The 115,343-nt window shown below is 68.5% G+C and carries 82 protein-coding genes (2 of these 82 cut by a window edge); 13 read left to right on the forward strand and 69 right to left on the reverse strand.

Annotated features, from left to right (window positions below; translation table 11 throughout):
- From rpsI to eccCa, 7 genes are all read right to left on the reverse strand, one after another.
- On the reverse strand, positions 1-13 hold the 5' portion of the coding sequence (gene rpsI, locus AC1RIF_RS08275; RefSeq protein ID WP_492600902.1) for a 30S ribosomal protein S9. The gene continues 503 nt to the left of window position 1, outside the view; only the first 13 of its 516 coding nucleotides appear in the window; its start codon is at positions 11-13; its stop codon lies beyond the left edge, outside the window.
- Positions 10-453: a 50S ribosomal protein L13 gene (gene rplM, locus AC1RIF_RS08280; RefSeq protein ID WP_022597326.1), complete on the reverse strand. Its 444-nt coding sequence runs from the start codon at positions 451-453 to the stop codon at positions 10-12. Before rplM ends, rpsI begins: the two co-directional genes overlap by 4 nt.
- A gap of 181 nt (positions 454-634) precedes the next feature.
- Entirely contained in the window at positions 635-1,879 is a 1,245-nt protein-coding gene (gene rocD, locus AC1RIF_RS08285; protein ID WP_492600903.1) for an ornithine--oxo-acid transaminase, read from the reverse strand.
- A 154-nt stretch (positions 1,880-2,033) separates the two neighbouring features.
- Positions 2,034-2,318 (reverse strand): WXG100 family type VII secretion target, encoded by a 285-nt coding sequence (locus AC1RIF_RS08290; protein ID WP_492600904.1) that lies wholly within the window; start codon positions 2,316-2,318, stop codon positions 2,034-2,036.
- Positions 2,319-2,365: 47 nt separating this feature from the next.
- Entirely contained in the window at positions 2,366-2,680 is a 315-nt protein-coding gene (locus tag AC1RIF_RS08295; RefSeq protein ID WP_415638897.1) for a WXG100 family type VII secretion target, read from the reverse strand.
- Positions 2,681-2,894: 214 nt separating this feature from the next.
- Positions 2,895-4,208 (reverse strand): type VII secretion-associated protein, encoded by a 1,314-nt coding sequence (locus AC1RIF_RS08300; RefSeq protein ID WP_492600905.1) that lies wholly within the window; start codon positions 4,206-4,208, stop codon positions 2,895-2,897.
- Positions 4,205-8,230: a type VII secretion protein EccCa gene (gene eccCa, locus AC1RIF_RS08305; RefSeq protein WP_492600906.1), complete on the reverse strand. Its 4,026-nt coding sequence runs from the start codon at positions 8,228-8,230 to the stop codon at positions 4,205-4,207. Before eccCa ends, AC1RIF_RS08300 begins: the two co-directional genes overlap by 4 nt.
- A gap of 210 nt (positions 8,231-8,440) precedes the next feature.
- On the opposite strand from eccCa, the gene eccD reads away from it, so the two are divergent.
- Together eccD and mycP are read left to right on the forward strand one after the other, a co-directional pair.
- Positions 8,441-9,922 (forward strand): type VII secretion integral membrane protein EccD, encoded by a 1,482-nt coding sequence (eccD, locus tag AC1RIF_RS08310; RefSeq protein WP_492600907.1) that lies wholly within the window; start codon positions 8,441-8,443, stop codon positions 9,920-9,922.
- A 50-nt stretch (positions 9,923-9,972) separates the two neighbouring features.
- Complete coding sequence (gene mycP, locus AC1RIF_RS08315; RefSeq protein WP_492600908.1) at positions 9,973-11,316, forward strand: type VII secretion-associated serine protease mycosin; 1,344 nt, start codon at positions 9,973-9,975, stop codon at positions 11,314-11,316.
- Positions 11,317-11,357: 41 nt separating this feature from the next.
- On the opposite strand, the gene eccB is transcribed toward mycP, so the two are convergent.
- On the reverse strand, positions 11,358-12,833 hold the full coding sequence (eccB, locus tag AC1RIF_RS08320; protein ID WP_492600909.1) for a type VII secretion protein EccB: 1,476 nt from the start codon (positions 12,831-12,833) through the stop codon (positions 11,358-11,360).
- A 112-nt stretch (positions 12,834-12,945) separates the two neighbouring features.
- Between eccB and eccE the strand changes: the two genes are divergently transcribed.
- Positions 12,946-14,586 (forward strand): type VII secretion protein EccE, encoded by a 1,641-nt coding sequence (gene eccE, locus AC1RIF_RS08325; RefSeq protein WP_492600910.1) that lies wholly within the window; start codon positions 12,946-12,948, stop codon positions 14,584-14,586.
- A 3-nt stretch (positions 14,587-14,589) separates the two neighbouring features.
- Here the strand turns inward: eccE and AC1RIF_RS08330 are convergent, their stop codons facing one another.
- Positions 14,590-15,147, reverse strand: a complete 558-nt coding sequence (locus AC1RIF_RS08330; RefSeq protein ID WP_492600911.1) for an NADPH-dependent FMN reductase — start codon at positions 15,145-15,147, stop codon at positions 14,590-14,592.
- 39 nt (positions 15,148-15,186) lie between these two features.
- Positions 15,187-15,756 carry a TetR/AcrR family transcriptional regulator gene (locus AC1RIF_RS08335; RefSeq protein WP_492600912.1) on the reverse strand — a complete coding sequence of 190 codons (570 nt, stop codon included), beginning with the start codon at positions 15,754-15,756 and terminating at the stop codon, positions 15,187-15,189.
- 71 nt (positions 15,757-15,827) lie between these two features.
- On the opposite strand from AC1RIF_RS08335, the gene AC1RIF_RS08340 reads away from it, so the two are divergent.
- Positions 15,828-16,970 carry an acyl-CoA dehydrogenase family protein gene (locus AC1RIF_RS08340; RefSeq protein ID WP_492600913.1) on the forward strand — a complete coding sequence of 381 codons (1,143 nt, stop codon included), beginning with the start codon at positions 15,828-15,830 and terminating at the stop codon, positions 16,968-16,970.
- A gap of 3 nt (positions 16,971-16,973) precedes the next feature.
- On the opposite strand, the gene truA is transcribed toward AC1RIF_RS08340, so the two are convergent.
- From truA to infA, 8 genes are all read right to left on the reverse strand, one after another.
- Positions 16,974-17,798, reverse strand: a complete 825-nt coding sequence (gene truA / locus AC1RIF_RS08345) for a tRNA pseudouridine(38-40) synthase TruA (RefSeq protein ID WP_492601339.1) — start codon at positions 17,796-17,798, stop codon at positions 16,974-16,976.
- An 83-nt stretch (positions 17,799-17,881) separates the two neighbouring features.
- Positions 17,882-18,427, reverse strand: coding sequence for a 50S ribosomal protein L17 (gene rplQ / locus AC1RIF_RS08350; RefSeq protein ID WP_492600914.1), 546 nt, complete (start codon positions 18,425-18,427; stop codon positions 17,882-17,884).
- Positions 18,428-18,481: 54 nt separating this feature from the next.
- A complete protein-coding gene (locus tag AC1RIF_RS08355) occupies positions 18,482-19,546 on the reverse strand; it encodes a DNA-directed RNA polymerase subunit alpha (protein WP_492600915.1) in 1,065 nt (354 codons plus the stop codon).
- Between the two features lie 102 nt (positions 19,547-19,648).
- Positions 19,649-20,254 (reverse strand): 30S ribosomal protein S4, encoded by a 606-nt coding sequence (rpsD, locus tag AC1RIF_RS08360; RefSeq protein WP_492600916.1) that lies wholly within the window; start codon positions 20,252-20,254, stop codon positions 19,649-19,651.
- Between the two features lie 26 nt (positions 20,255-20,280).
- The gene (rpsK, locus tag AC1RIF_RS08365) at positions 20,281-20,694 is read right to left on the reverse strand and encodes a 30S ribosomal protein S11 (RefSeq protein WP_005239680.1); all 414 of its coding nucleotides are present in this window, start codon (positions 20,692-20,694) and stop codon (positions 20,281-20,283) included.
- Positions 20,694-21,062: a 30S ribosomal protein S13 gene (rpsM, locus tag AC1RIF_RS08370; RefSeq protein WP_280758552.1), complete on the reverse strand. Its 369-nt coding sequence runs from the start codon at positions 21,060-21,062 to the stop codon at positions 20,694-20,696. Before rpsM ends, rpsK begins: the two co-directional genes overlap by 1 nt.
- Before the next feature lie 215 nt (positions 21,063-21,277).
- The gene (gene rpmJ, locus AC1RIF_RS08375) at positions 21,278-21,391 is read right to left on the reverse strand and encodes a 50S ribosomal protein L36 (protein ID WP_003938068.1); all 114 of its coding nucleotides are present in this window, start codon (positions 21,389-21,391) and stop codon (positions 21,278-21,280) included.
- A gap of 79 nt (positions 21,392-21,470) precedes the next feature.
- Entirely contained in the window at positions 21,471-21,692 is a 222-nt protein-coding gene (gene infA, locus AC1RIF_RS08380) for a translation initiation factor IF-1 (RefSeq protein ID WP_003418601.1), read from the reverse strand.
- Between the two features lie 261 nt (positions 21,693-21,953).
- Here infA and dtd point away from each other — a divergent pair, with 261 nt between their 5' ends.
- A complete protein-coding gene (gene dtd, locus AC1RIF_RS08385; RefSeq protein ID WP_492600917.1) occupies positions 21,954-22,391 on the forward strand; it encodes a D-aminoacyl-tRNA deacylase in 438 nt (145 codons plus the stop codon).
- Positions 22,392-22,460: 69 nt separating this feature from the next.
- Here the strand turns inward: dtd and map are convergent, their stop codons facing one another.
- The 24 genes from map to rpsJ all read right to left on the reverse strand — a co-directional run bounded on the left by map (position 22,461) and on the right by rpsJ (position 35,069).
- A complete protein-coding gene (map, locus tag AC1RIF_RS08390; protein WP_492600918.1) occupies positions 22,461-23,264 on the reverse strand; it encodes a type I methionyl aminopeptidase in 804 nt (267 codons plus the stop codon).
- Positions 23,264-23,809: an adenylate kinase gene (locus AC1RIF_RS08395; protein ID WP_492600919.1), complete on the reverse strand. Its 546-nt coding sequence runs from the start codon at positions 23,807-23,809 to the stop codon at positions 23,264-23,266. Before AC1RIF_RS08395 ends, map begins: the two co-directional genes overlap by 1 nt.
- Positions 23,806-25,128 carry a preprotein translocase subunit SecY gene (secY, locus tag AC1RIF_RS08400; protein WP_492600920.1) on the reverse strand — a complete coding sequence of 441 codons (1,323 nt, stop codon included), beginning with the start codon at positions 25,126-25,128 and terminating at the stop codon, positions 23,806-23,808. Before secY ends, AC1RIF_RS08395 begins: the two co-directional genes overlap by 4 nt.
- 220 nt (positions 25,129-25,348) lie before the next feature.
- Positions 25,349-25,789 (reverse strand): 50S ribosomal protein L15, encoded by a 441-nt coding sequence (rplO, locus tag AC1RIF_RS08405; RefSeq protein ID WP_031937777.1) that lies wholly within the window; start codon positions 25,787-25,789, stop codon positions 25,349-25,351.
- A gap of 2 nt (positions 25,790-25,791) precedes the next feature.
- Positions 25,792-25,971: a 50S ribosomal protein L30 gene (gene rpmD / locus AC1RIF_RS08410; RefSeq protein WP_114718858.1), complete on the reverse strand. Its 180-nt coding sequence runs from the start codon at positions 25,969-25,971 to the stop codon at positions 25,792-25,794.
- Entirely contained in the window at positions 25,971-26,618 is a 648-nt protein-coding gene (rpsE, locus tag AC1RIF_RS08415; RefSeq protein WP_031937775.1) for a 30S ribosomal protein S5, read from the reverse strand. The genes rpmD and rpsE overlap by 1 nt, the downstream gene beginning before the upstream one ends.
- A 31-nt stretch (positions 26,619-26,649) precedes the next feature.
- The gene (gene rplR, locus AC1RIF_RS08420) at positions 26,650-27,057 is read right to left on the reverse strand and encodes a 50S ribosomal protein L18 (protein WP_031937774.1); all 408 of its coding nucleotides are present in this window, start codon (positions 27,055-27,057) and stop codon (positions 26,650-26,652) included.
- Between the two features lies 1 nt (position 27,058).
- Positions 27,059-27,595, reverse strand: coding sequence for a 50S ribosomal protein L6 (gene rplF, locus AC1RIF_RS08425; RefSeq protein ID WP_492600921.1), 537 nt, complete (start codon positions 27,593-27,595; stop codon positions 27,059-27,061).
- A 14-nt stretch (positions 27,596-27,609) separates the two neighbouring features.
- Positions 27,610-28,008 carry a 30S ribosomal protein S8 gene (gene rpsH / locus AC1RIF_RS08430; RefSeq protein ID WP_031937772.1) on the reverse strand — a complete coding sequence of 133 codons (399 nt, stop codon included), beginning with the start codon at positions 28,006-28,008 and terminating at the stop codon, positions 27,610-27,612.
- 173 nt (positions 28,009-28,181) lie between these two features.
- Positions 28,182-28,367 carry a type Z 30S ribosomal protein S14 gene (locus AC1RIF_RS08435; protein WP_005518383.1) on the reverse strand — a complete coding sequence of 62 codons (186 nt, stop codon included), beginning with the start codon at positions 28,365-28,367 and terminating at the stop codon, positions 28,182-28,184.
- 4 nt (positions 28,368-28,371) lie between these two features.
- A complete protein-coding gene (gene rplE, locus AC1RIF_RS08440) occupies positions 28,372-28,938 on the reverse strand; it encodes a 50S ribosomal protein L5 (RefSeq protein ID WP_114718854.1) in 567 nt (188 codons plus the stop codon).
- Position 28,939: 1 nt separating this feature from the next.
- Positions 28,940-29,257: a 50S ribosomal protein L24 gene (rplX, locus tag AC1RIF_RS08445; protein WP_492600922.1), complete on the reverse strand. Its 318-nt coding sequence runs from the start codon at positions 29,255-29,257 to the stop codon at positions 28,940-28,942.
- Positions 29,257-29,625: a 50S ribosomal protein L14 gene (rplN, locus tag AC1RIF_RS08450; RefSeq protein ID WP_114718852.1), complete on the reverse strand. Its 369-nt coding sequence runs from the start codon at positions 29,623-29,625 to the stop codon at positions 29,257-29,259. Before rplN ends, rplX begins: the two co-directional genes overlap by 1 nt.
- A 171-nt stretch (positions 29,626-29,796) precedes the next feature.
- Positions 29,797-30,087 (reverse strand): 30S ribosomal protein S17, encoded by a 291-nt coding sequence (gene rpsQ, locus AC1RIF_RS08455; RefSeq protein ID WP_492600923.1) that lies wholly within the window; start codon positions 30,085-30,087, stop codon positions 29,797-29,799.
- Positions 30,084-30,320, reverse strand: coding sequence for a 50S ribosomal protein L29 (rpmC, locus tag AC1RIF_RS08460; protein WP_492600924.1), 237 nt, complete (start codon positions 30,318-30,320; stop codon positions 30,084-30,086). Before rpmC ends, rpsQ begins: the two co-directional genes overlap by 4 nt.
- A complete protein-coding gene (gene rplP / locus AC1RIF_RS08465; RefSeq protein WP_031937766.1) occupies positions 30,320-30,736 on the reverse strand; it encodes a 50S ribosomal protein L16 in 417 nt (138 codons plus the stop codon). The genes rpmC and rplP overlap by 1 nt, the downstream gene beginning before the upstream one ends.
- A 3-nt stretch (positions 30,737-30,739) precedes the next feature.
- The gene (gene rpsC, locus AC1RIF_RS08470) at positions 30,740-31,543 is read right to left on the reverse strand and encodes a 30S ribosomal protein S3 (RefSeq protein ID WP_114718848.1); all 804 of its coding nucleotides are present in this window, start codon (positions 31,541-31,543) and stop codon (positions 30,740-30,742) included.
- Complete coding sequence (gene rplV, locus AC1RIF_RS08475) at positions 31,543-31,947, reverse strand: 50S ribosomal protein L22 (RefSeq protein ID WP_114718847.1); 405 nt, start codon at positions 31,945-31,947, stop codon at positions 31,543-31,545. Before rplV ends, rpsC begins: the two co-directional genes overlap by 1 nt.
- Complete coding sequence (gene rpsS, locus AC1RIF_RS08480; RefSeq protein ID WP_005518370.1) at positions 31,944-32,225, reverse strand: 30S ribosomal protein S19; 282 nt, start codon at positions 32,223-32,225, stop codon at positions 31,944-31,946. Before rpsS ends, rplV begins: the two co-directional genes overlap by 4 nt.
- A gap of 18 nt (positions 32,226-32,243) precedes the next feature.
- Positions 32,244-33,077 carry a 50S ribosomal protein L2 gene (rplB, locus tag AC1RIF_RS08485; protein ID WP_492600925.1) on the reverse strand — a complete coding sequence of 278 codons (834 nt, stop codon included), beginning with the start codon at positions 33,075-33,077 and terminating at the stop codon, positions 32,244-32,246.
- Positions 33,078-33,117: 40 nt separating this feature from the next.
- Positions 33,118-33,423 carry a 50S ribosomal protein L23 gene (gene rplW / locus AC1RIF_RS08490; protein WP_005518367.1) on the reverse strand — a complete coding sequence of 102 codons (306 nt, stop codon included), beginning with the start codon at positions 33,421-33,423 and terminating at the stop codon, positions 33,118-33,120.
- Positions 33,420-34,085, reverse strand: coding sequence for a 50S ribosomal protein L4 (gene rplD / locus AC1RIF_RS08495; protein ID WP_492600926.1), 666 nt, complete (start codon positions 34,083-34,085; stop codon positions 33,420-33,422). Before rplD ends, rplW begins: the two co-directional genes overlap by 4 nt.
- Entirely contained in the window at positions 34,082-34,735 is a 654-nt protein-coding gene (rplC, locus tag AC1RIF_RS08500) for a 50S ribosomal protein L3 (RefSeq protein WP_114718844.1), read from the reverse strand. Before rplC ends, rplD begins: the two co-directional genes overlap by 4 nt.
- Positions 34,736-34,763: 28 nt before the next feature.
- A complete protein-coding gene (gene rpsJ / locus AC1RIF_RS08505) occupies positions 34,764-35,069 on the reverse strand; it encodes a 30S ribosomal protein S10 (RefSeq protein ID WP_003938093.1) in 306 nt (101 codons plus the stop codon).
- A 509-nt stretch (positions 35,070-35,578) separates the two neighbouring features.
- On the opposite strand from rpsJ, the gene AC1RIF_RS08510 reads away from it, so the two are divergent.
- The 6 genes from AC1RIF_RS08510 (at position 35,579) to AC1RIF_RS08535 (ending at position 40,934) form a co-directional block, all read left to right on the forward strand.
- The gene (locus AC1RIF_RS08510) at positions 35,579-36,055 is read left to right on the forward strand and encodes a hotdog fold domain-containing protein (protein ID WP_492600927.1); all 477 of its coding nucleotides are present in this window, start codon (positions 35,579-35,581) and stop codon (positions 36,053-36,055) included.
- 157 nt (positions 36,056-36,212) lie between these two features.
- Positions 36,213-36,908, forward strand: a complete 696-nt coding sequence (locus AC1RIF_RS08515; RefSeq protein ID WP_492600928.1) for a GntR family transcriptional regulator — start codon at positions 36,213-36,215, stop codon at positions 36,906-36,908.
- Between the two features lie 195 nt (positions 36,909-37,103).
- Complete coding sequence (locus AC1RIF_RS08520) at positions 37,104-38,075, forward strand: ATP-binding cassette domain-containing protein (RefSeq protein WP_492600929.1); 972 nt, start codon at positions 37,104-37,106, stop codon at positions 38,073-38,075.
- Positions 38,072-38,935: an ABC transporter permease gene (locus AC1RIF_RS08525; protein WP_492600930.1), complete on the forward strand. Its 864-nt coding sequence runs from the start codon at positions 38,072-38,074 to the stop codon at positions 38,933-38,935. The genes AC1RIF_RS08520 and AC1RIF_RS08525 overlap by 4 nt, the downstream gene beginning before the upstream one ends.
- The gene (locus tag AC1RIF_RS08530) at positions 38,932-39,810 is read left to right on the forward strand and encodes an ABC transporter permease (protein ID WP_492600931.1); all 879 of its coding nucleotides are present in this window, start codon (positions 38,932-38,934) and stop codon (positions 39,808-39,810) included. The genes AC1RIF_RS08525 and AC1RIF_RS08530 overlap by 4 nt, the downstream gene beginning before the upstream one ends.
- A gap of 167 nt (positions 39,811-39,977) precedes the next feature.
- Positions 39,978-40,934: an esterase/lipase family protein gene (locus AC1RIF_RS08535; protein ID WP_492600932.1), complete on the forward strand. Its 957-nt coding sequence runs from the start codon at positions 39,978-39,980 to the stop codon at positions 40,932-40,934.
- 82 nt (positions 40,935-41,016) lie between these two features.
- On the opposite strand, the gene AC1RIF_RS08540 is transcribed toward AC1RIF_RS08535, so the two are convergent.
- From AC1RIF_RS08540 to AC1RIF_RS08605, 14 genes are all read right to left on the reverse strand, one after another.
- Positions 41,017-53,199: a non-ribosomal peptide synthetase gene (locus tag AC1RIF_RS08540; RefSeq protein ID WP_492600933.1), complete on the reverse strand. Its 12,183-nt coding sequence runs from the start codon at positions 53,197-53,199 to the stop codon at positions 41,017-41,019.
- Positions 53,200-53,316: 117 nt separating this feature from the next.
- Positions 53,317-64,008: an amino acid adenylation domain-containing protein gene (locus AC1RIF_RS08545; RefSeq protein WP_492600934.1), complete on the reverse strand. Its 10,692-nt coding sequence runs from the start codon at positions 64,006-64,008 to the stop codon at positions 53,317-53,319.
- 91 nt (positions 64,009-64,099) lie between these two features.
- Positions 64,100-84,829, reverse strand: a complete 20,730-nt coding sequence (locus AC1RIF_RS08550) for a non-ribosomal peptide synthase/polyketide synthase (protein ID WP_492600935.1) — start codon at positions 84,827-84,829, stop codon at positions 64,100-64,102.
- Positions 84,830-85,203: 374 nt separating this feature from the next.
- Entirely contained in the window at positions 85,204-85,620 is a 417-nt protein-coding gene (locus AC1RIF_RS08555; RefSeq protein WP_492601340.1) for a PPOX class F420-dependent oxidoreductase, read from the reverse strand.
- 61 nt (positions 85,621-85,681) lie between these two features.
- Complete coding sequence (locus tag AC1RIF_RS08560; protein ID WP_492600936.1) at positions 85,682-86,437, reverse strand: FadR/GntR family transcriptional regulator; 756 nt, start codon at positions 86,435-86,437, stop codon at positions 85,682-85,684.
- 107 nt (positions 86,438-86,544) lie between these two features.
- On the reverse strand, positions 86,545-87,264 hold the full coding sequence (locus tag AC1RIF_RS08565; protein WP_492600937.1) for an ABC transporter ATP-binding protein: 720 nt from the start codon (positions 87,262-87,264) through the stop codon (positions 86,545-86,547).
- Positions 87,261-89,975 (reverse strand): ABC transporter permease subunit, encoded by a 2,715-nt coding sequence (locus AC1RIF_RS08570; RefSeq protein ID WP_492600938.1) that lies wholly within the window; start codon positions 89,973-89,975, stop codon positions 87,261-87,263. Before AC1RIF_RS08570 ends, AC1RIF_RS08565 begins: the two co-directional genes overlap by 4 nt.
- Before the next feature lie 27 nt (positions 89,976-90,002).
- Positions 90,003-91,232, reverse strand: coding sequence for an ABC transporter substrate-binding protein (locus tag AC1RIF_RS08575; RefSeq protein ID WP_492600939.1), 1,230 nt, complete (start codon positions 91,230-91,232; stop codon positions 90,003-90,005).
- A 163-nt stretch (positions 91,233-91,395) separates the two neighbouring features.
- On the reverse strand, positions 91,396-93,351 hold the full coding sequence (locus AC1RIF_RS08580) for an acetoacetate--CoA ligase (protein WP_492600940.1): 1,956 nt from the start codon (positions 93,349-93,351) through the stop codon (positions 91,396-91,398).
- Positions 93,352-93,355: 4 nt separating this feature from the next.
- The gene (locus AC1RIF_RS08585; protein ID WP_492600941.1) at positions 93,356-94,210 is read right to left on the reverse strand and encodes an HpcH/HpaI aldolase/citrate lyase family protein; all 855 of its coding nucleotides are present in this window, start codon (positions 94,208-94,210) and stop codon (positions 93,356-93,358) included.
- Entirely contained in the window at positions 94,207-94,680 is a 474-nt protein-coding gene (locus AC1RIF_RS08590; RefSeq protein ID WP_492600942.1) for a MaoC family dehydratase, read from the reverse strand. The genes AC1RIF_RS08585 and AC1RIF_RS08590 overlap by 4 nt, the downstream gene beginning before the upstream one ends.
- Before the next feature lie 3 nt (positions 94,681-94,683).
- Positions 94,684-95,847: an acyl-CoA dehydrogenase family protein gene (locus AC1RIF_RS08595; RefSeq protein ID WP_492600943.1), complete on the reverse strand. Its 1,164-nt coding sequence runs from the start codon at positions 95,845-95,847 to the stop codon at positions 94,684-94,686.
- Positions 95,844-97,886, reverse strand: coding sequence for an acetyl/propionyl/methylcrotonyl-CoA carboxylase subunit alpha (locus AC1RIF_RS08600; RefSeq protein WP_492600944.1), 2,043 nt, complete (start codon positions 97,884-97,886; stop codon positions 95,844-95,846). The genes AC1RIF_RS08595 and AC1RIF_RS08600 overlap by 4 nt, the downstream gene beginning before the upstream one ends.
- Positions 97,887-97,894: 8 nt before the next feature.
- The gene (locus tag AC1RIF_RS08605) at positions 97,895-99,466 is read right to left on the reverse strand and encodes a carboxyl transferase domain-containing protein (protein ID WP_492600945.1); all 1,572 of its coding nucleotides are present in this window, start codon (positions 99,464-99,466) and stop codon (positions 97,895-97,897) included.
- Between the two features lie 118 nt (positions 99,467-99,584).
- On the opposite strand from AC1RIF_RS08605, the gene AC1RIF_RS08610 reads away from it, so the two are divergent.
- A complete protein-coding gene (locus AC1RIF_RS08610) occupies positions 99,585-100,217 on the forward strand; it encodes an SACE_7040 family transcriptional regulator (RefSeq protein ID WP_492600946.1) in 633 nt (210 codons plus the stop codon).
- Positions 100,218-100,231: 14 nt separating this feature from the next.
- On the opposite strand, the gene AC1RIF_RS08615 is transcribed toward AC1RIF_RS08610, so the two are convergent.
- The 13 genes from AC1RIF_RS08615 to adh all read right to left on the reverse strand — a co-directional run bounded on the left by AC1RIF_RS08615 (position 100,232) and on the right by adh (position 114,978).
- The gene (locus AC1RIF_RS08615; protein WP_492600947.1) at positions 100,232-100,492 is read right to left on the reverse strand and encodes a GlsB/YeaQ/YmgE family stress response membrane protein; all 261 of its coding nucleotides are present in this window, start codon (positions 100,490-100,492) and stop codon (positions 100,232-100,234) included.
- 117 nt (positions 100,493-100,609) lie between these two features.
- Positions 100,610-101,722, reverse strand: a complete 1,113-nt coding sequence (locus tag AC1RIF_RS08620) for an NDMA-dependent alcohol dehydrogenase (RefSeq protein ID WP_492600948.1) — start codon at positions 101,720-101,722, stop codon at positions 100,610-100,612.
- A 46-nt stretch (positions 101,723-101,768) separates the two neighbouring features.
- Positions 101,769-103,268, reverse strand: a complete 1,500-nt coding sequence (locus tag AC1RIF_RS08625) for an aldehyde dehydrogenase family protein (protein WP_492600949.1) — start codon at positions 103,266-103,268, stop codon at positions 101,769-101,771.
- Positions 103,269-103,374: 106 nt separating this feature from the next.
- Positions 103,375-105,024, reverse strand: coding sequence for a sigma-54-dependent Fis family transcriptional regulator (locus tag AC1RIF_RS08630; RefSeq protein ID WP_492601341.1), 1,650 nt, complete (start codon positions 105,022-105,024; stop codon positions 103,375-103,377).
- Positions 105,025-105,042: 18 nt separating this feature from the next.
- Positions 105,043-106,695 (reverse strand): AMP-binding protein, encoded by a 1,653-nt coding sequence (locus AC1RIF_RS08635; protein ID WP_492600950.1) that lies wholly within the window; start codon positions 106,693-106,695, stop codon positions 105,043-105,045.
- 154 nt (positions 106,696-106,849) lie between these two features.
- Positions 106,850-108,175: an MFS transporter gene (locus tag AC1RIF_RS08640; RefSeq protein ID WP_492600951.1), complete on the reverse strand. Its 1,326-nt coding sequence runs from the start codon at positions 108,173-108,175 to the stop codon at positions 106,850-106,852.
- A gap of 121 nt (positions 108,176-108,296) precedes the next feature.
- The gene (locus tag AC1RIF_RS08645; protein WP_492600952.1) at positions 108,297-108,950 is read right to left on the reverse strand and encodes a YoaK family protein; all 654 of its coding nucleotides are present in this window, start codon (positions 108,948-108,950) and stop codon (positions 108,297-108,299) included.
- A 63-nt stretch (positions 108,951-109,013) separates the two neighbouring features.
- Positions 109,014-109,580, reverse strand: a complete 567-nt coding sequence (locus AC1RIF_RS08650; RefSeq protein ID WP_492600953.1) for a hypothetical protein — start codon at positions 109,578-109,580, stop codon at positions 109,014-109,016.
- A 39-nt stretch (positions 109,581-109,619) separates the two neighbouring features.
- Positions 109,620-110,372 carry an ethanolamine ammonia-lyase subunit EutC gene (gene eutC / locus AC1RIF_RS08655; RefSeq protein WP_492600954.1) on the reverse strand — a complete coding sequence of 251 codons (753 nt, stop codon included), beginning with the start codon at positions 110,370-110,372 and terminating at the stop codon, positions 109,620-109,622.
- The gene (locus tag AC1RIF_RS08660; RefSeq protein ID WP_492600955.1) at positions 110,369-111,781 is read right to left on the reverse strand and encodes an ethanolamine ammonia-lyase subunit EutB; all 1,413 of its coding nucleotides are present in this window, start codon (positions 111,779-111,781) and stop codon (positions 110,369-110,371) included. Before AC1RIF_RS08660 ends, eutC begins: the two co-directional genes overlap by 4 nt.
- A gap of 45 nt (positions 111,782-111,826) precedes the next feature.
- Positions 111,827-112,357, reverse strand: a complete 531-nt coding sequence (locus AC1RIF_RS08665; protein WP_492600956.1) for a DUF779 domain-containing protein — start codon at positions 112,355-112,357, stop codon at positions 111,827-111,829.
- Complete coding sequence (adhP, locus tag AC1RIF_RS08670) at positions 112,354-113,379, reverse strand: alcohol dehydrogenase AdhP (protein WP_492600957.1); 1,026 nt, start codon at positions 113,377-113,379, stop codon at positions 112,354-112,356. The genes AC1RIF_RS08665 and adhP overlap by 4 nt, the downstream gene beginning before the upstream one ends.
- Positions 113,380-113,454: 75 nt before the next feature.
- Positions 113,455-114,978: an aldehyde dehydrogenase gene (gene adh / locus AC1RIF_RS08675; protein ID WP_492600958.1), complete on the reverse strand. Its 1,524-nt coding sequence runs from the start codon at positions 114,976-114,978 to the stop codon at positions 113,455-113,457.
- 255 nt (positions 114,979-115,233) lie between these two features.
- Between adh and AC1RIF_RS08680 the strand changes: the two genes are divergently transcribed.
- Positions 115,234-115,343 carry the 5' end (the start) of an AMP-binding protein gene (locus tag AC1RIF_RS08680; protein WP_492600959.1) on the forward strand. 1,519 nt of this gene lie beyond the right edge of the window, so only the first 110 of its 1,629 coding nucleotides appear in the window; its start codon is at positions 115,234-115,236; the stop codon falls past the right edge of the window.

The raw sequence follows: 115,343 nt of genomic DNA on the forward strand, positions 1-115,343 counted from the left end.
CTTCGTTGCTCACTGGGCGACCTGCTTGATCTCGAACGGCACCGGCTGCTGCGCGGCGTGGGGGTGGGTCGGGCCTGCGTAGACCTTCAGCTTGCCCGCGATGGCGCGGCCCAGCTTGTTCTTCGGGAGCATGCCGGTGACGGCCTTCTCCACCAGGCGATCGGGGTTCTTCTCGAGAACCTCGCCGACCGAACGGGACTTGAGGCCACCCGGATGTCCGGAGTGGTGGTACAGGAACTTGTCCGTACGCTTGTTGCCGCTGATGGCAACCTTGTCGGCGTTGATGATGACGACGAAGTCGCCGCCGTCAACGTGCGGTGCAAAGGTGGGCTTGTGCTTGCCGCGGAGCAGGTTGGCTGCCTGCACGGCAAGGCGACCGAGCACCACGTCTGTGGCGTCGATGACGTGCCAGGTACGGGTCACGTCTCCGGCCTTCGGGGAATACGTAGGCACAGAACTTCCTCGTCTGTTCGTTTCTGCTGCTGGCCGAGTGTGCTGCGCTGACGGTTCTCGGCGGCCAGTTGAGACCCGAGAACCACCCCTCTCCGCGCTCGAAGACACGGCAAGAGACGGCACACCGACGTAGAACGATACCGGCTGGGGCCGACCAGGGTCAAAATGTGCCACTGCTCGGCTACTCGGCGAGCGCGTCGGCCAGCCTCTCGACCGCCCAGGTCACGTCCTCGCGCGAGATGACGAGCGGCGGCGCGATCCGGATCGTGCCCTCGTGAGCGTCCTTGGCCAGCACCCGCCTGGCGAGCAGCCGCTCGCAGATCTCCCGCGCCGACGGCTGCCCCGGCGCCAACTGGACACCGGCCCACAGGCCACGGCCCCGGACCTCGGCCACCCGGTCCCCCGGCAGCTCCGCGAGCAACGCGTGCAGATGCCGCCCCAGCTCGCGACTGCGACGCTGGTAGTCGCCGGTCTCGAGCAGCCGCACGACACCGCTCCCGACCGCGCAGGCCAGCGCGTTCCCACCGAACGTGCTGCCGTGCTGACCGGGGTGGATGACGTCCATCACCGTGCGGTCGGCGACCACCGCGGAAACCGGGACCAGTCCGCCGCCGAGAGCCTTGCCCAGGATGTAGAGGTCGGGGACGACCCCCTCGTGATCGCACGCGAACGTCTCCCCCGTCCGTCCCAGGCCACTCTGGATCTCGTCGGCGAGCAGCAGGATGCCGCGGTCGTCGCACAGCCGACGCACACCCGCCAGGTATCCGTCGGGCGGCACCAGGACCCCCGCCTCCCCCTGGATCGGTTCGACGAGGACGGCGACGGTGTTCTCGGTGATCGCGTCCGCCAGTGCGTCGACGCTGCCGTACTCGACGGACGGGAAGCCCGGCGGGAACGGCCCGAAACCGTCCCGGGCGTCCGGATCCGACGAGAACCCGACGATGCCGATGGTGCGGCCGTGGAAGTTCCCGGTACAGGTGACGATCTCGGCGCGGTCGCGCGGAACGCCCTTGACGTCGTACCCCCACTTGCGGGCCAGTTTCAGCGCCGTCTCCACCGCCTCGGCACCGGTGTTCATCGGCAGGACCGCGTCCTTGCGGCACAGCCGCGCGACGTCGGCGCAGAACTGCGCGAACCGGTCGTGCTGGAACGCACGACTGGTGAGCGTGAGCCGGCCCATCTGCTCGCGCGCGATCTCGACGAGTTCGGGGTGCGCGTGTCCGAAGTTCAGCGCCGAATAGCCGGCCAGGACATCGAGGTAGTCGACACCGTCGATACCCCGCACCCACGCACCGGATGCAGATTCGACGACCACCGGGAGCGGACTGTAGTTGTGCGCACTGTGCACGTCGGCGCGGGCGAGTTCGGCCCGCGTCGCTTCCGTCACCGGCACGAGTCCGGCATCGAGACGATGTCCAGCCGTCATGGCGGTCCGCCTTCCGGTCCGGCGCTGCGCGCCACCGCATTCGGATCACGCCAGTATCCGCCGACCGGCGCTCGGCGGCAATCGTTCTCACCGGAACATGCGTGTGCCCCGACGGCTCTCCTTCCGTCGGGGCACACGCGTCAGACGTAGCGGACTACGCCCAGCTGTTGGCAGCGGCGTTGTTGACCTGCTGCATGTCCGCATTGCCCTGGCCGACGACCCGGCCGACGGCGTCGAGGATCTGGTTGAGCTCGAGGGCCGCGGCGTCCCACTTGGCCTGCTGCGCCTGGTACGCCTCCGAGGCCGAACCCTCCCAGTCGGCGACCATCGGCGCGATGTGTGCCTTGAGGTCGTCGAGCTTGGAGTTCATCTGAGCCTGGATCGAGTCGATCCGAACCTTGAGTGCCTCGATCTGACCGAACGAATAACGCATCGTCATTGCTGCTCCTGTATGTCCTGTGTGGTGTGGGATTCAGGCGATCCGGCTCAGATGTTCAGGCTGCTCGCCACGTTGTTGAGCGAGCTCGTGTGATCCTGCTGCGCGGAGTCGTAGGAGACGCTGTTGGACTTGATGTTCTCGCTGATCGCCTCGAGCGCCTGGTTGAGCTTGGTGGCGCTGCCGTCCCACCGCTCCATCAGGCTCTGGAACGCGATGGCCGCCGAACCTTCCCAGCCGCCACGGACCCCGTCCACCTCACCCTTGAGGGTGCTCAGCAGACCCTGGATCTCCGACCGCACGTCGCTGACGCGGCGGGAGGTGGCCTCCATGGTCTCGACGGTGGTCCTCATCTGATCGCTCACATTGACTCCTTCGGAATCGTCTTCGCGCTTCCGCGTCCCGGCTGGGGCAGCCCCCCGAGATGCCCGGGGAAACCTCCCGAGTACCCGGCCTCAGCCGCCGCCAGTTCGCGCCTACATTTGGTTGGACGCATGCGTGTGTCGTTTCGGTTCCACTCGTCGCGGAACTTTTTCCGCGATGCTCGCCCTCGCCGCGATCACTCTCGCGGCGGCCCGCTCAGGCCGCCCCCACCGTCACACCGTTGACGGCCCTCTCGCACGATCGGACAGCCGCGTCCCAGTCGCCGTCGACGAACCGGCAGCCGACACTGACCTGGGCGTCGTTCTCGACGAGTACGTACCATCGCACCCTGATTCGCTCCTCCGGCGACTCGAGGTACGAGGCGACGCGCCGGCCGGCGAACTCGTCGTCGGATACGAACTGCGAGAACGGGCTGTCCGGACCGCGTTCGGCCATCCGCTGCTCGAGCGCTCGTGCCACCGCCTCCAGATCGGATCCCACCGCAATCTCGGTGGGCAGCACGATGACACGGCGCTCCGCCCCGCCGTCGGGTGCCAGATCGAGGCGCCCCGGCTGGCCCGGCCGCACCCGCCACGAATCCGGCACCGCGACGCTCACCCTGCCGACCTCGAAGTGCTGCACGACATCACCAGGGACGGACGCACCCGGCTCCCGCGCCTGCCAGATCGCCGCTGCTCCCGCGCCGAGCGCCAGCACCCCGAGCACCACCAGCAACGAGACCACGGCGCGGCGCCCCCTCCCCCGGCCCCGCGCCGGCCCCGGCGATGCCGCCGCTACTCCGTTCGGCCACACCGTATCCGGCGCCGGGCCCGGCGTACCGGCGCCCGGATCGACGACCGGGACCGACACCAGGATCGCGTCGGACACCGCCGACGCCCCTGACCCGATTCCCGTGCAGACCGTTTCGGCGATCGCGGCGTTCTCGGCCACACCGGTGGCCACCACCACGTCAGGTGCACCGTCCCCGTCGATGTCCCGCACCACGCTGACGATCCCGTGCACTCGTTCGGGGTCGTCGAGCAGATCGAGTATCCCGGTGTCCGGGAGCAGTTCGCAGGCGACGATCCTGGGCCCGCCACGCTCGTCGCGGTCGACCGACACCACCGTCGTCGACAGCGGGCCGCACTCGACGACACTCCACCGTCGGACGTCACCGGAGCACGGCACCGCGAGCGCGAGGGGAAGCAACTGCACCTCGTGGGCGGACCGACGTGCCGCCGATTCCAGGACGCCACAGCGGGCGACGCCCCAGTGCGACGGATGGATCACGGTGGCGGTCGCAACGAATCCCGTTCCGCCGAGCGCAACTTCGAACGCTCGCCGGAATGCGGCGGCCGCCACGTCCACGGTCGCGACCGTGTGGCCGCCCACCGACATGTGGTCGTCGTCGATGCACTCGACCATGCCCTGAACCGACTCGTCGGGAACCCGGACGACCCCGCGGACGGACCCCACCCACACGGCGCCGTCCGTGAGGTGGACACGAACGACCGAACCCGGGCCGCTCACAACGGCGGAAGCCAGGCGACCTGCATCAGCGACGTTCCGCTGCGTGCGACGAAAGTACCTCGGCCCTGGGGCTGTTCGCTGGGGCGGACGGTACCGACGAGGTTGCCCTCGTCACGGCTGCCGCTCATCACCATGCCCGCCGGCACCAGGTCACGCATCCGCGCGATCACCGGCTCGTACAACGCACGCGACGCGCCGCCGGACCGCCGCGCGATGATCACGTGCAGACCGAGGTCCTTCGCGTGTGCCAGGTAGTCGATCAGCGGGGTCAGAGGGTTACCACTGGACGTCGCGACGAGGTCGTAGTCGTCGACGACGACGTAGATCTCGGGTCCCGACCACCACGACCGTTCGCGGAGTTGCTGCTGCGTGGTGTCCGGCCCCGGCATGCGGCCCGCAAGAATCCCCGCGAGATCGTTCATCATGGTCGTGAAAGTGGTTGCCGATGCGGCATATCCGGCGAGATGATCACCCTCCACGACGCCGAGCATGGTGCGCCGGTAGTCGCCGATGATCAGCTTCGCCTGCTGCGGCGTGTTCGACTCCATCAGGCCCAGACAGATGCCGCGCAGCAATGTCGTCTTGCCGCACGCACTGTCACCGAACACCAGGAAGTGCGGTTGATCGGCGAAGTCGAGGTACACGGGCGCCAGTTCCGCCTCGTCGATCCCGATCGGCACCGCCAGGCACGCCCCGCCGGACGCAGCGGCCACCGGCCGTCGGCCGGTCGCGGCGGCGGCGGCGGCGAGGAGATCCTCGCGGGGCAGGCGGTCCGGCAGCATCCGCACTCGCGGCGCGACGGGACCCGAATCCGCACCGTGGCGCGCGCCGATCCGTGCGACGGCGTCCGCGACACCCGAGCCGAGGTCGTCACTGCGGGAGGATCCGTCGAGTCGGGGCAGGGCGGCGAGCAGGTGCAGACCGTCGCGGGTGATACCGCGGCCCGGACGTCCCGCGGGCACGAGCATCGCCTTGACACGCCCGACGTCGGAGTCGGTCGGATCTCCCAGACGCAATTCGATTCTCGTGCCGAGTTGGTCCTTGAGCGCGGGGCGGATGTCGGCCCAACGCGGCGTCGCGAGCACGACGTGGACACCGAACGAGAGTCCCTGCCCGGCCAGCGCACCGATCTGCGCCTCGAGGGCCTCGAAGTCCTGGCGGATACTCGGCCACCCGTCCACGACGAGGAACACGTCCCCGAACGGGTCCTGGGCGGTGCCCGCAGCGTCCGTGGCGGCCGTGCCACGCCGCCCCCGGAACTCCGCCATCGACTCGATTCCGAGTTCCCGGAACCGCCGTTCACGCTGACGCACCAGCGTCGTCATCTCAGCGACCGTGCGGCGGACCAGATCGACGTCGAGACGGTTGGCGACGGATCCGACGTGCGGGAGCCCCGCAAGACCCGACAGGGTGCCACCGCCGAAGTCGAGGCAGTAGAACTGCACCTGGCGCGGCGAATGGGTCGCCGCCATGGACATGATCAGCGTCCGCAACAGGGTCGACTTGCCGGACTGCGGTCCGCCGACGACCGCGACGTTGCCGGTGGCGCCGGACAGGTCGGCCAGCAGCAGGTCCCGCCGCTGGTCGAACGGCCGGTCGATCACGCCGATCGGTGTGCGCAACGAGCTGACGGCCGACACCGGGTCGGTCATCGTCGACGGCGGCAGGATCCGGTCGAGGGTGGGCGCGGCGTCCAGCGGCGGTAACCACACCTCGTGCGCTGCCGGACCGCGACCGCGCATGCGATCGACCAGCACCTCGAGAACCGAACGCGGATCGGCCTCGCCCTCCGGCACGGGATCGGGCGCGACCGGCACGATCGGTTGGTCGACGACGGGCAGGGCGACCGGCGCGGCCGTGAACAACCGCGGACGCAGGTCTGCCGCCGATGCCACTGCGCCCGCGGATCGGCGAACCCGCTCGGACTCGTACGGACCCGACACGTAGGAGGCGGCGAACCGCACGATCTCCGCCGAATCGCACTTGAGGTACCCGGCCCCCGGAGATGCCGGAAGGTGGTAGGCGTCGGGAACACCCAGGACGGTCCGGGACTCGTTGGCCGAGAACGTCTTCAGTCCGATCCGGTAGGACAGGTGGCTGTCGAGGCCACGCAGCTTGCCCTCCTCGAGCCGCTGGCTGGCCAGGAGCAGGTGCATGTGCAGCGATCGCCCGAGCCGTCCGATCGCGACGAACAGGTCGGCGAACTCGGGCTGCTGACTGAGCAGCTCCGAGAACTCGTCGACGACGATGAACAGCGCAGGTAGAGGCGCGAGGTCCGCGCCGGCGTTACGCGCCTTCTCGTAGTCGGTGACATTCGCGAAATTACCTGCAGCTCGCAACAATTCCTGTCGGCGATTCATCTCGCCCGCGAGGGCGTCCTTCATCCGATCGACCATCGCCAGTTCCTCGGCGAGGTTCGTGATGACAGCCCCGACGTGCGGGGCCTCGTCGAGGCCGAGGAACGTCGCGCCGCCCTTGAAGTCGACGAGGACCAGATTGAGCGCCTCCGGCGAGTGCGTCGCCAGCAACCCGAGAACCAGCGTCCGCAGGAACTCGGACTTGCCCGATCCCGTCGCACCGATACACAGACCGTGCGGCCCCATACCGTTCTCGGCGGCCTCCTTGAGGTCGAGTTCGACCGGACTGCCGTCCACCCCCACGCCGATGGGCACCCGGAGCCGGTCCCGGCCCTGTCGCGGCACCCACGCGCGGGCGGGGTCGAACTGCCCGACGTCGCCGAGCCCGAGCAGTTGGCTCCACCCGGCGGCGACCGGCGCGCCACCGTCGTCGCCGACGTCCGCCGCCGGCCGGCTCGCGATCCGGTACGGTGCCAGCCGGCGAGCCGCGGACAGTGCCTGCTGCGGGGTGAGCGTGTCCACCGCCGCGAACGTCTCGATCCCGGCGGGACCGCGGGCACCGAGCGAGCCGCCCGCGGCCACCAACTGCAGTCCGCGGGTCGCGGTGAGTCGGGGACAGTATCCACTGAGATCCAGCAGCGTCACCGAGTCCAGGCCGCCGTCGGTCACCACACCGGTGTCGCCGTCGAGGATGCCCCCGTCGATCACGACGACGATCTGCGGCACCCCCGCGGTGGGCGGCGCATTCCGGGAGAATCGCCCACGCATCGAGAACTGCGGCCCGAGAGCCGATTCCAGCTCGATCACCGATCCGTAGAGCATGCGGGAGGAGCCCACACCGTCGAGCGAATCGGGGTGCTGGGCGTGGGGAAGCCACTTGGCCCACTCCCATTCCGGGGCGGTGTCCGGGCCGCACACGATGGCGACCTGGAGGTGGTCGGGTCCGTGGAACGTGCACAATTGGAGCAGCATCGCGCGCACCAGCCCGCGCGCGTCGTCCCGGTCCCCGTCGATCGAGATCGCCGCGAATCCGCGGAGCGATACCGCCGTCGGCAACTCCGGAACCACGGAGTGGGCGCGGACGAACCGGCGCAACGACACCGCCGAGACCGGCTCGAGGTCTTCGACAGGCCCGGTCTCCGGTGGAATCAACCGTGTCGCGAGTCGTTGACTCCCGCGCCCCACCCGCACGTGACCGTAGTCGGCGTCGGCGATCCGGCGCTCCCACATGCGGCCGGTTCCCGCGAGCGTCCACAAGGTCGACGGATCGGGATGGCTCCATTCGAGCGCCGTGCGCTGTTGCTGTCCGGTGTCGATGGCGTCGCGTCGGAGCTGGTCGAGATACCGCAGGTAGTCCTTGCGCTCCTCGTTGGCCTCGGCGGCCTTCGCTCCCCCACCGCGACCGGAGCCCGCCAGCATGCCGAGCATCGACACCATCATCATCACGGGGAACAGGAGCGACATCGGGTTCGCCGACATCCCGGATGTGAACATCAACGCCACCATGCCCACCATGGCCGCGACCATCACGAGCGGGAGCAGCTTCGTCATCAGATTGCCGGGAGTGATCCGGGGGATCTCGGGCGGGTTCTGCAGGCTCACCTCGCCGCCCGGCGTGCGCGGCGCCTCGCGACGTGCCTTCCGCACGAAAAGCGCAGTCCCCATGCTTCCACCCCCAGTGAAATGCCAGCCCTCGCACGGTCGGCCGATCAGGCCGGACCGAGTCACCCCCCACGGGCTCCGGACTCGCGATCTGTGAAGCTACAGCACGGCGCCGACAACACATGGTGGAGGCCCGACCTCGAGGCGCGGTACAGTGCCGATGTTTCGAAACGAGCGATTCGGGTGGGGACCCGGACCGCGGAATCCGGGGGGATGAGCGTGACAGTTCTGCATGCCGGGCACTCGGCCGGTGCAGGTACCGGTTCGCGGCCACGGGGAGCTGCCGACCTGTGCCGGCTGACGATTCTGGCGCCGCACACGCAGATCGACCTGGCACTGCCGAACACGGTTCCCGTGGAACTGCTGATCCCGGGTATCGCCGACCTGGTCGACCGCCACAGTGCCGCAAACGACTTCGAGGTCGCCGGCGAACGCACCGAACCGGCCCGGTGGACACTCGCGCGGCTGGGGCAGCCACCGCTCTCGCCCGCGCTGAGCCTGCGCGAGCATGCGGTGCTCGACGGTGAACTCCTGGTCTTCGACACCGTCGAGGCCGGATCTCCCCCACCGCTGTTCGACGACATCATGTACAACGTGGCGGTCGCCGACACCGGCCACACCCGGCCGTGGACCCCGCGGATCGCACGCCTGACCGGGTCCACCCTCGCAATCGCGGCGGCGGTCGCCGGGTCGTTCGCGCTGCTGCAGACCGACGGCGCCACCGAATCCCTCGTGGGCGCCGTGTGCGCGCTGGTTGCGTTGATCCTGTTCGTGATCGCGGGGGCGGTCGTGAGCCGGGTCTACGGTGACGCGAGCGCGGCCCTGACGCTCGGCGCTGCCGCGCTGCCGACGGCATTCGCGTCCGGTGTCCTGCTGGTTCCCGGCGACCGCAGTGCGCCCCACATACTCCTCGGGCTGGTCATGGTGGGCGCCACCGCGGTCCTCGCTCTGCGCACCGCCGCCGTCGGTTACGGCGTGTTCACTGCGGCCGCGTCGATCTCGCTGATCGGGTCCGGCACCGCGCTGGTCGCGACACTGACGGACCAGTCGCCACGCGCGGTCGGATCGATACTCGTGGGCACCGCGCTGATCGGTCTCGTGTTCGCGGCGCGGGTGGCGATGTTGCTCGCCAAGCTCCCGCTGCCACCGGTACCCGCCCCCGGCACATCGGTCGACCCGGCGGAGGACGATCCGGACGATGCCCGCAAGGTCCCGTCGTTCGAATCCGTCGCCACCCGAGCCGACCGCGCCCGGCGTTACCTCACCGGACTTGTCTGCGCGATGATGCTGCTCACCGTGTCCGGGGCACTGCTGGCATCGGTACCGATGCCCGGGTCGGGAATCTACTGGCCCGGAACCGGTCTTGCCCTCGCCGCGGCGACCGTTCTGATGTTCCGGGGGCGGACCTACACCTCCGCCGAGCAGTCGGTGCCACTGATCGGCGGTGGCGGAGCGATCGTCGTCCTGCTGTGCGCCGGCACTGCCTTCGCCGTCCCCGAGGCGGCGCTGGGACTGTTCGCCGTGTCGGCGCTGTTCGTCGCCGCGGCCCTCGCGTTGGGAATCGTCGCGCCGCAACGGAACTTCTCACCCGTCCAGCGGCGAGTCGCCGAACTGGTCGACTACACCGTGATCGCCACCGTCGTTCCGCTGGTCTGCTGGGTGTCCGGACTGTTCGCCGCCGTCCGGGGACTGTGAGCCCGGCCGTGGACCGGGCGCGATTGCGCCGGTGGTCGGCCACCTCCGTGGTGACGGCGACAGTCGCCCTGACTGCAGCAACCGGTGTCGGTGTCGCCGGGGCCGTCGTCCCGGCGCCGATCGATCCCGGCAAGCTGCCGGCGCGGACGAGGCCGGCCCCGTTGGTGCCGACCGAACAGCGCAACGCGTGTGCGAGCGTCGTGCCGATGAGCGAGAGCTCCGAGGTGCCCCTGCCGCAGAGCGCCATGGACTTCGCGTCGGTGTGGCCGCTGACCCGGGGCGCCGGCCAGGTGGTCGCGGTCATCGACACCGGTGTGGCACGGCACCCCAGGCTGCCGCAACTGATGGCGGGCGGCGACTACGTCTCGAACGGCGACGGGACGGGCGACTGCGACGCCCACGGCACCATCGTCGCAGGACTGATCGGGGCCGTACCCGTTGCCGGCTCCGGTTTCGCCGGGGGCGCACCGGACGCGCAGATCCTCACCATCCGCCAGTCCAGCGCGAACTTCTCGGAGGTCCGCCGCAACGAGGACCCGAACGACGTACAGAACTCGAGCGGCTACGGCAACACCCAGACCATGGCGATGGCCGTGCGCGAGGCCGCGGATGCGGGTGCCACCGTCATCAACATCTCGGAGGTCGCGTGCCGCGCGGCGGTGGACGGTATCGGCGATCAGTCCCTCGGTGCCGCCGTCCACTACGCGGCGACGGTGAAGAACGCGGTCGTCGTCGCGGCCGCCGGAAACTACCAGTCTGGTGGGTGCGCCGCCCAGAACCCGCCCCTCGATCCTCTCGACCCCAACGCCGATCGATGGGATTCGGTGTCCACCATCGCGACTCCGGCGTGGTACGACGACTACGTGCTGACCGTCGGATCGGTGGACCCGGACGGGTCGGCATCAGGCTTCAGCCTCGGCGGGCCCTGGGTGGACGTCGCGGCCCCCGGCACCGGCATCGTCTCCCTCAGCCCGGACGGTCTCGGTCAGACCCGCGAATGGGTGACCTCACAGGGACAACAGAGTCCTTTCGCCGGAACGAGTTTCGCCGCGCCACTGGTCTCGGCCACCGCCGCACTGGTCCGGGCCCGCTTCCCACAGCTCACCGCGCAGCAGGTGATCGAGCGGATCGAGGCCACCGCGCACGCACCGGCCGAGGGGTGGAATCCGTTCGTCGGGCACGGCGTCGTCGACCCGGCCGCCGCCGTCAGTGCCGATCTTCCGCTCGGCGACACGGCCGTCGGCGGACCGCTCTCGGCCCCGATGGCGGCTCCGCAACCGGTCGAGGAGGACACCCGGCCTCGCACCGTGGCGCTGGCCGCGACCGGTGCGATCGTCGCGGTGGCGATGCTTGGCGTTCTCGCCTCGTTTCCACTGCGCCGGCGGCGGAAGTAGGTTCGGCACACACGTTCCGGTGCAGCCGGATTCGGTACCGCTCAGTTCCCCGACGCGACCGGTGCCGGATTGCTGTCGGGGGCGACGCCGTCGTGCGCGACGAGGGCTTCCTCCCTGCCGAGAGTCGGTCCGGGGGCGAGGAGTTCGACGATCCGCCACGGCGCCGGAGCGCCCGGGGTCTCGAAGCCCAGAGCCTTCGCCGCGTCGGCGTTCTTGACTCCGTACCGGACGCCGGTGTCCGCGACGAAGAACATGCCGCCCTTGCGGGAGCTGCCGGATTCGAGACCGGTCGTCTGCACGAACCCGCTGCTTCCGGGGCTCACGTACACCTCGTCGGCGTTGTCGCCGGGCCCGTCCGCCTGCGCCAATCGAACGGTGCGCGCCTGCTCCGGGATTGGCAGGGCGCGGCCCGCCGAGACCGCGAGCACCGCGTCGACCCGGCCGGACTCGTCACCCGCAGCGGTGCCGCGCGGAGTCCACGTGAGGCAGCTGACCGGGTCGTCGGACGCGCCCACGAGCCGCGGCGGCACGCTGGGGAATGTCGAGACGTCGAGGCCCTGCACGGTGGGCACGTCGGCGAGGGCGTCCGGCGTGACCGCGGCCATCTCGGACTGCCCCTGCGAGTCGGAGAACTGGATCAGGAAGGCGGTCGCGGCGCTGATCTCCTGCACCCCGTCGCGCAACACCACGTAGTAGTGGGCGTCGTCGCCACGCATCACCTTGACGACGGAACCGATTGTTCGTCCGGCCATCTCGAACGCCGGTGCGTTCCCCGCGTCCTCGATACGAGGCGGCGTGATCGGCAGCACCTCGGGGATCGCGTTGAGCATGCCCCTGCTGATCGGACGCGGACGCGCCCCTTCCAGCCCGAGGGCCCGGGCCACCGCCTGATCGCTCAGATCGATCGGGGCGCGTCGGCCGTCGTACACGAGAAATGTCTCGCCGGACTGGGACACCAGCAGCGCCTCATCTGCTTCGAGCCGACCGACACCCTCGCTCCAGGCGGGTTCACCGACAGTCACTGTCGTTGTGACGGAGCTACTTCCGCCCGCCGACACGGTGTCGCACACCGTCCAGGGCTGCCCGTCGGCACCACCGCCGTCGGGGAGTGCCGACGGCGCCCCGGGGATCCCCACGAGGGCGCCACGCGGACGCGTGTCGATCTCGGATTCCTTGATCATCACCGGGCGGGCCGACTCGCCGATCGCGAGCCGCGCCGACGCCAGGTTCAGCACCGGGTGCAGCGTGCCGTTCATGACGACGAACATTGCGCCCGAACTCTTTCCGACCACGATCGAAGCGTCGCCGATCTTGTCCTGTGGGCGGATCAGCGCGAGCGCCGCGCACGCCGCCAGACCGAGGCACGCCACGACCACCCCCACCGCGAGCGCCCGCGACTGCGAGCGCATCGGGTCGTGCAGCATGCGCACGTCCCGCCGGACGAGCGCATGCTCCATGCGACGGACCAGGAATCGATACCCACTGACCTGCCATCGCGTAGTCGGCTGTGCTGCCATGTTCCCTCCCCCATGAGGCGCACGCTACGGACCCACACAGTACAGTTCGCGTGCAAACACACTTCGGCGGTCGACAAGTCGGTCCGTCTGGTTCAGGAATCGGGGAGGATCCGTGGACCAATTCCGTACCCGACGCCGTCGGCACACACCCACCGTGCCGGTGGCGACCGTGGTCGTCGCGCAGGTTCTTGCGGCCTCGGCACTCCTGCTCGCGCTGCTCGCGGGACTGCCGCTGTGGGCCGCGATCGTCACCGCCGTCGTCGTCGGCGCCGCGATGTTCGCGCGGATCGGTGGGCGCACGACGTTGTCCTGGGCCGAGGCCGTCCGGCTCTTCGTGCGTAACCGCCGGCCGTCGGTGGGGCACTCCGCGGACTTCCGTTCGCCCGGCGAAACGGTGGGGCTGCACTGGGTCGACGGTCAGGTCCTGGCCGTCGTGGAACTGGTCGCACCGCAGCGGGGCTGGACCCGGATCACCCGCGAGGCGTTCGATTCGGGACAGCACGTCCCGGTTTCGGCCCTCGCCGACTGCCTCGAGCAGCACGACGTCAGCCTGAGCGGGATCGACATCGTCAGCCACGGCAGTCGCGCCGTGTCCGGCACTCCTGCCGCCGACGTGTACGACAGCCTCGTCGGGCCGCTGCCGGCCGCCGCGCAGCGCAGCGTGTGGATCGTGCTGCGCTTCGATGCCGCCGGCCACCCGGAATCGGTCGCCCGCAGGGGCGGCGGTGAGGAGGGCGCGTCGCGCACGGTGGCCGTCGCGGCACGACGCGTGGTCCGGGCGCTCGCCGACGCCGGGTGCCGCTCCCTCATCCTGACGGCGTCCGAGATCGAGTCGGCATCGGCGCGCATCTGTCGCGGTGTTCATCCCACCGCGATGGAGCAGGAGTGGTCGCAGGTGCCGTTGCCGGGGGTCGTCAATGTCGGCAACGCCGTCGATCCCGGCCATCTCTCGCGGGAAGTACTCACCGCGGCATGGGCAGCCCCGAGCCTCGGAACCACCGTGGCGATTCGACTGCGCCCGTCGGGCCGGCCGGGATCGGTCCGGGCGGGCGCGGCTTTCCGGAGGACGGTGCGGAGCGCACCCGAACGCCTCGGCATTCCCGGCACGATCTCGATGCAGGGCCGCCATCGCGACGCCTTGTTGTCGCACCTGCCCACGTCCTCACCCGGACTCGACGGGCTGACACCGATGTCCGAGTTCGACGGGACGGATCTCGACACCCTCGCACTGCCCGTCGCGGGCTGCGGTCAACTGGTGGGCTCCGACGCCCACGGGCATGCGGTAGCCGCCCGCGTCACCGGACGCGGAATCGTCGACGTGTACATCGCCGGCGAGCTGTATCTGGCTCGGCAAGTGGTCTTCCGAGCGGTCGCGACCGGTGCCCGCGTCCTGATCCACACCGATCGCCCGCATGCGTGGGCGACGCTGATCGGCGCCGTCGCGACCCCGACCCGACTCCGCACCGCGGGCGAATCCTCTTGGTCCGAAGCAGGATTCGACACCATCGTCGTCGACGGAGTTCAGGCGCCGCCGGCACGAGCCGGCGTCACGAGCATCCATCTCCACCACGACCCCCGGCAGTGGCCACCGACCGCCCCGGACCTGGCGATCGTGCAGCCGGGTGCCGCCGGTGATCGGGTGGTACTCACCACCGGCGACCGTCACGTCGAGCTGGCACTGGTGACGATCGCGTCCGAGACCGCCTTCATCGGGCGCGGACGCACCCCCACGGGACTGGTCGGCACCCGTTGACCATCAACCCGGATACGGCCTCCGCTCCCGTTGCGACCGCAGGGCGTCGGCCCACCACTCCAACTGCGTGAGCATCCGCTCGGCGGCGTCGTTCACGGCGCCGTCGTCCGGGTCGAAATGCCTGCGCGCCTGGTGAAAACTGACGGCCTCCCGGACCGACACCATGTGCAGCTCGGCCACCACCTGACGGAGTTGCTCCACCGCACGCAACCCGCCCGACATTCCGCCGTACGCAACGAACCCGATCGGTTTGGACCGCCACTCGTACTTGACGGTGTCCAGCGCAGTCTTGAGCGCGGCGGGATATCCGTGGTTGTACTCGCTCGTCACCACGACGAACGCCTCGGCGTTCCCGATGCGTTCGGCGAAGGCGTCGACTTCCGCCGTGTGTGAAAGGTCCTGCGGCAGCGCCATGTCGGCGAGGTCGAGGATCGCGACGTCGAACTCGTCGCGGGCGTGCGCACGCTCGAGGAACCAGTCCACGACCACCGGCGCGAATCGCTTGGCACGGACGCTGCCCACGATCACTTCCAGTCGCAGCGGTCGGATCGGTTCGGTCATCGGCACGCTCCCTTCCCGATCCGATCGTAGAGCGCGCGATCAGAGTCCGCGGGTCAGCAGGACCGCGAGTTCCTGGTATGCCTGGGCGTCGTCGAGACCCGTCGACGCCGCTACCTGACGCTGTTGGATCCGCACCATCGCCGCCGCCGCGATGTCGCCGACGAACGCCGCGTGTGCGTCGCGCAGTTCTCCGGCTGCGACGCCCGCCGTGATGAGCTCCTGTACCCGACGGGCGGCGAACCGGGTGTTGCGCTCGTACACCTCGCGCGCCGCCGAATCCGCCGCGAGATCCTCCATGAACCGTGCCGACGCCGGCCGCAACTGCTCCCCCACTGCCTCCAGGTACATCCGGATGCGCTCGCGGGAACCGACCGCACCCGCGAGACTCGCCTCGACCCGGTCGGTCGCGCCACGGAAGAAGTGCACCGTAGCCGCCCGCACCAGCTGTTCCTTGCTGTCTGCGAGCCGGTACAACGTGGACTTGGAGCAATGCAGGCGCGCCGCGAGATCGTCGAGCGTGAGGTGCGCGAACCCCTCCGCGAGGATGAGATCCACGAGGGCGTCGAACAGCGCGAGCCGTCGTGCCGTCATCTTCACCGGGGTTGCCATACGGAAGAGAGTACTGCAGTATCGATTTCAGTACTATTTTCCGCTCTCGGTCCACCAGCGAGGAGACCACCGTGCCCGTCGAACGCCTGCTGCCCACCCAGGAAGCCCACGACCTGATCGACCTCACCCGCGAGGTCGCGGACAAGGTGCTGGCGCCGATCGTCGACGATCACGAGAAGAACGAGACGTTCCCCGACGGTGTCTTCCCCGCCCTCGGTCGCGCCGGGCTGCTGAGCCTGCCGTACCCCGAGGAGTTCGGTGGCGGCGAGCAGCCCTACGAGGTGTACCTGCAGGTCCTCGAGGAGATCGCGGCGCGGTGGGCGGCGGTCGCCGTTGCGACCAGCGTGCACAGCCTCTCGTGCTTCGCGCTCGCCACCCACGGCACCGACGAACAGAAGGCGCAGTGGCTGCCCGACATGCTCGGCGGTGAGACCATCGGCGCCTACAGCCTCTCCGAGCCCCAGGCCGGCTCGGACGCCGCGGCCCTGACCTGCCGGGCCACCGAGGTGGACGGGGGCTTCCGCATCAACGGCAGCAAGGCGTGGATCACCAACGGCGGCCGCGCCGACTTCTACACGCTGTTCGCGCGCACGAGCGACGACGGCGCACGCGGAATCTCGTGCTTCCTCGTCCCGAAGGGCACCGAGGGACTCAGCTTCGGCAAGCCCGAGGAGAAGATGGGCCTGCGTGCCGTCCCCACCACCGCCGCGCACTACGACGACGCCTTCGTCCCGGCCGAGCGACTCATCGGCAAGACCGGACAGGGCCTACCCATCGCGTTCAGCGCGCTCGATTCCGGCCGCCTCGGCATCGCCGCGGTCGCGGTCGGCCTGGCGCAGGGCGCCCTCGACGACGCCGTTGCATATGCCAAGGAACGCAAAGCTTTCGGCAAGCGGATCATCGACCACCAAGGTCTGGGCTTCGTCCTCGCCGACATGGCGGCCGCCGTCGATTCCGCCCGTGCCACCTACATCGACGCCGCCCGTCGCCGCGACGCCGGACTGCCGTACTCGCGGAACGCCTCCGTCGCGAAGCTCGTTGCGACCGACGCGGCGATGAAAGTCACCACCGATGCGGTCCAGGTGTTCGGCGGCTACGGCTACACGCAGGACTTCCCCGTCGAGCGGTACATGCGGGAAGCCAAGATCACGCAGATCTTCGAAGGCACCAACCAGATTCAGCGCCTCGTCATCGCCCGCCAGCTCGCGGGCTGACGCTCAGCCGCCGCAGCAACCGAGGCTGCCCGGGTCGATCGCACTGCGCGTCTCCCGGGTGGCCTCGTTTCGGGCCGCCAGGTCCTCGTCCGCGGGATAGTCGACCCGGACCAGCGAAAGCCCGTGCGCCGGAGCGACCGCCACGGCACTGGCACGTTCACGCTCCGCGAGCAGACCCGCCATCCAGTCGACCGTGCGACGCCCCTCGCCGGCCGCGAGTGCGGCGCCGACGAGACTTCGCACCATCGACCAACAGAAGGCGTCGGCGCTCACGAACGCCGTCAACTCGTGCCCTGACTGCTCCCAATCGAAGCGCTGGAGTTCACGCACCGTCGTGGCGCCCTCGCGGCGCTTGCAGAACGCCGCGAAATCATGCAGCCCGAGCAGCCTCGACGACGCCGCGCGCATCGCGTCGACGTCCACGTCCTTGGGCCACGCCACCGTGTCGCGGGCCCGCAGCGGATCCGCACCGTACGGCGCGGTGGTCAACCGGTACTCGTAGTGCCGGCGGATCGCGGAGAACCGCGCGTCGAAGTGGTCGGGAGCGAACGAGACCGACTTCACCCGCACGTCCCGTGGGAGGAACCGGGCCAGCCGTCGGACCAGACGCGCCGGATCGTCAGGGATCATGTCCACCGGGACGTCGACGTGCGCGACCTGACCGCTCGCGTGTACCCCGGCATCGGTGCGGCCGGCGACCGTCAGCAGAACCGGTGTGCGCACGATCGCGCTCAGCTTCTCCTCGATCTCGCCGCACACCGTGCGGCGGCCGGGCTGACGCGCCCAGCCGGAGAAATCCGTGCCGTCGTAGGAGATATCGAGCCGCAATCGAACGAACCCGCCGTCCCCGGAGGGAGCGGCGGGTTCGTTCGATACGGCATCGTGCAGACTACGTGCCGAAACCAAGTGGACTAGTCCTTCTTGGCCTCGTCAGCGTCGGCTGCGGTCGCGGTCTCGTCTTCGACGGCCTCGATCACTGCGTCTGCGTTCTCGACCTCGGTTTCGGTGGCGTCGGCCTCGACGGCCTCCACCACGTTCTCCTCAGCCGGGGCCTGCGAAGCCGCGACGCGACGAGCGCGGTCGGCCTCGGAGGTGACCGTCTTCTCCTGGACGAGCTCGATGATCGCCATCGGAGCGTTGTCGCCCTTACGGGGAATGGTCTTGATGATGCGGGTGTATCCGCCATTGCGGTCGGCGTAGAACGGACCGATCTCCGCGAACAGGGTGTGCACGACATCCTTGTTGCGGATCACCTTGAGAACCTCACGACGGTGCGCCAGGGTTCCAGCCTTGGCATGCGTCACGAGCTTCTCGGCGTACGGACGCAGGGCCTTGGCCTTGGCCTCCGTGGTGGTGATTCGGCCGTGCTCGAAGAGAGCAGTCGCCAGGTTGGCGAAGATCGCCTTCTGGTGCGACGCCGACCCGCCGAAGCGGGCACCCTTCTTGGGCTTGGGCATTGGAGCTCCTCTAGGGCTCGCCCAGCACATTTGCCCATGTGCCGGGGGCTACGGTTAAAGCTGTTCGGTCTCGGCGTAGTCCTGCTCGGTCCCGTCAGCGTCGCTGAAGGAACCGGCGTCCGTGTCGCTCCACGTCCCGGTGGCGGCGTCGTAGCCGGCAACGGTGGTGGGGTCGAAGGACGCAGGGCTGTCCTTGAGGGCGAGGCCGAGCGAATGGAGCTTGACCTTCACCTCGTCGATGGACTTCTGTCCGAAATTGCGGATGTCCAGCAGATCGGACTCGGTACGACCAACCAGCTCGCCGACGGTGTGAACACCCTCGCGCTTGAGGCAGTTGTAGGAACGGACCGTCAGGTCCAGATCCTCGATGGGGAGTCCGAAGGAAGCGATGTGATCGGCCTCGGCGGGCGAGGGTCCGATCTCGATGCCCTCTGCTTCGACGTTCAGCTCACGGGCCAGGCCGAAGAGCTCAACCAGGGTCTTGCCCGCCGAAGCGAGCGCGTCCCGAGCGGTGATGGAATTCTTGGTCTCGACGTCGAGAATCAACCGATCGAAGTCGGTGCGCTGCTCGACGCGAGTGGCCTCCACCTTGTAGGTGACCTTGAGCACCGGCGAGTAGATCGAGTCGACCGGGATACGGCCGATCTCGGCGCCGGACGCCTTGTTCTGGACGGCGGGGACGTAGCCGCGACCGCGCTCGACGACGAGCTCGATCTCCAGCTTGCCCTTGTCGTTCAGGGTGGCGATGTGCAGATCCGGGTTGTTGACCGTGACGCCTGCCGGCGGAACGATGTCGCCTGCAGTCACGGCACCGGGGCCCTGCTTGCGGACGTACATGGTGACCGGCTCGTCCTCTTCGGAGCTCACGACCAGGCCCTTGAGGTTCAGGATGATGTCGGTGACATCTTCCTTCACACCGGGGACGGTGGTGAACTCGTGCAGGACGCCGTCGATACGGATGCTGGTGACAGCAGCGCCGGGGATCGACGACAGCAGGGTGCGGCGCAGCGAATTGCCGAGGGTGTACCCGAAGCCTGGCTCGAGGGGCTCGATGACGAACTTCGAGCGGTCTTCAGCGATGACCTCTTCGGTCAGCGTGGGTCGCTGAGAAATGAGCATTGGATTTCCTCCTGTACGGACGTCCGCTATATGACGCCCACGATGGGAAAGGCTTGGGGCCTGTGAGTGGCCGGCGAACCGGCCACTCACAGGCATTACGCCTTACTTCGAGTAGTACTCGACGATCAGCTGTTCCTGCAGCGGAACCTCGATCTGCGCACGCTCGGGGAGCTGGTGCACCAGGATGCGAAGACGTCCACCGACCACCTGCAGCCAACCCGGGATCGGGCGGTCGCCCTGGGTCTCGCGGGCGATCTGGAAGGGCAGCGTCGCCAGCGACTTCTCGCGGACATCGATGATGTCGTACTGCGAGACGCGGTAGCTGGGGATGTCGACCTTCTTGTTGTTCACGAGAAGGTGACCGTGCGTGACCAGCTGACGCGCCTGACGGCGGGTGCGAGCGAGGCCTGCGCGGTACACGACGTTGTCGAGACGCGACTCCAGGATCTGGAGGAGGTTCTCACCGGTCTTACCGGGACGGGTGACCGCCTCCTGGTAGTAGCGGCGGAACTGCTTCTCCATGACGCCGTAGGTGAAGCGAGCCTTCTGCTTCTCCTGCAGCTGGAGCAGGTACTCGCTCTCCTTGATCCGCGCGCGACCGTGCTGTCCGGGCGGGTACGGGCGCCGCTCGAATGCCTGGTCGCCTCCGACGAGGTCGACGCGCAGACGACGCGACTTGCGGGTGATGGGTCCGGTATAACGTGCCATGTTCTTTTACCTATCCTTCCCGCTACTTAAACCCGACGCCGCTTGGGCGGACGGCAGCCGTTGTGCGGCTGGGGGGTGACATCGGAGATGGTGCCGACCTCGAGGCCTGCAGCCTGCAGCGAGCGGATCGCCGTCTCGCGGCCCGAACCCGGACCCTTGACGAAGACGTCGACCTTCTTCACGCCGTGCTCCTGCGCCTTACGGGCAGCGTTCTCAGCGGCGAGCTGAGCAGCGAACGGCGTCGACTTACGCGAGCCCTTGAAGCCCACGTGGCCCGACGACGCCCAGGAGATGACGTTGCCGGCCGGGTCGGTGATCGACACGATCGTGTTGTTGAAGGTGCTCTTGATGTGAGCGGCACCGTGCGGGACGTTCTTCTTGTCCCTGCGACGCGCCTTCTGGGTCTTCTTCGGACCGGTGCTACGTGACTTGGGAGGCATTACTTCTTCTTTCCTGCGACGGTGCGCTTCGGACCCTTACGGGTACGCGCGTTGGTCTTGGTGCGCTGTCCACGCACGGGCAGACCACGACGGTGGCGCAGGCCCTGGTAGCAGCCGATCTCGATCTTGCGACGGATGTCGGCCTGCACCTCACGGCGCAGGTCGCCTTCGACCTTCACCGACTCCTCGATGTACTCGCGAAGCTTGGCGAGGTCCTCGTCGGACAGGTCCTTGCTGCGCAGGTCCGGGTTGACACCCGTGGCAGCCAGGATCTCCTTGGAGGTGGTACGGCCGATGCCGTAGATGTAGGTCAGTGCGATCTCCATGCGCTTTTCGCGAGGAAGATCGACACCTGCGAGACGTGCCATGTGGCATTCCTATCGGTGTGCGGAGGTCTGCTCCCAGTCCGTCCCCTGCGTAAGACTCTGCGTTCGAATCGCAGTGGGGCCCCGGCCTCCGTGCCGGGGGTAGACCGTTACCTGCCTTCGGGATATCTCCCTGGGCCCGGGTAGCGGTTGGTGCTGAGAGGTCTTCTTTGCGCTTGTTGCCAAGCAGATCTCGAAGAAGCCGTGAACTGCTGGGATTAACCCTGACGCTGCTTGTGACGCAGGTTCTCGCAGATCACCATGACGCGCCCGTTGCGGCGAATCACCTTGCACTTCTCGCAGATCTTCTTGACGCTAGGCTGAACCTTCACGTTGCGTCTGATCTCCTGTTGTCTGTCCACCGGACGGCGGACACAGTTTTCCCCGGCCGGATGTGGCCGGGGAAGCTTTTTACTTGTAGCGGTAAACGATGCGTCCACGCGACAGGTCGTAGGGCGACAGCTCCACGACCACGCGGTCCTCGGGAAGGATGCGAATGTAGTGCTGCCGCATCTTGCCGCTGATGTGTGCGAGGACCTTGTGGCCGTTCTCCAGCTCAATGCGGAACATCGCATTGGGCAGCGGCTCGACAACTCGTCCCTCGACCTCGATGGCCCCGTCCTTCTTAGCCATATCCTCCGCGATCCGTTGAGTGGCGTTTGGATGCATCGGCTACCGTCACCGGTATCCGCTACAGGGCGGCCCTGCAGGCAATATCGATCGAGAACGACGTCCCGGCACGAGACCGGACAGCCATACAACCGATACGCAGGGCGCACCGTTGATCCATCTTACCGACATTTCCCAACCAGGCCAAATGCGGCCTCGAGTCGACCCGACCTGCCACTGCGCGGAAACCCCACCGACACCTCCGAGAAGGGACACGCACCCCACATGCGCGCACTCGTCCAACGCGTCACTTCGGCCGCCGTCGAGGTCGACGGCGAGGAAGTCGCTCGGATCGAACCCGGCGACGGGGGGCAAGGACTGCTCGTCCTCCTCGGTGTCGGACACGACGACGATCCCACCGCGGCGTCGAACCTCGCGCGTCGGGTGTGGCGACTGCGCATCCTCGACGACGAGAAGTCCGCGTCCGATGTCGGCGCGCCGATCCTCGTCGTGAGCCAGTTCACCCTCATGGCCGACACCCGCCGCAGCCGTCGACCGTCGTGGTCCCCCGCCGCGCCCCGCGCCGTGGCCGAACCTCTCGTCGATGCCTTCGCCGAGGCACTCCGCGAACTGGGTGCCACCGTCGAGGCCGGCCGGTTCGGCGCGGACATGCGGGTCGGTCTCGTCAACGACGGACCCGTCACCGTCCTGCTCGACGGCTGATCCGACCGGACCCCGAAACGCCGAACGGGCAGTGGGTGACCCACTGCCCGTTCGGCGTCTTCGAGATCTTCAGTTGTCCCCGGGACGGAGCGTGAGGATCCGCGGACCGTCCTCGGTCACCGCGACGGTGTGCTCCCAGTGGGCGGCACGGCTTCCGTCGGTGGTGACGACGGTCCAGTCGTCGCCGAGCACCTCGGTCTCGTACGTACCCAGCGTGAGCATCGGCTCGATCGCGAGGACCGACCCGATCACCAGGTGCGGCCCCTTGCCGGGGGCACCCTCGTTCGGCAGGAACGGATCCATGTGCATCTCACGACCGATCGCGTGACCTCCGTAGCCGTCGACGATCCCGTAGGGCCTGCCGTGCAGCTTCTCCGCGGCATGCGTGCCCAACTCGATGGCATGGGAGACGTCGGTGAGGCGATTGCCCTCGACCATCGCCGCGATACCCGCCTCCATGGACAGCCGCGTCGCCTCGCTCAGCTGGGCGTCCGCCTCGCCGAGAGCGCCGACGCCGAACGTCCACGCGGAGTCGCCGTGCCAACCGTCGAGAATCGCCCCGCAGTCGATCGACACCAGGTCGCCCTCGACCAGGACGTCGGCGGCGGACGGGATACCGTGCACGACCCGATCGTTGACCGACGAGCAGATGGATCCGGTGAACCCGTGGTATCCCAGGAACGACGGTACGGCGCCGGCGTCCCGGATCACGGATTCGGCAACCCGGTCGAGTTCGAGAGTGCTGACACCCGGCTTGGCCGCGTCCCGCACCGCCACGAGGGCGGCCCCGACGATCGCACCCGCAGCCGCCATGGCGTCGAGCTCACCCGCCGTGCGGAACGGAACGACCTTGCGCTTGCGGCCGAATGCCATTACTTCCCCAGCGCGGCCAGGGCGCGGGCGTTGACCTCTTCGACAGCGCCGACAGCGTCGACGGTGACGATCTGGCCGGCGTAGTAGTCGAGCAGGGGCGCCGTCTCCTCGCGGTAGACGCGCATGCGGTTGCGGATGACGTCCTCGGTGTCGTCGGCGCGACCGCGGGCAAGCATGCGCTCAACCACGACGTCGTCGTCGACGTCGAACGCGAGCACACCGTCGAGCTTGGCGCCCAGGCCTTCGAGGATGCCCTCGAGCGCCTTCGCCTGATCCACCGTGCGCGGGAACCCGTCGAGCAGGAAGCCGTTGGCCGCGTCGGGCTCGGCCACGCGGGCCTTCACCATGTTGTTCGTGATCTCGCTGGGAACCAGGTCACCTGCGTCGAGGTACTTCTTGGCCTCGAGCCCGAGCGGGGTCTCCTGCCCGATGTTGGCGCGGAACAGATCTCCGGTGGAGATGTGCGGAACGCCCAGCTTCTCGGACAGGATCGCGGCCTGGGTGCCCTTACCGGCACCGGGAGGACCAAGGAGGACAAGTCTCACTTGAGGAACCCTTCATAGTTTCGCTGCATAAGCTGGCTCTCGATCTGCTTCACGGTATCGAGGCCCACACTGACCATAATCAGCACCGCGGTGCCACCGAACGGCAGGTTCGCTGCGCCGCCCGAATTGCCGATGTCGAGGAACAGATTCGGCAGGACCGCGATGGTGCCGAGGTAGATCGCACCCGGCAAGGTGATACGGCTCAGCACGTAGTTCAGGTAGTCGGCAGTCGGCCGGCCGGGACGGATTCCCGGAATGAAGCCACCGAACTTCTTCATCTCGTCCGCGCGTTCCTCCGGGTTGAAGGTGATCGCGACGTAGAAGTAGGTGAAGAAGACGATCATGCCGAAGTAGATCAGGATGTAGACCGGGTTGGCCGGGTTCACCAGGTACTCGTTGATGAACCGCTGCCACCAACTCGGATCCGCGCTCGTGTTGGCGCCGGTGAGCTGCGCGATCAGGTTCGGCAGGTAGAGCAGGGACGACGCGAAGATCACCGGGATGACGCCGGCCTGGTTGACCTTCAGCGGCAGGTACGTCGACGATCCGCCGTACATCTTGCGGCCGACCATGCGCTTCGCGTACTGCACCGGGATACGCCGCTGGCCCTGCTCGACGAAGACGACGCCGGCGATGATGGCCAGCGCGGCCACACACACGAGCGCGAACGTCAGGCCACCGCGGCCGTCGAGGATCGCCTTGCCCTCGAACGGGATACGCGAGGCGATACCGGCGAAGATCAGCAGCGACATGCCGTTGCCGATGCCGCGCTCGGTGATCAGCTCACCGAACCACATCACGAGCGCCGCACCGGCGGTCATGACGAGCACGATGATGATCAGACCGAAGACACTCTCGTCGGCGATGATCGACTGCGTACAGCCCTGCAGCAGCTGCCCTCGCGCCGCGAGCGCAACGATGCCGGTGGCCTGCAGGATCGCGAGCGCGATAGACAGGTAACGCGTGTACTGCGTCATCTTCGCCTGGCCCGACTGGCCCTCCTTGCGGAGTTCCTCGAACTTCGGGATGACGACGGTGAGCAACTGCACGATGATGCTTGCCGTGATGTACGGCATGATGCCGATCGCGAACACCGACAGCTGCAGTAGCGCGCCACCGGAGAACAGGTTGATCAGCGAGTAGATGCCGGCGGATTCGCCGCCCGACACCTGGTCGAGACAGGCACGGACATTGCCGTAGTCGACACCAGGAGAGGGCAGTGTCGCGCCGAGGCGATACAGGGCGACGAGACCGAGAGTGAAGAGGATCTTCCGCCTCAGGTCAGGCGTCCTGATGGCCGAGACAAAGGCGGAAAGCAAAGATCCTCCTGGCGCACGACATACGGGGAGCCAAGTCGAATGACCCGTCCCATGGATTGCAGAACTCTAGAACTCTAACAGTGACACATGAAAACACAGCCCCGTTCCCGGGGCCGGTCGCTCTCCAGTATGCCGACACGACACCCCGTGGAGCGGCGAATGGCCGCAACTCGACCCGATTGGGCAGAGTTGCGGCCATTCGACAGCTAGCTGAGCGAAATCACAGCTCGGTGGCGGAACCACCGGCAGCAGCGATCTTCTCCTTGGCAGCGCCGGAGAACTTGTTCGCGGTGACCTGAACGGCAACCGTGAGCTCACCCTCGGCGAGAACCTTCACGAGCTGGTTCTTGCGAACTGCACCCGCGGCAACGAGCTCGGCAACGCCGACCTGTCCACCCTCGGGGAACAGACGAGCGATGTCGCCGACGTTGACGACCTGGTACTCGGTGCGGAACGGGTTGGTGAAGCCCTTGAGCTTGGGCAGACGCATGTGCAGCGGCATCTGTCCACCCTCGAAGGCGGCCGACACGTTCTTGCGAGCCTTGGTGCCCTTCGTACCGCGGCCGGCGGTCTTGCCCTTGGAGCCCTCACCACGACCGACGCGAGTCTTGTCGGTCTTGGCGCCCGGCGCGGGGCGGAGGTGGTGCAACTTGATGGTCATGGTTAGACCTCCTCAACTGTGACGAGGTGGCGCACCACATTGATCAGACCGCGGTTCTGCGCGTTGTCCTCACGAACGACCGACTGGCGAATGCCCTTCAGTCCGAGGGTGCGCAGGCTGTCCCGCTGGTTCTGCTTGGTGCCGATGGTGCTCTTGACCTGAGTGACCTTGAGCTGTGCCATTACTTCACGCTCCCAGCCTGTGCACGAGCGCGCAGCATGCCGGCGGGGGCAACGTCCTCGATGGGCAGGCCACGGCGAGCCGCAACCTCTTCCGGACGCTGCAGACCCTTGAGGGCAGCAACGGTCGCGTGCACGACGTTGATGGCGTTGTCGCTACCGAGCGACTTGGCCAGGATGTCGGAGACACCCGCGCACTCGAGCACGGCACGCACCGCGCCACCGGCGATGACACCGGTACCGGGGCTTGCCGGACGCAGCATGACGACGCCGGCAGCGGCCTCGCCCTGCACCGGGTGCGTAATGGTGCTGCCGATGAGCGGCACGCGGAAGAAGCTCTTACGAGCCTCCTCGACACCCTTCTGGATGGCCGCGGGAACTTCCTTGGCCTTTCCGTAGCCGACGCCGACGAGTCCGTTGCCGTCGCCCACGATCACCAGAGCGGTGAAGCTGAAGCGACGACCACCCTTGACGACCTTCGAGACACGGTTGATGGAGACAACCCGCTCGATGTGGTTCGACTTCTCGGCAGCGTTGTCGCGGCGGTTGTCGCGACGATCACGGCCGCCACGGTTGTCGCCACTGCCGCTGTTCGGCCCATTCTGTCCGGCGGGTCCGCTTCCGCCGTCACGCCTTTGACGTCCCGGCATCAGGCATTCCTTCCGTTAGTAATGTTGGTCATCAGAACTTCAACCCGCCTTCGCGAGCGGCATCGGCCAGAGCGGCGATACGACCCGTGTAGGTGTGGCCGCCGCGGTCGAAGACCACGGTGTCCACGCCGGCTGCCTTGGCACGCTCGGCGATGAGCTGACCGACCTTGGCGCCACGGGCGCTCTTGTCGCCGTCCAGTGCACGCACGTCGGCCTCGATGGTCGACGCTGCGGCGAGGGTCTTGCCGGCCAGATCGTCCACCAGCTGCACGTGGATGTGCCGCGCGGAGCGGTTCACCACCAGGCGGGGACGCTCCGGGGTGCCGGAGACCTTCTTGCGGAGACGGAAGTGACGGCGCGCCTTCGACAGACGACGCGTCGTGGACGCGTCCTTGCCCAGCGGGATCCGCTTGGCTTTCTGATTTGCAGTCTGGCTCATATCACTTACCCGTCTTTCCGACCTTGCGACGGACCTGCTCACCCTCGTAGCGGATGCCCTTGCCCTTGTAGGGGTCGGACTTGCGCAGACGACGGATGTTGGCCGCGATCTGGCCGACCTTCTGCTTGTCGATGCCGGAGATCGAGAACTTGGTCGGCGACTCGACAGCGAAGGTGATGCCCTCCGGAGCCTCGATCGGGACCGGGTGGCTGTAGCCGAGGGAGAACTCGAGGTCCTTGCCCTTCAGCGCCACACGGTAACCGACACCGTGGATCTCCATCTTGGTGGTGTAACCAGCGGTGACGCCGGTGATCATGTTCTGCACCAGGGTGCGCGACAGACCGTGCAGCGCGCGGCTACGACGCTCGTCGTCGGGACGGGTGACCTGAAGGGCACCGTCCTCCTGTGCGACCGAGATCGGCTCCGAGACGGTCATCGTCAGGGTGCCCTTGGGGCCCTTGACCGCGACGTCCTGTCCGGTGATGGTCACGTCGACGCCCGCGGGGACGGCGACCGGAATCTTTCCAATACGCGACATAGTGGTGGCCTCCCTTACCAGACGTAGGCGAGGACTTCCCCGCCCACTCCCTGATTGGCCGCCTGACGATCGGTGAGCAGACCGGAAGACGTGGAGATGATCGCCACGCCGAGGCCGCCCAGGACCTTGGGCAGGTTGGTGGACTTCGCGTACACGCGCAGACCGGGCTTGGAAACACGGCGGACGCCGGCGAGGCTGCGCTCGCGGCTCGGGCCGTACTTGAGGTCGACGATCAGCGTCTTGCCGACCTCGGCATCCTCGGTGCGGTAGTCCGCGATGTAGCCCTCACGCTTGAGGATCTCGGCGATGTTCGCCTTGATCTTCGAGTGCGGCAGCTTCACCTCGTCGTGGTACGCCGAGTTGGCATTACGCAGACGCGTCAAGAAGTCTGCGATCGGATCAGTCATGGTCATGAGTTGACCTGTGCACCTTTCTCGTTGGGGTTCCCATGCAACACCGGTCCCGGTCCCGCTCCCCCGACGAATCGGAGGAACGGGACCGGCCCGGTCGTGGGCCTACAACGAAGTGGTTCTTACCTTCACCGTCCCGCGGGTGCGGAACGGAAGTCTGTGTAGCCCGGAGTGGGTTACCAGGAGCTCTTGTGAACGCCCGGCAGCTCGCCGGCGTGTGCCATCTCGCGAACGCAGATACGGCACAGGCCGAACTTGCGGAACACCGAGTGCGGACGACCACACTTCTGGCAGCGGGTGTACGCGCGCACCGCGAACTTCGGCTTCTTGTTGGCCTTGTTGACCAGTGCCTTCTTAGCCATGGGCTCAGTTCTCCTTGAACGGGAAGCCGAGGTGCTTGAGCAGCGCACGGCCTTCTTCGTTGTTGGTGGCGGTGGTCACGACGGTGATGTCCATACCGCGCGGACGATCGATCTTGTCCACGTCGATCTCGTGGAACATCGACTGCTCGTTGAGGCCGAACGTGTAGTTGCCGTTGCCGTCGAACTGGGTGCCCGACAGACCGCGGAAGTCCCTGATACGGGGCAGCGCGATCGACACCAGGCGATCCAGGAACTCCCACATGCGGTCGCCACGCAGCGTGACGCGCGCACCGATCGGCATGCCTTCACGCAGCTTGAACTGCGCGATGGACTTGCGGGCCTTGCGGATCTCGGGCTTCTGACCGGTGATCAGAGCGAGATCGGCAACCGCGCCGTTGATCAGCTTCGCGTCACGGGCGGCGTCGCCGACACCCATGTTGACGACGACCTTGACGACGCCGGGGATCTGCATGACGTTCGCGTAGTCGAACTCCGCGTTCAGCGCGTCCTTGATCTCCGCACGGTAGCGGGCCTTCAGGCGCGGCTGGGTCTTGTTCTCGGTGGAGGTCATGTCAGATGTCCTTCCCGTTCTTCCGGGAAATACGAACGCGCTTGCCGGACTCCTCATCGGTGCGGTAGCCCACGCGAGTGGGGTTACCGTCCGAGTCGACGACCGCGACGTTGGAAACGTGGATCGGGGCTTCCTGCGTCACGATGCCGCCCGAGGAGGCGCCGCGCTCGTTCGCGGAGACCGCGGTGTGCTTCTTGATGCGGTTCACGCCCTCGACCAGGACCTTGTTGGTCGCGGGGAAAGCCTGGATGACCTTGCCCTTCGCGCCCTTGTCCTTGCCGGAGATGACCAGCACGGTGTCACCCTTGTGCACCTTCATCACAGCACCTCCGGGGCGAGCGAGACGATCTTCATGAACTTCTTCTCGCGCAGCTCACGGCCGACAGGGCCGAAGATGCGAGTACCGCGAGGATCGTTGTCCGCCTTGATGATGACGGCAGCGTTCTCGTCGAACTTGATGTACGAGCCGTCCGGACGACGACGCTCCTTGGCGGTGCGGACGATGACGGCCTTGACGACCTCGCCCTTCTTCACGTTTCCACCCGGGACGGCGTCCTTGACGGTGGCGACGATGATGTCGCCGATCCCGGCGTAGCGACGGGACGAGCCACCGAGAACGCGGATGCAGAGAATCTCCTTGGCACCCGTGTTGTCGGCGACGCGCAGTCGCGACTCCTGCTGAATCACTTACTTCTCCTTGACCTGGCTTGTTTCGACCAGCGTGAACCGCAGCGGTTCGTGCTGATCATGCGCGGCAGATTTCCGACCCGACGCGCGCGGTCTGTACCCACCGATGGTGGGGCCACCGCTGCTCTCGCAGGGCAACCCCACCATCGTACTGGATACACTCTTCGGCTCTTACTTGGCCTTCTCGAGGACCTCGACCAGACGCCAGCGCTTGGTGGCCGACAACGGGCGGGTCTCCATCAGCTGCACGCGGTCGCCGATGCCGGCAACGCTGTTCTCGTCGTGCGCCTTGACCTTCGTGGTCCGACGGATGATCTTGCCGTAGAGCGGGTGCTTCACCCGGTCCTCGAGCTCGACCACGATGGTCTTTTCCATCTTGTCGGAGACCACGTAACCGGTGCGGACCTTGCGGCTGCCGCGCTCTTCGGTGCTGTTGGTGCTCACTGCCTTTTCCTCACTCATGCCGCGTCACCTGCGTCCGGACCAGCGGCCAGGCCGAGCTCACGCTCACGCAGGACGGTGTAGATGCGCGCAATCTCGTGACGGACCGTGCGCAGCCGGCGGTTGTTGTCCAGCTGGCCGGTGGCCATCTGGAAGCGAAGGTTGAACAGCTCTTCCTTCGACTCGCGGAGCTTGGTGACCAATTCTTCCTCGGTCAGCTCGCGGAGCTCTGCAGCAGGGCTGGTGGTTGCCATCAGAACTGCTCCTCCCTCGTCACGATCCGGCACTTGCACGGGAGCTTGTGCATCGCGCGGCGCAGGGCCTCACGAGCGATCTCCTCGTTCGGGTAGCTCATCTCGAACATCACCCGTCCGGGCTTGACGTTCGCGACCCACCACTCCGGCGAACCCTTACCGGAACCCATGCGGGTCTCGGCAGGCTTCTTTGTGAGCGGGCGATCCGGGAAGATGTTGATCCAGATCTTGCCGCCACGCTTGATGTGCCGGGTCATGGCGATACGAGCGGACTCGATCTGCCGGTTGGTGATGTACGCCGGCTCGAGAGCCTGGATGCCGTACTCACCGAAGGCCACCTGGGTTCCACCCTTGGCGGCACCCGAACGGCTCGGATGGTGCTGCTTGCGGTGCTTGACCCGCCGGGGGATCAACATGCGTCAGCCCTCCTTCTGTTCAGTCGAAGCGGGTGCATCGGCGGTGGCGGTCGCAGCGCGACCGGCCTCGGTGCTGGTCGCCGTGGTGCCTGCGGCACCGGAGCGACGCGGACGGCTCGGACGCTCGCGACGCGGGCGATCCGACGGAGCAGCAGCGCCTGCAGCGAGCTCACGCTTGCCACCGACGATGTCGCCCTTGTAGATCCAGACCTTCACGCCGATGCGACCGAAGGTGGTCTTGGCCTCGTAGAGGCCGTAGTCGATGTCCGCGCGCAGCGTGTGCAGCGGAACGCGACCCTCACGGTAGAACTCCGAGCGGCTCATCTCGGCGCCGCCGAGGCGACCCGAGCACTGCACGCGGATGCCCTTGACGTTCGGCTGACGCATGGCCGACTGGATGGCCTTGCGCATGGCGCGACGGAACGCGACACGGTTCGAGAGCTGCTCGGCGACACCCTGTGCCACCAGCTGGGCCTCGGCCTCTGCGTTCTTGACCTCGAGGATGTTCAGCTGGACCTGCTTGCCGGTCAGCTTCTCGAGCTCGGCGCGGATGCGGTCGGCCTCGGCGCCGCGGCGGCCGATGACGATGCCCGGGCGTGCGGTGTGGATGTCCACACGCACACGGTCACGGGTGCGCTCGATCTCGACCTTCGCGATGCCGGCCCGCTCCATGCCCGTGGCGAGGAGCTTACGGATCGCGACGTCTTCCTTGACGTACTCCGCGTACTGCTTGTCTGCGTACCAGCGCGACTTCCAGTCGGTCGTGATGCCGAGACGGAAGCCGTGCGGGTTGATCTTCTGGCCCACTACTGACCACTTCCCTTCCGGCGGTTACGGCCCGAGGCACCGGACACGTTGGCCCGGCTCTCCACGATGACCGTGATGTGGCTCGAACGCTTACGGATCCGGAAGGCCCGGCCCTGTGCGCGCGGCTGGAACCGCTTGAGGGTCGCACCCTCGTCCACGTACGCGGTCGCGACGACCAGCGTGGAGGGATCGAGGTTCAGGTTGTTCTGGGCGTTGGCAGCTGCGCTGGCGATCACCTTGGCGACCGGCTCGCTGGCAGCCTGCGGCGCGAACTTGAGGATCGACAGTGCGTCCTCGACCGAACGTCCGCGGACCAGGTCCACGACACGGCGCGCCTTCATGGGGGTCACGCGCACGTGGCGCGCGACCGCCTTCGCAGTGGGGTTCTGTGTTTCAGTACTCATCGACGCTTGCTCTTCCGGTCGTCCTTGATGTGGCCCTTGAACGTCCTGGTCGGTGCAAACTCTCCGAGCTTGTGGCCAACCATCGAGTCCGAGACGAACACCGGGACGTGCTTGCGTCCGTCGTGGACGGCAAACGTGTGACCGATGAAGTCCGGGATGATCGTGGAACGACGGGACCAGGTCTTGATGACCTGCTTGGTTCCCTTCTCGTTCTGCACGTCCACCTTCGCAAGGAGGTGGTCATCGACGAACGGGCCCTTCTTAAGGCTGCGTGGCATCCTTCACTCCCTCCTTGACTAGCGCTTCTTGCCGGTACGGCGACGACGGACGATGAGCTTGTCGCTCGCCTTGTTCTTGCGGGTGCGGCCCTCGGGCTTGCCCCAGGGGCTGACCGGGTGGCGACCACCGGAGGTCTTACCCTCACCACCACCGTGCGGGTGGTCGACCGGGTTCATGACCACACCACGGACGGTCGGGCGCTTGCCCTTCCAGCGCATGCGGCCGGCCTTGCCCCAGTTGATGTTCGACTGCTCGGCGTTGCCGACCTCGCCGACGGTTGCGCGGCAGCGCACGTCGACGCGACGGATCTCACCGGACGGCATACGCAGCGTGGCGTAGGTGCCTTCCTTGCCCAGCAGCTGGATGCTGGCGCCGGCGGAGCGGGCCATCTTGGCGCCGCCACCCGGACGCAGCTCGACTGCGTGGATGGTGGTACCGGTGGGGATGTTGCGCAGCGGCAGGTTGTTACCCGGCTTGATGTCGGCGCCGGCGCCGGACTCGATCGGGGCACCCTGCACCAGGCCCTTGGGGGCGATGATGTAGCGCTTCTCGCCGTCCGCGTAGTGCAGCAGCGCGATACGAGCGGTGCGGTTGGGGTCGTACTCGATGTGAGCGACCTTGGCCGGCACGCCGTCCTTGTCGTTGCGACGGAAGTCGATCAACCGGTAGGCGCGCTTGTGACCGCCACCCTTGTGACGGGTGGTGATACGACCGTGGGCGTTACGACCACCGCGACCGTGCAGCGGGCGAACCAGCGACTTCTCGGGCGTCGACCGAGTGATCTCGGCGAAGTCCGAGACGCTCGAGCCGCGGCGGCCCGGGGTAGTCGGCTTGTACTTACGGATTGCCATGAGTCTTCTCGTCCTCTATATCTCGTCAAGTCCCGCCCGCTTACGCGACCGGGCCTCCGAAGATCTCGATGGGCTTGCTGTCGGCCGAGAGGGTCACGAGCGCACGCTTGGTGTCCTTGCGCTTGCCGTAACCGAAGCGGGTCCGCTTGCGCTTGCCCTGACGGTTGGCGGTGTTGACGCTCGTCACCGTGACGCCGAAAACCTTCTCGACGGCGATCTTGATCTGCGTCTTGTTCGAGTCCGGGTGCACCAGGAAGGTGTAGGTGCCTTCCTCGATCAGTCCGTAGGACTTCTCGGAGATGACCGGGGCCAGCAAGATGTCGCGGGGGTCGGCGATGGTGGTCACTTGCTCTCCTCCTCGTTCTTGGCCGGGCCCGCGATGAAGGTGTTCAGGGCCTCGAGGCTGAACACGACGTCATCGCTGTTGAGCACGTCGTAGGTGTTGAGCTGGTCGGGTGCGATGGGATGCACGCCTTCCAGGTTCTGCACGCTCTTCCAGGCAGCGATGTCCTCGCGCCCGACGACCAGCAGAAGCTTCTTGCGATCCGAGATCTCACCCAGGAACGACTTCGCCGACTTGGTGGACGGGACCTGCCCGGCGACCAGCTCGGTGATGACGTGGATGCGCTCGTTGCGGGCCCGATCGGAGAGGGCGCCACGGAGAGCAGCAGCCTTCATCTTCTTGGGGGTGCGCTGGCTGTAGTCACGCGGCTGCGGGCCGTGGACGACGCCACCGCCGGCGAACTGCGGCGCACGGGTCGAGCCCTGACGTGCGCGGCCGGTGCCCTTCTGGCGGTACGGCTTCTTGCCACCACCGCGGACCTCGCCGCGGGTCTTGGTGGAGTGCGTGCCCTGACGTGCCGCGGCCAGCTGCGCGACGACGACCTGATGCATCAGAGCGATGTTCGCGGTCGCGTCGAAGATCTCCGAGGGGAGATCGACAGTGCCGTTGGTCTTGCCACCGGCAGCCTTGACGTCCAGGGTCAGCTTGGTTGCGGTCTCGGTCATGCCGACGCACCACCCTTCACTGCGGTCTTGACGATCACGAGGCCGCCCTTGCGGCCGGGGATCGCACCCTTGATCAGCAGCAGACCGTTCTCGGCATCCACCTTGTGGACCGAGAGGTTCTGCGTCGTGATGCGGTCGGAGCCCATGCGGCCCGACATGCGCATGCCCTTGAACACGCGGCCGGGGGTGGCGCAGCCACCGATGGAGCCCGGACGGCGGTGGACAGCCTGAGCACCGTGGGAGGCACCCTGACCGGCGAAGCCGTGACGCTTCATGGTGCCGGCGAAGCCCTTGCCCTTGCTGGTGCCGGTGACGTCGACGTATGCGCCGTCCTCGAAGACCTCGGCCGTGAGCTCCTGGCCGACCTCGTACTCGGAGGCGTCGGCAACGCGGAGTTCGACGATGTGGCGGCGCGGGGTGACGCCGGCCTTGGCGAACTGGCCGGAGACCGGCTTGTTCACCTTGCGCGGGTCGATGGCGCCGAAGGCCAGCTGCACAGCGCTGTAGCCGTCACGCTCTTCGGTCCGGATCTGGGTAACCACGTTCGGTCCGGCCTTGACGACGGTGACCGGGACGACCCGGTTGTTCTCGTCGAAGACCTGGGTCATGCCGAGCTTGGTGCCCAGGATTCCCTTGATCTGATTAGTCATTTGATATCTCCGCTGCGTCTTCCCAAGCTCACTGGATGTTCACGTCGACGCTGGCCGGAAGGTCGATGCGCATGAGCGCGTCGACCGTCTTCGGCGTCGGGTCGAGGATGTCGATCAGCCGCTTGTGAGTACGCATCTCGAAGTGCTCGCGCGAGTCCTTGTACTTGTGCGGCGAGCGGATGACGCAGTACACGTTCTTCTCGGTAGGCAACGGCACCGGGCCGACCACGCGGGCCCCGGTACGGGTCACCGTCTCGACGATCTTGCGCGCTGACGCGTCGATCGCCTCATGGTCATAGGCCTTGAGCCTGATGCGGATCTTCTGTCCCGCCACGCTTAGTGTCCTTTTCTTGCCGCGTTTCGTAGAACCCGAACGAGCCGGGGACTACCTCGTCTGCACAGTCCCCGGACTGAAACACGACACGAACATTGGAATGGCGACCGAGACATACTCGATCCGCTGCCGCTGTTCATCTGTCATGGTTCTCCGGTCCACGCGGTCGGGCGTGTCGCCCTGCCACTCATTCCCGGGCCCCGGAAATCACTTTCCAGGAGCCACGGAAACTCGAACCGGATGCACCCGTAATGGGCGCAAAGCTGGGTACTGCTTCCGTCTTGCATTCGCCGTGACCAGGTCTTTCGACACGATCTTCGACGTTCATCCCGCCCGACTCGAGTCGCGACGGATCCCGTCTCAGTCAAGGCAACCCGATCAGTATGCCGTAGCGGACCCGAGAGTTCAAATCGCACCCCCGGGCAGGTTCGCAGACAAGCCCGAGGTCAGCGGCCGTCGCTCGCTCGAATCACCCATCCGAACCTTACCGACGAGTAAGGTTGCAATCCATGACCACCGCGACCGCCACCTACCGAAGCTGGCAACGACTGCCCGACAATCGATTCGGCCGCGCGCTGTTCTCGATCGGCATGTGCGCCCGTGTCCCCTACTTCGCAACCGTGCTGCCGAGCGTGGAGCAATTGGCGCCCGGACTCTGCGTGATCTCCGCCCCCAAATGGTGGGGGGTCCACAACCACATCAAGACCTTCCACGCGATCGCCGCCTGCAATCTCGCCGAGGCCTCGATGGGCATGCTGGCGGAGGCGACCGTGCCGTCGACGCATCGTTGGATCCCGAAGTCGATGAACGTCCGGTACCTCACGAAGGCACGATCCCGGCTGCGCGCGACCGCGACGCTGCCCGAGCTTCCCGACTTCCTTGCGATCACCGCCGGCACCGAACTCACGATCCCCGTCACGATCACCGACCGGGACGGGACCGAGGTCGTCCGCGCCGACATCACCGTGTGGGTCACTCCGGCCTGAGCGCGCGAGGTCGATCGGCCGGGGATGCCGGACGGTGGCGGTCACCGATATATTCGATCCGATCAGACTGTTGTACGCGTCACAGCAACCGGTTCGGATCGCGAACCCCGGGTGGCTGCAGACGACGGCGGGCGATTCGTCCCGCGAAGGAGTGCTCATGACCCCGTCCGCCGCCCCTCGCCCCAGTTCGACCCGGGCGTTGCGCCGCCGTCCGCAGCTCTCCGACGATGTCGCGGTGCACGTGCGGAACCTGATCATGTCGGGGGGCGTGCGGCCCGGGGACTTCATCCGCCTGGACGAGACCGCCGCCGATCTGGGGGTCAGTGTCACCCCGGTGCGCGAGGCGCTGCTGACGCTGCGTGGCGAGGGTCTCGTGGAGCTGGTCCCCCACCGTGGATACGTCGTTGCTCCGCTCAGTCGCGACGACGTCAACGACCTCTTCTGGCTGCAGGGGCAGATCGCCGAGGAACTGGCGATTCGGGCAACCGCGCTGGTCGACGACGACGCTCTCGCCGAACTCGCCGCGGTGAACGAGCATCTGCGCCGCGCCGTCGACGCAGGTGATGCCGACCGCATCGAGGAGCTCGAGTTCGGCTTCCACCGCATCCTCAATCGTCTCGCGGGGGCACGGAAGTTGTCGTGGTTCCTCCTCAATGCCACGCGCTACACCCCGGTGCACTTCTACTCGTCGGATCTGGACTGGGGCCGCGAGGCGGTGGCGAGTCACACACGCCTGTTGTCTGCCCTCGCCGCGCGCGACCCCGTGGCAGTCGCGGCCGAGACGCGCGCCCACTTCGAGGACGGGGCAAAGCGCCTGGTGCGGCACCTGGAAGCCGTCGGAATCTGGGATTGATCTAACAATCGACCGACTGGGAGATCGACGGATCGGGCGTGGCCGCGCAGCCTTCCGGGCAAACCTCACAGAACGACCGGCGTCACACCGCCGGGTAACATTCTGCGGGAACGGAGGGATTACTCGTCGACGGATGGACGCGTGGACCCGGTGAGCGGTCACCCATCCGAACCCAGGTGAAACAGCGGAGTGTCGATGCCCATATTCCAGGACGCAGCGGTGCTGGTCGACGATGTCCACAAATCCTTCGGTGATGTGAAGGCCTTGCAGGGCGTCAGTTTCCAGGCCGAGCGCGGAACGGTCCTGGGCATTCTCGGACCCAACGGTGCCGGGAAGACCACGACGGTCAAGGTGCTGTCCACTCTCCTCCGGCCCGACAGCGGCCGCGCGATGGTCGCCGGGCACGACGTGGTCAGCCATGCCGCCGACGTCCGACGTTCGATCATGATGACCGGCCAGTACGCCGCCCTCGACGAGACGCTGTCGGGCCGCGAGAACATCGAACTGTTCGGCCGGCTGATGGGTCTCGATCGCGCGTCGGCCCGCCAGCGCGCGCAGGCCCTGCTCACCGAGTTCGACCTCCTCGACGCCGGCAAGCGCGCGGTGCGGCACTACTCGGGCGGTATGCGACGCCGCATCGACATCGCCTGCGGTCTGGTGGTCCGCCCCGAGGTGGTGTTCCTAGACGAGCCGACCACCGGGCTCGATCCGCGCAGCCGACAGGGCGTGTGGGCGCTCGTCAGCGCGCTGAAGGCTCAGGGCATCACGGTGTTGCTGACCACGCAGTACCTCGAGGAGGCCGACCTGCTCAGCGACAACATCATCGTCATCGACCGCGGCACCGTGATCGCAGAAGGCACCGCCGACCAGTTGAAGGCACGGACCGGCGGCAGCTACTGCGAGATCGTCCCGCTCGATCCGCAGAAACTGCCGTGGGCCGTGCACGCGCTGGGCAACCTCGTTCCACTCGAGGTCCGCGCCGAGATCTCCGAGGGCAGCGACCGGGTTGCGATTCCGGCGCCCCACGGGGCCGGCACGCTGTCCGAGGCGCTGCGGCGACTCGACGCCGCGGGAATCGAACTGGCCGACATCGCGTTGCGCCGGCCGTCCCTCGACGACGTCTTCCTGTCGCTGACCGGTCACTCCGCCCCGGAGAACCAGCCATGACACTTTCGGCAAAGAGCACCGCGAAGGGCATATCGGTGTCCGCGGCGTCGAAGCAGGCCGCGGTGAGCGTGCCGGCGAAGAGAATCGGCTCGCACCGCCGTCCGGACCCGAACGGGTTCCGGCAGTGGGTGGCGCTGACCGGCCGCACTCTCAAGACGATGGTGAAGACCGGCGAGCTCGCGGTCGCGATCGTTGCGCCGCTGATCTTCACGATCGGTTTCTATCTGCCGCTGAAGTTCGTCATGAAGCTGCAGGGGATCGACTACGCGCAGTTCCTGATGCCGATCATCGTGTTGCAGGCGATGGCCTTCACCGCGATCTCGGCGTCACAGCTCGCCTCGGTCGAGGCGCTGCACGGTTTGACGACCAGGCTCAAGACGATGCCGGTGTCGGGCCCGGTGCCCTTGCTGTCCCGTATGACCAGTGCGCTGGTCCGGTCGGCGATCGCACTCGGGGCAGCGCTCGCCTACGGCTATGCGATCGGATTCCGGTTCAGTGCGGGATTCGCCTCGGCCGTCCTCTTCTGCGTGATGGCCCTCGCCATCAGTCTCGCGCTGTCACTCGGCGCCGACGCGATCGGCACGCTGTCGAAGTCCCCCGAGGCGACCTCGCAGGCACTCGCGCTTCCGCAGCTGATCCTGGGCATGCTGTCGTGTGGTTTCGTCCCCGAGTCCGGGTTCCCGGAATGGATCCGGCCGTTCGTGCGCAACCAGCCGATCTCCCAGTTCTCCTTCGCCATGCGCGACATGGCCGAGGGCGGGGTGTCCGCGGCGACGTTGTTCCCCGCCGTCGCGTGGTGCATCGGCTTGGCGGCGGTGTTCGCACCGCTCGCCTGGTGGGCAAGCATGAGGCGCCGATGACCGAGCATTCCCGGCCCTCCCGGTCCACGCTGGCCTCGCCCGAACGCAGGCCCGCCGACGGCGGCTTCGACTTCCCGCTCCCCGTGAACACGTGGGGCGAGCAGTCGATGCAGGCGTTGTGGGTGCACAGTTCGATCCAGTGCAAGCGACTGCTGATGCGGTGGGCCCGCGACCCCTCGACGATGATCCAGGCGCTGCTGTATCCGGCGCTGACGCTGATCATGTTCCGGGTCGTCATCGGCAACACCGTAACGGCCGCGACGGGCATGCCCGCCATCTACGGCCAGGTTCCGATGATCATTCTCGTCGGCGCGATGTTCGGCTCGATCGTGAGCGCGGTGGGTCTGCGCGCCGAACGGAAGTCGGGTCTGCTGTCGCGGTTCTGGACCCTGCCGAGCCACCGCGCGGCGGGTCTCGTCGGACGCATGATGGCGGAGGCCGTGCGCGTTCTGGCGACGACCGTCGTCATCCTGGCGGTCGGGTTCGCTCTCGGATTCCGCATGAACCAGGGTGTCCTGCCGAGCATTCTGCTGCTGGTGATCCCGGTGATCTTCGGCATGGGCTTCGCGATGATGGTGACGGCGCTGGCCACGGTCGCCGGCGATGCTCCCTTGGTCGAACTGGTCTCCATCGCGTGCACGCTGCTGATGTTCTTCAACTCGGGATTCGTCCCGGTGATGGCCTATCCGACGTGGCTGCAACCCGTGGTCGCGGCCCAGCCGATGTCGTGCGCCATCGATGCGATGCGCGGCCTCGCGGTCGGCGGCCCGATTCTCGAACCGGTGCTGCAGACATTGGCGTGGTCGTTCGGCATGATTGCGGTGTTCATCTATCCGGCGATCCGCGGCTATCGTCGCGCTGCCGCCACCGGCTGAGCAGGGGAAGGCACCGAACACGCGGCCGCAGTGGCCGCTGAATCGGTTCTGTCCCGGCGCCGCCCGAACGCACCCGACTATTCATCCGGATTCCGGGCTGTTTGCCTCTTTCGTCTGATATCAATTCAGCGAATCATTGCCCCTCCACTGCTTCCAGGAGCTCCAGAATGGCCCTTCGGCAACGCTCGGCGGCGAGAATCCTCGCTGTCACTGCAGCGATCTTCCTCGGCGTGACGGGTGTGCTCCCGGCCGCCGCGGCGGCCGATCCTGCGCCGGGGAGCCTCGCACTACCCACTGCCCCCGCCGCGCGCTCGTTGCCGGCGGCCGACGCCGCACCCGAGGGCGCCAACGACTGGTCGTGCCGACCGAGCACGCAGCACCCCCGGCCGGTCGTCCTGGTGCACGGCACCGGCATGGGCATGCAGCAGAGTTGGCACGCGCTGTCGCCGGCGTTGCGGAACGCGGGCTACTGCGTATACGCGCTGAACTACGGCGCCGCCGCGCAATCGTGGGGTTCCGGCGACATCCGCCGTTCCGCCCGCGAGCTCGCAGCGTTCGTCGACACGGTCCGTGCTCGGACCGGCGCCGCCCAGGTCGACATCGTCGGCCACTCCCAGGGCGGAACGATGACGCGCCAGTACCTGCGCTACGAGGGCGGGGCTGATCAGGCCGATCCGTCTCGCAACAAGGTGCGCAGCCTCGTGATGCTGGGCCCCACGACGCACGGCACCACGTTCAACGGACTGCAGAGCTTCGTCGATGCCTTCACGTCGCTGAGGGTCACCGACGAACCGACCAACGAATGGCTCGCCGGTCTGGGCTTCGGGGTCGCCTCGTACCAGCAGATGGTCGGATCGAAGTTCCTGTCCGACCTCAATGCCGGCCGCGAGACGATGCCCGGTATCGACTACCGGGTCATCGCGTCCCGGAGCGACACGGTCGTCACGCCGCCCGAAGGGTCGTTCCTGGTCCCCGCCCCGGGGTCGTCCGTCCTCAACCAATGGATCCAGGACAGTTGCCCGGCGGCGAACGTCTCGCACGTGGGACTCCTCGACGATCCGCGCTCGATCTTCCTGGTGCAGCGAGCGCTCGACCCGAGCCTGCCCGGGTCGGTCCCCTGCTGACGGATCTCTGTCCACCGCTGACGGTGTGAACGCACAGGTGGCCGGTTCTTCCGGCGGAAGAACCGGCCACCTGTGCGTCCGTTCAGCGACGCAGGTATCGGTCGAGTACCGGTCCGACCACTTCGAGTGCCGCCGGTGACAGCAGCTGCCGGTGTCCAGCCGCGACCGGGACCACATCGACCGATCCGCGGACGGAATCGCGCCAGCCCGCCACGCCGTCGACTTCTCCCATGTCCGCGCTGAAGTAGAGCAGATCTCCGTCGAAGTCACCCGGCCGGTAGCGGTCGAGCAGGGCGAACGAATGCGAGATGCTCTCGAGAATACGATCCCAGCCCTGGCCTGTGATCCGGTCGAACGGTGCCGGCAGTCGGCGCAGAATGGTGTCGACACGCTCGGCATCCAACGCTCGGAGCGCGACGTCTCCGCCGGCGAGTTCGGCCGCGAACTCACCGAGGAGGTCGGCCAACGAGGGGTCCACGTACTCGGCGACGCCCGTCTCCGGATCTGCCACATGGCTGTCGAGCATGGCGAGGGTCTGCACCGTTTCGCCCATGCCACGCAGCTGTACCGCCATGGCGTGGGCGATCGAACCGCCGAGGGACCAACCGGCGAGGTGATAGGGGCCGCTCGGCTGGATCAGTCGGATCCGATCGACGTACAGGGCGGCCCAGTCCTCGATGGTGACGGGCAGCTCGATGTCCTCGGTCAGGGCGGGCGACTGGATGCCGTAGATCGGGCGGTCCTCGCTCAGGTGCCCGGTGAGTCCGGCGAAGCCCCAAGACAGTCCGGTGACCGGGTGGATGCAGAACAGCGGTTCCGCGGTTCCCGAGGTGCGCACCGGCAGCACCACGCCGAGCCCGGCTGCCTCGTCCTCACCCGCGGCGGAGTGTTCGCCGGATCCGATCCGCGCGGCGATGCTCTCCACCGTGGGGTCGACGAACATCCACTGCAGCGGCACCGCGATGCCGACGGCGTCGCGCAGTGCGGACACGACGGTCACCGCGACGAGCGAGTTGCCGCCGAGGTCGAAGAAGTCGTCGTCCAGACCGACCTTGTCGACCCCGAGCGCGTCCGCGAAGGCACCCGCCACCGCAATCTCGAGCGGCGTCACCGGGGCACGGAACTGCCGCGGCTCCACCGTCGGCGCCGGCAGCGCCTTGCGGTCGATCTTGCCGTTCACGTTCAGTGGGAGAGCGTCGAGTTCGACGAACACCGACGGCACCATGTACGACGGCAGGCTCGCCGAAAGGTCCGCTGCAAGTCGGGAGGTGTCGAGGGGGTCGGCGTCTGCCGACACGACGTACGCCACCAGCCGGTCGCCGGACCGGTCGTCGTTCCGCACGGTGACGGCGGCCTCGGCGAGGTCGGTGCGTGACCGCAGCGCCGCCTCGATCTCACCCAGCTCGATGCGAAATCCGCGCACCTTGACCTGGAAGTCGGCACGTCCGACGTAGTCGAGGGTGCCGTCGGCGCGCCACGCGACGACGTCGCCGGTGCGGTACATCCGCTCCCCCGCCGGACTGAACGGGTCGGCGACGAACCGGTCCGCGGTGAGGGCCGGGCGCCCGTGGTAACCCCGGGCCAGCTGGGCGCCGGCCAGGTACAGCTCGCCGGGCACACCGACCGGGACCGGTCGGAGGCGATCGTCGAGCACGAGCAGACGGGTGTTCCATTCGGGGCCGCCGATGGGCACCGCGGATCCGTCGGCGCCCTCGACGCGCTGCGCCGTGACCGACACCGCGGCCTCGGTGGGCCCGTACAGGTTGAACAGCTCTGCGGTTCCCGCGGACGCGAAACGCGCCGCGGTGTCGGCGGGCAACACCTCGCCGATCGCGAGGACCCGGCGCAGCGATTCGGGCAGCCGGTCCCCGGATTCGACGAGCAGCGCCTGCAGCATCGACGGCACGACGTGGAGGGTCGTGACGGACTCGCGGCGCATGAGCGCGTTGAGGTAGCCGGGATCCCGGTGTCCGTCGGCGGCGGCAACGACGAGGCGTCCGCCGGACGTGAGGGCGGACCAGAACTCCCAGACCGACAGGTCGAACGTGGCTGCGGTCTTGAGCAGCGCGGCGTCCGAGGAGTCGAGACCGTACTCGGCACGCTTCCATTCGAGCTGGTTGACGATCGCGGCGTGACTGACGGCGACGCCCTTCGGCCGTCCGGTCGAGCCGGACGTGAAGATCACGTAGGCGGTGTTGTCGGCGCGCAGCGGCGCCCTGCGCTCGTGGCCCGCGACCGGTCCGGATGCGAACCGGCTGTCGTCGAAGGTGTCCAGGTGCAGCACGGACGTGTGCTCGCCGGCCTCGAAACCGTCGCGCGCTGTGGTCAGCACACAGACCGGCTGCGCCGTCTCGAGGATGTAGCGCGTGCGGTCGGCGGGATGATCCGGATCGACCGGTACGTATGCGCCACCGGCCTTCGCGACGGCGTACATGCCGACGAGCAGTTCCACCGACCTCCGCATCGCCAGCGCGACACGCGATTCCGGTCCCACACCCATCTCGATGAGACGGCGGGCCAGGCGGTTCACCCGAGCGTCGAACTCGGCGTAGGAGAGACGTTCGTCCGCCGCCACGATCGCCGGCGCGCCCGGCGCGGAGGCGACCTGTGCGTCGAACAGGTCGACCAGTGTGAGATCGGCGCCGACAGCGTGCTGCGTGGCGTTCCACCGTCCGATCACCTGCTCACGCTCGTCGGTGTCGATCATCTCGAGGTCACCGACTGGTGCCGACGAATTCGTGACGACGGCCCGAAGGATCCGCGCATACATCTGCGCGAACCGCCGGGCCGTGGCCTCGGTGAACAGATCGGTCGCATACGTGATCTGGACGGTGAAGTCCGCCGGGTTCCCGTCCTCGTCGGTGTTGTCGACGATGGTCACGTGCAGGTCGAACTTCGCCAGATCGGAATCGATCTCGAGCGGCGAGATCTCCAGATCGGGCAGCGCGAGCGACCCGATCCGCATGTTCTGGAAGGAGAATCCGACCTGGAACAGCGGATGGCGCGCCGTCGAACGGACCGGGTTGAGGACCTCGACCAGGCGCTCGAACGGAAGGTCGTCGTGACCGTACGCGTCGAGATCCGCGCTGCGCACCCGCGCCAACAGATCCACGAAGGTCTCCGCAGGATCCACCTGGACCCGCAGCGCCAGGGTGTTGACGAACATACCGATCAGATCGTCGAGCGCGGCGTCGCCGCGGCCCGCGATCGGCGTTCCGACCACGATGTCCTGTGACCGCGACAGCCGCGCGAGGAGCACCGCGAGCGCGGCATGCATCACCATGAACGAGCTGGCATTGCGCGCCCGTCCGAGTTCGACGAGGCCGCGGTGGGTGTGCGCGTCGACCTCGGCGCCGACCGTGGCGCCGGCATACGTCTGCTGCGCGGGCCGCGGATGATCGGTCGGCAGATCGAGCTGGTCCGGAATGCCGGCGAGCCGACCGCGCCAGAACTCGATCTGCTGGGAGATCACGGACCCCGGCTCGTCTTCGCTTCCGAGCGAATCATGCTGCCACAGTGCGTAGTCCGCGTACTGGATCTCCAGCGGCGCCCACGCCGGGGCCGACGACGCGGACCGGGCGGTGTAGGCCGTCATCACGTCGCGGATCAGCGGCCCCATCGAGACGCCGTCGGCGGAGATGTGGTGCACCACGACGACGAGCACGTACTCGGACGGGGACAACTCGAACAGCCGGACGCGCAGCGGCACCTCGGCGGTGACGTCGAAACTGGTCGACGCGATCGCGACCACGCGGTCACGCACGTCGGCCGTGGACACCTTCTCGGGACCGAAGTCCCACCCCGACAACGCTTCCTCGACCGGCACCACCACCTGGTAGCCGACGCCCGCGTCCTCGGGGTACCGGGTACGCAGCGATTCGTGCCGGCTCACCACGTCCAGGACCGCAGCACGCAGCGCGTCCACGTTCAGTTCACCGGACAGGCGCACGGCCGTGGGAATGTTGTCGGCGGCCGATTCGGGCTCGAGCCGGTTGAGGAACCACATGCGGCGCTGCGCGTGCGAGAGCGGAATGCGGTCGGGCCGTGGCTGCGGCGCGAGAGCCTTGCGGCCGCCGCCGGACTGCGAACCCAATCGAGCTGCGAGGGTCTCCACCGTCGAGGCCTCGAACAGTTCCCGCACCGGCACTCTGGCCTCGAGAACCGCACCGAGGCGTGACACCAACTGCGTGGCGATCAGCGAGTTGCCGCCGAGGTCGAAGAAGTCGTCGTCGAGTCCGACCGGATGGACGCCGAGGACCTCGGCGAAGGCGTCCGCGACCAGTACCTCCGTGTCGGTCACCGGCGCGCGGAAGGCCTTCGCCTCGAACAACGGCTCCGGCAGTGCTTGCCGGTCCAGCTTGCCGACCGCGGTCAGCGGGACCTCGTCGAGGACGACGATGGACGCCGGGACCATGTACGACGGCAGTAGTGATTCCACGTGCCGCGTCATCGTGTCGGTGCCGACACCGTCGTCGGCGAGGACGTACGACACGAGTGAGGTCTGCCCGGACGGCATCCGATGTCCCACTGTGGTCGCGAACGACACCCCGGGGCAGTCGGTCAGCGCCGAGTCGATCTCACCTAGTTCGATACGGAAGCCTCGCACCTTGACCTGGAAGTCGGAGCGTCCGACGTACTCGATCGACAGGTCGGTGGTGTACCCCGTCGCTCCGCTCGCCGAGACATCCCCCATCGCCCCGCTCGCCGCCGCGGTCCACCGCACGACGTCACCGGTGCGGTACATCCGTTCTCCGGCCTCCCCGAACGGGTTCGCGACGAAGCGGTCCGCGGTGAGCGCGGGGCGACCGTGGTAGCCGCGGGCGAGGGCGCCGCCCGACAGGTAGAGCTCACCCGCGACACCCACCGGGACCGGCCGCAGTCGGGTGTCGAGGATCAGCGCCCCGACCCCGGGAACCGGTCCACCGACCGTGATCGGCTTGCCCGCGAACAGCTCACCGCGGGTCGAGACGATCGTCGTCTCGGTGGGGCCGTAGGCGTTGAAGAACTGCCGCTCGGGCGCCCAGCGTCCCACCAGTTCCGTGGTCGACGCGTCACCGCCGACCGACAGCAGGCGCAGGTCGTCGAGGCCCGCGGGGTCCATCGATCCGAGCACGGCCGGGGTGATGATCGCGACGGTCACGCGGCGCTGTGCCAGCAGCGCGTGCAGTTCCTCGCCGCCGAGGATCGACGGGGGCACGACGACCAGTTCCGCACCGGCCGCGGCGGCCAGCGCCCATTCGAACACCGACGGGTCGAAGCTGGGAGAGCAGATGTGCAGCACGCGGTCGGAGGCGTCGACGTCGTACAACTCGACGGACTGGTCCACCAGTCCCGACAGGCCGCGGTGCGTCACGACGACGCCCTTCGGCTTGCCCGTCGATCCGGAGGTGTAGATCACGTAGGCGGTGTGGTCGAGCCGCAGCGGCCGCGTCCGGTCGGTGTCGCCGACGGGCGCCACCGAGCGTCCGGCATCGGCCGCCGCACGTTCGAGGTCGCCCAGCGACCACCACGAGACGGCGTCCGGCAGATCGTCGATCGTCCCCGTGGACGCGATGCCCAGCGCGGCAGCGGAATCGGTCACCATGTGCTCGATGCGCTCGTCTGGGTACGTCGGGTCCACCGGCACGAAGGCCGCGCCGGTCTTCGCGACCGCCCACACGCACAGCACCATCTCCCACGAACGCGGGAATGACAGCGCGACAACGCTTTCCGGACCGAGCCCGCGCGCGATCAGTTCACGGGCGAGCGCACTCGACCGCTCGTCGAGGTCGCGGTAGCTGAGCGTCGCGTCGCCGCAGCTCAGCGCGGGTGCGGCCGGATTCGTCGCCGCGTGGCGTCCGAGGATCTCGGTCAACGTCTCGAGGCGGGCGACCGCGGGCCCCGCGACACGGGTGAGGGCGCCGAGTTCGGACTCGGACAGCAGGACCGCGTCGCCGACAGCCGCGGAATCGTCCGCGACCACCGATTCGAGCAGACGGACGAACCGGTCACCGAGGTCCCGGATGGTGGCCGCGTCGAACAGGTCGGTGGCATAGGTCATCTCGACCGTCAGGTCGGCGACCGTCACCTGCAGATCGAACTTGGCGAGTGCGATGTCGAAGTCGACTCCCGACACCGTGAGCCCGGGCAGTTCGAGGGACTGCCAGGCCACACCGCTCTGGAACGCCAACGCCACCTGGAACAGCGGGTGTCGGGCCTGCGACCGCTCCGGGTCGAGGATCTCCACCAGTCGCTCGAACGGCAGATCCCCATGCTCGAACGCGGCCAGGTCGGTGGACCGGACCTGTGCGAGGAGGTCGGCGAACGACTGTCCACCGTCGACCTCGGTGCGCAGGACCAGAGTGTTGACGAACATGCCGACGAGGTCGTCCAGGGCGGCCTCACCGCGGCCCGCGACGGGGGTGCCGACCGCGATGTCGGAGGTGCCGCTGAGCCTGGCCAGCAACACCGCGAGCGCTGCGTGGACCACCATGAACGGGGTCGCACCGTGCGCACGGGCCACATTGTCGATACCGGTCTGCAACTCGGTCTCGATCGAGAAGCGATGCGTGGCACCACCGTTGGAGGCCACCGCCGGCCGGGGCCGATCCGACGGCAGATCGAGCTGGTCGGGCAGGCCGGCCAGCGCCGTCTTCCAGTACTCGACCTGCTGCGAGATCACGGCGCCCGGATCGTCCTCGCTGCCGAGGACCTCACGCTGCCACAGCGCGTAGTCGGCGTACTGCACTGCGAGCGGAGCCCAACTCGGCGCCTGCCCCGCCGCGCGCGCCGCGTAGGCCGTCATCACGTCGCGGGTGAGCGGGCCCATCGACACGCCGTCCGATGCGATGTGGTGCAGCACGAGAACCAGCACGTGCTCGGTCGACGACAGGGCGAAGAGTCTGGCACGGACCGGGAGTTCGGTGGTCAGGTCGAAGCCCGCCAGTGCCCACTCCTCGATCCGCGCGACGAGTTCGTCGTCGCTGAGCGGTTCGATCCCGAGGCCGAAGTCCACCTCGTCGGCGGACAGGATCGACTGGTGGCCCACGCCGTTCGTGTCGGGGAACACCGTCCGCAGCGATTCGTGCCGCGCGAGGACGTCATGCACCGCCTCGCACAGGGCCTCGGCGTCCAGGGCGCCGGCGAGTCGGATCGCGACGGGAATGTTGTTCACCGCCGAATCCGGCTCGAAACGGTTGAGGAACCACATGCGCTGCTGCGCCAGGGACAGAGGGATCCGGTCCGGGCGCGGCCCGGCCGTGAGCGGACGGCGTGAACCCGAACCCGTGAGCGTGGCGACGTGCGCGGCTAGCGCATCGACCGTCGGCGCGTCGAACAGCACCCGCACCGGAACCGTCGCATCGAACGCCGCACCCAACCTGGCAACGACCTGGGTCGCGACCAGCGAGTTACCGCCCAGGGCGAAGAAGTCGTCGTCCAGACCCACCCGATCCACACCGAGCACGTCGGCGAACACACCGGCGACGATCTCCTGCGTCGGCGTTGCCGGCGCACGGAACTCGCGGGCCTCGAACACCGGATCGGGCAACGCCTTCCGATCCAACTTGCCCGACGCGTTCAACGGGAACTCATCCAGCACCACGAACGTCTGCGGCACCATGTACGACGCGAGGGACGTTGCCAGCTGCGCCTTGACCGCGGTGGTGTCCAGATCCTGGTCCGCCACCACGTACGCGACCAGCTGATCACTCTTCACCAACACCACGGACTGGGAGATCTGCGGCACTGCCAGCAGCGCGGTCTCGATCTCACCCAGCTCGATCCGCAGACCACGCAACTTCACCTGGAAGTCCGTGCGGCCGATGTACTCCAGCTCGCCGTCGGAAGTCCACGTCACGAGGTCGCCGGTGCGGTACATCCGCTCTCCACTGTCGGACAGTGGATTCGCCACGAACCGGTCCGCCGTCAGATCCGCACGCGAGACATAGCCGCGCGCCAACTGAGCGCCCGCCAGATACAACTCGCCCGGAACACCCGCCGGCACCGGATTGAGCCGCGCGTCCAACACGAACAGTTGCGTGTTCCACACCGGCGCACCGATCGGCACACCCGCCGTGTCCGTGTCGACGACCTCGTGGAACGTCACATCCACCGCAGCCTCGGTCGGACCGTACAAATTGTGCAACGCCGCACCCGAAATCGACCGAAAACGCTCAGCCGTCTGCGCCGGCAACGCCTCACCCGACGCAAACACGTTCCGCAACGTCGTCACGCTCGCCGCGGCAGGTTCGGCCACGAACACCGCCAGCATCGACGGCACGAAATGCGCCACCGTCACACCACGCTCGACCATCACCCCCACCAGATACGCCGGATCCCGATGACCATCCGGCGCCGCGATCTCCAGCCGCGCACCCACCTGCAACGGCCAGAAGAACTCCCACACCGACACATCGAACGTGAACGGCGTCTTCTGCAACACCACATCCGCAGCCGTCAGACCGTACTCCGCCTGCATCCACACCAGACGATTCACAATCGCGCCGTGCCCGACCGCCACACCCTTCGGCCGACCCGTCGACCCCGACGTGAAAATCACATAGGCGATGTTCGAACCACACAGCGGGGCAACACGATCCACATCCGACACCGGAGCATCCGAGAACCCGGACACATCCACCTCGTCGAGAAGCAGGACGGAGACAGACCTCTCCCCCACGACCTCGAAACCGTCCCGCGACGTCGACAACACCAACGCCGGAGCAGCCGTGTCCAGAATGTAGCCATTACGCTCCGCCGGCTGATCCGGATCCACCGGGACGTACGCGCCACCCGCAGCAAGCACCGCATACATGCCCACCAACAGATCCACCGACCGCCGCATACCGAGTCCGACAAGCGAGTCCGGACCCACACCCTCCGCAATCAACAACCGCGCCGTGCGACGCACCCGCGCCGCGAACTCGCCATACGACAGCGACACACCCTCGAACACCACCGCAACGGCATCCGGCGTCCGCGTCACCTGCGCCTCGAACAAATCGACCAACGTCACGTCGTCCACCGGGTGATCGGTGGCGTTCCACTCCCGCACCACCAGTGAACGCTCCGCGGGCACCAGCAGTTCGATGTCGCCGACAGTCGACGACGGCGCGGCGACGACCGCACCCAGTACCCGCTCGAACCGGTTCCCGAAGGCGACCATCGTCGACGCGTCGAACAGATCGGTGGCATACGTCAGCGCCACCGAGTAGCCGGCGTCGGCGGACCCGAGGATCGTCACCTGCAGATCGAACTTGGCTGTCGCCGCATCGAATTCGACCTCGGATACCGTCAGGTCACCGAGCACGAGGTCGGCACTGCCCAGGTTCTGGAAGCTGAGCATCACCTGGAACAGCGGATGGCGATCCTGCGATCGCTCCGGATTCAGCACCTCGACCAACCGCTCGAACGGGACGTCGGCGTGGCCGAAGGCGGCGAGGTCGGTACCGCGCACGCGAGTGAGCAACTGGTCGAACGACTGCGCGCCGTCGACCTCGGCACGCAGGACCAGGGTGTTGACGAACATGCCGATCACGTCGTCGAGCACCTGCTCGCCACGTCCGGCGACCGGCGTGCCGACCGCGATGTCGGTCGTGCCGCTGAGCCGTGCCAGCAGCACCGCCAGCGCCGCGTGCACCACCATGAACGGGGTGGCGCCACGCTGACGGGCCAGTTCGTCGATCGCGGCGGACAGATCCGCGTCGAGTTCGAACCGGTGGGTGGCACCGTGGTTGGACGCCACCGCGGGTCGCGGTCGGTCCGTGGGCAGATCCAACTGGTCGGGCAGCCCGGCCAGCGCCGTCCGCCAGTAGTCGACCTGCTGCGACAGCAGCGATTCCGGATCTTCCTCGGAGCCCAGGACGTCGCGCTGCCACAGCGTGAAGTCGGGGTACTGCACCTCGAGCGGCGCCCAGCCGGGCGGTGTTCCCGCGGACCGTGCCGCATACGCGAGCATGACGTCGCGCGTGAGCGGCCCGATCGAGAAGCCGTCAGCAGCAATGTGATGCACCACGAACACCAGCACGTGCTCGGTCTGCGACACCGCGAACAGGTGCGCTCGCACCGGGATGTCACGGGCCAGATCGAAGCCCGCGCCGACCAGCGCGCCGACTCGGTCGAGGATCGACTCGGCCGACACCGTCTCGACAGGGAGCAGTTCGCCGATCTCGCTCGATGCGCGCACCACCTGGTGCCCGACACCGTCGAAGTCCGGGAACACCGTGCGCAGCGACTCGTGGCGGTCCACGACGTCGGCGACGGCGGTCTGCAGTGCGGGCACGTCGAGGACGCCCGACAGTCGGATCGCCAGCGGAATGTTGTCGACCGTGGAGTCGGGCTCGAAACGGTTCAGGAACCACATCCGCTGCTGCGCCAACGACAGCGGAATCCTCTCGGGCCGGGGGCCGGCCGTCAGCGCCGTACGGGCGTCGCCGCCCGACGCGGCGGCGACCTGGGCGGCCAGCGCCTCCACGGTGGATGCCTCGAACACCGCACGCACCGGGATCTGCGCGCCGGCCGCCGCCGACAGCCGGGACACCACCTGCGTGGCGATCAGCGAGTTGCCGCCGAGCTCGAAGAAGTCGTCGTCCAGCCCCACCTGCGCGACATCGAGAACGTCGGCGAACACCGACGCGACGAGTTCCTCCGTCGGGGTGACCGGCGCCCGAAACTCGCGTGCCTCGAACACCGGCGCCGGCAGCGCCTGGCGGTCCAGCTTGCCGACCGGGGTGAGCGGGATCGTGTCGAGGACCATGACCGTCGAGGGCACCATGTGCCGGGGCAGTGACCGGCCGACGAACTCGAGCAGGGCGGGCACGTCGATCTGCCGGCCCGCGACCGGGCGTACGTAGGACACGAGGACCTTGCTGCCCGTCGTCGCATCGTGTGCCACCGTGGCGGCGAAGTCCACGTCGTCGTGGTCACCGAGCGCGGCGTCGATCTCGCCCAGCTCGATGCGGAATCCGCGGATCTTGACCTGGAAGTCGGAGCGTCCGACGTACTCGATCTGCTGGTTCGTGTTCCAGCGCACCACGTCTCCGGTGCGGTACATCCGGGTCCCGGGCTCGCCGAACGGGCACGCGACGAATCGCTCCGCGGTGAGCGCGAACCGGTCGTGGTAGCCGCGCGCGACGCCCGGGCCGGACACGTAGAGCTCACCCGCGACACCCACCGGGGTGGGGCGCAACCGGTCGTCGAGCACCATGAGCGACATGCCCTGGGTGGCACCGCCGATCGTGATCGGCTCACCGGGGACCAGCGGATCGGAGATCGCCGTCATGATGGTGGTCTCGGTGGGGCCGTAGCCGTTGAAGAACCTGCGGCCGGACGTGGCCCAGCGTGTCACCAGGTCGGGCGGGCACGCCTCGCCGCCGACGACGACGTCGAGGAAGGTGTCGAGCCCCGTCGGATCGACGGAGGCGAGCGCGGCGGGCGTCACGAATCCGTGGGTGACGCGATGTGTCGCGATCAGTTCGGCGAGGTCGTCGCCGCCGTACACCGTGGGCGGCGCGATCACCATAGTCGAACCGGCACCCACCGCGAGGAGCAGCTCGAGCACCGAGGCATCGAAGCTGGGCGATGCGAAGTGCAGTGTCCGAGCCTGCGGCGTGAGCCGGTACCGCTGGACCTGTTCGGCGCAGAAGTCGCCGAGGCCGGCCTGGGTGACCACGACCCCCTTCGGCCGGCCCGTCGAACCCGACGTGTAGATCACGTACGCCGGATCGGTGTCCGTCAACGTCCGGGTGCGGTCTGCGAAGGAGATCGGTTCCGGGGACCGATCGGCGAGCACACGCTCGAAGTCGTCGTCGAGCACCAGCCATTCGACGGAGTCCGGCAGCGCATCGCGGGACTCGGCGGTGGTCAGTCCCACCACGACACCCGAATCGGTGACCATGTGCTCGACCCGGTCGGCCGGGTAGTTCGGATCGACGGGCACGTAGGCGGCACCCGACTTCGCGACACCCCAGACCGCCGACACCGATTCGATGGACCGCGGGACGGCCACGGCCACGGAGTCGCCGGGTCCGATTCCCCGTTCGATCAGGACCCGGGCGAGTCGCGAGGACCACGCGTCGAGGTCCTGGTAGGTGCGGGAGCGGTCGGCACACACGAGCGCCGTGGCCGACGGGTCACGCTCGACGGCTGCGGCCAGCAGCTGTGGGAGCGTCGTCGACCGGGGGCGGCTCCGCCTCGCCGGGCGTTCCCGCCGCTCCGGCCGCGGGCGCCTGGTGCGCTTGCGTTCGTCCCCGTCACTCCCGTGCAGCTCCCGACTCTGCTCGCTCATGCGTTCCGAACACCTCGTGTGTCGATCGCCGACACGCGACGGCTTGGCATCTCACAACGCACCACAGTGACTCTTTCCTTACACCTACATCGCCCGGGACAAACCATCATTATCGCCTCACGCGGACCACACCTCCGCATCGGCGACGACCCGCCGGACGTCCGGCCCTTCATCCGGCCGGGCGCCGTCGGTCAGCACCAGAACCTCGAGATCCTCGAGTTCGTCCACGTCGAGGGCCTGCGCGCAGGCCGCCGACACGAACGCATGGGTCACCCATTCGTCGGCCAGAAGGTCGGTGACGTTACCGTCCGGTACTGCCGTGACGACGGTCACCGCGCCCGCGGTGGACGCCACGATCAGCTCCGTGACCGACCACACGCTGTTCACGGGCTCGGTGCACGCGGTCCGTGACTCGTAGGTGACGTCGTAGCGGGCGCGGTCGCGGTCGGCGAGTGCCACCACGTGTCCGTGGGTGAGTGAGAACGATCCGTCGGCGGCCACGAGTGCGGGATCCTCGGAGCCCAGGCGGCGGATGCGCTCGGTATAGGTGACCGGCCGCCCCGAATGCTCGTCGATGCGGATCCGGTCCGCGTCGGCGTCCAGTACGACCCATTCCATGCCGTCGGGCAGGTCGTCGACGAGCGCGGAAGTCGTGATGCCCACCTTTGCCGGCATGCCGGACCGCATCCGATCCGCGTCCGCCGCCGCCATCGGCATCAGAGCCGCACCGCTCTTGAGTACCGCCCAGGCCGCGACCACCGCGTCCACCGAGCGCGGCAGCGCGATCGGCACCCGGTGACCGGGGCCGACACCCTCGCCGATCAGCAGCCGCGCGAGCCTGGACGACTGTTCGTCGAGTTCCCCGTAGGTGGTCTCCTCACCGTCGTCCGAGATCGCGGGCGCCTCCGGGTCGGCCTCGACCACCGCCGCCAGGATCTGCGGCAGGGTGCTGTCGCTGGGCACGACGGCTGCGCCCGACTCGACGCCGGCCGATCGTCCGGCCGACGCGGCGCTCTGCAGCTGCGCACGCTCCGCCTCGGAGACGATGTCGATGTCACCGACCACCACCCGCGCATCGATCGCAACGGCCTCCAGGATCCGCACGAACCGTTGACCGAGCGTCGTCACCGTCGACTCGTCGAACAGGTCCGTCGCATACGTCAGCAGCGCCTCGAGGTCTCCGGACGCCGTGGGAATCAGGGTCAGCTGCAGGTCGAACTTGGCTGCCCGCTCCTGATCCGGCACCGCGCCCACCGTCAGGCCGGGCAACTCGAGTGCGGCCTGCTGCTGGTTCTGGAACGACAGCACCGTCTGGAACAGCGGGTGGCGCGCCGTCGAGCGAGACGGTGAGACGGCCTCGACGACCCGCTCGAACGGCAGGTCCGCGTTGCCGAACGCCGCCAGGTCCGTCTCCCGCGCCCGCGCGAGGACATCCGTGAACGCCATCGACGACGCCAGTTCCGTCCGCAGTGCCAGTGTGTTGACGAACATGCCCACCAGATCGTCGAGGGCAGCGTCCCCGCGTCCGGCGATCGGGGTGCCGACCGTGACGTCCCAGGTTCCGCTGAGCCGCGCCAGCAGAACGGCCAACGCACTGTGCGCCACCATGAACAGTGACGAGCCCTCGGCCCGCGCGAGCGTGTCGAGGGCGCTGTGCAGTGCGGCCGGGATCGTGAAACCGGTTTCGACTCCGCGCATCGACGCCACCGCCGGACGGGGCCGGTCGGTGGGGAGTTCGAGCAGGTCCGGTGCACCCGACAAGGTCCGCACCCAGTAGTCGAGCTGCTCGGCGGCCACCGTGCCGGGCTCGTCTGCCGAGCCCACCACCTCGCGCTGCCACAGCGCGAAGTCCGCGTACTGCACCGCGAGCGGGGACCACTGCGGCGCCGCGCCCTGGCTGCGGGCGGCATACGCACCGACGAGGTCACGCGCCATCGGCGCCATGGAGACGCCGTCCGCACCGATGTGGTGGATGACGAACGCGAACACATGCGTACGGTCGTCGATCCGGAACAGCCCGGACCGCAGCGGAACTCCGCTGGTGACGTCGAAGCCGCGGCCGAGCAGTCCACCCACGCGGGCGAGCACGTCGTCCGTGGTGACGGGGACGGGCGTGAGATCGAACTCGACCCGATCGGCCGGCACGATCACCTGGTGCGGACCGTCCGCGTCCTCCGGGTAGTACGTGCGCAACGCCTCGTGCCGGACGAGGACGTCCTGCAGGGCCGCACGCAGCGCCGCGACGTCCAGGTCGCCGGTGAGCTGCATCGCCAGCGGAATGTTGTACGTGGTGGACTCCGGCTCGAGCCGGTTCAGGAACCACATGCGCTGCTGCGCGAGCGAGAGCGGGATCCGATCCGGCCGCGGCCCGGCGGCGAGCGCCTTGCGCGCACCTGCCCCCGCAAGAGTTTGAGCCTGCGCCGCCAGCGCGCTCACCGTCGATGCCTCGAACAGCACCCGCACCGGCACCTGCGCATCGAGCGCGGCACCGAGCCGCGCGATCACCTGCGTTCCCAGCAGCGAGTTGCCACCGAGACCGAAGAAATCGTCGTCCAGACCGACCCGTGGGGCGCCGAGAACCTCCGCGAACACCCCGGCGACGATCTCCTCCACCGGCGTCGTCGGTGCCCGGAACGCGGTGGCCTCGAACACCGGCTCCGGCAACGCCTTCCGATCCAGCTTGCCCGACGGATTCAGCGGGAACTTCTCCAACACCACGAACGTCGTCGGCACCATGTACGACGCCAACGACGTCGCGAGCGCGGCCTTCACGACCTCGGTGTCGACCGTGCCACCCACAGTGGGGACGACATAGGCGACGAGCTGATCGTTCTTCACCACCACCACGGCCTGCGCGATCGACTCCTGCCCCAGCAGCGCGGTCTCGATCTCCCCCAGCTCGATCCGCAGACCACGCAACTTCACCTGGAAGTCCGTACGCCCGATGTACTCCAACTCACCAGCCGAGGTCCACGTCACCAGGTCACCCGTGCGGTACATCCGCTCACCGCAGTCGCCGAACGGATTCGCCACGAACCGATCCGACGTCAGATCCGACCGACCGACATAGCCGCGCGCCAACTGCACACCCGCCAGATACAACTCACCCGGCACACCCACCGGCACCGGATTGAGCCGCCCGTCGAGCACGAACACCCGCGTGTTCCACACCGGCACGCCGATCGGCACACCCGCAGTGTCCGCCGCCGTCACCTCGTGGAACGTCACATCCACCGCGGCCTCCGTGGGCCCGTACAGATTGTGCAGGGCAGCGCCCGGCACGGCAGCGCGCAGGCGTGCCGCGGTCTGCGCCGGCAACGCCTCACCCGACGCAAACACCAGGCGCAGCGAATCCGCCCGGGACACGGACGGTTCCGCCACGAACACCGACAACATCGACGGCACGAAATGCGCCACCGTCACACCACGCTCGGCCATCACCCGCGCCAGATACGCCGGATCCCGATGACCATCGGGCGCCGCGATCTCCAGCCGCGCACCCACCTGCAACGGCCAGAAGAACTCCCACACCGACACATCGAACGTGAACGGCGTCTTCTGCAACACCACATCCGCAGCCGTCAGACCGTACTCCGCCTGCATCCACACCAGACGATTCACGATCGCGCCGTGCCCGACCGCCACACCCTTCGGCCGACCCGTCGACCCCGACGTGAAAATCACATACGCGGTGTTCTCCGGCCGCAGCGGCGCGACCCGATCGGCATCCGTCAACGGATCAGCCGAGAACCCGGACACATCCACCGTGTCCAGCTCGACAACAGGCGCGTCGCCGGGCAGATCCCCGCCATCTCGCGAGGTGGTGAGGACCAGAACCGGCTTTGCGGTGTCCAGGATGTAACCGTTGCGCTCCACCGGCTGATCCGGATCGACCGGCACATACCCACCACCAGCCGCCAGCACCGCATACATGCCCACCAGCAGATCCAGCGAACGCCGCATCCCCAGACCCACCAACGAGTCCGGACCCACACCCTCCGAAATCAACAACCGCGCCGTGCGATTCACCCGAGCCGCAAACTCGCCATAGCTCAACGACTCACCCTCGAACACCAACGCCGCAGCATCCGGAGTCCGCGCCACCTGCGCCGCGAACCGGTCGACCAGCGTCGCCCGCGGAACCTCGTGGCCGGTGTCGTTCCACCGGCCCAGCACCCGCTCACGCTCGGAATCGTCCAGCAACTCGATCTCCCCGACCGGGACCGCCGGGTCGGTCGTCGCGGCGGACAGGATCCGCAGGTAGCGGTCACCGAACGCCCGCGCCGTCGACTCGTCGAAGAGATCGGTCGCGTACGTCAGATCCATCGTCAGCCCGGGGGTCTCACCGGCCGATTCGGCGAAGGTGACCTGGAGGTCGAACTTCGCTGTCGTGGAGTCGAACTCCACCTCGGAGACGGTCAACCCGCCCAGCGCGAGGTCGGTGCGGCCCGGGTTTCCGAGGTTCTGGAACGTCAGCATCACCTGGAACAGCGGGTGCCGCGACTGCGACCGGACCGGGTCGAGGATCTCCACCAACCGCTCGAACGGGACGTCGGCGTGTTCGAACGCCTGCAGGTCCGTCTCACGCACCGCCGCCAGGAGGTCGTCGAACGACAGGGCGGTGTCGACGTCGCTGCGCAGCACGAGGGTTCCGACGAACATACCCACGAGGTCGTCGAGTGCCTGCTCGCCGCGGCCCGCGATCGGCGTGCCCACCGCGATGTCCGAGGTGCCGCTGAGACGTGCCAGCAGCACCGCCAGCGCCGCGTGCACCACCATGAACGGGGTGACGCCGCGTGCACGCGCGAGTTCGTCCAGTGCGGTCTTCAGCTCCCTGCTCAGCGGAACGGACAGCCGCGCTCCCCGATAGGACGACACGGCGGGTCGGGGGCGATCCGCCGGCAGATCCAGCTGGTCGGGCAGACCGGCGAGCGCGGATGTCCAGTAGTTCTGCTGCTGCGAGATCAGCGATTCCGGGTCGTCCTCGGAGCCCAGGACGTCGCGCTGCCACAGGGTGTAGTCGGCGTACTGCACGTCCAGGGGGCCCCAGCCCGGCACGGTCCCGGCAGATCGTGCCGCGTACGCGGCCATGACGTCACGCGTCAGTGGCCCCATCGAGAAGCCGTCCGCCGCAATGTGGTGCACGACGAGCACCAGGATGTATTCGGTCTCCGACACCGCGAACAGTCGCACCCGCACGGGTGCGTCGTGGGTCAGCTCGAAACCGGCGGTGACCATCGACTCGACGATTCCGGGCAGGTCCGACTCCGACATCGGTTCGGCCACCAGCGGCGCCGACACGTCGGCCGCGGGCCGGATCTCCTGGTACCCGACGCCGTCGACGTCGGGAAACACCGTGCGCAGCGACTCGTGGCGGTCGAGGACGTCGCCGATCGCGGCGGACAGCGCCTTGACGTCCAGCGCGCCCGACAACCGGATCGCGAGCGGGATGTTGTTCACTGCCGACTCCGGCTCGAGGCGGTTCAGGAACCACATCCGCTGCTGCGCCAGCGACAGCGGGATCCGGTCGGGGCGCGGGCGCGCGACGAGTGCCGTCCTGGCACCGCCGACGGAGCCGGTGACCCGGTCCGCGAGCCCCTCGACGGTGGAGACCTCGAACAGGAGCCGGACCGGGACGGTGGTGTCCAGGGCCGCGCCCAGTCGGGAGGCCACCTGCGTCGCGAGCAGCGAGTTGCCGCCGAGCGCGAAGAAGTCGTCGTCCCGACCCACCCGCTCGGCGCCGAGCACGTCCGCGAACACACCGGCGACGGTTTCCTCGGCCGGCGTGGACGGCGCCCGGAACGCGGCCGACTCGAACTCGGGCTCGGGCAGCGCCTTGCGGTCGAGCTTGCCGCTACCGGTGAGCGGCAGCCGGTCGAGGACCAGCACCGCCGCGGGCACCATGTAGGCCGTCAGCGATCGGCCCGCGTGCTCCTTCAGCGCCGTCACGTCGATCGTGTGCCCGTCGGCCGCGGTCACGTACGCGACGAGCTGGTCGCCGACCACGAGGACGGCGCACTGGCCGACGGACTCGTCTCGCGCGAGGACCGTTTCGATCTCGCCCAGCTCGATGCGGAAGCCGCGCAGCTTCACCTGGTCGTCGGCGCGACCCACGTACTCGATCACGCGGTCGGCCCCGGTGCGCACCACGTCACCGGTGCGGTACAGCCGGTTGCCGGGCGTACCGAACGGGTTCGCGACGAACCGCTCCGCGGTCAGACCGGGACGGCCGAGGTAGCCGCGGGCCACACCGGCACCGTCGAGGTACAGCTCACCCGGGACACCCACGGGCACGGGCCGCAGCCGCGCGTCCAGCACGTAGGCCGTCGCGCCACGGATCGCCCGTCCGATCGTGACCGGTTCCCCCGGCACCAGGGCGTCGGAGATGTTCGATGCCACGGTCGCCTCGGTCGGGCCGTACGCGTTGAACATCTTCCGGCCCGGCGCCCAGCGGGACACCAGTTCGGACGGGCACGCCTCGCCGCCGACCACGACGACACCCAGCTCGTCGAGCCCCGCCGGGTCGACCGACGCCAGCGCGGCCGGGGTGACGAAGGCGTGCGTGACACGCCGGGTACGAAGCAGTTCGGCCAGTTCGTGCCCGCCGTAGATGCTCGTGGGCGCGATCACCATCGTCGCGCCGGCACCGAACGCCATGAGCAGTTCCAGGACCGATGCGTCGAAGCTCGGCGACGCGAAGTGCAGCGTGCGCGAACCCGCTTCGATCCCGTAGCGCTCCACCTGCTCCTGCGCGAACGCCGCGAGGCCGGAATGCGTGACGACGACGCCCTTCGGCACACCCGTCGACCCCGACGTGTAGATCACGTAGGCGACGTCGGTGAGGTGCGGCGGACGGGCGCGGTCACTGTCCGACAGCGGCGCGGGCGAGGACACGGCGATCTGCTCGGCAACGGAGGCCTCGTCGAGCGCCAGCCACGACAACGCGGACGGCAGCGCGGCGGCATGCTCGGCGACCGTGACACCCAGTACCGCACGGGAATCGGAGACCATGTGTGCCACCCGGTCGGCCGGGTAGTTCGGGTCGACCGGCACGAACGCGGCACCGGACTTGGCGACCGCCCACACCGCGGCCACCGATTCGATCGATCGGGTCAGCGCGATCGCGACCACGTCGCCCGGCCCCGCACCGCGGTCGATCAGCACCCGCGCCAACTGTGACGAGCGCTCGTCGAGTTCCCGGTAGGTGACGGTCCGCTCCCCCGCCACGAGTGCGATCGCGGACGGATCCACGCACGCGGCGCGTTCGAGCAGGTCGGCGAGCAGCATCGGTTCCGGCGCGACCGGACCCGCGGCCACGGTCAACCGCGCCACCTCGGCGTCGTCGAGGATCGCGATGTCGCCGACCACCACGGACGGGTCGCTCGCGACCGCGCCGAGCACCCGCAGGAACCGTTCCGCGAACGCGCGCATCGTCGACGCATCGAACAGGTCCGTCGCGTACGTGAGGTCGACGTCGAATCCTGCTGCGCCCGAGTCGGCCTCGGCGAGCGTCACCGCCAGATCGAACTTCGCGACGGCGGCGTCGAAGTCGACGCCGGAGACGGTGAGGTCACCGAGAGCGAGCTCGGTCCGGTCCATGTTCTGGAACGAGAGCACCACCTGGAACAGCGGATGCCGCGCCTGCGAGCGGGCCGGGCTCAGGACCTCGACCAACCGCTCGAACGGGACGTCGGCGTGGCCGAACGCCTCGAGGTCCGACTCGCGCACCCGAGCGAGCAGTTCGGCGAACGGGCGATCTCCCCGGACGTCGGCGCGCAGCACGAGGGTGTTGACGAACATGCCGACGAGGTCGTCCAGGGCGGCCTCACCCCGACCGGCGACGGGGGTGCCGATCGCGACGTCGGAGGTGCCGCTGAGCCGCGCCAACAGTACCGACAGCGCCGCGTGCACCACCATGAACGGTGTCGCACCATGTTCGCGCGCGACGATGTCCAGTCGGGACGCGAGCTCCGCATCGATCGAGAACCTATGCGATGCACCGACATTCGATGCGACGGCGGGACGTGGGCGGTCCGCGGGCAGATCCAGCCGATCGGACAGATCGGCGAGAACGGTGCGCCAGTGGTCCACCTGGCGGGCGATCAGCGATTCCGGGTCGTCCTCGCTGCCGAGAACCTCGCGCTGCCACAGCGCGTAGTCGGCGTACTGCACGTCGAGCGGCGCCCAGCCCGGCGGGGTTCCGGTCGATCGCGCCGCGTAGGCGACCATCACGTCACGGGTCAGCGGTCCCATCGAGAAGCCGTCGGCGCTGATGTGATGGACCACCACCACGAGCACGTGCTCGGTGGCGGACACCGCGAGCAGCCGCATCCGGATCGGGACCGTGGCCGTCACGTCGAATCCCCGCGAGATCGTCTCGGTGATCGCGTCGACGATGTCGGCCTCGGCGATCGACTCGGCGTCCAGGGCGACGGCGACCTGATCCGCGGGCAGGATCACCTGGCTCGCGGTGCCGTCCCGTTCCGGGAACACCGTGCGCAGTGACTCGTGGCGAGCGACGACGTCGTTCACCGCGCCGCGCAATGCGGCGACGTCGAGCGAGCCCGACAGCCGGATCGCCACGACGATGTTGTTCGCCGCGGAGTCGGTGTCGAACCGGTTGAGGAACCACATCCGCTGCTGTGCGAGCGACAGCGGCACGGTCTCCGGGCGCGGCTGCGGCACCAGCGGGACACGGGTGTCGCCGCCCGCGGCGACCTGGGCGTCCACGAGCGCCGCGAGCCGGGCCACGGTCGGCGCGTCGAAGAAATCGCGCACATCGATGCGGATGCCGAGTTCGGCGTTGATCCGCGCGACGACACGGGTCGCGCTCAGCGAGTTGCCGCCGAGGGCGAAGTAGTCGTCGTCGACACCCGTGCGCTCGGCGCCCAGGACCTCCGCGAACGTGGCGGCGAGCATCTCCTCGGTGGGGGTGCTCGGTGCGCGGTACTCACTCACGAGCGTCGAGAAGTCCGGCGCGGGAAGGGCCTTGCGGTCGAGCTTGCCGCTCGCGTTCAGCGGGAACTCGGCCACCGCGACGAACAGGGACGGCACCATGTACTCGGGCAGCCGCGCACTCACCGCGGCGGCCATCTCCGCGCGGTCGACGGGCGCGCCACCGTCGGTGACGACATAGGCCACGAGGTGGTCGCCCAGGTCGGCGTCGGCGTGTACGACCACGACGGACTGCGATACCGCATCGTGGTCGAGCAGCGCGGACTCGATCTCGCCGAGTTCGATGCGCAGACCACGCAGCTTCACCTGGAAGTCGGTGCGGCCCACATACTCCAGCTCACCGGAGCCACCGAGCTTGACGAGATCGCCGGTGCGGTACATGCGGTCGCCCGGGGCGCCGTAGGGGTCGGCGACGAACCGGTCGGCCGTCAGGTCGGGGCGCTGCAGGTAGCCGCGGGCCAGCTGCACGCCCGCCAGATACAGCTCGCCCTCGGTCCCGGCCGGCACGCGGCGCAGTCCGTCGTCGAGCACGTACAGGTCGGTGTCGGCGACCGCGGCGCCGATCGGCACCGTGGCGGTGTCCGCCGCGGTGACCTCGTGGAAGGTGACGTCCACCGCGGCTTCGGTGGGACCGTACAGGTTGTGCAGCGCGGCATTCGAGATGTCACGGAACCGGGCCGCGGTCTGCGGCGGGAGCGCCTCACCCGACGCGAACACGTTTCGCAATGTCGTGGCTGTCGCCGCACTCGGTTCGACCACGAACACCGAGAGCATCGACGGCACGAAATGCGCGACGGTCACACCGCGCTCGACCATCGTGCGGGCGAGATACGCGGGATCGCGGTGGCCGTCCGGCAGCGCGATCGTCAGCCGCGCACCGGCCTGCAACGGCCAGAAGAACTCCCACACCGAGACGTCGAACGTGAACGGTGTCTTCTGCAGCACCACGTCAGCGGCGGCCATCGGGTACATGTGCTGACGCCAGCGCAGATTGGCGACGATCGCACCGTGGCCGACCGCGACGCCCTTCGGGCGCCCCGTGGAACCGGACGTGAAGATCACGTACGCGAGGTTGTCGGCGGACAGCGGCACGGGCCAGTCCTCGTCGGTGACCGGCGCGTCCGAGTGCGCCTGCAGGTCCAGCGCATCGATCGCGAGGATCGGGGTACCGGTGTCGAGCGCCAGCCCGTCCCGGGTCGTCGTGAGGATCACGACGGGGCGCGCAATGTCGAGTACGTACCCGAGACGGTCGGCCGGATGATCGGGGTCGAGCGGCACGTACGCGCCACCCGCCTTGACGATCGCGTACATGCCGATCAGGAGATCGAACGAACGGCGAATCCCCAGACCCACCAGGGTGTCCGGTCCCACGCCGAGCGCGATCAGGTGCCGTGCCAGGCGGTTGGCGCGGGCATCGAACTCGGCGTATGTGAGCGCCGTGCCGTCGAACTCGAGTGCAACCGCGTCCGGGGTGCGCGTCACCTGCTCGTCGAACAGCGAGACCAGGGTGGCCGCCGGCTCGGTGGCGGGAGCGGTGGACGCCAGCTCCCCGAGCACGTCGGCCGCATCGGTGAACAGGGCATCCAACAGGCCGGGCAGGCCGCCGGTTTCGGGCGCCTCGAGCAGACCCGGTGCCACGGTGGACAGCACGACCGGCACGAGCGCGTCGATGCCGAGCACCCCGCCCATCGCGGCGTCGAGGGTCTCGATCTCCTGCTTCAGCTGTGCATACGTGACGGTGAGCTCACCAACGGTCAGCGCGATCCGCTGGGGATCGACCTCGACCACCCCGGCGAGGAACCGAGGCAGATCCTCGACGGTCAACGCGTCGACTCCGGGCTGCTGGGCCGCCATGTGCTTGTGTCCTTCCCGACATCTGAAAACTTCGATCGCCCGAATCGGGGGGAGCCGACGTGTCGGCTCCCCCCGATTCATCCGACTGCGATCACTCGTGTCCGCCCTCGATGATCGCCGATGCGTCGGCGATCATGCCCGCGACAGCCGACTGGTACCCGTCGGCGCCGAGGGCCGGGAGGATGCCCGGCAGCAGGCCCGACAGCGCGACGGTCGTCAGGGCCTCGGGCTTCAACGCCCCTCCCATCGCGGTAGCCGTCGCCTCCAGCTTGGCGTGCAGCTGGCCGAACGTGACGTCGGTGCCGGCATGCGAGATCGCCACCACCTCCGGTGCCACCGCGGCGGCGCCCGCCACCAACTCCGGCAGGTCCTCGACCGTCTTCGCCTTCTTCGGCTCGAGCGCCTCCCGCTCGGCGTCGGTCGTCACGTCGATCGCGCGCAGGACGATCGCCGGGTTCTCGGTCACGGCATCGAGGATCCGGACGAACCGGTCCGCGAACACCGCGACGGTGTCCCGGTCGAACAGCTCCGTGGCATACGTGAACAGCGCACGGACACCGGCAAGCCCTCCGTCGGCGTCGTACTGTTCGACCGCGGTGAGCTGGAGGTCGAACTTGGCCTGGTCGCCGCCGAGATCCAGCGCCGACACGTCGAGACCCGGCAGGGCGAAGGTTCCCGTCTCCATGTTCTGGAACGTGAGCATCACCTGGAACAGCGGCGTGTACGCGCTCGAGCGGCGCACGCCCGCGGCGTCCACCACCTGCTCGAACGGGATGTCGGCGTTGCCGAACGCCGCGAGGTCCTTCTCCCGGGCCTGGGCCAGCAGGTCCGTGAACGGTGCGCCGGGCTCGACCCGTGTGCGCAGCGCCAGGGTGTTGACGAACATGCCGATCAGGTCGTCGAGCGCGGCCTCGCCGCGACCGGCGACCGGCGTGCCGACCGTGACGTCGTTCGAGCCGCCGAGCCGCGACAGCAACACCGCCAGCGCCGCATGGAACATCATGAACGTGGTCGCACCCTGCTCGCGGGCCGTGTTCTCCACGCGCGCCGCAAGATCCGCGTCGATGTCGAACTCGACGGTGGCGCCGGCCATCGACGGCCGGGCCGGACGCGGACGGTCCGTCGGCAGCGCCGACAGCTCCGGAGCACCCCGCAACTCGTCCGCCCAGTACGCGATCTGACGCGACACCAGGCTGTCCGGGTCGGCCTCGGCACCGAGTACCGCGCGCTGCCACAGACTGAAGTCCGCGTACTGCACGTCCAGCGGCTGCCACTGCGGCACACCGCCGTCCACCCGCGCGATGTACGCGAGCATCACGTCCCGGATCAGCGGCCCCATCGAGAAGCCGTCGGCACTGATGTGGTGGGCGACGAACGCGAGCACGTGCTCGGACTCGGACTCGGACTCGGACTCGGACTCGCCCAGCGTGAACAGCGCCGCGCGAACGGGTACCTCGGTGGTGACGTCGAATCCGCGTCCGACGAACTCGACGAGGCGGTCGACGATCTCGGCCTCGGTCACCGCCACGGGTGTCAGGTCCGGTGCCACGTCGGCGGCCGGCACCAACACCTGTGCCGGACCGTCGGCCGTGTCCGGGTACATCGTGTGCAGCACCTCGTGCCGCGCGATCACGTCCGCGACTGCGGCCCGCAGGACGGCGATGTCCAGCGTGCCGGACAGTCGCACCGCGACCGGGATGTTGTACGCGGACGAACTGGGATCCACCTGGTTCAGCGTCCACATCCGCTGCTGCGCGAGCGACAACGGAATCCGCTCCGGGCGAGGCCCGGCAGTCAGCGCGGCGCGAGCGCCCCGGCCCACGAGCGGCGTGACGCCCGCCACCACGCCGGCGACGGTGGAGTCCTCGAACACCAGGCGCACCGGCACCTGGGTGTCGAGCGCGGCGCCGAGTCGCGCCACCAACTGCGTCGCGACCAGCGAGTTGCCGCCCAGGTCGAAGAAGTCGTCGTCCAGGCCGACCCGCTGCACGCCGAGCACGTCCGCGAACGCGCCGGTCACGATCTCCTCGAGCGGCATTGTGGCCGCCCGGAAGTCGCGCGCCTCGAACACCGGTGCCGGCAGCGCCTTGCGATCGAGCTTGCCGTTCGCGTTGAGCGGCAGGGCTTCCAGCACCACGAACGCCGACGGCACCATGTACGACGGCAGTGTCCGCGCCAGCTCGGTGCGGACGACGTCGGTATCGAGGTCGTCGGAGGACCCCACCATGTACCCGACCAACCGGGTACCGGTGTGCACGTCCGTGTGGGCGGTGACCGCCGCCTCACGCACCGTCGCCAGTGCCCTCAGCGCGGTCTCGATCTCGCCGAGTTCGATGCGGAAGCCGCGGACCTTCACCTGGAAGTCGGCGCGCTCCACGTACTCGAGTTCACCGTTCGCATTCCACCGCACGATGTCACCGGTGCGGTACATCCGCTCGCCGGTTCCCCACGGGTTCGCCACAAACCGGTCGGCCGTCAGGTCGGGCCGGCCGTGGTAGCCGCGGGCCAGCTGCGTGCCGGCAAGGTACAGCTCGCCGGTGACCCCGACGGGCACCGGGCCCAGACGCGAATCCAGCACGTACACCTGGGTGTTCCACTCGGGCACACCGATCGGCACCGTCGCGGAGTCGGCGGCGGTCACCTCGTGGTGGGTCACCGACACCGCAGCCTCGGTGGGCCCGTACAGGTTGTGCAGCGTCGCGGTGTTGTGCTCCCGGAACGCCCGTGCGGTAGCCGCCGGCAGAGCCTCACCGATCGCGAAGATCCGGCGCAGCGAATCGGGCAGCCCGCCGTCGGCGGTCGTCATCAGCATCGACAGCATCGACGGGACGACGTGCAGGGTGGTGACCTGCTCGTCGCGCAGCACGTCCAGCAGGTAGCCCGGATCGCGGTGCCCGTCGGGCGCCGCGATCACCAGACGGCCACCGCACGTCGCCATCGACCAGAACTCCCACACCGACAGGTCGAACGTCGCGGCCGTCTTGAGCAGTGCGGCGTCCGGACCGCCCAGAGCGTATTCGTCTCGCATCCAGCGCAACTGGTTGACGATCGCGGCGTGTGCCACGGCCACGCCCTTGGGGCGGCCCGTCGAACCGGACGTGAAGATCACGTATGCGGTGTTCCGGGCGTCCAACGGACGCAGACGGTCGACGTCGGTGACCGGCGTACCCGGGTGCGCCGCGACATCGAGCGTGTCGATCTCGAGCACCGGCCACGATCCCGGGACGGCAGTGCCGTCCCGCGAGGTGGTCAGGACACACACCGGTGCCGCGGCGGCCAGGACGTACCCGACGCGTTCGGCCGGCTGATCCGGGTCCACCGGCACGTACGCGCCACCGGTCTTGGCGATCGCGTACATGCCGACCAGCAGATCCACCGACCGTCGGATCGCCAGACCCACCAGTGATTCCGGACCCACGCCCAGGTCGATCAGGTGTCGGGCCAGGCGGTTCACCCGCGCATCGAACTCGGCGTACGTCAGGCGCTCGTCGCCGGACACCAACGCGATCGCGTCCGGCGTTGCCGCGACCTGCGCGTCGAACAGGTCGACCAGCGTCGCCGACTCGGTACCGCGCGCGGTCGCGTTCCGCCCTGCCAGCAGGTGCGCCCGCTCGTCGACGTCGAGCAGGTCCACGTCGCCGACCGGCACCGTGGGCTTGACGACCAGGGCGGTGAGCAACCGGCCGAACCGGTCCGCGAACGAGCGGACGGTCGACTCGTCGAACAGGTCCGCCGCGTACGTCATCGACGCCCGCATGCCGACGGGGTCGCCACCGTCGTCGTACCGGTCCTCGATGATCAGGTGCAGATCGAACTGCGCCACACCGGATTCCATTTCGGCCGCCTCGACCGCGAGGCCGGGAAGCTCGAGGCTGCCGCGGTCGTGGTTCTGGAACGAGAAACCCACCTGGAACAGCGGATGACGCGCCGTGGACCGGGTCGGATTGAGCACCTCTACCAGACGCTCGAACGGCACGTCCGCATTGGCGAACGCCTGCAGGTCCGCCTCGCGGACGCGGCCGAGGGTGTCGGTGAAGGACCCGGCCCGGTCGACCTGCGTTCGGAACACCAGCGTGTTGACGAACATCCCGACGAGGTCGTCGAGCGCGGCCTCGCCGCGCCCGGCGATCGGGGTGCCGACAGCGATGTCGTCGCTGCCGGACAGCCGCGACAGCAGCACGGCGAAGGCGGAGTGCACCGCCATGAACAGCGTCGCGTTCTGCTCCCGGGCGAGATCGCGCAGACCGCGGTGGGTCTGGGCGTCGATCTCGAACTCGACCAGCCCGCCGCGGAACGTCTGAACCGCCGGCCGCGGGTGGTCGGTGGGCAGGTTCAGCTGATCGGGCAGGTCGGCGAGCGCCTCGCTCCAGTACGCGAGCTGCTGCGCCGACACCGATTCCGGATCGTCCTCGTCCCCGAGGATCTCGCGCTGCCACAGCGCGTAGTCCGCGTACTGCACCGCCAGCGGCGCCCATCCCGGCGCCCGGCCGGCGGCACGCGCCGTGTACGCCGCCATGATGTCGCGGGTCAACGGTGCGAGGGACACACCGTCCGCACTGATGTGGTGGACCACCATGCCGAGCACGAACTCGCTGGCGCCCACGCGGTACAGCTCCACCCGGATCGGGACGTCCGCCGTGACGTCGAAGCGAGTCCCGGCGAGCGCCCGCAGCCGATCGGCCACCTCCGCCGGATCGACGTCGACCGGCCCCATCTCGAGGACGGCACGGTCGGCCGGCAGGATCACCTGCTGCGGACCGTCGTCCGTGGACGGGAACACCGTGCGCAGCGACTCGTGCCGCGCCGTGACGTCCGCGACGGCCCGCTCGAGGGCGGCCACGTCGAGGTCACCGGACAGCCGCAGGGCCATCGGAATGTTGTAGGCGGTCGACTCGGTGTCGAAGCGGTTGAGGAACCACATCCGCTGCTGCGCGAGCGACAACGGAATCCGGTCCGGCCGCGGACGGGCGACCAGCGCCCGGCGGTCGCCGGCCGACTGGTCCGACAACCGGGCCGCGAGCGACTCGACCGTGGACGCCTCGAACAGCTCCCGCACGGGAACACGAGAGTCGAGCGCGGCGCCCAGGCGCGACACCACCTGCGTCGCGAGCAGTGAGTTGCCGCCGAGCGCGAAGAAGTCGTCGTCGAGACCGGCCCGCCCGAGGCCGAGGGCCTCGGCGAAGACCCCGGCGACGATCTCCTGGATCGGGGTGGCCGGGGCGCGGAACTCGCGGACCTCGAACACCGGTTCCGGCAACGCCTTCCGGTCCAGCTTTCCGGAGGCGCCCAGCGGGAACTCGTCGAGGACCACGAACGTCGACGGCACCATGTACGACGCCAGCGACGTCGACAGTGCGGCCTTCACCGCGTCGACGTCCACCGTCGCGCCGCCGGCCGGGACCACGTAGGCGACCAGATGGTCGCTCTTCACCAGGACCACCGACTGGACGATCGACGCGTGCTCGAGCAGCGCCGTCTCGATCTCGCCGAGCTCGATTCGCAGACCACGCAGCTTCACCTGGAAGTCGGTGCGGCCCAGGTATTCCAGTTCACCGTCGGGCGTCCAGCGGACGAGGTCGCCCGTGCGGTACATCCGCTCACCCGAGCCGAACGGATCGGCCACGAAGCGATCCGCGGTGAGGTCACTGCGACCGAAGTACCCGCGCGCCAACTGTCTACCCGCGAGGTACAACTCGCCCGCGACACCGGCGGGGACCGGGTTCAGGCGGCCGTCGAGGACGAACGCCCGGGTGTTCCACACCGGCCCGCCCATCGGCACGCTCGCACCGGTGACACCGGCCACCGGGCGCGCCGTCGCGTGCACCGCGAACTCGGTCGGTCCGTACAGGTTGTACAGTTCGGCGCCGTTGACGCGGGAGAACGCGTCGGCCGCGGCAGTCGGGAACGCCTCACCGGCCACCAGGACCGCGCGCAGCGAACCGCAGTCCCCCGCGGCCAGTTCCGCGGTGAACGCCGACAGCATCGACGGCACGAACGACGTCGCCGTGACCGCCTGTTCCTCGATCACCTGCTTCAGATAGCCCGGATCCCGATGCCCGTCCGGGACGGCGATCACCAGACGTGCGCCGACCGCCAGCGTGCCGAACAGCTCCCACAGCGACACGTCGAACGTGAACGGCGTCTTCTGCAGCACCACGTCGTCCGCGCTCAGCCGGTACTCGGCGACCAGCCACCGCACCTGGTTGACGATCGCGCCGTGCGCCACGGCGACGCCCTTCGGACGACCCGTCGAACCCGACGTGAAGATCACGTACGCGGCGTTCTCGGCCCGCAACGGGCGCAGGCGCTCACTGTCACGCACGGGTGCATCCGAGAACCCGGACGCCTCCAGGGTGCCGAGGTCGACGCCCCGCGCCGACGTCGGCAGGTCGGCCGCGTCACGCGGTGTGGTCAGTACCAGAACGGGATTCGCGGTATCGAGGATGTACCCGTTGCGCTCGGCCGGCTGGTCCGGGTCGATGGGGACGTACCCGCCACCGGCGGTCAGCACGGCGTACATGCCCACCAGTAGATCCGGGGACCGCCGCATCCCGAGGCCGACGAATGTGTCCGGGCCGACGCCCTGCGCGATCAGCGCCCGCGCTACCCGGTTCACCCGGGCCGCGAACTCGCTGTAGCTCAGCGACTGTCCCTCGAACACCACCGCTGTCGCATCGGGCGTCCGGGCCGCCTGCGCCTCGAACAGCTCGACCAGCGTGGAACCCGGGACGCCGTGGTCGGTGTCGTTCCAGGTCTGCAGCACCAGGGTGCGTTCCGCGTCGTCCAGAAGGTTCGCGTCACCGACGAGCGTGGACGCGTCGGTGGTCACCGATTCCAGAATCCGGAGGAACCGCTCGCCGAACGCGCGCATCGACGGTTCGTCGAACAGGTCCGTCGCGTAGGTCAATTCGACGGCCAGACCGCTCTCGGCGGGCTCGACGGTCACCTGCAGGTCGAACTTCGCGACTGCGACGTCGAAGTCGACGCCCTCGGCGATCAGTCCCGGGAGTTCGAGGGACGCACGGTCCAGGTTCTGGAACGCCAGCATCACCTGGAACAGCGGGTGCCGGGCCTGCGAGCGCTCCGGGTCGAGGATCTCCACGAGCCGCTCGAACGGCACGTCGGCGCTGCCGAACGCGTCGAGGTCCGACGTCCGCACCGCCGCGAGGAGTTCGGCGAACGACTGCCCGCCGTCGACCTCGGTGCGCAGCACGAGGCTGTTGACGAACATGCCGATCACGTCGTCGAGCGCCTGCTCGCCGCGACCGGCTACCGGGGTGCCGATCGCGATGTCGGAGGTGCCGCTGAGCCGCGCCAGCAGCACCGACAGTGCCGCGTGCACCACCATGAAGGGGGTGGCGCCGTGTGCGCGGGCGACGGACTCGATCGCATCGTTCAGATCAGCACCGATGGAGAAGCGGTACGACGCACCGTGATTGGTGGCGATCGCGGGTCGCGGACGGTCCGCCGGCAGATCCAGCTGAGCCGGCAGCCCGGCCAGCACGGACGTCCAGTGGTCGATCTGACGGGAGATCACGGACTGCGGATCGTCCTCCGAGCCGAGCACCTCACGCTGCCACAGGGCGTAGTCCGCGTACTGCACCGCGAGCGGAGCCCACGCCGGGGCGACGCCTGCCGAACGGGCCGCGTACGCGGTCATCACGTCACGCGCCAGCGGGACCATCGAGAACCCGTCCGACGCGATGTGATGCGTCACGAGCACCAGCACGTGCTCCGACGACGTCAACTCGAACAGTCGGGCGCGCACGGGAAGTTCGGTCGACAGATCGAATCCGGCTCTCGCCAGCGCGGCGATGGCCGGGACCAGGCTCTCCGCATCGACCCGCTCGACGTCCAGGTCCACCGTCGCCCGCTCCACAGGAATGATCGACTGGTGACCCACGCCGCCGTTGTCCGGGAACACCGTGCGCAGCGATTCGTGTCGGGCGAGAACGTCACCGAATGCTGTCTGAAGTGCCGCCACGTCGAGGGCTCCGGTGAGCCGGATCGCCACGGGGACGTTGTTGACGGCCGACTCCGGTTCGAACCGGTTGAGGAACCACATCCGTTGCTGCGCCAGCGACAACGGAATCCGCTCGGGCCGCGGACCGGCCACCAGCGCCGTCCGGCCACCAGCGCCGGCCAGGTCGGCCAGCCGCGCCGACAGGTCCTCGACCGTGGACACCTCGAACAGCACCCGGACCGGGACCTGTGTGTCCAGCGCGACGCCGAGACGCGACACCACCTGCGTCGCGATCAGCGAGTTGCCGCCGAGGGCGAAGAAGTCGTCGTCCAGACCGACCCGCTCCAGGTCCAGGACCTCGGCGAGGATTCCGGCGACGATCTGCTCCACCGGTGTCGTGGGCGCCCGGAACACCGTAGCCTCGACGACCGGCTCCGGCAGCGCCCTGCGATCCAGTTTCCCGGACGGGTTCAACGGGAACTCGTCGAGGGAGACGAACACGGACGGCACCATGTACGACGCCAACGACGCCGACAGTGCGGTCTTGGCGCTCCCGGCGTCGACGCCTGCCCCGGCCGCCGGGACCACGTAGGCCACCAACTGCTCGTTCCTGACCAGCACCGCGGCCTGCGCGATCTCGGGGAGCCCGAGCAGCGCCGCCTCGATCTCGCCGAGTTCGATCCGCAGGCCGCGCAGCTTCACCTGGAAGTCCGTGCGGCCCAGATACTCCAGCTCGCCGTCCGCATTCCAGCGGACCAGGTCGCCCGTGCGATACATCCGCGCACCGACGGAGAACGGATTCGCCACGAACCGCTCCGCCGACAGGTCCGTCCGGCCGAAGTACCCGCGTGCCACCTGCACACCCGCGAGATACAACTCACCTGCGACGCCCACCGGCACCGGGCGCAGACGCGCATCGAGCACGTAGGCCTGTGTGTTCCACACCGGCACACCGATCGGGACCGACATCTCGCCCCCGGCCACGTCGTGGCTGGTCGCCTGCACCGTCACCTCGGTCGGGCCGTACAGATTGTGGACGGACGCGCCCGAGACCCCGCGGAGACGCTCGACGGTGCGGGCCGTCAGAGCTTCGCCACCACAGAACACCCGCGACAACGACACCCCGTCCGCGTCACCGAGGTGATCGAGCACCGCGTCGAGCACCGACGGCACGAACTGCGCCACCGACACCGACTCCTCGACCAACACCCGCGCCAACGCCACCGGATCACGGTGCACGTCACGTCCGGCAACCACCAGCGACGCACCGACCTGCAGCGGCCAGAACAACTCCCACACCGAAGCGTCGAACGTGAACACCGTCTTGAGCAGCACCCGATCGGATTCGCCGAGACCGTACGCACCCTGCAGCCAGCGGAGCTGGTTGACCACCGAACCGTGCGAGACCGCCACACCCTTCGGCCGCCCCGTCGAACCCGACGTGAAGATCACATACGCCACGTTCTCCGAACGCAGCGGCGCGATCCGATCGGCATCGGTGACGGGCGCATCCGAGAACCCGGACACATCGACGGCGTCGAGATCCAGCACCCGACCGGCAGCCGGCAGCTCCACGGCGTCACGAGACGATGTCAGCACCAGAACAGGATTCGCCGTCTCGAGCACGTACCGGTTGCGGTCGACCGGCTGATCCGGATCCACCGGCACATACCCGCCGCCCGCGACCGACACCGCGTACAGAGCCACCAACTGCTCCACCGAACGCCCCATCGCCACCGCGACCAGCGACTCGGGACCTACGCCCTCCGCCACCAGCAGCCGCGCCAGACGATGCACGCGGGAAGCGAACTCGCGATACGACACCGACTCACCCGCACACACCACCGCCACAGCATCCGGCGTCCGCGCCACCTGCGCATCGAACAATCCGACGAGCGTGGACGGCGGTGCGTGATGATCGGTGGCATTCCACTCGACCAAGACGCGATCCCGCTCGGCGGAGTCCAGCAGATCCAGGTCCCCGATCCGAGTCGAGGGATCCGCGGTGACTGCTTCGAGCACCCGCACGAACCGCTCCCCCAACCGGACCATGGTCGACTCGTCGAACAGATCCGTCGCGTACGTGATCTCGACCGCCAGCCCGGCAGCGGAACCGTCCGTGTCGATCGACTCGGACAGCGTGACCTGCATGTCGAACTTCGAGAAGACGTCGTCGAACTCGACCGCCGACACCGACAGCCCCTGCAGTTCGAGGGTGGTCTGTCCCAGGTTCTGGAAGGCCAGCATCACCTGGAAGAGTGGGTTCCGTGACTGGGATCGAACCGGTGCGAGCACGTCGACCAACCGCTCGAACGGGACGTCCGCGTGGGCGAAGGCACCGAGATCGGCCTCACGGGTGCGGCCCAGCAGGTCCGCGAAGGACTGCGCCCCCTGCACATCCGATCGCAGCACCAGCGTGTTGACGAACATTCCGACGACGTCGTCGAGTGCTGCCTCGCCGCGACCCGCGACGGGCGTGCCGATCGCGACATCCGAGGTGGCGGCCAGCCGAGCCAACAGGACCGACAGCGCCGCGTGCACGACCATGAACAGCGTCGCGTTCCGTCGGTGCGCGAGCTCGGTGAGCGCTGCATGCAACGCCGGTGTGATCGTGAAGCGATGGGCCGCACCCCGGTTCGACGCGACCGCGGGGCGCGGCCGGTCGGTGGGCAGCTCGAGCTGGTCGGGCAGGCCCGCCAGCGCGGACGTCCAGTACAAGATCTGCTGGGCCGCAACCGATTCCGGATCGGCCTCGGATCCCAGGACCTCCTGCTGCCACAGGCTGTAGTCCGCGTACTGGACCGCCAGCGGCGACCACCCGGGCACGGCTCCCCCGCTGCGGGCGGCGTACGCCGTCATGATGTCGCGTGTCAGTGGCCCCATCGAGAAGCCGTCTGCTGCGATGTGGTGGACCACCAGGACGAGGACGTGCTCGGTGGGCCGCACCTCGTACAGCCGGGCGACGAGCGGCACCTCACGGGTGACGTCGAAGGCGGTCGCCGCGAGCGCCGGCAGTTCCGCCGCCAGCTGTTCCGGGGAGACCGTGATGGGTTCGACCGCGATGTCGACGTTCCCGATCGGCAGGATCACCTGTCGGCCGGTGCCGTCCACCTCGGGGTAGACCGTGCGCAGCACCTCGTGCCGGGACACCACGTCGATGATCGCGGCCTGCATCGCACGCCGGTCCAGCAATCCGGACAGGCGGACGGCGACCGGGATGTTGTTCGCGGCGGACGCACCGTCGAACCGGTTGAGGAACCACATCCGCTGCTGCGCGGGCGACAGCGGAATCAGCTCCGGCCGGGGGCCGGCCGCCAGGGCCTTGCGACCGCCCGTGCCGGACAGCTGCTCGATCCTCGCGGCCAGGGCAACCACGCTCGACGCCTCGAACAGCACCCGGACCGGCACCTTCGCGTCCAGCGCCTCGCCGAGACGGGCCACCGCCCGGGTGGCGATCAGCGAGTTCCCGCCGAGTTCGAAGAAGTCGTCGTCGCGTCCCACTCGTCCGACGCCGAGGAGTTCGGCGAAGACGTCGGCGACGATCTCCTCGATCGGCGTCGTGGGGGCGCGGAACTCGCGAGCCTCGAACTCGGGCTCCGGCAGCGCCTGGCGGTTGAGCTTGCCGCTCGCGCTCATCGGCAGTTCGTCGAGCACGACGATCGCGGCCGGAACCATGTACGACGGCAACGCACGCCCGACCGACTCCTTGACGTCGGCCGAATCGATCGATGTACCCGGTGCCGCAACGAGATACGCAACCAGCTGGTCGTGGCGGACGATCACCACGGCCTGCCCGACGGCGTCCAGCCGCAGTAGGGCGGCCTCGATCTCGCCGAGCTCGATGCGGAAGCCTCGCAGCTTCACCTGGTCGTCGGCGCGGCCGACGTACTCGATCACCCGATCCGCGCCGGTGCGCACGACGTCACCGGTGCGGTACAGGCGAGTCCCGCTCGTCCCGAACGGATTCGCGACGAATCGCTCGGCGGTCAGGCCGGCCCGCTCGTGGTAGCCGCGGGCCAGACCGGGCCCCTCGAGATACAGCTCACCCACGACACCGGCCGGGACCGGACGCAGTCGCGCGTCCAGGACGTAGGTGTTCGCGCCGCGGATCGCGCGTCCGATCGTGACCGGCGCACCCGGGGCCAGCGCATCCGAGATGTTGGACGCGACGGTTGCCTCGGTGGGGCCGTACGCGTTGAACATCCGGCGCCCACCGGTGGCCCAGCGCGCGACCAGATCGGTCGAGCACGCCTCGCCGCCGACCACGACGACCCGCAGAGCCGCCAGGCCCGCCGGGTCGACCGACGCCAGTGCGGCGGGAGTGACGAACGCGTGCGTGACCTGCTGCGACGCCAGCAGTTCCGTCAACTCGAGGCCGCCGTAGGTGGACGTCGGCGCGATCACCATCGTCGCGCCGGCGCCGACCGCCATGAGCAGTTCGAGAATGGACGCGTCGAAACTGGGCGACGCGAAGTGCAGGGTCCGCGAAACCGGTGTGAGCCCGTACCGGGCCACCTGCTCCTCGGCGAGGGCGGCGAGCCCGGTGTGCGTGACGACGACGCCCTTCGGGACGCCCGTCGAGCCCGACGTGTAGATCAGGTACGCGGGATGGCGAGTCTCGAGCGGTCGCACCCGATCCGAGTTCGACAGCGGGGCATCCGACTGACGCTCGACGCCCGCGGACACCGCGACATCGTCGAGCACCAGCCACGGAATGCCTTCCGGCAGGCCCGCTGCGTGTTCGGCGACGGTGATGCCCAGCAGCGCACCGGAGTCCGAAACCATGTGCGCGACACGATCACCGGGATAGTTCGGATCGACCGGCACGAACGCCGCACCCGACTTCGCGACGGCCCACACCGCGGTCACCGACTCGACGGACCGGGTCAGCGCGACCGCGATGACATCCTCCGGTCCGGCGCCCCGCGAGACGAGCAGCCGGGCCAACCGCGACGACCGTTCGTCGAGTTCGCGGTACGTGATCTCGTCAGTGCCCGAGACGAGGGCGATCGCCGACGGATCCGTCTGCGCCGCGGCGGCCAGCAGGTCCGCAAACACGGCCGGCGCGGGCGCCGCGGGGCCGGTCGGCAGGGTCAGCTGCGCGATCTCGGTGGCGCCGAGCAGGTCGATGTCACCGACGACCGCGCCGGGCTCCGCGACGACCTCCTCGAGCACCCGAACGAAGCGCGTGATGAGGGTGCGCACCGTCGATTCGTCGAACAAATCTGTCGCATAAGTGAATTCACCGGCCATGCCGTCCGCGAGACCGTCCTCGCCGATGGACTCCCGGAAGGTGAACTGCAGGTCGAACTTCGCGACCTCGGCGTCGAGGTCCAGCTTGTCGATCGTCAGACCGTGCAGCTCGAGGTGCGTCGCGCCCAGGTTCTCGAACGACAGCATCACCTGGATCAGCGGATGCCGAGCCGTCGAACGGGCCGGATTGAGGACCTCCACGAGCCGCTCGAACGGGATGTCCGAGTGCGCGAAGGCCCCGAGCGCGACATCGCGCGCGTGGCCCAGGACGTCGACGAATCGTGCACCGGGATCGACCTCGGTCCGCAGGACCAGCGTGTTGACGAACATTCCGACGAGATCGTCGAGCGCCTGCTCGCCGCGACCGGCGACGGGCGTGCCCATCGCGACGTCCGATGTTCCGGCGAGCCGCGACAGCAGCACCGACAGCGCGGCGTGCACGACCATGAACAGCGACGCGTTGTGGGCGTGTGCCAGGTCGACGAGGGCACGGTGGGTCTGCGGGGACAGGTCGAACCGGACCCGTGCGCCGCGGAACGACTGCCGGGCCGGTCGTGGACGGTCCGTGGGCAGGTCGAGCTGATCCGCCAGGCCGTCGAGCTGTTCGGTCCAGTACCGGGCCTGGGTCGAGATCACCGAACCCGGATCGTCCTCGGAGCCGAGGATCTCCCGCTGCCACAGAGCGTAGTCGGCGTACTGCACGGGAAGGTGCGACCACGCGGGCTGATCCCACTGGGTCCGCGCCGCGTACGCCGCCATGATGTCGCGCGCCATCGGGCCCATCGACCAGCCGTCCGCGCTGATGTGGTGCGCCACGATCACGAGCACGTGCTCGGTCGGGTCGACGCGGAACAGGCCGGCCCGAACCGGGGACTCGGTCGTCACGTCGAAGCCGCGGGCCGCGAGTGCCAGCGCCGCGCGCTGCAGTCCCTCACGGGACACGTCCTCCGGGGTCAGGTTCGGCACTATTCGAACCGCGTCGACCACCACCTGGTGCGGGCCGTCCGGCGAGTCCGGGAAGATCGTGCGCAACGATTCGTGCCGGTCCAGCACATCCATGACCGCGACCTGGAGACCACTGACGTCGAGGACACCGGACAGCCGGAGACCGAAAGCGAGGTTGTACGTGGGCGATTCGGGATCGAGCCGGTTGAGGAACCACATCCGCTGCTGCGCCAGCGAGAGCGGAACCCGGTCCGGGCGGGGCGCGGCGACGAGGGCCTTGCGGGCACCGGCACCGGCATGCTGCTCGACCCGGGCGGCCAGCGCGGCCACGGTGGAGACCTCGAACAGCACGCGGACGGGGACCCGCGTGTCCAGGTGCGCACCGAGGCGCGACATCACCTGGGTCGCGATCAGCGAGTTGCCGCCGAGCGCGAAGAAGTCGTCGTCGAGTCCGACACGGTCGAGACCGAGGACGTCGGCGAACACGTCGGCGACGATCTCCTCGATCGGCGTCGTCGGCGCCCGGAACTCGCGCGCCTCGAACACGGGAGCGGGCAGGGCGGCGCGGTCGAGCTTGCCGACCGGCGTCAGGGGCACCTCGTCGAGCACGACGATCGACGCGGGCACCATGTACGACGGCAACAGGGCCGCGACATGCTCCGACACCGCATCGACGTCCACGCCGGCGGTCGCGGTGACGTAGGAGACGAGCGCGATCTGGTCCGACGGCAGTCGGTGGCCGATCGTCGCGGCGAACGAGACGTCGGGGTGGCGGGTGAGGGCGGTGTCGATCTCGCCGAGTTCGATGCGGAAGCCGCGCACCTTCACCTGGAAGTCGGAGCGGCCGACGTACTCGATGGCGTACTGCGACACGCCGCCGGCCGCTTCGCTCGCGCGCGCCGTCCAGCGGACGACGTCACCGGTGCGGTACATCCGTTCGCCGGCGCCGCCGAACGGGCTCGCCACGAACCGGTCCGCGGTGAGACCCGGACGGTCGTGGTACCCGCGGGCGAGAGCACCACCCGTCAGATACAGCTCACCTGCCACACCCACCGGAACCGGTCGCAGCCGCGCGTCGAGGATCAGCGCGCCGACACCGGGAACGGGGGCGCCGATGGTGATCGGGCGACCCGCGAACAGTTCGGCACGGGTCGACACGATGGTGGTCTCGGTGGGGCCGTACGCGTTGAAGAACTGGCGTCCGGGAGCCCAGCGATCCACCAACTGGGTCGTGGATGCATCGCCGCCGACCGAGACCAACCGCAGGTCGTCGAGGTCCCGCGGGTTCACGGACCCGAGCACCGCGGGCGTGATGATCGCGTGGGTCACCCGGGCCTCGGCGAGCAGCGAATGCAGTTCCGTGCCACCGATGATCGTGGGCGGCACGACCACGATCTCCGCGCCCGCGGACGCCGCGAGGGTCCACTCGAGCACCGAGGGGTCGAAGCTCGGTGAACAGATGTGGAGCACCCGGTCGGCAGGGCCGACGCGGTACAGCTCGCGGGTCCGGTCCACGAGGCCCGACAGGCCGCGATGTGTCACCGCGACACCCTTGGGGCGTCCGGTCGATCCGGACGTGTAGATCACGTAGGCGACGTGGTCGAGGTGCAGCGGTGCCGTGCGCTCGTGGTCACGCACCGGTCCGGCGTCGAGGTCCTGCGCCTGCGACTCGAGGTCGCCGAGCGCGTGCCACGCAGTCTCCTGCGGGAGATCCGCGATGTCAGCGGCGGACGTGATGCCCAGGAGCGCTCCCGAGTCGGACAGCATGTGGGCGATGCGATCGACGGGGTAGGTCGGGTCGACAGGGACGTACGCCGCACCGGTCTTGGCGACGGCCCAGACACACAGCACCATCTCCCACGAACGCGGGAATCCCAGAGCCACCACAGATTCCGGACCGACACCGGCGGCGGTCAGACGACGTGCGAGGCGGCTCGACCGCTCGTCGAGTTCCCGGTAGGACAGCACGGTGTTCTCGCAGCGGACCGCAGGCGCATCCGGATCCGATGCCACGGCACCGGTGAGGATCTCCACCAGGAGGTGCTCGCGGCCGACCGGACCGCCGTGCACCGCGGTCAACGCGTCGATCTCGCCCACGCCGAGGATCTCGACATCGCCCACCGGAACCGAGGGATCCGCCACGATCGCGTCGAGAATGCGGACGAAGCGCTGTGCGAACGAGGCGACCGTCGACGCGTCGAACAGATCGGTCGCGTATTCGAAGACTCCCGCGACCGCGGCCGGGGCTCCGGAGTCGTCGAAGTTCTGCGAGATCTGCAGTTGCAGATCGAACTTCGCGATGGGGACGTCCAACTCGGCGGCACTGGCGCGCACGCCCGCGAAGCTGAGGTCCCGCACACCGGTGACCTCGGCCGACAACATCGCCTGGAACAGCGGGTGACGGGCCGGCGAGCGGGTCGGCTCGAGTGCCTGGACGAGCCACTCGAACGGGACGTCCGCGTTGCCGTACGCCTCGAGATCGGTCTCCTTGACCGTCGCCAGCAGATCCGCGAACGGCAGCGCCGGATCGACCTGGGTCCGCAGCACGAGGGTGTTGACGAACATGCCGATAAGCCCGTCCAGTGCCTCGTCCCCGCGGCCGGCGACAGGAGTGCCGACCGCGATGTCCGACGTACCGCTCAGCCGCGACAGCAGGACCGAGTACGCGGCGTGCACCACCATGAACAGTGTCGCGCCGCGATCGCGTGCGATGTCGAGCAGGCGCGCGTGGGTCTCGGCGGGGATGTCGAAGCGGAGCTTGGCGCCCGCGTTGGAGGCCACCGCCGGACGAGGCCGGTCCGCCGGCAGGTGCAGCTGATCCGGCAGCCCGGCCAGTGCCCGGGTCCAGTACGAGAGCTGCCGGCCCGCAAGCGAGTTCGAGTCGGTCTCCGGACCGAGCATCTCGTGCTGCCACACCGCGTAGTCGGCGTACTGGATCGGGAGCGGTGCCCACTTCGGCGCGGAGCCCTCGGCCCGCGCGGCGTACGCGATCATGAGGTCACCCGCGAGGGGGCCGAACGACGACCCGTCCGCCGCGATGTGGTGCAGCACCATCGCGACCACGAACTCCGTGTCCGACAGTTGCAGCAGCTCGATCCGGAAGGGCGGCTCGGTGGTCACGTCGAAGCCGCGGGAGGCCAGGCGGCGCAACGTCGACTCGAGCTCGCCCTCGGTGATCGCGACGGGCTCGAGTGCGTCGTGGACCACGTCACCGGCCGGCAGGATCACCTGGCTGGCGGCGCCGTCGGTCTCCGGGTAGACCGTGCGCAGCGACTCGTGCCGCTCGACCACGTCCGCGAAGGCCGCGGAGAACGCCTGCGGGTCCACCGATCCGGACAGCCGGACCGCGAACGGCAGGTTGTACACGGCGGTGGTGGCGTCGAACCGGTTGAGAAACCACATCCGCTGCTGAGCGAGGGACAGCGGGATCCGCTCCGGCCGGGCCACCGCACCCAGGACTGGTGCACCGGCCGATCGGGTCACCGTCGCGGTTGCGCGCGCAGCGAGCGCCGCGACCGTCGACGCTTCGAACAGTTCCCGCACGCCGAGCTGGACGCCCAGTGCGGCGCCCACCCGCGTCACTACCTGCGTCGCGACGAGCGAGTTGCCACCGAGGTCGAAGAAGTCGTCGTCGAGACCGACCTTGTCGATTCCGAGCACCTCGGCGTACACCGCGGCAACGGCCTTCTCGGAGTCGGTGCGCGGCGCACGGAACTCCTTGCTGCTCAGGAACATCGGCTCCGGCAGCGCCTTGCGATCGAGCTTGCCGCTGGTGTTGAGCGGGAATGCCTCGAGCACCGTCACCGACGCCGGCACCATGTAGGCCGGCAGTGACCGGCCCGCGAACTCGGCCAGATCCGTCGGGACGATCGAGCGGCCGGGAGCGGGAACGACATAGGCGACCAGCTGGTCACCGGTCGCTGTCGACACCACCAGCACCACGGTCTGCGAGACGTCGTCGTGCGCCAGCAGGACCGTCTCGATCTCCCCGAGCTCGATGCGCTGGCCACGGAACTTCACCTGGAAGTCGGTGCGACCGATGTAGTCCAGGGTGCCGTCCGCACGCCACCGCACCAGGTCACCGGTGCGGTACATGCGTTCGCCCGCGACACCGATGCCGTCGACGCCGCCGAACGGGTTGGCGACGAAGCGGTCCGACGTGATGTCGGGGCGGCCCACGTAACCGCGAGCGAGCTGGTCACCGGCGAGATAGAGCTCACCCGGCTGCCCGATCGGGGCCGGCCGCAGCCGGTGGTCGAGCACGTAGGCGCGGGTGTTCCACTGGGCCACACCGATCGGGACGCTCACCACGTCCTGCGGGCCGGACTCGTAGTAGGTGACCGACACGGCCGCCTCGGTGGGGCCGTACAGGTTGTGCAGGCCGGCGTCACACAGTTCGCGGAACTCGGCCGCGGTCTCGGGCGGCAGCGCCTCACCGATGACGAACACATCACGCAGCGAACTACACGTTCCGGCAGGAGCATTGGCAACGAACACGGTCAGCATCGACGGCACGAAATCCGTCACGGTGACCGAGTGCTCGGCGATCTTGTTCGCGACGTACACCGGATCGCGGTGGCCGTCCGGGGTCGCCAGCACCATCGACGCGCCGACGCGCAACGGCATGAAGAAACCCCACAGCGACACGTCGAACGTGGTGGCGGTCTTCTGCAGGTAGACGTCGGACTCGGCCATCGGATACTCGTGGAGCATCCATTCGAGCTGGTTGTCGATCGCACCGTGCGACACCGCGACGCCCTTGGGCCGTCCCGTGGAGCCGGAGGTGTAGATCACGTACGCCGTGTTCTCGGGACTCAGCGGCGCCAACCGGTCCGCGTCCGTGACCGGCCGGGTGTCGAGCGTGTCGAGGTCGAGCGTGTCGATCTCGACCGTCACGGTGCCGACCGGAAGCTCCACGCGATCCCGCGCGGTGGTCAGCACCGCCGCCGGTCGCGCCGACTCGAGGATGTAGGAGGTGCGGTCCACCGGGTGGTCGGGATCGATCGGAACCCAGGCGCCGCCCGCCTTCACGATCGCGTACAGCCCGACGATGAGATCCAGCGAGCGCCGGATGGACAGGCCCACAAGCGATTCCGGACCCACCCCCATGTCGATCAGCATGCGGGCGAGTCCGTTGACTCGAACGTCGAGTTCGGCGTAGGTCAGCGACCGCCCCTCGTACACGAGCGCGGTCGCGCCGGGTGTTCGGGCGACCTGCTCGTCGAACGCCTCGGCGAGGTCACGTGTCCGGAAGCGGTGTCCGGTTCCGACCCAGTCCCCCAGAACGGTCCGACGTTCCAGATCGGTGCCGAGCGGGATGCCCCACACCGGCTGATCGGACTCCGAACCGACGTAGCGGTCGAGGAACTCGACGAACCGCTCGTGGTTGCGGCGCGCCTCGTCGTCCCCGTACAGATTGGGGTTGGACTCGAAGTCCACGTGGGTCCTGGTGCCGGCCACGCTCTGGTACAGATTGACGCCGAGGTCCTCGATGAGGCCGGTCGACAGGATGTTCAGCTCGCCCACCATGTCGCCGAACCGCAGTTCCGTGTGGAACATCATGATGTTCACCCACGGACCGAAGAACGACGCCTGCCCGGCGGACCCGCTGACGTCGCGCCGGATGTCCTCGTGGCGGTAGCGCTGGTGGCGCAGGGCGCCCGACACCTCGGTGGCGACCTGCGCGAGCAGCTCCGAGACGGTGGTGCCGTCGGACACCGTCAGACGCAGCGGGACGACGTTGGACGTCATGCCGCCGGAGCGGCGCAGGACCGCGTTGGTACGTCCCGTGACGGGCAGACTCAGGACGACGTCCTCGCGCCCGGTCATGTGCGCGAGGTACGCCGCGAAAGCCGCGATCACCACCGTCGCGATCGTGGTGTCCTCGCGGTCCAGGAACGCCCCCATGCGTGCTGCGGCGCCGTCCGACAGCGCGGCGCTGTCGATTCGGCTCAGCGGTGCGGGCGGCGCCGAGCGTCCGGCCAGGCTGGTCGACTCCTCGACACCCGCCAGCCGTTCGAGCCAGTACTCGCGGTCCGACACGAACCGCGTCGACGCCCGGTACGTACGGTCGGCGTCGTACACCTTGCCGAGTGGCGACGACAGGTTCGCCGACGGCTCCGTGCTCTCGGCGAGAGCCGTGTAGTGCTCGGCCACCCGGTTGACGAAGGTGGTGGCACCGAACCCGTCGAGGACGACGTGATGGGCGCGGTTGTACCAGAAGTAGACGTCATCCTCGACGTGCAGGACCGCCGCGACCACGAGCCGGTCCCGAAGAAGGTCCACCGGTGCGCTGTAGTCGGACCGCATCCACTCGATCGCCGCGGCCCGCGGGTCCGCCTCCGCGCGCAGATCGACGTACTCGGGGGAATCGTCGAGCGTCGGATCGACCACCTGATGCGGCTGCGCGTCGATCTCGAGGAGCCGGACGTAACCCGATCCGGTCTCCCCCGCTGCGCGCGCACTGGCACGGTGCAGCAGCTCGATGTCGAGGCTGCCGCGCAGTTCGACGTACTGTGCGATGTTCGCGGGCACGGACGGATCGACATGTTGTGCGAACCACATACCGAGCTGTGCCTGAGACAGCGGGAACGGCTCACCACCGGAGCCGTTCCCGATCGAGCCGCCACCCTCTAGTCCACCGACGCCTAGCGAGTTCAAACCCAGAGCCTCTCTTCCACCATCACGCGCCCCCGTCCGGACGCCGCCGGAGCGACGCGCGAACGGACACCGAGTACAACTGCCCAACGAGCCCGACACAGGACCGGGACGATCTGCCGGTACGGCACGCACTCGGGTGTATATCTGCTGATCGGACCTGGTTCGTTACAGCAGGGAAGCACCGGCAGGCGCCGGTCACCGAGTTGAGGGAGGGACGGCCAACCACGTGGATTGTGCTCGATCACACTCGCCGCGCCCCGGTCTGCCCGAGGGGTCACGTATGGCGGTCGATCACCGAAGATCCTGGGTTGAGCACTCGGATGAACTTACAGGCTTCCCCCACCGAAAAGCACTTCCGGACGGCTCCCGCAGCGTCACTCGGTGACGTCGAGTGCCGCGATCACCCGGGTCGGGCGGACTCGGACCACGAGTTCGCCGGGGACACCGTTGCGCCGTCCGAACTCCTCGGCGCGGTCGGCACCCATGTACCGCCGACCGACATCGGTCGCGACCCGTACCAGCTCGTCGGCGTCGGTCGACAGGACGGCGTCACCCTGGATCTGCACGAATGCGTACGGCGGCTCCTCGAGATCGACGCACATCACCACCCGAGGATCGCGGGCGAGGTACCGGCCCTTCGCCGTGTCCGCGCCGGTGTTGAACACCACCTCGTCGCCTTCGAGCACGAACCAGACCGGAGCGACCAGCGGTCGACCGTCTCCGGACAGATATCCCAACTTGCCGGTCCGAGTTCCGTGTGTGAGAAATTCCCGGACCTTCGCGTCGCGCAGAGTGCTCACAGACCGCACAGTACGCGAGTTGCGGCCGTCCCGCCGGGCTCGACGGGGTCGGTCAGGACAGGACCTCGACGAGCGTCGTCGCGGAGTCGCCCACCATGTACTTCTCGATTCCGTCCAGGTGCTTGCGCCAGAAGTCCTGGGCCTCGATCGCATCGCCACGGCGCAGGTGATCGAGCAGTTTGGTGTAGGCGCGCTGCGCGGCACGTGCGGCCGGCTGCTCGTGCTCGTTCCCGTGTGCGGCGATGAACAGCGCGTTGTGGGCCTCGATGATGTGGACGAGCATGCCCGCGAGCACCGCGAGGGTCTCGTTGCCCGCCAGGTCCACCAGACTCTGATGCAGCTGTACGTCGTGATGCGCGAAGGCGGCAGCGTCGTCCACCAACTGCGCCCCCTCCGCGATCATCGCGGCGAGCCGGTCGAGCACGTCCGCGTGGCCGGGGCCGGCGAGCACACCGACCGCCGACACCTCGAGCGATGCGCGGGCCCGATAGACGTCCACGAGCGGTGTCCCCTGGTACTGCAGCAGCAGACCCGTGTACCGCGCGGCGACCGATGCGTCCGGAGCCATGACCCGGGCACCGCCGCGGGCGCCGCGCAGCACGGTGATGATGGACTCCGATTCGAGGATCCGGAATGCCTCACGGAGCGTGGGCCGGGACACCCCGAACTGCTCCATCAGCACCGACTCGTTCGGCAGCGGATCTCCCGCACCGAGTTCACCGGTGATGATCCGCCGACGCAAGTTCGCAGCGACCAACTCACCAGCCTTCGGTACCCGAACCACCGACGATTTCGCTCCGGCTGCCACGACGCCCCTTCAAACTCCGTTGGATCGAAGCCCGCCTGAACAGGCTCGACGAACGACCAAGGGTACAACTGTTAACCGATTTGGCCGGTACCGACGTTGCCGACGCCTCACCCACCCGACAGGTAGGCACGCTGCACCGCGTCCAGATCCGCGCCGATATCGGCAGCGGTCCCCTCCAGGATCACCTGCCCGCGCCGCATGACGTACACCCGGTCGGCGACGGTCAGCACCTGGCGGACGTGCTGTTCGACCAGCAGGACGCCGACACCGCGATCGTCGGCCGCGGACCGCACCACCGCGAGCAGACGCTGCACGATCTGCGGCGCCAGACCCAGCGACAGCTCGTCCGCCAGCAGGAGCCGAGGGTTCCGTGCCAGCGCCCGGGCCAGCGTGAGCATCTGCTGTTCACCACCGGACATCAGCCCGGCAGGTCGCCGGAGCAGCGCCCGCAGCTCCGGAAACACCGCACACGCGTCGTCGGCCGACACGCCGGCCAATCGGAGGTTCTCGGCGGCGGTCAGCCCCATGATCACCGAGCGTTCCTCGGTGACGTAGCTCATTCCTCGCCGCGCCAGTGCCGACAACGACGCACGCCGCTGCGAGCCGAGCACCGAGAGCGAGCCCGCGATCGGCGTCAGTTCCCCGGCCACCGTCAGCATCGTCGTGGACTTGCCCGCCCCGTTGGCGCCGATGAGCGCCACGACCTCGCCGGACCGCACAGAGATGTCGAGGTCGCGGCAGACCACCGCACCGGCGTAGCCCGCGCTCAAGCCGCGGCATTCGAGCACGGCCTCGGCCGCGACCGTCTTCTCGCTCGTGGTGGTCATCGCGCCGCCTCCGTCTCGTCGTCGGTACCCAGGTATGCATCGCGGACCGCCGCGCTGGCGGAGATCTCGTCCGGGGTGCCGGCCGCGATCACCCGGCCCGCCTCCAGCACAACGATCCGGTCGCAGGTGGACATCACCAGGCCCATGTCGTGCTCGACGAGGAGCACGCCCGCCCCGCGCTGCACCGCGAGGTGCCGGATGGCCAGGGCGAGCTCACGGCTCTCTGCGTCGTCCAGTCCGGCCGCCGGCTCGTCGAGCAGGATGACGGACGGAGCGGAGGCAACCGCCCTGGCGATACCCACCAGTCGGCGCCGACCGTACGACAGCTCACCCGGCAACACGTCCAGGTCGTTCTCCAACTCGAAGTCCCGCACGACCGTCGACGCGCTCGGCGAGAGCGGGTGCCGACCGGGGCGGACCAGGTCGGTGAACCACGTGCGCCACGTCGACTCGTCGGCGCCGGCGTGGATGTTCTCACCGACCGTGACGTCCTCGAACAGTTCGAGCGATTGGAAGGACCGACGGAGTCCGCCCTTGGACCGCCGCGCGGCGGTCCAGCCGGTGATGTCCTGGTCGCCGAGTGTGAGCCGGCCGGACGTGGGGCTGACGAATCCGGTGATCGCATCGATCACGGTGGTCTTGCCCGCACCGTTGGGTCCGATCAGACCCACCACCAGTCCGGGCGCGATGTCGAGATCGACGCCGTCGACAGCGGTCACGCCGCCGAACCGCACCGTCAGGCCGCGCACCGTCAGTGGCGTCGGGGTGACCGAACCGGTCGGCGATTCGGCCGAGAGGTCGTGGACACCTCGCTTGGTGCGCGTCGCCCGCTCACCCAGCCCCGGGACCTTCCGAATCCCTCGGGAGATCATGTCGGCGATGCCGTTCTGGTTGGTGAGCAGGGTGACGATGAGGATGATGCCGCCCAGCAGCGCGGCGATGGCCAAGCCGGACAGCAGCCGGCTGAAGAGGGCGCCGGGCGCCATGAGCGAGCCGATGAGGCCACCCGTGACGAACCCGAGGCCGCCGGTCACCGCCTGGACGACGGCGTTGATCGACGCGAACACGTTGAACTCTAGGTAGGTGACGGCGGTGTTGCGCAGGCCCAGAAGAATTCCCGCCACCGCGGCCAGGCCGGACGCGAGCGCGAAGGCGTAGATCTTGACCCCGAACACGCTGATGCCGAGGGAGGCCGCGGCCCGCTCGTTGGTGCGCACGGCGATGAGCCGGCGCCCGGTCCGCGAGCGCCGCAGGTTCGCGACGATCAGACCGCAGACGACCAACGCCACGAGGCACACCGTCGCCCACCGCTCGGGATGGACACTCGGCGTCACGTCGAGTCCGAACATGCTCAGCTGGTTGATCTTCACCGAGCCCTCGAGCTTGTCCCCCGTGAAGGTCGGGTTGTTGAACACCATCTCCTGGATGGTGAACCCGAGACCCAGGGTGACCACCGCCAGGTTCACCCCCCGCGTGCGCAGCGCCGGCAGGGCGAACACCACGCCGATCGCGATCACCGACACCACGCTGACCAGGGCCGCGGGCACCAACGGCCAGCCGGCCTGACCGACGAGTCGCGCTGCGAACAGCGCACCCAGGCCACCTACGGTGTACTGGGCGAGCGAGAGTTGGCCGGCGAAACCGGTCAGCACCACGATCGAGAGCAGGAACACCGCCGCGGCCAGGGTCAGGGTCAGCGACCGCAGCCAGTCACCGCCGCTCAGGATGATGCCCACCGCCACCAGTATCCCGAGAACGACTAGCGGCCAACGGATCTCGCCGGATCCGAGCTTGGGAAGCCGCTCGGATACATGACTGCGCAGCGGCAGCCCCTTCCCCCGCACGACCAGAACCACCAGGATCACCGCGAACGGCACCGCCCGGTTGACGCCGGTGAGCGTTTCCATCCCGAGCAGATCCCGCACGTCGTCCTGGTACAGGACGACCAGGCTCTCACCCACGCCGAGCAGCAAGCCTCCGAGCAGGGTGAGGGGGAAGGAGCGGAAGCCGCCGAGCAGTGCCGCGGCAAGCGCCGAGACCGTCACGATCACTACGAAGGCCGACGGCGTGAGCCCGGTCAGAGGCGCCACCAGGATTCCGGCTCCGCCGGCCAGTGCGCCGCCGATGGTCCAGGTCAGCGCAGCCAGCCGCTGCGGGGACCAACCGAGCGCGGCAGCGGCTCGCTCGTTCTCGGCGGAGGCGGTGATGGCCAGGCCCACCCGGGTGAACCTGGTCCACGCCCAGAGTGCCACCGTCGACGCCACCGCGATCCCCAACAGGATCATCCGATCCTGCTGCACCACAACATCTCCCCAGCGGTACGCGGCGTCCGGCAGGAAGGTCTTCACCCGGATCGACGTGCTGCCGTAGTACTGCTGCACCCCCGCCTGCAGGATCACCATCAGGCCGAGAGTCGCGGCCAGCCGGACGATCGGCGCGGCATTCGTGAGCCACCGCAGCACCAGCAGCTGAAATGCCAGTCCGATCAGTCCGGCCACCACGACCGCCACCAGGAAAGCCGGCAGCAGACCCCAGTCATGGTCGCGCTGCAGGGTTTCCAGGCATATGTAGGCCCCCACCATGGCGATCGCGCCCTGGGCGAAGTTCACCACCCCGGATCCGCGGTAGACCAGCACGATGCCCTGCGCCAGGAGCGCGTAGGCCGAGCCCGCTCCCAGGCCGAGAATCGCGAACTGCAAGAACTCAGTCATTCGTCATCTCCAGGGTGGGGGCGTGGACTAGGCGGTGGGGGTGCGCAGGTCGTACTGGTTCGGATCGGTGACCAGCACGTCACCGTCGAACGTCATTCGGTACATCATCGAGTTCGAGACCCGCTGGAAGATCCCGAAAGGCTCCACCGCACCCGGTGACCACGCCGGGATCAGACCGGCCATGTCGAGGTCCTCGGCATTCTCGAATCCCTGCAGGACCGTGCTCTTGTTGATGTCCGCCAACCCATTTGCCACCTCGCCGAACGCGCGCACCGACAGCCACGGGTTCACCGTGTCGCCGTTGAGGTTCTCCCGCACGAGCTCGTCCTTGCCGGACTTCTCCATGTCCGAGAGGAAGTCCTCGAGTCCGGGGAAGTCCTCGGTGCTGGACGAGGGCGCGGGGGTCGGGCTGGTGTACGTCGAGGAGGTCGCGAAGGTGCCGAGGTCCTGCAGGTCGGCTTGGGTGAAGCCCGCCGTCCCCAGCGCGAAGGTCAGCTTCGACCCGAGCTGCTCGAACGCCTGGGAGATCGGGTTGGCGTCTGTGGAACCCAGCGCCATGATCACGCCCTGTGCGCCGTTACGCTCGGCCGCGGCGATGAACTGGGTGTAGTCGGTCGCGCCCGCACCCACCGCGACGTCGTTGACGATCTCCGCGCCCTTCGCCTGTACCGCCGGGGTCAGCAGGCCGACCAGCTGCGCGGTTACCGGGAGGTCGGGCCGCATCAGGCTGAGCTTGGTCTTGCCCTGCGCCACCAGAATGTCGATCATCCCGTAAAGGTTGAGCAGCGAGCCGGAGAACGGGGTGTAGACGTTCGTCGCGGTGAAGTCCGCCATGTTCACCGGGTTCAGCCCGACCCGCGCGATGCCGGCGTCCTGAAGGATCTTCGACGACGCCTCGGCCGAAGCCGGCGTGAAGTCCGCGAGGGTCGCGACAACCCCCTCGGCGACCATCTTGTTCACGCAGTCGACCTCCTTGTTCGGATCACCCATGGAGTCGCACTGCAGCAGTTCGAGCGGCCGTCCCTTCACGCCGCCCCGCGCGTTGAATGCGTCGACCGACGCGACCAGGCTCGCGGCATAGCCGACGGATCCGAGGCCCGGCGCCTCGATGGGGACGATCTGACCGACCTTGATCGGCGCCCCGGTGGCGGCGTTCTCAGCCGGATCCGCGGAACTGTCGTCACTGCTACAGCCCGATGCGAGCAGCCCGGCGGCGACAACAGCGGCTATTGCGGGGGTAAATCTCTTCAGGTTCACGGCGCGTCCTTTGCGTGTGGGCAGCTACATCTCGTCAATCCCCGGGAGTGACGTCCCTCACTCCCGCCCGACCTCGGCAGCAGCGTATGGGAACGGAATGCAGGTTTTTGCAAAGATCGCGATTTTCGTTGCGGCGCGCACCGAAATACCTCGTCAGCCGCCGTCACCGCTTCTGGGCGAGATACCAATCGATGAGTTCCGGGGCGTCGATCGCACTCCGATCCATGATTCGCGCGGCATCGGCACCCTGGAACATCCGTTTGATCGGGACCTCCAGCTTCTTCCCCGTCCGTGTGTGCGGGACCCCGGGTGCCGCGATGACCTCGTCCGGGACGTGCCGCGGCGAAGCCTGTTCCCGGATGACGGACTTGATGCGATCCTCGAGGTCGGCGTCGAGCACCGCCCCGTCCGCGAGAACGACGAACAGCGGCATCCAGTACCCACCGTCCGGCTGCTCGGCCCCGATGACGAGCGCCTCGACGACCTCGGGCAGACGTTCGACGGCCTGGTAGATGTCGGCGCTGCCCATCCTGATGCCGTTGCGGTTGAGCGTGGAATCGGATCGTCCATGCATCTCGACGCTGCCACGCTCGGTGACGGTGATCCAGTCGCCGTGCCGCCACACCCCGGGAAAATCCTCGAAATATGCCTCGCGGTACCGCTTTCCGTCGGGATCGTTCCAGAACCTGACCGGCATCGAGGGCATCGGCTCGGTGACGACCAGTTCCCCCACGCCCTCTCGGATCGAGTGCCCGTCGGGGCCGAAGGCGTCGAGTGCGACCCCGAGGCACGGCGCGGACAGTTCGCCGGGCCACACCGGCACGGTGCGGGCACCGCCGATGAACGCCGAGACCACATCCGTGCCACCGGTGATCGAGAAGACCGGAACCGACTCGCCGACGTTGTGCGCCAACCAAATCGACGACGATGCCGGCAGCGTCGACCCGGTGATCCCGACGGCACGGAGCGCGCTCAGATCGTGGTCGCGGCGCGGGACGACGCCGGCCTTGGAACAGGCCAGCACATACCCGGGGCTGGTGCCCAGCACGGTGACCCGGTGCCGGGCGGCCAGCGCCCACAACGAGTCCGCCTCGGGGTATCCGGGACTGCCGTCGTAGCAGACGATCGTGGCGCCCACCAGCAGGCCGGCGACCTGGAAGTTCCACATCATCCAACTGGGGCTGGTGTACCACAGGAACGTGTCCGATGGACCGATGTCCATCTGCAGCGCAAGGGATTTGACGTGCTCGAGGAGAACGCCGCCGTGTCCGTGCACGATGCCCTTGGGTAGCCCGGTGGTACCCGAGGAGAACACCACCCACAGCGGGTGGTCGAACGGTACCGGCACGGGCTCGAGCGGTGCGTCGCCCGCGGTGGCGTCGGCCCACGCGATCGCGTCCGGCACCGGTTCGGCGGTGAGCCGTGACACCACGACGGTGCCGACGAGCGAGGGCATGCCGGTCCGCAGATTCTCGATCTCCTCGTGCCGCGGGTGGACCCGGCCACCGAAGCGGTAGCCGTCCGCGGCGATCAGGACCTTGGGCTCGAGCTGGCCGAGCCGGTCCAGCGCGGCAGGCGCCGAGTAGTCCTGACCGCATGCCGCCCAGACCGCACCGAGGCTGACGGTCGCGAGGAACGCGACCACCGCCTCGGGCACGTTCGGCAGGTAGCCCACCACCCGATCGCCCTCACCGACACCGAGCGATCGCAGAGTCGCGGCGAGCGCTCCGGTCTGTCGGAGCAGTTCCGGCCGGCTCAGCGTCTCCGAGTGGCCGTCCTCGGACTCGTAGACGACGGCGGGCCGATCGGTGCGGGCACACCGCATGACGTGGTCGACGTAGTTGAGCCGGGCTCCGGGGAACCACACCGCGCCGGGCATCGCACGATTCGCCAGCGCCGGTCCCGGGTCGGTGGTGGACCGAACCTCGAAGTAGTCCCACACCGCCTGCCAGAAGTCTCCGAGGTGGTCCACGGACCACCGCCGCAACGAGTCGTAGTCCGGCAGCGAGAGCCCGGTCCGCCGCTCAACCCACCGGGCGAAGTCGGTGATTCGGGCGTTCTCGATGTCCGTGTCGGTCGGCACCCACTGCGGCCGGGGCTGCACCTGCTCGCTCGTCATGCGCTCACTCTTCTCCCCCGGCGCGGGCGATGCCGGACCTTCGTACGATCTCCTCCGCGTGCCGCAGCACGGGCGCATCGACCATCCGTCCCTCGAACGTGAACACACCCCGCTCCCGGGACGCCGCGGCGAGAACCTGTTCGGCCCAACCCAACTGCTCCGACGTCGGCGCGTACGCGTGCCGGATGACGTCGAGTTGCCGCGGGTGGATCGCGACCTTCCCGTCGAACCCGACGGCGACGGCGTCGTCACACTCGTCCGCGAGCCCGTCCAGATCGGGGATGTCGAGGAACACCGAGTCCAGCGCGAACCGTCCGTGCGCCTTCGCGGCGAGCAGCGCCACGGACCGCACGTGTCGCGCGATGTCGCGGTAGCTGCCGTCGGCCTTGCGGCTGGACGCCCCGCCCAGACCGGCGACCAGGTCCTCGGCACCCCACATCACGCCCACCGCATTCGCGGCCTGCACGGTCTGTGGCACCGTCAAGGCACCCATCGGCGACTCGATCAGCACGACCACCGCCAGCGGCGCGAGATCGAGCACCTGGTCGACGGATTCGCACTTGGGCAGCATCACCGCGGTGTACGGCGTGCGATCGAGTACCGCACAGTCGAGGGCGTAGTCGTCGGTGCCGTGCGCGTTGACGCGCACCACGGTGCGGGCCGGATCGAGCGGCACGTCCACCAATGCCCGTCGCGCCGCCTCCTTGTCCGCGGGCGCGACGCCGTCCTCGAGATCGAGGATCACGACGTCGGCGGCTTCCGCCGCCTTCGCGAACCGCTCGGGACGGTCGGCCGGACAGAACAGCCATGCCGGGCCGGGAAGCGCACCGGCCCACAGGTCGAGCGGATCGCCGTTCATGCCGGCTTCTTCCGCACGAGCGTCTTGCGGACCGCGGTGGCGACCACGTCGCCGTGCTGGTTGCGCCCGGTGTGTTCGAACGTCACGATGCCCTCCCCCGGCCTGCTACGCGACTCGCGTAGGTCCGTGACGACGGTCTCGGCATAGAGGGTGTCACCATGGAACAACGGTTTGGGAAACGCGATCTCGGAGAATCCGAGATTCGCGACGATGGTGCCCTGCGTCAACTGCGCCACCGACAACCCCACCAGTGTGGACAGCGTGAACATCGAATTGACCAGCCGCTCACCGAACTGCGTCTCCGCGGCGAACGCGGCATCGAGGTGCAGCGCCTGGGTGTTCATCGTCAGCGTCGTGAACAGGACGTTGTCGGCCTCGGTGATGGTGCGCCCCGGGCGGTGCGCATACACGACCCCGGTCTCGAGCTCCTCGAACCACAGCCCGCGCTGGACGATCTTCCGCAACGTCACCCGTCACACCCCCATTTCCCGCGCGATCAGCATCAACTGCACCTCGGTGGTGCCCTCGCCGATCTCGAGGATCTTGCTGTCGCGGTAGTGCCGGGCCACCGGGTACTCGTTCATGAAACCGTATCCACCGAAGATCTGGGTGGCATCGCGCGCATTGTCCATCGCGGCTTCACTCGCGATCAACTTCGCGATCGACGCCTGCTTCTTGAACGGCTTGCCCGACAGCATGAGTGCCGCGGCGTCGTAGTACGCGGTCCGCGCGACGTGGGCGCGTGCCTCCATGCGAGCGAGCTTGAACTCGATGGCCTGGTTGGCCCCGATCGGCCGGCCGAACGCCTCGCGCTCCTTCGCATAGCGGACGGACTCGTCGACGCAGCCCTGCGCCGCGCCGACGGACAGGGCCGCGATCGCGATACGCCCCTCGTCGAGGATGCGCAGGAAGTTCGCGTAGCCGCGGCCGCGCTCGCCGAGCAGGTTCGCCTCGGGCACCCGCACGTCCTGGAAGGTGAGCGGGTGGGTGTCGGAGGCGTTCCAGCCGACCTTGTTGTACGCGGGTTCTGCGGTGAAACCGGGGGTCGACGTCGGCACGAGGATGGTGGAGATCTCCTTGCGCCCGTTGTCCTTGGTCCCGGTGACGGCCGTGACCGTGACGAGCCTGGTGATGTTCGTGCCGGAGTTGGTGATGAACTGCTTGTTGCCGTTGATGGTCCACTGACCGTCCACGAGCTTGGCGGTGGTACGGGTGCCGCCCGCGTCGCTGCCGGCGCCGGGTTCGGTGAGCCCGAAGGCCGCCAACGCCTTTCCGCTCGTGAGCTGCGGCAGCCATTCCTGCTTCTGCTCTTCGTTGCCGAAGCGGAACACCGGCATCGCGCCGAGCGAGACGCCCGCCTCGAGGGTGATCGCGACGGACTGGTCGACCTTGCCGAGTTCCTCGAGCGCGAGGCACAGCGCGAAGTAGTCGCCGCCCATGCCGCCGTACTCCTCGGGGAACGGCAGACCGAACAGGCCCATGTCCGCCATTCCGTCGACCACCTCGTACGGGAAGGTGTGGTTCGCATCGTGTTCCGCGGACACGGGAGCAACGACATTCTGTGCGAAGTCCCGAACGGTCTTCGCCAACTGCTGGTACTCGTCGGGCAGTGATCCGGTGGACAGGTATTCGGTCATGACGCGACATCCTCCGTTGCGAGTTCGGGTGATCGTTCTGATTCGGCGGCGGGGCTGACCCGCGCCAGGGGTTGGTCGACCTTGACCTGGTCGCCCGGGGAGACGAGGACCTCGACGACGCCGTCGATCGGTGCGGTGAGGGCGTGCTCCATCTTCATGGCCTCGACGACCACCACCGCGGTTCCGGCAACGACGTCGTCGCCGTCCGCGACGTGCACGGCGATGACGGTGCCCGGCATGGGACTGGTCAGTTCGGCATCGCCGGTGTGGGCATCCGCGCCGCGGACACTGGCCTCACGAAGCTGCGAGACGCTCCACGTGCCGTCTGCACCGGCCAGCCACAGGGTTCCGTCGTCCGGAGACGTCGCAGCGACGTGGTGGACGAAGCGGCGGCCGTCGATCACGACGGTCAGGGCGCCGCCGTCGAGCCGGGCCGTGAGCGTTCGGTTCTCGCCGCCCTCGATGCGGGCGAGACCGTCCTCGGGCGTACCCGTGATCAGGACGTGCTCGGTGCGGTCACCGCAGCGCAGCCGCAACGCGATCGGGTGTCGGCCGCCGACGCGCCATCCGCTGGGCATGTCCCACGGATCGGATCCGAGCCCGGTGCCGCGGTGCCACAACCCGAGCCAGTGGTGTGCGGCCGCCGCGACCAGGACGTCGTCGCCGGCCGCCGGCGCGCGGTAGTCCCCGACGCGCCGGTCGAGCAGCCCCGTGTCGAGACGTCCGGCGCGGACGTCGTCGTCGGCGAGCAGGAACCGGAGGAAGTCGACGTTGGTCACCACACCGAGGACCGCGGTGCCGGACAACGCACGGTCGAGCCGACGCAGCGCCTCGGCGCGGTCGTCGCCGTGCGCGATCACCTTCGCGAGCATCGGGTCGTAGTCGCTGCCGACGACCGTCCCGTCGTGCAGTCCGGAATCGACCCGCACTCCCGCACCGGACGCATCACACAGCCCGAGTACCGTGCCACCGGTGGGCAGGAAGCCGCGGGCGGGATCCTCCGCGTAGACCCGGGCCTCGATCGCGTGACCGGTGAGTGTGACGTCGTCCTGAGCGAAGCCGAGCGGCTCGCCGGCCGCGACCCGCACCTGCCACTCGACCAGGTCGAGGCCGGTGACCATCTCGGTGACCGGATGCTCGACCTGCAGGCGGGTGTTCATCTCCATGAAGAAGAACTCGTCGGGCCGGTCGGCGGACACGATGAATTCGACGGTTCCGGCACCGGTGTAGTCGACACTGCGAGCGGTGTTGCAGGCCGCCTCACCGATCCGTGCCCGGGTCTGCGGGTCGAGCAGCGGCGACGGCGCCTCCTCGATCACCTTCTGGTGCCGGCGCTGCAGACTGCACTCGCGCTCCCCGAGGTGCACCACGTTGCCGTGCCGGTCCGCGAGGACCTGGACCTCGATGTGCCGGGGGCGCAACACGAACCGTTCCAGGAACAGGGTGTCGTCGCCGAACGCCGACGCCGCCTCACGGCGCGCACTGGCGAGTGCGGCCGGAAGATCGCCCGCCGCTTCGACGAGCCGCATGCCCTTACCGCCACCGCCCGCAGACGGCTTCACCAGGACCGGGTAGCCGATGTCCCCGGCGGCCGCGATCAGCTCGGCGTCGGACAGGCCCGGCCGCGCGATGCCCGGCACGACCGGGACATCGAACTCGGCCACCGCGTTCTTCGCGGTGATCTTGTCGCCCATCACCTCGATGGCCCGCGCCGACGGGCCGAGGAACGCGATGCCGGCAGCGTCACACGCGGCCGCGAATGCCGAGTTCTCCGACAGGAAACCGTATCCGGGGTGGATCGCCTGGGCTCCGGTCCGCTTCGCGGCGTCGAGAACCCGGTCGATGTCGAGGTAGCTCTCGCGCGCCGCAGCGGGCCCGATCAGCACCGCGACGTCCGCCTCGCGGACGTGGCGGGCGTCGGCGTCGGCGTCGCTGTAGACCGCGACCGAGCGGATGCCCATCTGCCGCAACGTACGAATGACCCGAACCGCGATCTCGCCGCGGTTGGCCACCAGAACGGTATCGAACTGAGTAGTCATGTGTGTCCTCACATCCGGAAGACGCCGTAGGACACCGGCTCGAGCGGCGCGTTGGCGCACGCCGACAGGGCCAGCCCGACAACGGTTCTGGTGTCCGCAGGGTCGATGATGCCGTCGTCCCACAACCGGGCCGTCGAGTAGTAGGGGTTGCCCTGTGCCTCGTACTGGGCTCTGATCGAGTCGGGGTCTCGCCCCGAGTCTCGCCCGGAACCGACAGCGCCGAGAACGGAGGCCGCCTGCTCGCCGCCCATCACCGAGATGCGCGCATTGGGCCACATCCACAGGAAGCGGGGCGAGTACGCCCGCCCGCACATCGAGTAGTTGCCGGCGCCGTAGGAACCGCCGATCACGACCGTCAGCTTCGGCACCCGTGCACACGCGACGGCGGTGACCATCTTGGCGCCGTGCTTGGCGATGCCGCCGGCCTCGTACTCGCGGCCGACCATGAACCCGGTGATGTTCTGCAGGAACAGCAGCGGGATGCTGCGCTTGTCGCACAGTTCGATGAAGTGGGCGCCCTTCATGGCCGACTCGGCGAACAGCACGCCGTTGTTGGCGACGATGCCGACCGGGTGGCCGTGGATGCGGGCGAACCCGGTCACCAGCGTCTTGCCGTACTCGGCCTTGAACTCCTGGAAGCCGGCGCCGCCCGCAGGAGCGCCGTCGACGAGACGGGTGATGACCTCGCGCACGTCGTACGGGGTGCGCGGATCGGTGGGCACCACGTCGTACAGCTCGGTCTGATCCGCCGCGGGTGCGACGGTCTCCGCGACATCCCACGGGCGCGGTGCGCGCGGGCCGAACGTCGCGACGATGTTGCGGACGATCCGCAACGCGTCGAGATCGTCCTCGGCGAGATGATCGGTGACGCCCGAGACCTTGGAGTGCAGGTCGCCGCCGCCGAGTTCCTCCGCGGTGACCACCTCACCGGTCGCGGCCTTCACCAGCGGCGGCCCGCCGAGGAAGATCGTGCCCTGATTGCGCACGATCACCGCTTCGTCGCTCATCGCCGGGACGTACGCCCCGCCCGCGGTGCACGAGCCGAGCACCGCGGCGATCTGCGGAATTCCCTTGGCGCTCATGGTCGCCTGGTTGTAGAAGATCCGGCCGAAGTGCTCACGATCCGGAAACACCTCGTCCTGCATCGGCAGGAACGCCCCGCCGGAGTCGACGAGGTAGACGCACGGGAGATTGTTCTGCAGCGCGATCTCCTGCGCCCGCAGGTGCTTCTTGACCGTCATCGGGTAATAGGTGCCACCTTTGACGGTGGCATCGTTCGCGACGATCACGCACTCACGGCCGGAGACCCGTCCGACACCTCCGATCACGCCGGCGCCGGGGCACTCGTCGCCGTACATGCCGTTCGCGGCGAGCGGAGCCAGTTCGAGAAACGGGCTGCCCGGATCGAGCAGGGCGTCCACGCGGTCGCGCGGCAGTAGCTTGCCGCGAGCGACATGGCGCTCACGGGACTTCTCGCTGCCACCGAGCGCCGCCGCGGCCAGCTTGTCGCGCAACTCGGACACGAGGGCGAGGTGCTGTTCCCGATGGGGAGTGGTTGATGCGGTTCGAGCGGTTGTCACGTCACCGTCCTCGCAGTTCGATAGATACGATGAGATTCGGTTAATTCCGAATAACTGAAATCAGGTTATCCGTGATTAACTGAGTTGTCCAGATCACACGAACAGGAAAAAGTGACCGATGACCGACGTCGACCGTGATGCGGGGCCCGCCGCCCCCAGCAGGCGCAGCCAGGCCAAAGCCGACCGTCGCCGGGAGTTGTTGCGCGCTGCTGCCCGACTGATCGCCGAGCGCGGCTTCCCCGGAGTCCGCCTCGAGGACCTGGGCTCCGCGGTGGGCATCAGCGGCCCGGCCGTGTACCGGCACTTCCCCAACAAGGACGCCCTGCTCGTGGAGCTGCTCACCGACATCAGCGAGCGACTGCTCACGGGCGGCACGGACGTCACCGAGCGGGTGGCGGACCCGCGGGGGGCGCTCGAGGAACTGGTGGACTTCCACCTCGACTTCGCGCTCGGCGAGCCCGACCTGATCCGGGTGCAGGATCGGGACCTGCACTCGCTGCCCGACGACGCCCGCCACCGTGTGCGCCAGACGCAGCGCCGGTACGTGGAGATCTGGGTGGACATACTGCGGCGGATCGATCCGGGACTCGACGCGACGCGGGCCCGTGTCGCGGCGCACGCGACGTTCGGACTCATCAACTCGACCCCGTACAGCGCCGCGTCCCCGTCCGTCGATGCGACGAACGGGGACACGACTCGCGCGGTGCTGCGCAGGATGGCGCTCGCTGCGTTGCTCACAGATTCGGCGTAGACGCGGAACCCGCGCTATCGCCTCCTGGCGGCGATAGCCGTGTAGCCCAGAGCCAGCACGGCCGCTGCGACGATACTGATCACCCAACGCCACCAATCGATTCCGGGTGTGTCGGTACCGCCGAGGGCACCCCACAGCCAATACCCGATGAGCGCGCCGGCAATGCCGATCACCACTGTGATGATCCAGCCCATCGGCTGCTTGCCGGGAAGCACCAGCCGCGCCAGCACACCGATGACTGCGCCGAAGATGATCGTGCCGATGATCTCGCCCATGCCGGGCTCCTTCCGTCAGCCCCCACCATGCGCGGAACGCACTCCCGCCCTGGCTCGAAAGTACGACCTCGGTCGAGCCAGGGCGGGAGTTTGCACAAATCGTTGCGACAGTGCGTCCTACTGCGCGTGCATGATCACGCCGCGAATGTTCTTGCCGTCCCGAAGGTCCTGGTAGCCCTGGTTCACGTCCTCGAGGGAGTAGCGCGTGGTGACCAGTTCGTCCAGTGCGAGCTGACCGGCGTCGTACAGGCGGAGCAGTCGCACGATGTCGTACTGCGGGTTGGCGGAGCCGAACAGCGTGCCCTTGATCGTCTTCTCGTTGAGCGTGAGATCGGTGCCCGAGACGTGGACGGTGAGCTTCGTCGGATCGGCGAGCCCGGTGATGACGACGGTGCCGCCCTTGCCGATCACGGCGGTCGCCGCGGAGACGACGTCCTCGTCCACGGTGCCGACGAGGATCAGCGCGGCGTCGGCGCCCTGTCCCCAGCTGAGCTCGTTGACCTTCTCGGCCGCCTCGGCCGCGGAGGCGTACGCGTGGCTCGCCCCGAACTTCAGCGCCGTCTCGCGCTTGAACTCGACGGGGTCGACCACGACGACGTACTTGGCACCGGAGTGCACCGCGCCCTGAACGGCGTTGATACCGAGGCCGCCCACTCCGTAGATCACGACGATGTCGCCGGCGCGCACGTCACCTGCGTACACCGCGGTCCCCCAGCCGGACGGGACCCCGCAGCCGACCAGGACGGCCGTCTCGAGCGGCAGCCATTCGTCGACCTTGACGACCGAATGCTGCGAGATGGTGGCGCGCTCGGCGAACGTGCCGAGCATGCACATCGCGCCGAAGTCCTTTCCGCCCGAATGGAACCGGAACGTCCCGTCGGGCATCGAGCCTTCGAGGATCGTGGCGCCCATGTCGCACAGGTTCTGTCGGCCCGTCGCGCAGTACCGGCAGGTCCCGCAGTTGGGGATGAAACTGCACACCACGTGATCGCCCGGCTTGACCTTGGTGACGCCGGGGCCGACCTCCTCGATGATCCCCGAGCCCTCGTGCCCGCCGACGATGGGATAGCGCGGAGGCAGGTCACCGTCGGTGAGGTGCAGGTCCGAGTGGCACAGTCCCGCGGCGGTGTACTTGATCAGGACCTCGCCCGGACCGGGGCCGTCCAGGTCCAGTTCCATGATCTCGAACGGCTTTCCGGCCTCGAGCAGAACAGCGGCCTTGGTCTTCATGGGTTCTCCTTGTTCGATCTCGGGTGGTTGTCGGGGTATACCCCGGTCAGAGCGCGATGTTGACGGCCTTGGTCTGGGTGAAGGCGTCGATGCCCGACGCGCCGAGTTCCCGCCCCCAGCCGGACTGCTTGTAGCCGCCGAACGGCATCGCGGTGTCGAAGCCGTTGTACTGGTTCACCCACACCGAACCGGCCTTCAGCCGTCGGGCGGTGCGGTGCGCCTTGGAGATGTCCCGGGTCCAGATGCCGGCCGCGAGGCCGTAGATGGAGTCGTTGGCGGCGGTGACGATGCCCTCGTCCGCGTCGAACGGCATCGCCGCGACGACGGGTCCGAAGATCTCCTCCCGCACGACGCTGAACTCGGGCTTGACGTCGACGAGAACGGTCGGCTCGACGAAGTAGCCCGTCTCGCCCCAGCGCTTGCCACCGGTCAATGCCCGGGCTCCGTCGGCGAGGCCGTCGCGCAGGTAACCGGTGACGCGATCGAACTGCTCCTGCGACACGAGCGGTCCGAGTTCGGTGGTGGGGTCGAGCCCGGGGCCGATCTTGACCTTGCTCGCGGCGTCCGCGACGGCCTCGGTGAAACGCTCGAAGATGCTGTCCTCGACGTACAGGCGGGTCCCGGCAACGCAGCACTGACCGTGGTTGAACAGCCAGGCATTGAGCGAACCCGCCACAGCCGCATCGAAGTCCGCGTCGGCGAAGACGATGTTGGGGCTCTTGCCACCGAGCTCGAGCGAGACCTTCTTGAGGTTGCCCTTGGCGGCGTCGACGATCTTCTTGCCCACCTCGGTCGAGCCGGTGAATGCGACCTTGTCGACGTCGTCGTGCGCGGACAGCGCGGCACCGGCGTCACCGAAGCCCGGGACGATGTTGACCACGCCCGGCGGGAACCCGGCCTCCTCGAAGACCTCGGCCAGCATCAGCGCGGTGAGCGGGGTCTGCTCGGCCGGCTTGAGGATCACGGTGTTGCCTGCCGCGAGCGCGGGCGCGAGCTTCCACGACGCCATCAGCAACGGGAAGTTCCACGGCACGATCAGCCCGCACACGCCGACCGGCTCCCGCAGCGTGTACGCGTGGAACTCGCCGCCGGGCACGAACGGCATCGACACGTTGACCGTGCTGCCCTCGATCTTGGTGGCCCAGCCCGCGTAGTAGCGGAAGACGTCCGCCGCCCACGCGACGTCGACCGCAGACGCGATCGCGGCGGACTTGCCGTTGTCGAGCGCCTCGAGCTGACCGAACTCGGCGGCGCGCTCGGTGAGCAGGTCACCGACCCGCCAGATCAGCCGTTCGCGCTCGTTCGGCTTCATCGAGGCCCACGGCCCCTCGTCGAACGCGCGGCGAGCGGCGCGCACGGCGCGATCGATGTCGGCGGCCTCGCCGTACGCGACGTCTGCGAGACGATCACCGGTCGCGGGATCGTGCGTCACGAACGTGCGACCGGACGCCGCATCGACGAATTCACCGTCGATGTACAGCTGCTTGGTGCCGGAGAGAAACTCACGAACCCGCGGCGAAACGGCTTGCTCGGCAACGACTGTCATGCCCGAACCTCCTGCAGTTCTGTCTGTGATGTGCAACACATCCATCGTGCTTCGGGAGGTCGGCCGTCAACTGTTCAAGCTTTGGACAGCCGCGCGAGCAACTCGCTCAGACGGTGATGTCGAGTGCGCGGATCCGGCTGTAGAGCGTGGTGCGACTGATCCCGAGCCGCGCCGCGGCATGCACCTTGTTCCCGCCACTCTCGTTCAATGCCTCGACGATCGCGTCGCGCTCGGCCCGCTCGCGGCCGCCGAGTCGCGCCACCTTGCCCGACGCGCGGTAGTCGTCGGGAAGGTCCTCGACCCGGATCGGCGTGCCGTCGGACTTGTCCGGAAGGCCCGCGAGCACGGCCCGGAGTTCGACGAGATTGCCCGGCCACGCGTGCTCGGACAGAGCGGCGAGCGCACTCGGCCCGAGCCGCAGATCCGCGCGCCCGAGCTCGCTCACGAGAGGCGCAACCAGGCTGTCGAGTTCCCGGATCCGCTGACGGAGAGCGGGGACACTCACCTGGTTCCCACAGCGCGCGAGCAGATCCCGCACGGACGGCCGCACGCTGTCGACCGGATCGCTCGTGAGCACGATCCGGGGACCCCCGGAGTTCGCGACGAGGGAAGCGACGAGCGCCAGCACCGGCTCGGGTGCCAGATGCACGTGCTCGATCAGCACGCACCCGGGCCCGCGCGCGACCACCGCGAGCAGTCCGGCGGACCATTCGTGCTCCCCCTGCCCGACGATGTGCGCGGCATCGACCACCGCGAGCGCGTCGACGGCGCCGTCGGCGAACTGCCGCGCCGCCCATGTCCGACCGCTGCCGGGCTCGCCGACGACGGCGAGCGATCCGGCGCCGGCCCGTAGCTCACGCAACTTGCGCCGCAGCCGCGACGTCGCGTCCTGCGCGGTCGAGGTACGCCGTACCGGCGCCCTCGGGTCGCCGACGTCGAGCAGGAACAGCGCCCCGCTGTCGGCGCCGGCGACGCGGTCGATCCGCAGGCCGGTGCTCCCGCCGGTCGACAGCGCGAAGTCCAGTGTCCGGGTCTCCCCCGTCGGGACGTCCGCGGCGAGCGCCCGCAGCGCGGCGTGATCGCTCGGTGCGAGCATCTCGACCGCGGCCTTGTTGGTGAGCATGATGTCCTGCCCCATCGCGGCGACCGCGAGTCCACGTTGCCGGGCCGCGCGCTGGAACGCGTCCACCACGCGGCGGTCCGACTCGCGCGCCCCCTCGAGCAATCGGGCCTCGATGTCCCCGACCGCGCGGGCCAGGAAGGGCACGAACAGCGGATTCGCCGTCGTCCCCGTCGCGGTGATGTCGAGGATGCCCTCGATCCGGCGGGTGACCGGGTGCACGATCGGGTGACCGTAGCAGCTGAACTGACGGAACGACTCGAGGAAGTGCTCGTCTCGGTGGACGACGATGCCCTGCCGCACCTCGAGCGGGGTTCCGAGCGCGTTCGTGCCGTACGTCTCCTCGGAGAGTGCGACACCGGGTAGCACCCCGACACCCTCCATCGCAGCCTTCATCGCATCGGAGTCGAACACCCGTGAGACGACGCGACAGTCCCGGTCCACCAGGAGGATTCCGCACCCGGTGCCGGACAGTTGCACCCGCAGATCGTCGAGCACCGGGCGGGCCGCCCGGAGCAACCGGCCGGCCGAGTCCGACGGGTCGAGTAGCGTCGGCTCGGGCACCCGGGCGGGGTCGATCCCGCTGAGCTTCGAACGCTTCCAGGACAATTCGATTTCCGGCCGTAAACCGTGCACCACTACTGGATCCTCCGATCAGACGTGATCGATCAGTTCGAGCGACATCTCCCGCATCTCGACCTTGCGGATCTTCCCGGTGACCGTCATCGGGAACTCGTCGACGAGGTGGACGTACCGCGGGATCTTGTAATGGGCGAGGCGTCCGGTGCAGAACGCCCGCACCTTCTCCGCGTCGAGCGGGTGCGCACCCTCACGCAGGCGGATCCACACCATCAGTTCCTCGCCGTACTTCGGGTCGGGTACCCCGATCACCTGGGCGTCGAGGATGTCGGGGTGGGTGTAGAGGAACTCCTCGATCTCGCGCGGGTAGACGTTCTCGCCGCCGCGGATCACCATGTCCTTGATCCGGCCGGTGATCGCGACGTAGCCGTCCGCGTCCATCACCCCGATGTCGCCGGTGTGCATCCACCGCGCCGCATCGATCGCCTCTGCCGTCTTCTCCGGGTTGTTCCAGTAGCCCAGCATCACCGAGTAGCCGCGGGTACACAGTTCACCCGGTTCACCGTGCGGCACCGTCAGCCCCGTCGCCGGGTCGACGATCTTGACCTCGAGGTGCGGGCCGACCCGCCCGACGGTGGAAACCCGCTGGTCGATGCTGTCGTCGCGGCGGGTCTGCAGCGACACCGGAGACGTCTCCGTCATGCCGTAGCAGATCGACACCTCGCTCATGCCCATTCGTTCGATGACCTGCTTCATCACCTCGACCGGGCACGGCGAGCCCGCCATGATCCCGGTGCGCAGGCTCGACAGGTCGTAGGTCTCGAAGTCCGGGTCGGCCAGTTCGGCGATGAACATCGTCGGCACGCCGTACAGGGAGGTGCACCGCTCGGCCTGCACCGCCGCCAGCGTCGCGCCGGGCTCGAACGCCGGACCGGGAATCACCATCGCGGCGCCGTGGCTGGTGCACGCAAGGTTGCCCATCACCATGCCGAAGCAGTGGTAGAACGGCACCGGGATGCACACCCGGTCCTGCTCGGTGTAGCCGCACAGCTCGCCGACGAAGTATCCGTTGTTGAGAATGTTGTGGTGGCTGAGCGTCGCACCCTTCGGGAATCCCGTTGTCCCGGAGGTGTACTGGATGTTGATGGGCTCGTCGGCGGACAGCGCGGCCTGGGCCCGCGCGAGCGTCTCGGGACTCTCGGCGAGTGCGGCCCTCCCGTCGGCCACCAGCGACTCCCACCGCGGCGATCCCAGCAGCAGCACGTACTCGAGTGCCGCACACTCGGGCCGGACCTGCTCGATCATCGCCGCGTAGTCGGACGTCTTGAACGACGGCGCCGCGATCAGCGCGCGGATCCCGGCCTGGTTCAGCACGTACCGCAGTTCGTGGGAGCGGTACGCGGGGTTGATGTTGACCAGGATCGCACCGATCTTCGCGGTCGCGTACTGCACCAGGGTCCACTCCGCGCAGTTGGGCGCCCAGATACCGACCCTGTCGCCCTTCACGACTCCGATCCCGAGCAGACCCGACGCGACCGCGTCCACGTCGGCCGCCAGTTCGCTGTAGGTCCAGCGGCGCCCCGAACCACGGTCGACCAGCGCGTCGCGGTCACCGTGCGCCGCAACCGTGCGGTCGAAGTTGTCACCGATGGTGTCGCCCAGCATGGGGGCGTCCCACGTCCCCGAGGCGTAGCTCGGCAGGGACCCTGACAGCGAAGTTGTGGTCATCGCGTTTCCTCTCCGGACGCCTTCCGGCACCCACGGGAAAGCCCGGCGGTGCAGGCTCCCCCAACGTACTCGCTCGAGTGTGATGTAGGACATAGTCGACGGTCGGGGGTGTCGACAACTGTTCAGAGTTCGAACACCCCCGACTGTCAGGCGTTCAGAGTGCGCGGTCCTTCGTCTCGACCAGGGCCTTGGTGCACACGAAGCTGACGATGCCGAGCACCGCGAGCATCAGGCCGATCGCGAAGCTGCCGAAGGCCGAGGCGAGCGGCGCCGCGATCAGCGGCGGGATCGCGCCACCGAGCACGCCGGCCAGGTTGTAGCCGAGTCCGGCTCCGGTGTAGCGGTAGCGGGTGTGGAACATCTCCGGCAGGAGCGCACCGCACGGTCCGTAGGCCATCCCGAAGATCGCGAGTGTCACGCACATCCCGATCACGAAAGCAGCCGACGACCCCGTGTCGAGGATCGGGAACAGGACCAGCGCCCAGACCACCGCGAGCACGCAGGACAACATGATGACCCGGCGGCGGCCGATCCGGTCCGAGTACAGCGCCGAGACGACGATGGCCGCACCGAACACGACGGCCGCGACGATGCCGACCACGAGCACGAACGGCCGGCTGAAGCCGAGGGTCTTGGTTCCGTAACTGGTGAGGAACGCGGTGCCCATGTAGAAGAACGCGAACAGGGTCGCGAGCGCGCCCGCGGAGAGCAGGATCTCCTTGGTCTGATGCCGCCATGCGTCGAGGAACGGAAGCGTCCGGGGACCGTCGGCGGCCGCGTCGTTCTCCTGGTTGGCCCGGAACACCGGGGTCTCCTCGATGGCCAGGCGCATGTACAGCCCGATGCCGACCAGCACGATGGAGAACACGAACGGCACCCGCCAACCCCACGTGAGGAACGCCTCGTTCGCGTCACCGAGAACGGCGCCGGTGATGAGGAAGGTGCTGCTCGACAGCACGAAGGCGATGGCCGGGCCCAGCTGCGGGAACATCGCGTACAGGCCGCGCTTGTCCGGCGGCGCGTACTCGGCGGTGAGCAGGGTCGCGCCCGCCCACTCGCCGCCGACCGCGAATCCCTGGCCGAAGCGGAGCAGCACCAGAATGATCGGCGCCGCGACACCGATCGTCTCGGCCCCCGGTAGCAGGCCGATGAGAAGCGTCGAGATACCCATCAGCAACAGCGTCGAGACGAGCGTCTTCTTGCGCCCGATCCGGTCGCCGTAGTGCCCGAACAGCATTGCGCCCACGGGTCGGGCGATGAACGCCACCGCGAAGGTCGCGAACGACGCGACCGTGCCGGCGGTGGAACCGAGCGCCGGGAAGAACACCGTCGGAAAGACCAGTGCGGCAGCGGTTCCGTAGATGAAGAAGTCGTAGAACTCGATCGTCGTTCCGATGCAACTCGCGATCGCGACCCTGCCCACGCCGGTGCGCGGAGGTGTGGCGAGCGTCGAGCCGACCGATGGCGACACAGTCGTCATGGATCCCTCTTCTCGAGTCGTGCGCGACGCCCCGATCGGCGTCAGCGACTGCGAGGAAAGGTAGTGATCCGCGTCACTGACCGACCACCCCCGAAAAGGGGGTAGGGGTGACGCCCGTCACTCAACCGTGCTTCGTCCGTGGCGGCATCCGAGAGATCGCCACGGTCAAGGCCGCACCCCACAGGACCGCGAACCACAGCGCATCCAGTCCGACGAATCGGTGAGCGGTCGCCCCCAGGAAGGCGCCGACGATCATCGCCGCCCACAGCAGAAAGTGCCGCACCCATCCCCACCGCTCACCGCCCGAGAGCGCGGTGACCAGCCGCTGCCCCATCTTCACCAGGGTGCCGGTCATGTAGGTGAGGCTGATGCTCACCTCACCCTCACGCTCGAACGTGGTGTTCTCCGCGCCCATCGCTACCACCATGAAGGAGATCGCGATCGGGGTCCAGCCGATGAAGTGGGCCGTCGCGGCCGCGAGCAGCAGTGCGGTCACAAGGGACAGCACGGCGGGCCGGTGACGGATGCCCGCACGACGGCCCGTCGCCGACCCGATCATCACACCGACCACGAACAGCGCGACGATCCCGGCGCCGGTGAGCGCCGTTGTCATCAGACCGTCCGACGCCGAGACCGACAGCTTGGTGGAGTTGCCGCTCATGAAGGACACGAAGAAGCCGCCGAGGGTGATGAACCCCAACGCGTCCACGAATCCGGCCATGCCGGAGAGGAATACCGCGACGACGAGCAGACCCCGTGGGTAGTGGACGACCACCCACCGACGATAAACCCGCCCGGGCGAGGCCCGGGCGGGTTCGTGTGTCGCCGTGGCGGGCCGTCAGGCGACGGCCGGGTCCTCGTCGAGGCCGCACGCGCCGCGCAGTTCCCGCGCGATCTCGCCCCACACCGTGGCGTAGGACGCGACGTCGGGAGCTGCGACCCACTCCGTCTCGCCGGCTTTCGCCTTCTGCAGGGCCTCGGCGAACAGGTCCTGGTAGCGCGACAGGCGTGGCACGAACGCGGAGACGTCGTCGAACACGTCCTGCGCCTTCTTGTCGAGCGCCGCGAGCGCATCGAGGTCGGAGTCACCGGCGCCGACGAGTTCGCGGAGAGGGGCGTCGAGTTCGAGGAAGCGCTCGTGGATCTCGGCGATCGAGTCCTCGTCGATCGACACGCGCTCGGCGTCGAGCTGGTCTCCGAGTTCGGCGACGCCGGCGTCGGTCAGTGCGAACGCACCGTCGCCGGTCTCCTCCGCCTTGCCCTGCGCGAACAGCGCGTCACGCGCCGCCTCCGCGGACGCGGCAGCGACGCCGAGCTGTGCGGCCAGAACGTCGGCGGTCACCCGGCCCTTCAACCGGATCGTCTGCAGCAGTGCCAGTTCGTCGACGTTGCCAGCGAAGGCCATCGTGTTCTCCTCGTGTGTGCGATAGGTCCGACAGGAAACCTACAACTCGCGGATGGTGGGCGGGGACGCCAGCGGGTCCGCGCGCGAGGTGTCCTTGAGCGCGACCCCCGAACGTCCCAGCCGGTGCGCGCCGTCGACCAGCGCTGACACCACCCGCGCGGCGTCCCGGTAGCCGAGGCCGTCGGGTGGGTGGATGTTGGACACACAGTTGCGATCGGCGTCGGAGCGGCCGGGCCCGGGCCGGTGGGTGGGATAGATCCCGAGGCTGTCGGCCACGGACAACCCGGGACGCTCGCCGATCACGACGATGACCGTGCGCACTCCCAGCGCAGCCCCGATGTGGTCGCCGAGTGCCACCCGCGCGCCGGTCGCGACGACGGGCGGTGCGATGCGGTACCGGTCGGACAACGCCTCGGCGAGTGCCCCCAGCAGCGGCACACCGTGGTCGGTGAGCGCGCGCGGGGACAGCCCGTCGGCGAGGACGATGCCGATGTCCGCGTCGGCCCGGGCCACCGGATCGAGCGTCTCCGGCACCCGCCCCAGGTCGGGGCGACGCAGGTACTCGGCGCGGTCGTGCACCAGACTGCGCACGACGGCCGGTGTGCCGAGCCCGACTCCCGCGACAGCCGCGGCGAAGGCGTCGACGTCGAGCGGTTCGTGCACCGCGGCGCGCGCGGCGGCGTGCGCGACCCGGAACTCGAGTACCCGCTCGGTGGGCAGCGCATCGCCGGCGCGGCCGAGGCCGATCCGTGCCTGCGTGCTGCGCCGCAGTTCGTCCCAGAAGTCGTTCATCGGCCCGTCGCCAGTTCCCGCAGCGGCGACGATTCGACGTCGACGGGCAGGATCCGGCCGTCCGCGTCCGCCATCCCCAGACGTTGCAGCCACGCCTCGAACTCGGGCGCCGGGCGCAGCCCCAGCACGCGCCGGACGTACAGCGCGTCGTGGAACGACAGGCTCTGGTACCCGAGCATGACGTCGTCGGCACCGGGAACGGTGATGACGAAGGCCGTTCCGGCGGCGCCGAGCAGGGTGAGGAGGTTGTCCATGTCGTCCTGATCGGCTTCGGCATGGTTGGTGTAGCAGACGTCGACACCCATCGGCAGACCCAGCAGTTTGCCGCAGAAGTGGTCCTCGAGTCCGGCCCGCACGATCTGTCTGCCGTCGTACAGGTACTCCGGCCCGATGAAACCGACGACGGTGTTGACCAGCAACGGTTCGAGGTCCCGCGCCACGGCGTAGGCGCGGGCCTCGAGCGTCTGCTGGTCGACGGGTCGGCCACCGGTCCCGATGTGGGTGCCTGCCGACAACGCCGAGCCCTGCCCGGTCTCGAGGTACATCACGTTGTCGCCGACGGTGCCGCGGCGCAGGGACCGCCCCGCTTCGTCGGCCTCGCGCAGCAGCGAGATGTTCACGCCGAAACCGGAATTGGCGCCCTCGGTTCCCGCCACCGACTGGAAGACGAGGTCGACGGGCGCACCCGTGTTCACGAGGTCGAGCGTGGTCGTGACGTGCGAGAGCACGCAGGACTGCACCGGGATGTCGTAGCGCCGACGGATCTCGTCGAGCAGGTGCAGGAGGTCGGACGTCGCGTGCGGCGAATCGGTCGCCGGATTGACGCCGATCACCGCGTCACCGCAGCCCATCAGCAGCCCGTCGAGCATCGCGGCCGCGATACCACGCGGGTCGTCGGTGGGGTGGTTGGGCTGCAGACGCGTCGCGAGAGTGCCCGGATGCCCGATCGTGGTCCGGAAGCCGGACGTCACCGTGATCGCACGCGCCACCGCGATCAGGTCCTGGTTGCGCATGATCTTGCTGACCGCGGCCACCATCTCCGGGGTCAGGCCCCGCGAGACGGCGGCGAGGGTCGCGGCCGCATCGGGTGTCGCGGTCGTCGCCAGCAACCAGTCGCGGAACCCGCCGACCGTCAGGTGCGAGACCGCACCGAACGCGACGCGGTCGTGGGAGTCCACGATGAGGCGGGTCACCTCGTCGTCCTCGTACGGCACCACCAGGTCGTTCAGGAACGTCGCGAGCGGCAGGTCGGCGAGAAGCCACTGCGCCGCCGCACGTTCGGCGTCGGATTCGGCTGCGCACCCGGCCAGCTCGTCACCCGAACGCAGCGGGGTCGCCTTCGCCATGAGGTCGACCAAGCCTTCGAAGGTGTACGTCACACCGGCGATGCGCTTGCGGTGGAATGTCATTCGCGTACCTCCCCGGCCGTCACCGCGAGTACCTGCGCCACCGAGTCACGCCTGACGGGTGGGTGTGGGGCATGCGTCGGCCGCCTCACCCACGACGAGTGGGTGCGATGCCGGCCCAGGGCGCACGCCTTGCTCCCAGTCTGCACCGCGCACCGGGGTCGCGCCCGCCAGCGCGGCGAGTTCGCCGCCGTCGAACACCCGGCCCCGGCTCAGCAGCCGCACGCCCTCGGGCGCCTCGAGACTGAACCCGGAACCGCGCCCCGGCACCACGTCCAGGACCAGTTGGGTGTGCTTCCACGCATCGAACTGCGGTCCCGAGATCCACACCGGGACCGCGGCGTCGTCCTGCGGTTCGGTCGTCCCGGTCTCGCCCACCCCGAGTTCCAGATCGAGGACGCCGAGCAGCACGTCCCGGTCACCGACGACGAACTCACCCGACGGGAAACACATCGGCGCCGATCCGTCGCAGCACCCCCCGGACTGGTGCAGCATCAGCGGACCGTGGACGTCGGCGAGATGCCGCAGCAAGGCGGCCGCGGCCGCCGTCACGACCACCCGGGGAGGCACGGTGTTCACGCGAAGTCCAGGACGATGCGGCCGTCGACCATCCCACGATCGAGTTCGTCGAAGATGTCGTTGATGTCCTCGAGCCGGCGGGTGTGGACGGTGGGGTGGATCGTGCCCCGCGCATAGAAGTCGAGCGCCTCCACCATGTCCTGGCGGGTGCCGACGATCGACCCGCGCAGGGTCAGGCCCTTCAGGACGGTGTCGAAGATCGGCGCCGGGAAGTCGCCCGGCGGCAGGCCCATGAAGGTGATGGTGCCGCCGCGACGGGCCATGCCGATCGCCTGACCGAACGCGGCCGGGTTGACCGCCGTCACCAGGACGGCGTCGGTGCCACCGGTGACCTTCTGGATCTTCTCGATCGGGTCGTCCTCGTACGCGTTGACGAGCACCTCGGCGCCGTAGCGTGCCGCGAGGGCAAGTTTGGAATCGGCGACGTCGACCGCCGCCACTCGCAGACCCATCGCGACGGCGTACTGCACCGCGACGTGCCCGAGTCCGCCGATTCCGGAGATCGTCACCCACTGGCCCGGAATGAGATTGCTGACCTTGAGGCCCTTGTAGACGGTGATACCCGCGCACAGGACGGGTGCGACCTCGATGGGGTCGGCACCTGCCGGCACCCGCGCCGCGAAGCGCGAGTCGACGAGCATGTACTCCGCGAACGAACCGTCGATGCTGTAGCCACCGTTGATCTGCTTCTCGCACAGCGTCTCCCAGCCCGTGCGGCAGTACCGGCACTCCAGGCACGCCGACCACAGCCACGCATTGCCGACGAGATCACCGACCGCGAGTTCGGTGACTCCCTCCCCCACGGCCACCACCTCGCCGTAGCCCTCGTGGCCCGGAATGAACGGCGGCGACGGCTTCACCGGCCAATCCCCTCTGGCTGCATGTAGATCCGTGTGACAGACACCGCTCGAGCGAACCTTCACGAGCGCCTGGTCGCGGCCCGGCCTCGGGATCGGCACCTCCTCGATGGACAGGGGCTTGCCGAACTCGCGAACGACCGCGGCCTTCATCGTCTCGGTCATGAGAACCTCCGGGTGGTGTGGAGCACGGCGCCCGCCGTGAGCTCACCCGCGGGCGCCGCGCACTGTGCTGTCGGATCAGAAGAAGCCCTGCGCCTTGGGCGCGTAGCTGACGAGCAGGTTCTTGGTCTGCTGGTAGTGGTCGAGCATCATGTGGTGGTTCTCGCGGCCGATGCCGGACTGCTTGTAGCCGCCGAACGCCGCGTGCGCCGGGTACTGGTGGTACGTGTTGGTCCACACCCGCCCGGCCTGGATGTCGCGTCCCGCCCGGTACGCGACGCCGCCGTCACGCGACCACACGCCGGCACCGAGACCGTAGAGGGTGTCGTTCGCGATCGAGATCGCGTCGTCGTAGTCGGTGAACGACGTCACCGACAGGACCGGGCCGAAGATCTCCTCCTGGAAGATCCGCATCTTGTTGTGCCCGGTGAAGACCGTCGGCTGGATGTAGTAGCCGCCGGACAGGTCACCGCCCAGGTCGGCGCGTTCGCCACCGGTGATCAGCTTCGCGCCTTCGTTCTTGCCGATCTCGATGTACGAGAGGATCTTCTCGAACTGGTCGTTGGAGGCCTGCGCACCGATCATGGTCTCGGTGTCGAGCGGGTCGCCCTGGCGCACCGCCTTGGTGCGGACCGCGGCCAGCGACAGGAACTCGTCGTAGATGTCCTTCTGGATGAGCGCGCGCGACGGACACGTGCACACCTCACCCTGGTTGAGAGCGAACATCGTGAAGCCCTCGAGCGCCTTGTCCTGGTAGTCGTCGTTGGCGGCGAGCACGTCGGAGAAGAAGATGTTCGGGCTCTTGCCGCCGAGTTCGAGGGTGACCGGGATCAGGTTCTGCGACGCGTACTGCATGATCAGTCGGCCCGTCGTGGTCTCGCCGGTGAAGGCGATCTTCCGGATCCGCGGACTCGACGCGAGCGGCTTGCCGGCCTCGACGCCGAAGCCGTTGACGACGTTGACCACTCCCGCGGGGAGCAGGTCACCGATCAGCGAGAACAGGTACAGGATCGACGCGGGCGTCTGCTCGGCCGGCTTGAGCACGATGGCGTTACCGGCGGCGAGGGCCGGTGCGAGCTTCCACGTCGCCATCAGGATCGGGAAGTTCCACGGGATGATCTGTCCGACCACACCCAGCGGCTCGTGGAAGTGATAGGCGACGGTGTCGGAGTTGATCTCCGAGAGCGAGCCCTCCTGCGCGCGAATCGCGCCCGCGAAGTAGCGGAAGTGATCGATGGCGAGCGGAATGTCGGCGTTGAGGGTCTCGCGGATCGGCTTGCCGTTGTCCCACGACTCGGCGAGCGCGATCTTCTCGAGGTTCTCCTCCATCCGATCGGCGATCTTGTTCAGGATCACGGCACGTTCGGCGACCGAGGTCTTCCCCCATGCCGGAGCCGCGGCATGGGCCGCGTCGAGTGCGAGTTCGATGTCCTCGGCCGTGGACCGGGCGACCTCACAGAACGGCTGTCCGGTGACCGGCGTCGTGTTCTCGAAGTACTGACCCTTGACCGGCGCCACCCACTCGCCACCGATCCAGTTGTCGTACCGCGACTCGAAGGACATCAGAGCATCGGCCGAACCGGGACGGGCATACACGCTCATCGAAGACTCCTGTCTGTGCTGTCACAGCCCCACACGGGGTGTGACACAGGACACTAGGCACGTCAACGTTGCAACTACGTTGGATCCGAGGTCACAACTGCGCGGCGGCGCGGCCGGGATCCGCCCGAACCGTTCCGTACGTCCGGATCGATCGATGCCCGAAATCGTCACGAAACTGGCATTCGACTGGCTAGGGTGCAGGTCAGAGGTGGAACGTGTTCCACCGATCGTGTCGTTGCTCCGGAAGGAATGCTGATGCAGTTCAACCTGGCCGATGTCTTCGAGACCGTCGCGGCGGCCGTGCCCGACCGGACCGCCCTGACGTACGAGGGCGAGAACTTCACATACGCGGAGCTGAACGGCGA

This window comes from Prescottella sp. GW823-FHT02E09, from assembly GCF_058797375.1.

Bases quoted from the DNA above. Each gene is read 5' to 3' on its own strand.
- rpsQ (WP_492600923.1), bottom strand. From the start codon at position 30,087: ATGAGTGAGGAAAAGGCAGTGAGCACCAACAGCACCGAAGAGCGCGGC.
- AC1RIF_RS08610 (WP_492600946.1), top strand. From the start codon at position 99,585: ATGACCGACGTCGACCGTGATGCGGGGCCCGCCGCCCCCAGCAGGCGC.
- rpmD (WP_114718858.1), bottom strand. From the start codon at position 25,971: ATGGCACAGCTCAAGGTCACTCAGGTCAAGAGCACCATCGGCACCAAG.
- AC1RIF_RS08615 (WP_492600947.1), bottom strand. From the start codon at position 100,492: ATGGGCGAGATCATCGGCACGATCATCTTCGGCGCAGTCATCGGTGTG.
- rplF (WP_492600921.1), bottom strand. From the start codon at position 27,595: ATGTCGCGTATTGGAAAGATTCCGGTCGCCGTCCCCGCGGGCGTCGAC.
- AC1RIF_RS08540 (WP_492600933.1), bottom strand. From the start codon at position 53,199: ATGAGCGAGCAGAGTCGGGAGCTGCACGGGAGTGACGGGGACGAACGC.
- AC1RIF_RS08510 (WP_492600927.1), top strand. From the start codon at position 35,579: ATGACCACCGCGACCGCCACCTACCGAAGCTGGCAACGACTGCCCGAC.
- rocD (WP_492600903.1), bottom strand. From the start codon at position 1,879: ATGACGGCTGGACATCGTCTCGATGCCGGACTCGTGCCGGTGACGGAA.
- AC1RIF_RS08620 (WP_492600948.1), bottom strand. From the start codon at position 101,722: ATGAAGACCAAGGCCGCTGTTCTGCTCGAGGCCGGAAAGCCGTTCGAG.
- rplP (WP_031937766.1), bottom strand. From the start codon at position 30,736: ATGTTGATCCCCCGGCGGGTCAAGCACCGCAAGCAGCACCATCCGAGC.
- adh (WP_492600958.1), bottom strand. From the start codon at position 114,978: ATGAGCGTGTATGCCCGTCCCGGTTCGGCCGATGCTCTGATGTCCTTC.
- AC1RIF_RS08640 (WP_492600951.1), bottom strand. From the start codon at position 108,175: ATGACGACTGTGTCGCCATCGGTCGGCTCGACGCTCGCCACACCTCCG.
- eccB (WP_492600909.1), bottom strand. From the start codon at position 12,833: ATGGCAGCACAGCCGACTACGCGATGGCAGGTCAGTGGGTATCGATTC.
- AC1RIF_RS08355 (WP_492600915.1), bottom strand. From the start codon at position 19,546: ATGCTCATTTCTCAGCGACCCACGCTGACCGAAGAGGTCATCGCTGAA.
- AC1RIF_RS08530 (WP_492600931.1), top strand. From the start codon at position 38,932: ATGACCGAGCATTCCCGGCCCTCCCGGTCCACGCTGGCCTCGCCCGAA.
- AC1RIF_RS08570 (WP_492600938.1), bottom strand. From the start codon at position 89,975: ATGACTGAGTTCTTGCAGTTCGCGATTCTCGGCCTGGGAGCGGGCTCG.
- AC1RIF_RS08435 (WP_005518383.1), bottom strand. From the start codon at position 28,367: ATGGCTAAGAAGGCACTGGTCAACAAGGCCAACAAGAAGCCGAAGTTC.
- AC1RIF_RS08535 (WP_492600932.1), top strand. From the start codon at position 39,978: ATGGCCCTTCGGCAACGCTCGGCGGCGAGAATCCTCGCTGTCACTGCA.
- AC1RIF_RS08525 (WP_492600930.1), top strand. From the start codon at position 38,072: ATGACACTTTCGGCAAAGAGCACCGCGAAGGGCATATCGGTGTCCGCG.
- AC1RIF_RS08625 (WP_492600949.1), bottom strand. From the start codon at position 103,268: ATGACAGTCGTTGCCGAGCAAGCCGTTTCGCCGCGGGTTCGTGAGTTT.
- rplR (WP_031937774.1), bottom strand. From the start codon at position 27,057: ATGAGCCAGACTGCAAATCAGAAAGCCAAGCGGATCCCGCTGGGCAAG.
- rpsH (WP_031937772.1), bottom strand. From the start codon at position 28,008: ATGACCATGACTGATCCGATCGCAGACTTCTTGACGCGTCTGCGTAAT.
- map (WP_492600918.1), bottom strand. From the start codon at position 23,264: ATGGCATTCGGCCGCAAGCGCAAGGTCGTTCCGTTCCGCACGGCGGGT.
- AC1RIF_RS08290 (WP_492600904.1), bottom strand. From the start codon at position 2,318: ATGACGATGCGTTATTCGTTCGGTCAGATCGAGGCACTCAAGGTTCGG.
- AC1RIF_RS08545 (WP_492600934.1), bottom strand. From the start codon at position 64,008: ATGGCGGCCCAGCAGCCCGGAGTCGACGCGTTGACCGTCGAGGATCTG.
- rplQ (WP_492600914.1), bottom strand. From the start codon at position 18,427: ATGCCCAAGCCCAAGAAGGGTGCCCGCTTCGGCGGGTCGGCGTCGCAC.
- dtd (WP_492600917.1), top strand. From the start codon at position 21,954: ATGCGCGCACTCGTCCAACGCGTCACTTCGGCCGCCGTCGAGGTCGAC.
- AC1RIF_RS08520 (WP_492600929.1), top strand. From the start codon at position 37,104: ATGCCCATATTCCAGGACGCAGCGGTGCTGGTCGACGATGTCCACAAA.
- rplV (WP_114718847.1), bottom strand. From the start codon at position 31,947: ATGAGTACTGAAACACAGAACCCCACTGCGAAGGCGGTCGCGCGCCAC.
- AC1RIF_RS08635 (WP_492600950.1), bottom strand. From the start codon at position 106,695: ATGACCACAACTTCGCTGTCAGGGTCCCTGCCGAGCTACGCCTCGGGG.
- AC1RIF_RS08600 (WP_492600944.1), bottom strand. From the start codon at position 97,886: ATGACTACTCAGTTCGATACCGTTCTGGTGGCCAACCGCGGCGAGATC.
- rpsE (WP_031937775.1), bottom strand. From the start codon at position 26,618: ATGCCGGGACGTCAAAGGCGTGACGGCGGAAGCGGACCCGCCGGACAG.
- adhP (WP_492600957.1), bottom strand. From the start codon at position 113,379: ATGACCGAGACGATGAAGGCCGCGGTCGTTCGCGAGTTCGGCAAGCCC.
- rplB (WP_492600925.1), bottom strand. From the start codon at position 33,077: ATGGCAATCCGTAAGTACAAGCCGACTACCCCGGGCCGCCGCGGCTCG.
- eccD (WP_492600907.1), top strand. From the start codon at position 8,441: ATGAGCGTGACAGTTCTGCATGCCGGGCACTCGGCCGGTGCAGGTACC.
- AC1RIF_RS08650 (WP_492600953.1), bottom strand. From the start codon at position 109,580: ATGGCCTTCGCTGGCAACGTCGACGAACTGGCACTGCTGCAGACGATC.
- rpsM (WP_280758552.1), bottom strand. From the start codon at position 21,062: ATGGCACGTCTCGCAGGTGTCGATCTTCCTCGCGAAAAGCGCATGGAG.
- rplE (WP_114718854.1), bottom strand. From the start codon at position 28,938: ATGACCTCCACCGAGAACAAGACCCAGCCGCGCCTGAAGGCCCGCTAC.
- infA (WP_003418601.1), bottom strand. From the start codon at position 21,692: ATGGCTAAGAAGGACGGGGCCATCGAGGTCGAGGGACGAGTTGTCGAG.
- AC1RIF_RS08335 (WP_492600912.1), bottom strand. From the start codon at position 15,756: ATGGCAACCCCGGTGAAGATGACGGCACGACGGCTCGCGCTGTTCGAC.
- rplO (WP_031937777.1), bottom strand. From the start codon at position 25,789: ATGACCATCAAGTTGCACCACCTCCGCCCCGCGCCGGGCGCCAAGACC.
- rplC (WP_114718844.1), bottom strand. From the start codon at position 34,735: ATGACTAATCAGATCAAGGGAATCCTGGGCACCAAGCTCGGCATGACC.
- rpmC (WP_492600924.1), bottom strand. From the start codon at position 30,320: ATGGCAACCACCAGCCCTGCTGCAGAGCTCCGCGAGCTGACCGAGGAA.
- eutC (WP_492600954.1), bottom strand. From the start codon at position 110,372: ATGAACGACTTCTGGGACGAACTGCGGCGCAGCACGCAGGCACGGATC.
- eccCa (WP_492600906.1), bottom strand. From the start codon at position 8,230: ATGGGGACTGCGCTTTTCGTGCGGAAGGCACGTCGCGAGGCGCCGCGC.
- AC1RIF_RS08515 (WP_492600928.1), top strand. From the start codon at position 36,213: ATGACCCCGTCCGCCGCCCCTCGCCCCAGTTCGACCCGGGCGTTGCGC.
- rplX (WP_492600922.1), bottom strand. From the start codon at position 29,257: ATGAAGGTGCACAAGGGTGACACCGTGCTGGTCATCTCCGGCAAGGAC.
- rplD (WP_492600926.1), bottom strand. From the start codon at position 34,085: ATGACCGAGACCGCAACCAAGCTGACCCTGGACGTCAAGGCTGCCGGT.
- AC1RIF_RS08330 (WP_492600911.1), bottom strand. From the start codon at position 15,147: ATGACCGAACCGATCCGACCGCTGCGACTGGAAGTGATCGTGGGCAGC.
- AC1RIF_RS08585 (WP_492600941.1), bottom strand. From the start codon at position 94,210: ATGAACGGCGATCCGCTCGACCTGTGGGCCGGTGCGCTTCCCGGCCCG.
- AC1RIF_RS08580 (WP_492600940.1), bottom strand. From the start codon at position 93,351: ATGACGAGCGAGCAGGTGCAGCCCCGGCCGCAGTGGGTGCCGACCGAC.
- AC1RIF_RS08565 (WP_492600937.1), bottom strand. From the start codon at position 87,264: ATGACCACCACGAGCGAGAAGACGGTCGCGGCCGAGGCCGTGCTCGAA.
- rpsD (WP_492600916.1), bottom strand. From the start codon at position 20,254: ATGGCACGTTATACCGGACCCATCACCCGCAAGTCGCGTCGTCTGCGC.
- AC1RIF_RS08595 (WP_492600943.1), bottom strand. From the start codon at position 95,847: ATGACCGAATACCTGTCCACCGGATCACTGCCCGACGAGTACCAGCAG.
- AC1RIF_RS08660 (WP_492600955.1), bottom strand. From the start codon at position 111,781: ATGACATTCCACCGCAAGCGCATCGCCGGTGTGACGTACACCTTCGAA.
- rpsS (WP_005518370.1), bottom strand. From the start codon at position 32,225: ATGCCACGCAGCCTTAAGAAGGGCCCGTTCGTCGATGACCACCTCCTT.
- rpsK (WP_005239680.1), bottom strand. From the start codon at position 20,694: ATGCCTCCCAAGTCACGTAGCACCGGTCCGAAGAAGACCCAGAAGGCG.